A 109027-nucleotide genomic window follows, 5' to 3' on the forward strand; every position below is an offset into this window, starting at 1 on the left:
CGGCCTTCTCATGGTGCAATTGGCCCGCCTCGCAGGCGCAGGCCAGATCCTCCTGATCACGAGGCAGCTATCGCGCCGGGAGGCGGCTTTGCGCTTGGGTGCTACACAAGCCGTCGATCCAACGGCGACCGATGCCGTTGCTGCTGTGCAGGATGTGACCGGCGGCGGCGTTGACGTCGTTATAGAATGCGCCGGCGTGCAAGAAACACTTCAGACCGGGTTGCGGATGGCGCGGCGGGGCGGAGTCTTCGTCCTCTTCGGTGTAACGCCGGCAGGGCTAGAAGTGCCTGTTTTGCCGTTCGATCTACTCGTCAATGAGGTCGAGATCAGGCCGGCCTATCTCAATCCTTTCACCCACGCTCGCGCTGCTGCCATTGTGGCGAGCGGGATTTTAGAGCTGGATTCGCTTGTTACGAAGACGATCGGCCTTGAAGATGTCGCGGGCGTGGTTGGCAGCGCGCCGCTGGCCGGCGAAATCAAGGTCATCGTCCGTCCCTGAGCGCTGCTCGCATTCATGTGCGAACGGTGCCGGTGGAGTCGCGCTCGATCAACGTGACGGGCATTTTGATAAGGGTGTCCATTCGCCGCTCGCCATCGGCCTGGTCTTCATCGATCAGGGACGCCAATCGCCGGACGGCCTGCTCGCCGACGCCGCGGATCGGCTGCGCGATGGTCGTCAGTCGCGGAAAGACATAGGCCGCCTCCGGCAGATCGTCGAACCCGATCACCGAATAGTCGCGCGGCACGGAAAAGCCGTGATCCTGAACGGCATGAATTGTAGCAATCGCCGATATATCGGTCGTGCCAATGATACCAGTCATCTGAGGCTGGGAGGCGACCAATTGCTTTGCGAGCGGATAGGTGGCGGCAAAACTATGTTCCTCCGCCATGAAGATGGCAGGGGGTGCGATGCCGCGCTCGGCCATCTCCTCTTTGATGCCGCGAAGCCGAAGCTGGACCGGTTGACTGTGGGCAGGGGCGCCGACAATGCCGATTTTTCGATGACCGAGTTCGATCAGGTGGCGGGCCATCATCCGCCCGCCTTCCTCATGGTCGGCCATAACGGCATCACCAGCTATTCCGGGAAGCTCGCGATCGATCGCGACGATCGGGATATGGGCTTCGCGCAGGGCCTCGAAATGCTCCGTGCTGCCGAAGGCGCTCGCAACGATGACGCCATCGACGCGCTGCGACAGCAGCATGGAAATATAGCGCGCTTCGTGATCCATGTTTTCGGCGGTGCTGCAGATCAAGGTCTGATAGCCGCGCTGGAACAATTCCTGCTCGATTGCGTGGGCAAGGATGCCGAAGAAGGGCACGTCGATCGACGGCAGCATCAGCCCGATCATCCGGCTCGGCGCGCCGCGCAGCATCTGCGCGCCTTTGCTCGGCGTGTAGTTGAGCGTGCGGATGGCAGATTCAACGCGCTCCCGCAGTTCCGGAGAGGCATAGCCGCTATTGTTCAGCACCCGCGAGACCGACGAGACCGATGTTCCTGCGAGTTTGGCGATATGTCTGATGCTGGTCGTCACTTGCTGGCGTTTCTCTGGAGGGCGAATGGTCGGGGTTGGACCGTCGGGAGTGCGGATCAACTTATCGCCGGACTAAATCACCGCCGGAATGCTGCATCAAGCGTCATGCATTGAAATAACAGCCGCGTGTCTATAAGGCGCGTCAATTTTCGGACGGGTTCGGCAGCACAGGCCGGCATCTGCTTCGCGTATGAGCAGATTTTCAGACCGTCGTCACCCGCATCGGCATTTATAAGATTTTTATATCTTCCGCTTTTGCGCCGTCTCGAACCTTAATGCGGTTCGGCCGCATATTACGTCTGGAAGATGCACCTCAAGTGATCTTCCAGGTCGGCAGGAAAAGAGGCGCTCTGAGTAAGGGCGCTCTCCATCATTTCTGCATTCAACAATAACAATCAAGGACTCGCGATCGATGATGGACATTCTTCTTGTCGGGATCGGCGTTTTATTCTTCCTCCTTTGCGTCGCTTATACCAAGGCCTGCGACAGCCTCTAGTCGGAGAGACGGCAATGCTTCTCGATTACATTCTCGGTGGCGGCGTGACGATCTTTCTCACCGTCTACCTGGTCTATGCTCTCATTCGCCCCGAGCGCTTCTGACAGCGCTGGATAGGGAAAGTTACCTCCATGACCTTCAACGGATGGCTTCAGATCCTCATTTACATCGGGATCCTTCTCCTGCTCGTCAAACCGCTCGGCGGTTACATGACGCGAGTCTTTACCGGCGAGCGCACCTTCCTCTCCTTCGTCCTCCGTCCTGTGGAACGGGGGCTTTATCGTTTGGCCGGCACGGATGAGCGCGAAGAGCAGCACTGGACGACCTACTCGGTTTCCATGCTGCTGTTCAGCCTCGCCGGCTTTCTCGTTCTTTACGCGCTCCAGCGCCTGCAAGGCAGCCTGCCGTATAATCCGGCCGGCATGACCGCAGTCGGCCCGGAACTGTCCTTCAACACGGCAACCAGCTTCGTCACCAATACCAATTGGCAGAACTACGGCGGCGAAAGCACGATGTCCTACCTCGTGCAGATGGTCGGCCTGACTGTGCAGAACTTCGTTTCCGCGGCAACCGGCATCGCCATCGCCATTGCGCTGATCCGCGCTTTCGCGCGCGCCTCCGGCAAGGCGATCGGCAACTTCTGGGTCGATATGGTCCGCGCGACGCTCTATGTCCTCTTGCCGATCTGCATCGTGCTGACGATTGCTTTCGTCTATCTCGGCGTGCCGCAGACGCTTGGCCCGTATGTCAATGCCACGACGCTCGAGGGCGCGCAGCAGACGATCGCCGTCGGTCCCGTCGCCTCGCAGCTTGCCATCAAGATGCTCGGCACGAATGGCGGCGGCTTCTTCAACGCCAACTCGGCGCATCCCTTCGAAAATCCGGACGCGATTTCCAACCTCCTGCAGATGCTGGCGATCTTCGCCATCGGCGCGGCGCTGACCAACGTCTTCGGCCGCATGGTCGGCAGCCAGCGGCAGGGCTGGGCGATCCTGGCTGCGATGGGCACGCTGTTCATTGCCGGCGTGATCGTCACCTATTGGGCTGAAGCGGCAGGCAATCCGCTTGTTCACGCGCTCGGTATCCAGGGCGGCAATATGGAAGGCAAGGAGGTCCGCTTCGGCATTGCCGCCTCCTCGCTCTTCGCCGTCATCACCACCGCCGCATCCTGCGGCGCGGTCAACGGCATGCTCGACAGCTTCACGGCGATCGGCGGGCTGATCCCCCTCATCAACCTGCAGCTCGGCGAAGTCATCGTCGGCGGCGTCGGCGCCGGTTTCTACGGCATCCTGATGTTCGTCGTCATCGCCATCTTTGTTGCCGGCCTGATGGTCGGCCGCACGCCGGAATATCTCGGCAAGAAGATCGAGGCCAAGGAAGTAAAGATGGCGATGCTCGCCGTGCTTTGCCTGCCTGCCGGCATGCTGATCTTCACGGCGATCTCCGTGGTATTGCCCTCCGCCGTTGCCTCGATCGCCAATGCCGGTCCGCATGGCTTTTCTGAAATCCTCTATGCCTACAGCTCGGCCGCGGCAAACAACGGCTCGGCCTTCGGCGGCCTGACCGGCAATACCTCCTGGTACAATATCACGCTCGGTATCGTCATGCTGATCGGCCGCTTCCTGGTCATCGTTCCGGCCCTTGCGATTGCCGGTTCCCTGATCAGTAAGAAGACGGTTCCTGCCTCGGCCGGCACCTTCCCGACGGATGGCCCGCTCTTCGTTGGCCTCCTGGTCGGCACGATCCTGATCGTCGGCGGCCTGACCTTCTTCCCGGCGCTGGCGCTCGGACCGATCGTCGAACATCTGGCGATGATCGCGGGCCAGACCTTCTAAGGCCAGACTCTCTAAGGAATGACGGCCATGAGCCAACTGCTTCTAGGCAAGCTTAGAAAAGTCATCGATCCACGCCCCTTCGACAGGGGGCGTGGCCCGGCCGGAATGACGTGCGCGTCTGACGCCATTTTGCTGGCGATGGTTGCCCTGTTCCTCGGCCTTGTCGTCTTCGGATTTTTAATCGGCTGATCGGCAGCGTTCCGATCTGACGTTTTCCTCTTCACGCTGGAGCCTCTTATGAGCCAGTTAAAATCAGCGAGTATTCTGGATTCTCGCATCCTCGTTCCGGCGATCGGCGCTTCGTTCAAGAAGTTGAACCCGCGCACTCTCGCCAAGAACCCCGTCATGTTCGTGGTCGCCGTCGTTTCGATGCTGACGACCGTCCTCTTCCTGCGCGACCTCGTCACCGGCGGCGGCAATCTCGCTTTTTCGTTGCAGATCAATATCTGGCTTTGGTTCACGGTATTGTTCGCCAACTTCGCCGAAGCCGTCGCCGAAGGCCGCGGCAAGGCGCAGGCGGATTCGCTGCGCAAGTCGCGCACGGAAACCCAGGCGAAGCTCTTAGTCGGCACCAGCCGCATCGACTACAAGATGGTGCCCGGCACCAGCTTGAAGGTCGGCGACGTCGTTCTGGTCGAGGCCGGCGATATCATCCCGTCTGACGGCGAAGTCATCGAAGGGGTCGCCTCCGTCAACGAAGCCGCGATCACCGGCGAATCCGCGCCAGTCATCCGTGAATCGGGCGGCGACCGCTCGGCTGTAACGGGCGGTACCCAGGTTCTGTCGGATGAGATCCGCGTGCGCATCACCGCCGCAGCCGGTTCGACCTTCATCGATCGTATGATCGCGCTAGTCGAAGGCGCCGAGCGGCAGAAGACGCCGAACGAAATCGCGCTCAACATCCTGCTGGCCGGCATGACGCTGATCTTCGTGCTCGCAACCGTCACCATCCCGAGCTTTGCCGCCTATGCCGGTGGCTCGATCCAGACCGTCGTGCTCGTCGCGCTCTTCGTGACGCTGATCCCGACCACGATCGGCGCTCTGCTCTCGGCAATCGGCATTGCCGGCATGGACCGTCTGGTACGCTTCAACGTGCTCGCCATGTCCGGCCGCGCCGTCGAAGCCGCTGGCGACGTCGATACACTGCTGCTCGACAAGACTGGCACGATCACGCTTGGCAATCGCCAGGCAACCGCCTTCCGCCCGGTTCGGGGCGTCAGCGAGCAGGACCTCGCCGATGCGGCCCAGCTTGCCTCGCTTGCCGATGAAACACCGGAAGGACGCTCGATCGTGGTGCTTGCCAAGGAAAAATATGCGATCCGCGGGCGCGACATGACGAGCCTGAAGGCGACCTTCGTTCCCTTTACCGCCCAGACCCGTATGAGCGGCGTCGATCTCGATGGCTCCTCGATCCGCAAGGGCGCGGTCGATGCCGTCGTCGCCTATGTCGAAGGTGTTGCCAACGGCGCGACGGAAGGCACGGCCGTCATGTCGCGCACGACGAGCGAAACGCTACGTGAGCTGCAGGTGATCGCCGACGAGATCGCCAAGGCCGGCGGCACGCCGCTTGCCGTGGCGCGAGACGGTCGTCTTCTCGGCGTCATCCATCTTAAGGATATCGTCAAGGGCGGCATCCGTGAGCGCTTTGCGGAACTGCGCCGCATGGGTATCCGCACCGTGATGATCACGGGCGACAATCCGCTGACAGCTGCTGCTATCGCCGCCGAAGCCGGCGTCGACGACTTCCTCGCCCAGGCAACGCCCGAAATGAAGCTGGCGCTGATGCGTCAAGAGCAGGCACAGGGCAAGCTGGTCGCCATGTGCGGCGACGGCACGAACGATGCGCCCGCGCTCGCCCAGGCCGATGTCGGCGTTGCCATGAATACCGGTACGGTCGCTGCCCGCGAAGCCGGCAACATGGTCGATCTCGACAGCGACCCGACGAAGCTGATCGAGATCGTCGAGATCGGCAAGCAGCTGCTGATGACACGCGGCGCGCTGACGACCTTCTCCATCGCCAACGACATTGCGAAGTATTTCGCCATCATCCCGGCGATGTTCATCGCCTTCTATCCGCAGCTGAAGATGCTGAACGTCATGGGACTGGCAACGCCGCAAAGCGCCATTCTCTCGGCCATCATCTTCAACGCGCTCATCATCGTCGCACTGATCCCGCTGTCACTGAAGGGTGTCCGCTATCGTCCGATCGGCGCCGGTGCGCTGCTTAGCCGCAACCTGCTGATCTACGGCCTCGGCGGCATCATCGTCCCCTTCATCGGCATCAAGGCCATCGACATGGCGATCACCGCCATCGGCCTCACCTAAGGAGTTTCTCTCATGTTGAAACAAATCAGACCCGCCATCGTCATGATCGTCGCCACGACCGTTCTGACCGGCCTTGCCTATCCGCTTGCCATGACGGGTGTCGCCCAGGCGCTCTTTCCGCACCAGGCCAATGGCAGCCTGGTGGAGAAGGACGGCAAGGTGATCGGCTCCAGCCTTATCGGTCAGAATTTTACGGCGGATAAGTATTTTCACGGTCGTCCGTCGGCCACGACCGGCGCCGATCCGAATGACCCGACCAAATCGGTTTCCGCACCCTATAATGCCGCCAATTCCGGCGGCTCCAATCTCGGTCCGACCAATTCGAGCCTGATCACGCGTATAAAGGGTGATGCAGCGACATTGCAGGCGCAGAATCCGAATACGCCGGTTCCGATCGATCTGCTTACCACATCGGGCAGCGGACTTGACCCGGACATCTCGCCTGAAGATGCCTATTTCCAGGTCCCGCGCGTCGCCAAGGTCCGCAACATGGATGAGGCCAAGGTCAAGTCGCTCGTCGAGGCAGCCATCGAGCCCCGCGAGCTCGGCGTTCTCGGCGAGCCTGTGGTCAATGTGCTGGCATTGAACCAGGCGCTCGATGCTTCTATGACTCAATAAGTTGAAGGGGTTGAGACGGTTAGCGCCGTCTCAACCTATCAGGAAAGACGATCCGCGAATGGCAGAGGACAGCCGCGATATGTTGGGGAGGCCTTCTCCCGATGCGCTTCTCGAAAAGGCGCGGGCGGAAACACGCGGACGGCTGAAGATATTCCTGGGAGCGGCACCCGGCGTCGGCAAAACCTATGAGATGCTGATGTCGGGCAGGGCAAAGATTGCCGACGGCGTCGATGTCGTGGTCGGTGTCGTCGAGACCCATGGCCGCCGCGAGACACAGGCCCTGCTTGAAGGATTCGAGATCGTTCCGCGCGTCAATGTCGACTATAAGGGCAGGGCGCTTGAGGAAATGGATCTCGATGCCATCCTGAAGCGCCGCCCCGAACTGGTGCTTGTCGACGAACTTGCGCATACCAATGCTTATGGCAGCCGGCATCCCAAACGCTATTTCGATGTGAAGGAGCTTCTCGACCGTGGGATCGACGTCTATACGACGCTGAATATCCAGCACGTCGAAAGCCTGAATGACGTCGTCTCGCAGATTACTCGCATCCGCGTGCGCGAGACGGTACCGGATTCGATCATCGACATGGCAGATGATGTCGAGATCATCGATCTGACGCCGGATGATCTCATCAAGCGGCTGCATGACGGCAAGGTCTATGTCTCGAAGACGGCTGAGCGGGCGCTGACCAATTATTTCACGCCCGGCAACTTGACCGCACTGCGCGAACTGGCGCTGCGGCGCACCGCCCAGCGCGTCGATGATCAGCTTCTGACCCATATGCAGGCGCACGCGATCCAGGGCCCTTGGGCTGCCGGCGAGCGCGTGCTCGTTTCGATCGATCATCACCCGCGTTCGGCTGCACTTGTCCGCTATGCCGCCCGCATGGCCGCGCGCTTGCGGGCCCCCTGGGCAGCCGTCTATGTCGAGACCAACCGCTCGATCAGTTTGAGTGAGGCGCAGCGTGACACGATTGCCGCAACGCTGCGGCTCGCCGAGCAGCTTGGCGGTGAAGCTATCACACTTCCGGGCCGCGAGGTGGCGGAGGAATTGCTTCGCCATTCGGCGAGCAACAATGTCACCCACATCGTCATCGGCTCGCCAAAAATCGGCTCCTGGCGCGATTGGTCGCGGCGTTCGGTGTCCTACGATCTCATCCGCAGGGCCGGGGACATCAGCGTCCATGTCATTTCCGGCAGCGAAGCGGATGGCGAGGCTGCAAAGCGGGGTGTCAAAGTGGCGCCTTCGCCGCCGCCCTTCCAGTTTCGTGGTTATGTCCTGGCAACGCTCTATGTTGCCATCGCGCTCGGCTTCTGCGTCATCCTCGATCAGGTGCTGGATGTCCGCAATTTGGCGCTGGTCTTCCTGATGGCGGTGCTGGTAAGCGCCGTGACGCAAGGTCTGCGTCCGGCACTTTACTCCTGTTTTCTCGGCGCTCTTGCCTTCAACTTCTTTTTTCTGCCTCCGCGCTACACGCTGACGATCAGTGATCCCGAAAGCGTGCTTGCCTTCTTCTTCTTCCTCGGTGTCGCGGTCATTGCGAGTAACCTGACGGCGACTGTGCAGCGACAGGCGGCGGCGGCGCGGCAACGGGCGCGAACCACCGAAGACCTCTATCTCTTTTCCAAGAAGCTCGCCGGTACCGGCACGCTCGACGATGTTCTCTGGGCAACCGCTTTTCAGTTGGCATCGATGCTGAAGCTGCGGGTCGTGCTGCTTCTGCCGGAGCATGGCACGATCGCTGTCAGGGCGGGCTATCCGCCTGACGACACGCTCGACGACGCCGATATTGCGGCGGCACGGTGGGCTTGGGAGCATAATCATGCCGCCGGCCGCGGCGCCGATACCCTGCCTGGCGCGAAGCGCCTTTACGTTCCGCTCCGCACCGGCCGAACCGCCGTCGGCGTCATCGGCCTCGATAGCGACCGGCGCGACGGCCCGCTCTTGACGCCGGAGCAACAGCGGTTGCTCGACGCGCTCGCCGATCAGGCCGCCCTTGCCATCGAGCGCGTACAACTGGTGGCCGATGTCGACCGGGCCAAACTCGCCGTCGAGGCGGATCGGCTGCGCTCCGCACTGCTGACATCCATTTCCCATGACCTAAAGACGCCGCTCGCCGCCATCCTTGGGGCAGCAGGTACCTTGCGCGACTATCTGGAAACATTGCCGCACGAAGATCGCGTCGATCTCCTGTCGACCGTCATCGACGAATCAGAACGGCTCAACCGTTTCATCGCCAATCTCCTCGATATGACCAAGATCGAGTCCGGCGCGATGGAGCCGAATTACGCCCTGCATTATGCCGGCGATATCGTCGGCAGCGCGCTGCGGCGGGCGGAAAAAATCCTGGCGCATCACCGTGTCGACGTGCAGATGCCCGTCGATCTGCCGATGGTGAAGGTTGACCCGGTCCTGTTCGAGCAAGTGCTCTTCAACCTGCTCGACAATGCCGCCAAATATGCGCCGGAAGGATCGGCCATTCGGCTGGAGGCCTGGGCCGATATCGACAATATCGTCTTCCGGGTGATGGACGAGGGACCAGGTATTCCGCCCGCTGATCTCGAGCGCGTCTTCGATACCTTCTATCGCGTGCGCAAGGGTGATCAGGTGCGCGCCGGAACCGGGCTTGGCCTTTCCATCTGCCGCGGTTTCATCGAGGCGATGGGCGGCACGATTGCCGCCGGTAACAGAACGGATCGGCAGGGAGCGGTCTTCACCATTCGCCTGCCGAAACCAACAGATGTCCTGAAGCTGGATGAATTGAAATGAACACCACCGCCGTCAAGATTCTCGTCGTCGATGACGAGCCGCCGATCCGCAAATTGCTGCGCGTGGGCCTCGGTGCCCAGGGCTATGTCGTCAATGAAGCGCAGAGCGCCGCGTCAGCCCAGGCGTCGATCGATGAAGACCAGCCCGATCTGATCGTGCTCGATCTCGGCCTGCCGGATAAATCAGGCCAGGATCTGTTGCTCGGTTGGCGCGAGGATGGGGTGCAGATCCCGGTGGTCATCCTGTCAAGCCGCACCGATGAAGCTGGTATCGTCAAGGCGCTCGAGAGCGGCGCCGATGATTATGTGACCAAGCCTTTCGGCGTCAACGAGCTTGCTGCCCGCATCCGGGTAGCGCTGCGCCATCGCCTGCAGCAGCAGGGCGAGAAGGCGATTTTCCAGACCGGCGGCCTTTCCCTCGATCTTGTCAAGCGCATCGTCAAGGTCGATGGCAAGGAGATCAAGCTGTCGCCAAAGGAATACGACATCCTGCGCGTGCTCGCCCAGCATGCCGGCAAGGTTCTGACGCACCAGTTCCTGCTGAAGCAGATCTGGGGACCGGCCGCCGATGTGCAATATTTGCGCGTCTATGTGCGCCAGCTCCGGCAGAAGATCGAAGAAATCCCGGATCAGCCACGCTATATCACCACCGAAACAGGTGTCGGTTATCGGCTGCGTGAACCGGATTGAGACCGCCAGGATTTAGAACCTGGGATCGAGATGACATCAGCTCGATCTTGTGGCGATGAACATCATTTCTGAACGAACAATCACCCGATCCTGAGCGCAACCATGGACCTCTCCACCATCATTCTTCCCGAGCATGTTTTTGTCGGCATCTCGGTCCCGACCAAATGGCGGGCGTTGCAGATGCTGTCGTCGAAGGCAGCCCATTGCTTTGGCCTGGACGAGGCAGTGGTCATGCGGGCGCTGGAGACGCGCGAAAAATTGGGCACGACGGGTATCGGCAATGGCGTTGCGGTGCCGCACGCCGCCATCGCTGGCATGACGAGGCCTTGGGGACTGATGGTGCATTTTGCACATCCTGTCGATTTCGAAGCCATCGACGACGTACCGACGGAATGGGCCTTCGTGCTGTTGTTCGGAGAGGGCGGCCGGGGCGACTATCTGAATGTGCTTGCCGAGATCGCGAGGCGTTTGCGGACGGAAGGCGTTCTGGCGGCGATGCGGCAGACCAAGAGCGCCGACGAACTCTATTCTGTCTTTATGTCCGACACGATTTGCTGACGGCGACTCGTTGCACGTCTGATGTCATTCGGGAATGTGATTTCACTTTTCTCGATTCTATGGGATGCTGTTCTCCACGATTGCCGAAAACGGGAACTGTCTTCGTTACTTTATACGACCAACTTGGTAGGGTTTAAGGACAAACGAAGGGGGTGTATTCATGCAGACGATAAAGCTTTCACGGCTTCTCGCCACCGCAATTCTGATCGGCAGTTTCTCGATCGCGGCCGTCGCGCCGACTTGGGCGGCGGACAAGACGCTTCTCAATGTTTCCTACGATCCGACCCGTGAACTCTATAAGGACTTCAATACGGCCTTTGCTGCCAAGTGGAAGAAGGACACGGGTGAAACCATCAATATCAAGGCTTCGCATGGCGGCTCCGGCGCGCAGGCCCGCTCGGTTATCGACGGTCTCGATGCCGATGTGGTGACGCTCGCCCTTGAAGGCGATATCGATGCGATCGCCAAGGCGACGCACAAGATCCCGGCCGACTGGAAGACCAAGTTCCCGAACAATTCGGTTCCCTACACCTCAACCATCGTTTTTCTGGTGCGCAAGGGTAACCCCAAGGGCATCAAGGACTGGCCGGATCTGGTCAAGGACGGGGTCGAAGTCATCACGCCGAATCCGAAGACGTCTGGCGGTGCCCGCTGGAACATCCTGGCGGCATGGGCGTGGGCCAAGCAGGCCAATGGCGGCGATGATGCCAAGGCGCAGGACTACGTCGCGCAGCTCCTGAAGCATGTGCCGGTCCTCGACACCGGTGCGCGCGGGGCGACGACGACCTTCGTGCAGCGTGGTCTTGGTGACGTCCTGCTCGCCTGGGAAAACGAGGCCTATCTCTCGCTCGACGAACTCGGTCCCGACAAATTCGAGATCGTGACGCCGTCCGTTTCGATCCGCGCCGATCCGCCGGTTGCCGTTGTCGACGGCAATGTCGACACCAAGGGCACGCGCAAGGTCGCGGAAGCCTATCTGAACTACCTGTACTCGGATGAAGGTCAGAAGATTGCTGCGAAGCACTATTACCGGCCGATCAAGCCGGAAGCGGCCGATCCCAAGGATGTCGCTCGTTTCCCGTCCCTGAAGCTCGCAACTATTGACGACTTCGGCGGATGGTCTCAAGCTCAGCCGAAATTCTTCGCTGACGGGGGCGTCTTCGATCAGATCTACAAGCCGGGGCAATAAGACTGAATGCATTCTATAACCCGCAAACGGTGGCGGTTACGGCAGCCGAGCGTCATTCCGGGATTCGGATTGGCGCTCGGCGTTACCTTGGCTTGGCTCCTCTTCATAGTTCTCATCCCGCTATCAGGGCTCCTCTGGAAAAGCAGCGCGCTCGGCTGGCAGAATTTTTGGGCCCTCGCGCTTGACGTGCGCACGCTCTATGCTCTGCGCATGAGCTTCGGCGGCGCCTTTATCGCCGCGCTCGTCAATGCCGTGCTCGGGCTTATCCTGGCTTGGGTCCTGGTGCGCTATCGCTTTCCCGGCAAGCGCGTTCTCGATGCGATGGTCGACCTGCCGTTCGCCTTGCCGACGGCGGTTGCCGGCATTGCACTGACGACGCTCTACGCACCGAACGGCTGGATCGGACAGTTCCTGACGCCGCTCGGCATCAAGATCGCATTCACGCCCGTCGGCATCGTCATCGCGTTGATCTTCGTCGGCTTACCGTTCGTGGTGCGTACGGCGCAGCCCGTCATGGAGGAGATCGACCGCGAAGTCGAGGAGGCGGCGGCGACCCTTGGTGCCTCGCGTTTCCAGACGATAACCCGCGTGCTGCTCCCAGGCCTCGCACCCGCAGCTCTGACGGGCTTTGCGCTGGCATTCGCGCGCGCGGCCGGCGAATACGGGTCGGTCATCTTCATCGCCGGCAACAAGCCCTATGTTTCGGAAATCGCACCGCTGCTCATCGTCATTCGTCTGGAGGAATATAATTATTCCGCAGCGACGGCGATCGCGACCTTGATGCTGTTCATTTCCTTCACCATGCTTTTGATCATCAATCTCATCCAGTCCTGGAGCAGAAGGAGATACGGCTATGGCGCATGATCTTTCTGCATCAGCCGAAACCGGTCATTCCGTCATCACCGAAAGCCGGCTTGCGCGCATCGTCTTCATATTGATCTCGCTCGCGTTCCTGACGTTGATGGTGCTTCTGCCTCTCGCCGCCGTTTTCGTCGAGGCATTCCGCAAGGGGATCGAGACCTTCTTCGAAGCCTTGGTTGACGAGGAAACCTTTGCGGCGATCCGGCTGACATTGATCGTTGCCGGCATCAGCGTGCCGCTGAACCTCGTCTGCGGCGTTGCGGCCGCCTGGGCGATCGCCAAGTTCGAATTCAAGGGCAAGGCCTTACTGACGACGCTGATCGATCTGCCCTTCTCGGTGTCGCCGGTCATATCGGGCCTCGTCTTCGTGCTGTTGTTCAATTCGAACAGCACACTCGGCCCTTGGCTGCAAAGCCACGGCATTCAGATCCTGTTTGCGGTTCCTGGGCTGGTGCTGGCGACGATGTTCGTCACCTTTCCCTTCGTCGCGCGCGAACTGATCCCGCTGATGCAGGAGCAGGGCAGCGCGGACGAGGAGGCAGCACTTTCGCTCGGGGCGAATGGCTGGCAGACCTTCTGGCATGTCACGCTGCCGAACATCAAATGGGGCCTGCTTTACGGCGTGCTGCTCTGCAACGCCCGCGCCATGGGTGAGTTCGGCGCCGTTTCGGTCGTCTCCGGCCATATTCGCGGCGAAACAAACACCATGCCGCTGCAGGTCGAGATTCTCTATAACGAATATAATTTCTCTGGGGCCTTTGCCGTTGCTACGCTTCTGGCTCTGCTTGCCCTTGTCACACTGATACTGAAGACGTTGCTGGAAATGCGCTATAGCGAAGAGATCGCAGCCAGCCGGCGTCACTGAAGGAATTCTTAATGGAAGTTCGCGTTCAAAACCTGCGTAAGGAATTCGGTCGCTTTCCCGCATTGCATGACGTGTCGCTGGATATCCGCTCGAGCGAATTGATTGCGCTTCTCGGTCCATCCGGCTCCGGCAAAACGACGCTGCTGCGCCTGATTGCCGGGTTGGAAACTCCAACGGAGGGGCAGATCTTCTTCGGCGAAGAGGATGCGTCGCGAAAGACCGTGCAGCAGCGCAATATCGGCTTCGTGTTCCAGCATTATGCGCTATTCCGGCATATGACGGTGCTCGACAACATCTCCTTCGGTCTGAAAGTCCGCTCGGCATCGCGTCGTCCGCCACGCGATGAAATACGCCGGCGTGCCATCGAGCTGTTGGAACTCGTGCAACTGAACGGCCTGGAGAAGCGCTATCCGGCCCAGCTTTCCGGCGGCCAGCGCCAGCGTGTTGCACTGGCGCGCGCCATGGCGGTGGAGCCGAATGTCCTGCTTCTTGACGAGCCCTTTGGTGCTCTCGATGCGCAAGTCCGCAAGGACTTGCGCAAATGGCTGCGCGAGATCCATGACCGCACCGGCCACACCACCGTCTTCGTGACCCATGACCAAGAAGAAGCGCTGGAGCTCGCCGACCGGGTGGTCGTGCTCAACAAGGGCGCGATCGAACAGGTCGGAACGCCAGACGAGATCTACGACGCGCCGAACTCTCCCTTCGTCTATGGCTTTATCGGCCAATCCAATCGTCTGAAGGTGCGCATCACCAGCGGTGAGATCTGGTTCGATGATAAGCCGCTGGGGCTCAGCACGCCGCATGAGCCTGATGGCGAAGCCTATCTGTATTTCCGACCCCACGATATCGAGATCCGCGATGGCGATGGCAGCGCGATCGCGGGTCTGCTCGTTGCCAGCAGGCGTGTAGCAGGCACTCGCCATCTTGAGATCAACATCGGTGCCCAGCACGATCCTATCGAGATCGAACTGCCGCCGAACAAGGCGGATGCATTGGACCGCAACCGCATTGCTTTCAGGCCGACACGCTGGAAGCTCTTTCGCAACGGCGTCTGACGATCAGTCCTCGGGGTGAGCGGCAGAAACAAAGCCGCCGCCCTGATAGACGATTGCAGGATCGTTTGGATCCTCAGCGGGTGTCCTCGACAGAATTTCGGTGCGCCAGGGAGCCGCACTATCGCGCGGCTTCCAGCCGAGAAAGGCGGCGTTGCTATTGTCCCACCACTGTTCGTCATTGTCCGAGACGCCATAGACGATCGTATGGCCGAGGCGCGGGGCGCTGAATGCGCAATCGCACAGCGAGACGAAATCCCCGATGCTGAACCAGGTGGCGAGCATGCGTGTATTGCGCGGCTCGGGGAAGCAGGAGCCGATGCGTACCGAAAGCGTTTCCTGGCCGAACTTGTCGAAATAGAGGCTGGCGACGGCCTCGCCGAAGACTTTCGAGACCCCATAGAGCGAATCCGGCCGGGTCGGCACCTTATTGTCGATCCGCTCATCCCGCCTGTAGAAGCCGATCGTGTGATTGGAGCTTGCGAAGACGATACGCGGCTTGCCGGCGGCGCGCGCGGCCTCATAGAGATTGTAGAGGCCGAGGATATTGCCCTGCAGGATCAGATCGAAGGGCTTTTCCACCGATATCCCGCCAAGATGGATGATACCATCAACACCCTGCACCATCGCGTCGACGCCGCTACGGTCGGCGAGATCGCAGGCGACGAAACGCTCATTCGGGCGCAGGTCGCTTATCGGCGCGAGGTCGGACAATACGACATTCTCGGCGATCTGCGACAGAAGCGGCCGGATTGCCTGGCCAACACCGCCGGCGGCGCCGGTCAGCAACAGAGTTTTCAGCATGATTGTCTCCCGGATCGGTCATTTCGGCGGGCAGCCTATAAGATGGTCCTGCGCCCGTCATCACATATATCGGTGGGATCAACATGAAGCATGGCGATAACGTCTAGGCAGTCTGCGAATGCACCCGGGCGTTGATGTCGAGCGCTTCCAGACTGACCACGGCCTTGATGGGCAGGTGATCGGAAGCCACGCGTGCCAGCGGCGAGTCATGTACTTCGACCGCGGAGATCATGCCGCGGCGGTTTGCCATGATGCGATCGAGCGCTAGAAGCGGCAGTGCCGAGGGGAAACTCGGCACGGCAGGCGGTAGCGGCCCGAACGCGTTCTGGATGGTATTGAGGGACGAGCGGTCGCCAAGGCGCCATTCGTTGAGATCGCCCAGCAGGATGGTCGGCGTCTCGCTGCCGTCATTCATGAGATCGACGATCAGACGCGTCTGCTGCGCGCGCGAGCGATGCAGCAGGCCGAGATGCGCCGCGATAATCCTGAGGCTCCCGCCACGAGCCAATTCCAGTTCGGCGATCAAGGCACCACGCGGTTCGAGCCCCGGCAGATTGATCTGATGGACGTCGCGAACCGTACCCTGCTTGAAGAGAACCACATTGCCATGCCAGCCATGCGCCTTGGTGACGCCGGCGATCGGCACGGGAATGAGGCCTGTCTCCCGTTCGAGCCGTCGCAGATCGAGGATACCCGTGCGTTCTCCAAAACGCGTATCGGCTTCCTGCAGACCGATGACATCGGCATCGATTTCATGAATGACGCGGCTGGTCCTTTCCGGATCGAAGCGGCGGTCGGCGCCGACGCATTTGTGGACATTGTAGGAGGCGATCAACGTGCCTTCGGGGCGATCGGGCTTGCTGCCGGCCGATTTTGGGCGCGATTTCTTTCGGTTCTTCAGGCTTTCGAGAATGCTCGCACGGAGACTTTCTTTCTTCTTTCGCATCTATCCGTCGACCGTTCCTTGATCAGATCACGTCGGGCACGTGGGAGAGAGTATAGGAAGCGATTGTTGGCCTTGTCATGTAAAAAGGCTGCGACGAGCACAGATTGTCTGGCGGTGAGATCGTCAGAGATAGGGCGAACCGAGCCAGAGAACCTTCTCGACAAGCCTTATGATGAAAGGACGTGCCCGAAGTCTTTCGAGATCGACTGGATGCGCCGATTCGAGGATTGCGCCGATATGCATATCGATCGTGTCGGCAAAGTCACGATCGAGTATCTCGAGATCCACCTCGAAATTAAGCCGCAGGGAGCGCGGATCGAGATTGGAAGAGCCGACATAGGCCCAGATGCCGTCGATGGACAAAAGCTTGGAATGATTGAAGGCGCCTTCGGCGCGCCAGATGCGGCAATAATTCTTCAGCATCTGGTCGAATTGCGCCGTCATGGCGCGGTCGACGAGCACCAGATTGTTGGCCGTCGGCACGACGATATCGACCTCGACTCCACGCCGCGCTGCGGTCACCAGCGCGCTGATCAATTCGCGATCCGGCAGGAAATAGGGCGACATGATGCGGATGGATTTGTGTGCCACCGACAGCGCGCCGATCAGCATCTTGTGATTGGTCTCGACGCTGCGATCCGGACCAGAGGCGACGACGCGCATAAAAACGGGCGCTCCAGGCTGGTTGGAGGGTGCGGCGATCCGCCATTCCCCGCCATTCAGGACCTCGCCCGTGGTAAAGCGCCAATCCTCGGCCGCCGTATTGAAGAGATCGGCGACTGCAGGACCCGTTACGCAGAAATGCATGTCGCGAGCGCTGTGCTCGTTTGCGAATTCGCGCGTGAAGCCCTGGCGGATATTCATGCCGCCGGTAAAGGCAATTCGCCCGTCGATGCTGAGGATCTTTCGGTGGGTACGCAGGTTGGCATAGGGCAACCGCAGACCGATGATGACGTTGCCGTTGAAGACGTCGACCTGCACGCCGCCTTCGCGCAGATAGCCCATGATGCTCGGCACGGAATAGCGGGCGCCGACGGCATCGATGAGTACGCGGACGCTGACACCGCGCTTGGTCGCGGCAATCAGGGAATCGGCGATACGAAGGCCGATCGGGTCGCGATCGAAGATATAGGTCTCCATCAGGATACTGCGCTCGGCGCCGTCGATGGCAGCTTTCATCGCGGCATAGGCGACATCGCCGTTCGTCAGCATCTCGATCGTGTTGCCGGTGCTCATCATATAGCGAACGACGCGGTCACCGAGCGTCTTCATCGAACCGAACCGATCGCCGAACCGCCGCCGCACCTCGCCGTCATCGGCGTCGAAGCTGGAGAGCTCGCCATTCGCATCCTTGCGAAAGAGCGCGTCGCGCTGCGAGCTGAGGGAGGCCCGGCGGATGCGATTGATGCCGGCGACAGCATAGAGGACGGCACCAATGATGGGCGACAGGATGATGACGCCGACCCAGCCGATCGCAGCTCGGACATCCTCTTTGGTCATGGCCGCATGGATTGCAGCGGCTGCCCCCATCACGATGGACAGGACGGCGAGAATTTGGCCCCAATGGGCAGCCACGAGGTCGATCATGATGCAAGTATATCCTTGCCCGCAAAAGCTGCAATGAGTGGGCCGGCGATCGCCAGGATGTCATCAATAGCGGTGCGAAATCTCATCTTATTAGATAATTTTAATTGAACCCTGTTCTGACCAGCATCATACTTAGGGTGCTTCGGCTGCTTCGCTACCGTCCCCCACGGTAACTACTGTTTCTTGTTTGAAGCGCCACTGCGGTTCGAGCGTCGAGATCGAAGAACGCTAGCCATAGCGTCTTGGCTGCTCGGGGGAGGCGTCAAAGCCCGCGTTTCAAGAACGGGCATCGTTCATCAAACCTTGTTCAATGATGCGAACGGAGAACAGCAGATGTTGGAATCTCGGGACGAATGGATCAAGAAGCGCGCATACGCCATATGGGAAGAGGAAGGCTATCCTTCCGGTCGCGACGCCGAGCATTGGGCGCAGGCGAGCAGCGAGCGCATCGCGCTTGAGAAAACGACTGCAGAGGGCAGCACGATCGATATCAAGCCCAAGGCAAAGCGCAAGACGGCAGTCGCCGCGGCAGCTGTTGCCGAGGAAAAATTGGCCACGCCAGCGAAGAAGATATCGAAGAAGGCTGCAGCCGCGAAGATATAGGACGCGTCAGCTTCAGGAGTGTGGCGGAGATGAGGGCGGCTCGATGGCAACATCGGGCCGTCTCTCTTTTCGAGACGGTAACGGAATATTCGCAATAATTTCGGTGATTTGGCTCTCATCCGCGAAATAGTTGTCACACATCGATGCTACAGATTGCGAAGGGAGCTCAGCAATGTGTCGCAGCTATATCGATGATCTGAAACGGATGGTTGTGGCGATCGTCGCAGCGCGCGAGCTTTTGCGTCTTGTCATTAGCTGGGAGGCGGTGCAATGACATCACTCCTCGTGCTTGCTGCGCTCTATCTTCTGGCGGCTTTGGTCCTCATTCTGATCATCGATCGCTCGGTTGGCGTGTTTTTCCCTGCTTCCGCCAAGCAACATGCCGCTGTACGGCGTGATCGGCGATTGCGGGCGCTCCCGAGCAATCTGCTATCCGGCAATCGCAGCTCGTCCGGCCAAATCTCGGAACCTTTTCCCTGACGACGGGTTGGTCTTTCTTCCCAGCAAGGAGAAAGATCATGCCCCGAGGAGACAAATCTGCCTATACCGAGAAGCAGAAGCGCAAGGCCGAACATATCGAAGAAGGTTATGAGGACCGCGGCGTTTCGCAGAAAGAGGCGGAGCGGCGTGCCTGGGCGACCGTAAACAAGGAAAGCGGCGGCGGCAAGAAGTCCGGCTCCGGTCGCGGCCATTCCGAAAATCACGAATCGTCCGAAAAGGGCGGCAGGATCGGCGGACGCGCCGCTGCAAGCCGACCCGCTGCGGAGCGCTCCGCCTCTGCAAAGAAGGCGGCTGCGACGCGTAAACGCCACGAGCACAACGCGCATTCCTAGGTCATTGGTGAAGACTGGATGCGATCGTCGAAATCCATTCGGCCGTCGCTACGAAGTTCATATGGTTTCCTGTGTATATGCCTCCGCCTGTAATCGTCGATTGCCTCTTATCTTTCGGGATGTCGACGCTAAATTGCAGTCCTGCGGCGATCATTGCAGCTGATTGCTCTCAATTCCGGAGAGGGAAAACCGAATGGCCTATGAACTCTATTACTGGGATGGCATTCAGGGGCGCGGCGAATTCGTCCGGCTGACGCTGGAGGAAGTCGGCGCAGGCTATGTCGATGTTTGCCGTGCTCCTGCAAGCAAAGGGCACGGAATGCCCGCCATGTTTGCCATCATGGAAGGTAAATCCGAATTCGGCCTCCCATTTGCGCCGCCATTTCTGAAGGACGGTGATCTGATTATTCCGCATGTGGCAAATATCCTGATGTATCTCGGGCCGAAGCTCGGTCTGGCGCCGAGGGACGAAGGAAAGCGCCACGTGTTGAACGGCCTGCAGTTGACGATCACCGATCTCGTCGCCGAGGTACACGACACGCACCATCCGATCGCGACGTCGAAATATTACGAGGATCAGAAGCAAGAGGCCAAAGCGCGCGCTGCGGAATTCATCGAGAACCGCATTCCCAAGTTTCTCGGCTATTTCGAGAAAGTGCTGCAGCAGAACCCCGAAGGATCGAGCCATATCTTCGGCGGCGAATTGACCTATGTCGATCTTTCGCTGTTTCAAGTCTATGAAGGGCTGCGCTATGCCTTTCCGCGCGCGACAAAGCATTTTAACCGCGATTATCCGCATCTGACTGCGCTGCACGCAGCTGTCATGAAACGGCCCAACATTGCTCGCTATCTTCAGTCCGATCGCCGCATTCCCTTCAATGAGAACGGCATTTTCCGGCACTATCCGGAACTGGACAAAGACGTGGGCTGAGCGATGCTGCTTTATCAATTCATTCCTGCATGCTGGATCATCTGGCTGTTGATCTGGCTCTTTGCTTCGTTCGGCGTCAAGAAGAGTGTGCGGCAGGAAGATCCGTTGTCGCGGCTCGGCAATACCGCGCCGATCTGGATCGGCGCCTTCCTGCTTTCAATCGATCCATCCTGGTTCGGCCCCTTGAGATATCGCATCATTCCGCAAGACCTGGCGTCTTATACAATCGGTGCTGCTCTGACCTTCATCGGTCTGCTCTTCGCCGTCTGGGCTCGCTATCACATCGGCAGAAACTGGAGTGGCGTGATTACGCTCAAGGAGGATCACGCGCTCATACGCTCCGGTCCCTATGCGCTTGTCCGGCATCCGATCTATTCCGGCCTGATGCTCGCCATCATCGGTTCGGCAATTGCGCGCGGTGACATCGCGGCCGTCCTTGCGATCATTGCGGTGCTCTATGCCGTATTGCGCCGTGTACGGATTGAAGAAAGCTGGATGAGCGAGACCTTCGGCTCGGCCTATGCCGACTATAAGGCCAGCACGCCGGCGCTGGTCCCGTTTCTAGTGTAGCCTCAGACTTTGAGCGGCGATGCCGCCTTGAAGAAATCTGCCCAAGGATCGATGCTCGATTGGCCGAGGCGCGATGCTGCATTCTTGACGGTAAAGGAGGCCGGCCCGATCTTGTCGTCCAATTCGTCCCAATTGACCGGCATCGAAACGGCCGCGCCCTTTCTTGCGCGTGTCGAATAGGGTGCGACCGCAGTATTGCCGCGCCCGTTACGCAGATAATCAATGAAGATATGGCCCGCCCGCTTCGTCTTGCTGGCGACCGACAAATATGTCTCCGGGCTATCGGCGCTCATGGCATGGGCGATCGCTTCTGCAGCATCCTTGATATCAGGCCAGGTCGCCTGCGGCTTGACGGATGCGACCACATGCAATCCCTTGCCGCCGGACGTTTTGACAAAAGAGGTCAGGCCCAGGGCCGCGAACCGCTCCCTGATCTCTTTCGCTGCAGTCACGACCTTGCTCCATGCGATATCCTCGCCGGGATCGAGGTCCATGATGATCATGTCGGGCTTTTCCCAATGCTCGATCCTGGTGCCCCAGGGATGTATCTCCAGGGCGGCTGATTGGACGAGCGCAGCAAGCCCGTCAAAACTCTCGATCTTCAAAAGTTTTGCAGCGTCTTTGTCTTCGGGATCGGCGATTTCGGTGATGTTATGATTGATGCCTTTCCAGGCGTGTTTCTGGAAGAAGCGTGGCCCGTCGATACCATCGGGGCAGCGCAACAGCGCGAGGGGACGATTGATGACGAATGGCGACATGCGCTCCCACGCCAGGGCATAATATTCGAGAAGATCGCGTTTGGTAATATTATCGTCGGGCCAATAGACCCGCTCCGGATGGGTCAATTCCACCGACGTCTTGATGCCGTCCTGAGTGGGCGTCTTTGCCATCTGCATGCGCTCCATCTTCCTCGACGCGAAGGCCCCCTGCCGGGCAAGACTAACATTGCCCGACGCACAAAGCGACCGCTGACCGCATCTCACGGCATGAGCTGGCCGCCATTGACCTCGATGATCTGGCCGGTGATGTAGCCGGACAGGGTGGGAGAGGCGAGGAAGAGATAAGCGCCGACGCAGTCTTCCGGTGTGCCGACGAAGCCCATGGGGATCGTCTTGCGCTGCAGCTCCATCTGCTCGTCGTTGGTATAGCGCTCATGGAACGGCGTCGCGATGACGCCGGGTGCGACGGCATTGACGCGGATCTTGTCGCTGACGAATTCCTTGGCGTGCCCATGGGTAATGGTCGAGACGAAACCCTTGGAGGCGGCATAAAGAATTGCGCCATTGCCGCCGCCGTTGCGCGCGGCAATTGAGGTCGTGTTGATGATGAAGCCGCCTTGTTTTTTCAGGTGAGGATGAGCGGCGCGGGTGGCCGCAAGGACGGAGCGTGCATTGAGGTTCATCACCCGCTCATAATGCCCATCCGTCATTTCGGCGGTTGGAAGCCGCCCGAGCATGCCGCCAGCATTGTTGACCAGGCCATCGAGGCCGCCCAAGGCGTCTACCGCATCCTCGACGACGCGCTCGGTCCCGCCGTCTTGCGAGACATCGCCCTGAATGAGATGAACGGTCCCGCCGCCAGCCTTGATTTCATCGGCCAGCTTTTCCGCCGGCTCGCGGCTCGCATTGAAGTGCAGGCCGATCTTCATGCCCTGTGCGGCAAAGGCGCGTGCCACGGCAGCGCCGATGCCGGTCGAAGCGCCCGTTATCAATACTCTTTTGCCGGCAAGATCGGGAATGCGAATGGACGCAAGCAATTGCGCGAGTTCTGCCATGACGACTCCTCCTGAACGTCAACCAATCATACGACGAAATATGCCTTTGTCTTATCAGGCTCGGGGGCGAAAAGGCAATCATGCCAAGTTCGACAAAAGGACGCGATGGCCTCCTGCAGCGCTCGATAGGGAATCCCATAAACGGATGAAACGATCTGGCGTGACGGCTTGGCCGAGGTTAATGAAGGTTCCAGAGGAGTCGGGCGATCGAGCTTTTTTATGATGAAGCGACGGCGACGCGGCTTTCGACAACACAGAGAGAGACCGAACATATCATGAGCAAGAACAAGCTGATCCGTTTCGATGTCGCCGATAACCAGGCTGGGGGCCAGCGTCGCCCCTTCGCGAAGGCCGTCCGGGCAGGCGATTTCGTCTATGTCTCGGGCCAGGTTCCGACGATCAACGGTGAAATCATCACCGGCAATATCGTCACGCAGACCGAGCAGGTCATCGCCAATATCAAGGATGTTCTTGCCCTTGCCGACTGTACGCTCGAGCATGTGGTGAAGGTCAATGTATGGCTGGATGATGCTCGCGATTTCTCGAGCTTCAACGCCGTCTTCGAAAAGCATTTCATCGATCATCCGCCCGCACGCTCGACTGTGCAATCGCCGATGATGGTCGACGTGAAGGTCGAAATGGACGTCATCGCCTACAAGCCGCTGGACTGAGCGAGCGCCATTTTTTCTTCGATTGCGATGCGTCCGTTGTCGCATCGCAGTCAATCTCGCGTCCGTTCTGCTGCATCCGTGGTGACGCGATTGGGAAGATCAGTCTTTCGAACAGCAGAATCTTAAATCCAGATGTCGGCAGTGTGCTGTTTCGGCAGCGCTGACGTGCTTTTCTTTTTTTCGGCTTTTTTTCGCCAGGCCCGCAGATCCTTCGTGGCCGCAGCGCAGAGTTCGCTGCCACCAGGCCGCAGTCTCGATATCTCCGCGCAATTATCGGTAGCGGCGAGCTGTATTCCGATCGTCAAAGACATCACGCGAACCTTCAAATCAATGCCTGTTGATTTCCAATCAGCGATTGACGAGTCTCAAAACTCACGATTAAATCAATTTGATTGACTACTCAAAAACAGCAAGAGGGGCTGAAAATGGAAATGAGGAAAAAGTCATTGCGCAATTTATTTCAACGGACATCCTTGGCAGCGGCAGTGTTTGGCGCTTCGCTGGCGTTCGGTGCGGGCATGGCATCCGCGCAATCCGTGCTGACGATGCACATCGAGGAGCAGACCAGCTGGGTCAGTAACTTCAATCCTTTTGATCTGGCCGGTCGTCGCCAGAGCACGATGGATTTCATCTACGAGCCGCTGGTCATCTTCAATGCCAATGACGGCGGCAAGCCGGTCTGGCGTCTGGCGACCAGCTACAAGTTTTCCGACGATCTGATGTCGATCACGTACGAACTGCGTCCCGGCGTGAAATGGTCTGACGGACAGCCGCTGACCTCGGCCGACGTGAAATACACGATCGACCTGATGCTGAAGAACCCGGCCGTCGATACGGTCGGTGTCGGTCAGACAGTCGCGTCGGTCGAGGCGCCGTCGCCGACAGAGGTGACGATCAAGCTCAAGGCCGTGAATTCCGAATTCCCGGAATCGCTCGCGGATCTCGCCGTCGTGCCCGAGCATATCTGGAAAGACGTTGCCGATCCGGTCGCCTTCAAGAACGAGAAGCCGGTCGGATCCGGCCCGATGACCGAAGTTCGCCGCTTTACGCCACAGGTCTACGAGCAATGCCGCAATCCGAACTATTGGGATGCCGCATCGCTGCACGTCGATTGCCTGCGCCTGCCGCAGATTTCGGGCAACGACCAGATGCTGGCGCTGCTGCCGGAAGGCACCGTCGATTGGATCGGCTCGTTCCTGCCGCAGATCGACAAGACCTTCGTCGCGCTCGATCCGCAGCATAATGGCTACTGGCAGCCGCCAGCCGAAACCGTTGCCTTCGAAATGAACTTCAAATCTTCGAATGCCGGTAATTTCGAGGCATTCAAGGATCTCAACTTCCGTCATGCGTTCAGCTTGGCGATGGACCGCAAATCGATGGTCGATATTGCCGGCTTCGGCTATCCGGTCGTCAACCTGCATGCCAGCGGCCTGCCGCCGCGCTTCGAAAGCTGGCGCAATAAGGCCGCTGAGGGCGATAAGGATGCCTTCATGGGCTTCGATACCCAAAAGGCAAACAAGATCCTCGACGATGCCGGCTACAAGAAGGGCGCCGATGGCTTCCGTACCACGCCGAGCGGCAAGCCAATCACCTTCGCGGTCATCGTACCGAACGGCTGGACCGACTGGATCGATGCCGTGCAGATCGCCGTCGAAGGGCTGCGCGCCGCGGGCATCAACGCTTCGGTCGCCACGCCCGAATACGAGCAGTGGCGCAAGCAGCTTCTCGACGGCAGCTTCGATGTCGTCATGAACTCGCGCGCCGACAGCGCCACCCCGTTCCAGGGCTATTATCAGAGCCTGTCGACGGCCTATGCCGGCAAGCTCACCGTCGCCGCGCCACGCTACTCCAACCCGAAGCTCGATGCGCTCTTTGCTCAGTATCTGAAGTCGTCTTCCGATGATGATCACAAGAAGATCTTCAGCGACATCCAGGTTCTGATTGCCGATGACTTCCCGGTCGTTCCCGTCTTCAACGGTCCGACCTGGTATCAGTATTCCAGCAAGCGTTTCACCGGTTGGGTCACGGACAAGGATCCGGTGATGAATCCGGAAAACCACGATAACAACCGCATGCGTCTCATGCATCTTCTGCGTCTTAAGCCGGTCCAATAAGGCCATAGCGAAGGAAGCAGATATGCGTGTTTCGAGCCGGCGCCTCGGCGTCTATGCGGTGGCTTTGGCTTTCGCGATCGTCGTGAACTTCATTCTTCCCCGGCTTATGCCGGGGAGCCCCGTCGATGCCATGGTCGCCCAGCTCGGGCCGCGGGCGACACCCGCGGCCGTCGAGGCGATCAAGGCCCGTTTCGGCGAGATCGATCAGCCGATCATGATGCAGTTTCTCGACTACCTTAAAGGCCTCGCCACCTTCGATCTTGGCGTTTCGGTCAAATACTATCCGCAGACGGTGGTTCAGGTGCTGAGCCGGGCTACGCTGTGGACCATCTTCCTCGTGGTAACCGCGATCATCTTTTCACTATGCGTTGGTGTCATCCTCGGCGCGGTCGCGGCCTGGAGGCGCGGCGGGCGGTTCGATACGATCGTATCGCCTTTCGCAGTCATCCTGTTCTCGATACCGCCCGTCATTGTGGCGCTCACGACCTTGTTTATCTTCGCCGTGTCGCTGCGCTGGTTCCCGGTGGGATATGCCTATGATCCCAATCTCGATCCGGGCTTCAATTTCACCTTCTTCGGCAGCGTGTTCATGCACGCGATCCTGCCGGTGCTGACGCTGTCGCCATTCCTGATCGGCGAATTCCAGACCACCATGCGTTCTTCGATGATCGTCGTGCTCGGCGAGGATTACGTGACGATGGGCCGCGCCAAGGGCCTCAGCAATCTCGCGGTCATGTTCGGTTACGGTGCGCGTAACGCACTCTTGCCAGTGCTCACCAATCTTGCGCTGATACTCGGCGCCGTCTTCGGCGGCTCGATCGTCACCGAGATCGTCTTCAATTATCCGGGTCTTGGGCTGACGCTGTTCACCGCCAGTGTGGCGCGCGACTATCCCGTCATCCAGGGGCAGTTGCTGCTGATGACGCTCGCAACGCTTGGCGCCAATTTCCTTGTCGACATCATCTACGGTCTCGTCGACCCGCGATTGAGAGAGGCAGGCCGATGAGCTTCTCCTTCCGATCCATTTTCAGCCAGAAGAAGGCGCTTGTCGGTTTTGTCATCGTTGCCGTGCTGTGCCTGATGGCGATCTTCGCTCCGGTCATCGCTCCCGGCGAGCCCGGCGCTCGCGTGGGGCGGTCACATCAGCCACCATCCGTCGAACATGTCTTCGGCACGACGAAGATGGGCCGCGACGTTTACAAGCAATTCGTCTGGGGCGCGAGAAGCTCGCTGTCCGTCGGCTTCGCCACGGGCATCGCCATTACCGTGCTGGGCACGGCGATCGGCCTGATCGCCGGCTATATTGGCGGCAAGACCGATGCGGCGCTCGACCTTGCCACCAACGCCGTGCTTGTTATCCCAAATATGCCGCTCCTCATCCTGCTCGCTTCCTTCGCGGGCACGGTCGGGCCGATAGCGATCATGACCATCATTGCCTTGACGTCATGGCCATGGGGCGCGCGCATGACGCGCTCTCAGACGATGGCGCTGCGCAACCGCGATTTCGTCACCGCCGCCAAGATGATCGGCGAGCCGGCCTGGCGCATCATCTTCGTCGAGATCTTGCCAAACCTGACACCGCTCATCGGCATTAACCTGGTCGGCAGCATCATCTATGCGATCGTCGCCCAGACCACGCTCGAATATCTCGGCTTCGGCGATCCGCTGAAGGTCACCTGGGGTACCATGCTCTATAATGCCCAGAATGCTTCGGCCATCATGGTCGGCGCCTGGTGGGATATCGGCGTGCCGGCCATCGGCATCGCGCTGACGGGGCTCGGTCTGGCGCTGATCAACTTCACTTTCGATGAAATCGCCAATCCGCAATTGCGTTCCGGCCCGGCCTTGACCCGCTGGTTCCGCCTGACGCGTGCCCGCAATCGCATGATGAGGACCGAGCAATGAGCGACAATCTGCTTGAGATCGAACACCTCAACATCGATTACCTGCTCGACAAGGGCGATTTCCGGGCGGTGAAGGATGTCTCCTTCAATATCGGCCGCGGCGAGATCTTCGGTCTTGCTGGTGAATCCGGCTGCGGCAAGAGCACGATTGCCTATGCGATCACGCGGCTCTCCAAAGCTCCGGCCTGGATCAGCGGCGGTAGCATCCGCCTTGACGGCCAGGATCTGCTGAAGATGCCGGAAGGCGATCTGCAGAGAATCCGTTGGAAACGCATCGGCATGGTGTTCCAGAGCGCCATGAACTCGCTCAATCCGCTGATGCGGGTAGAGGCGCAGTTCCATGACGTGCTGCATCGCCATACTGGCTGCTCACGTCAGGGATCGCGTGCGCGGGCCGAAGAAATGTTCAAGCTGGTCGGCATCCCCCCGCATCGCGTCAGCGATTATCCGCACCAGTTTTCCGGTGGCATGCGCCAGCGCATCGTTATCGCCATCTGCCTGGCGCTGCGTCCTGAACTCATTATCATGGACGAACCGACGACGGCGCTCGATGTCGTGGTGCAGCGAGAGATCCTAGAACAGGTTCTCGACCTGCAGCAGACCTATGGTTTCTCGGTGCTGTTCATCACCCACGACCTGCATCTGATGGCGCAGCTATGCCACCGTATCGGCGTCATGCTGCGGGGCGAATTGGTCGAGGTCGGCGACGTCGCTCAGGTCAGCCAGTCGCCCGTTCACGAGTACACGCGCAAGCTCTGGAATGCCATCCCGCAGCTTCCGGCCAGCGCCCATCCTCCCGGAGTTTTCGCATGAACCCGCAGATACAGGCTGTGACTGCAGAACCCGTCATCCGGCTTGATGATATCCAGCGCCACTTTGGCCCTGTGCACGCGTTGAAAAGCGTTTCCTTTTCACTATTCGCGGGAAAGGCACTGGCATTGGTCGGCGAATCCGGCTGCGGCAAGACCACCTGCGCCCGCATCATTGCCCGCCTCGACAAGCCGACTGCCGGCCGGCTCCTCTTTCGCGGACAGGATCGCACGGCGCGAGGGGCGAGCAAGGACGAGCGGATGTACCGCAAGGATGTGCAGATGGTGTTTCAGGATCCGTTCTCCTCGCTCAACCCTGCCTTCACGATCAATCATCACATCGCAAGGCCACTGCAGTTGCACGGTGGAGACAAGCCGAAGGCCGAGCGGGAAGAGGATATTGCGAAGCTGCTGGAAAGCGTCGGGCTCGATCCCACGGTGACACGCCAGAAGTTTCCGCACGAACTCTCCGGCGGCCAGCGTCAGCGTGTCAATATCGCTCGTGCCCTGGCGGTCGCGCCGAGCGTGCTGGTGGCGGATGAGCCAACCTCGATGCTTGATGTCTCGATCCGCAAGGACATTCTCGATCTGCTGGCGCGGGTAAAACGGGAAAACGATCTCGCCATGCTCTACATCACCCATGATATCGCAACGGCCGCTCATGTTGCAGAGGAGATCGTGGTGATGTTTGCCGGCCAGATGGTCGAGTGGGGCGAGACCGATGCCGTCCTCGCCAGTCCGAAGCACCCCTATACGCAGCTTCTGCTTTCGGCGGTGCCGGATGGCGGCCGCAGGTTCGTGACCGGCGGCAGCGCCCGCTTCCTGGAGCAGGCGGAAAAGATCCGCGCGCTCAGCCGGCCGATCTCGACTGAGGTCGAGCAGATCGGCCCCAATCATTTCATGCGCGCGCTCGTCACATCGAATTAGGAGGATTCCCCTTGGATTATCTGGTCAATCTATCGACCTTGCCGGTCGACACGCAGTCGCCCGAGCGCATGGCGAATGCGGGCGTTACCATAAGGCGCGCACTGCCGCCGGAGCTGCGGCTTATCACCGGTTGGGTGGCCGAACATTTCAGCCAGGGTTGGGCAAGTGAGACGACAGTCGCAATGACCCGCCAGCCGCCGACATGCTTTATCGCCACGCGAAATCGGGAGCTTGTCGGCTTTGCCTGCCACGAGGCGACGGCACGCGGTTTCTTCGGCCCGACCGGCGTCGACGAAAGCGTTCGCGGTCTCGGCATCGGTCGGGCGCTGCTGTTTGCCTGCCTCAACGACCAGAAGGCCATGGGCTACGCCTATACGGTCATCGGCGATGTCGGCCCATCGGAATTCTACGAGAAGACGGTCGGCGCCATACAGATCCCCAATTCCGCACCCGGCATCTACGCCGGCATGCTCAAGCTTTGAACGATATCTTCAGGAAGAAAGAATGCTCATGTCCACACCGCGATCCCCGGCTCTGCGGCTTGAAACCACCTGGAACCCGCCAACCGACGAAAAGGAATTTTCCTATGTCCTGCGGTTGAAGAACCTGTCATCGGAGCCGCTTTCGGGCTTCACCCTCTGCGTCAGCGGCCCCGGTCGTGTCGATCCGGCCGGCGTTGTCGAAGGCGCGACGGTTACCAAGCGGCTGTCCAATTTTACCGAATTCGAGCCGCCTGTGGGCTTCGTGCTGGCCGGTGGCGGGACGTGGACCATCACCGTTCGCGCGCTGAGCTGGCAGTTCCGACATTGGAACGATGGCGCCAATAGCGCTTATCTCGCATTCCCCGATGGCACCACGGTATCACTTGGCACCGAACCGACGCGCACGTCGTCAAGCAATGCGCCGTTGAAGCGCGGCGCGGAAATCTATCCGGTGCCGGCCAATCCGCCGGTGCCGCTGGCGATCATTCCCTGGCCGAACCACGTAGCCGTTTCCTCCCGCCGCCCGCTTCCCGCAGGCTTTGTTTTGAAAGCTGCGGGGCCGGAGGCACAGGCTGCCGCTGAAAGCTTCACGGCCCTCGTCGAACACCTATTTTCGGCCGAGGGACTGATCCGGTCCGAGGCGGAAGGTGCCGTGCGGGTGGAGTTGCGCCATGCCGAGGATCTGGGCGCCGAGGCCTATAGGATCGTCTTTTCGCCCGAAACTATAACGGTCGAAGCGAGCGCGCAGACCGGCTTCGTCTATGGTCTCGTCACCATCGGCCAGATCTGGCGCGGCGCGCGCCTGCATCCGCAGGCATTCCATTTCCCTGCGGCCGGTGAGATCGTCGACGTGCCAGCGATGAGCTGGCGCGGCCTGCACCTCGATGTCGCACGGCAATTCTACGGTTCGGCTGAAATCAAGAAGCTGATGGCGGTGCTCGCCTGGAACAAGCTCAACCGCTTCCATTGGCATCTGTCGGATGATGAAGCATGGCGCGTCGAGATCGACGCCTATCCGGCTCTGACCGAGATTGGCGCGTGGCGCGGTCATGGCCTGCCGATGCTGCCGCTTCTTGGCTCCAGCCCGGCTCGCACCGGTGGTTATTACACCAAAGCCGTTGTGCGCGACATCGTCTCCTACGCTAAGGGCCTTGGCATCGAAGTTCTGCCGGAGATCGATATACCCGGCCATTGCTATGCCATGCTCCAGGCAATTCCCGAGCTGCGCGACCCGAATGAAGCCGGCAGCTACTATTCGGTCCAGGGTTTTCCCGATAACTGCCTCAACCCGGCGCGTGAGAAGACCTATGAAGTGATCGAGACGATCCTTTCGGAGCTGATCGAGCTTTTCCCGTTCAAGACGATCCATATCGGTGCCGACGAGGTTCCCCTCGGCGCCTGGTCCGGCTCGCCGGAGGCTTTGGCACGCTTGCGCGAGATCGCCGGTGATGATGTTGCGCAAGCGCATGCCAAGCGCCTGAACGTCATCACCAACACGCACGGGGCCGACGATATTCATGGCTCGGGCGCGGCCTTCCTGCAGGCGGAATTCCTGGAGCGCATCCAGGCATTTCTCGCTTCAAAGGGTTGCGTGACAGGCGGTTGGGAAGAGGCTGCCCATGGCGACAGGATCGACAAGGACAAGAGCTATCTCTGTAGCTGGCGTAGCGTCGAGGTCGCGGCCGAGCTTGCCGGTCGCGGATACGAAATTGTCGTTTGCCCGGGCCAGGTCTATTATCTCGACATGGCGATGCGCCCCGATTGGGACGAGCCGGGCGCAAGCTGGGCAGGTCATTCGGATCCGGAAAAACTCTACACCTTCGATCCTATCGGTGGCTGGACGGAGGCTCAGAAGGAAAAGCTTCGCGGCATTCAGGCCTGCATCTGGTCGGAGTCGATGACCGATCGGGCCATTTTCGATCGGCTGGTCTTTCCGCGTCTTTCGGCACTTGCCGAAACAGGCTGGACGAAGCCCTCGGCCAAATCCTGGGAACGTTTCAAGGCATTGGCCGGCACCATGCCGCTGCTCTACGGTCTGCATCAATTCTGACAGCCTGATGCGGGGCTCTCAGGCGCGATCCGCGTTGACCGCGCCTGAGTTAAATCAGTAATACAAGGCCGGCTCTATTCCCGGCCGTTCAAGAATGAATAACGACACGATGCGTCAACGGCTTCTGCAGGACATCGAACTGCGGATTTGTTTCGGAAAAGATGGGCAGCGCGGCTGCGCCTAAAATGGCGGTATCCTTGCCGCTGGCGCCGATCATCAACCGTGGAATGCTGCGCTCTTCCGTTGGGTTGACCGGGGTGTGCAGAGGCTCGACGCTTTCGGCCAGCCCTGTCATCAAGGATGTCGGCGCACTGCCGCCAAGCACGATTGTCTGCGGATCGAAGGCCAGCTCGAGAAAGTCGATTGTCTGGCGCAGCGGCTGTACCGCCTGTTCCAGCCATGCCTTCAAGCCATGACCATTTGCCGCGATCAGCGCATCCAGGTCGTCGGGATCCAGCTCCTGCGCATTCTCTATGCCCAGACATTCGTAAGCGACGGATGGCGAGACATAGCGATCGAGGCAGCCGCGTTTGCCGCAGCTGCAGAGCTTGCCATGCGGCTCGACGATGATATGGCCGATTTCGCCGGCATTGGCGCGGCTGCCCTTGTAGAGATGGCCGTCGAGGAACATGCCGGCGCCGATGCCGCCGTCGCCGGCGAGAAAGAGATAGACGAAGCTGCCAAGGCCGCGGGCAACGCCATAGAGCCGCTCGCCGATCGCCGCTGCCGTGGCGTCGTTTTCGACGAGTACAGGGAGGTCGATCAGGCGTTCGAGTGCGCTGGCAACGGGGAAATCCTGCCAGCCCGGCAGGTTGAGCGGGCTGAGCGAGGTTACGCCGGCATCGGCGTAGCGTCCTGGCAAGGCGATACCGACGCCAAGCAGCCGGTCGCGGTCAAAAGAAAAGGCCTCCTGCAGATCCCTGACGATCTCTGCAAGGACCGGCATCGCCTCGGTCGGTCCCGGCCTGTCGACATGGCACTCCACGCGGGCGCAGACCGTGCCGGACAGATCGGTGAGCACGCCAGCCGCACGCTGGCGCCCGAGTTCCAAACCGATGGAGTAGGCGCCAGCCGGATTGATCATGTAGGGCGTAATCGGTTGACCGCGGGCGATCTTCTGCGCCTCCATCGCTATCAGGAGATGCGAACGCGCGAGTTCCTCCACGATATTCGAAACGGTCTGTGTGGTCAGCGCAGTCATGCGGGCAATGGCGGCCCGCGACATCGGGCCATTGGTGCGAATGGCTTCGATCACGACGCGCCGGTTGTGAGATTTGGCCTGTTCGAGATTCGTGCCTGAAATAGTTTTCATGAGAGGATAGTGGAGCACTCAGTTCGTGTTGCTGCTTGTCGCGCTTCGCCAGTGCGTGAGGTGGGGGTGGCCGCATGACATTGCTTGGCCCATGACATTGCTTGGCCCATGTGGGCACTTTCTATTCTTTTGTCGATCGATTCAAGACTGGGTCGGCTGGGTCCGTGCCGTTTAAGGGATAATATCGAAGGCTTTTTCTTTTGCGTGGATGATTGGCGCATATCTTTACTGCGGCTGGCATTGCGTTAGTGTCTGGTTACCTCGGCCTTTTGCCGCGGTAAGCCCCGGAGGAATTCGATGATCAGACTGCTCGGAATAGCCATTATCTCGACCTGCATCGCAGGCGGTGCGATGGCAGCGGATGCGACATGCAAGGCCCAGGCTGCCGACAAGAAGCTGGCAGGCGCCGCATTGACGAGTTTCACCAAGAAATGCGAGAAGGATGCCGCAAGTGCCTGCGATACTCAGGCCGCATCGAAAAAGCTTGCCGGTGCCGCCAAGACGAGCTTCGTCAAGAAGTGCACCTCCGACGCAGTCGGCAGCTGAGCTGATCGTCCGAACTCAGGATTTCTCAAAACACTCCGGCCGTCGCCGGCGGCCGGATCACAAAAGTTCCTCGTTATCGATGACGATCTGGTGCACGGTGACGTTGCGATATTGCGAGATATTCCTCGCCTGGCAGCCAACCGCGCTCAGGCCATATTACTCTTTGCGATAGGTACCCTGCAGGGTCACGCCGTTCGCAAAATCGCAGACACCGGCCTGCGACACGCGCCAGGTTTTTGCGTTGAGGCGATCGAGGCCGATCTTGCACGCGTCTCTGGAGAGTTCGGCATGTTCCTTCGCCAGCGGTACGACGCCGTCGAGACCGTCGGCATTGACATCGCCGGCATCTGCTCCGCCCGGGCCGACGAAGGTCGAGGAGAGCGAAACTGCGACGAGACCATCGACCGGTCCGAAGATCGCAAGGTGGCCCTCATCGCCGTCGGCGCTGTTCGACTGGAAATCCGTTGAAGCGCTTTGTCCACCCTTAGTCCTCAAGAGAGACGCAATCTGGTCGTCATAGGCCTGCCGGGCGCATGCTGCATCGCTGCAGGATTGCACTTTGGTGATCCAGCGCAGCTGCCGTTCCCGAACCTTGTCCGCATCATCGCGTTTCAATGCGGCGGCATAGAGATCTCTCACCATCGCATCGCGAGCAAGCAGCGATTTGTCCTGACAGATCATACGGTCGCTTGGCGAGCCTGGCTTTGAGCAATTGATCCCCGCGGCTTCGACAGGTATGGCAGAAAGGCCGATGATGATCATGGCCGAAACGGATTTTGCTATCTGCATGAGGCACCTCCATCACCCGATACGTCAGCTAATTATGGCTGCTCGCGGCTTCGTAAAGATCATGCCGGCGTGCAGTTGAACTGGGCCGAATATCGCGTCGGCATTTGAAGATCGTCGGTATTCTCCTAATTTGCATTGAGCAGATGGACATCAATGGGGAGGTCACGTGGAAGGTGAAACGCAATTGTCTGGCAGGGTCACATTCCTGATCGTCGGTTCCTTGTTTCTTGCCATCACCATAGCAATGGGAGCCCTGGCACTTCATCTTTATCGGACCTATGCAAATGCGACCGCCATGGCGGCCTGCACGGTTTTCTCCTGGGGCTTCGGCAGCATGCTGATATCGATGGCGCTCGTGCTGCTGACCTCGAGAAAGAAGGTTCGGGGCAGGCTCGCCACTAGGCGCGGCAAGGTGACAGTCAGGCTCGGTAACCGATCACCAGGCTCCAATGGTCACGTGACCGGCGATGGCGTCGAAGCCGAAGGCGAGGCAGGGGTGCCCATCACAAGCGTTGTCCCATCGCTCTTCCTGGCCGCCTCCTCGATCGGCCTGGCGTTCTTCGGCCTATTCCTTTTCGGCCGACACCGGCTCGACCTGATTGGATCGGGAATGTTCATCGCATTCGTGATCTATATTGCAAATTGGAGCAGGCTGGCATGGCCGCGCAAATAGCTCCTTTGTGCTGGCAGGAGCGGGGCGGCGAACGGACCCGTACGCCTCCGCCGACTATTCCGACCTCTTGCATCGGTCCACAGACCGCCCAATGTCAGGCGGCATGCTTTTGACCACTTTCGGTCGAGGGATTTGCTTGCAACGGATCGAGGTCTACTCGATATGCGAACAATTTGCGGCTAGCTCTGACGGTCATCGGAATAAGCAGGGGCAGAAGCAGATCTCTCAGAAACAGGCTGAGCCGACTGTTTTTTCGTTTTCTGGAAGCATTTTGCCGGGTGAGTTTAACCACGCGCGCAATACGCGGGCGTCGCAAGACTTCGTAGCGAGCAAAGGCGGCGCCGTAATCGAGCGTATCTGCCAGGCAGGCGGACAGAACAACGGCATCCTCCATGGCCATCGAGGCACCCTGGCCGGCATGCGGGCCGATGGCATGCGCGGCGTCGCCGAGCAGTACGACGCGCCCGCTCGACCAGACCGGAAGCTGCGGCATGTCGAAAATTGGATAGCTGCGCTCGATCCTGTCAACAGTGCGAAGGATCGAGCGATTGGGTTCGGGATCGTCGGCATGCATCTGGCGGACGTGAGCGGCCAGTGCCGTCGGTTCAAATGCGCGTACCGCGTCCGGCGTGTCGGCGGGGAAGGAATCGAACCAGTAGACGGGATGGGAGGCCGTCTTGAGGTAGCCGAAGAAGGCTTTCTCGCCGAAGGTCATGCGCATCACACCATCGGTATCCGGTATGTCGGCATCGACGATGCCGCCTGTGCCGATCAGACCCGTAAATTGCGGTAGGGGATAATCCGGAAATATTTGCGTGCGGACGAAGGACCGCAGTCCGTCGGCGGCAACGAGCAGGTCGACGGCAAGACCGGCACCTTCGGAGAAGTTGAGCGTTACGGCATGCGCGTGATTGTCGACCTTGGTCACGCGCCGGCCAAATTGTATGGTGATGCCTTCGGCTTGGCATTTTTCGATCAGAATGCCCGTAAGAACGCCGCGCCTTATGGTAACGGCTGGTGTGCCGAACGTCGCCAAATGGTCGCTCTGGTCGACGAGCGCTAGCCTTTTGCCGCGGGCATTGCAGAGCTCGATGGCGCGGGTTTCCAATCCCTCGCGCAACACTTCTTCGTAGCAGTCCACCGCGCGCAGCCCGTTCATGCCGTTGGAAGCGAGCGTCAGAAACTCTCCTTCGGACAGGGCGGCCTCTCTGGAACGGGCTTCGAACAGCACCGGACGAAAGCCGAGCCTTGCCAGCCGCAGCGCGAGCACAAGCCCGCCAATGCCGCCGCCGCATATGCCGATCGTCGCCTCGTGGTGTGTCGCTCGATTCATGGTTGCGGCAGGATCGTCAATGGGGCACATTGGTTCTTCCTTCTAATAGTTTGATAAATGAATTATTCGATGATCGAACAAAAGTCAAATGAAGAACAGCATCGCCTCATGGAAGCGATCAGCCTTGCCTGCATGCGCTGGCAGGAGGTGACCGAGAGCTTCGACGAAACCTTCGGCAAGCTGCATGGGCTCAACAGCGCCGAGCGGCGATGCCTCAGCGTGATCATGCGCGCGCCGCAGCCGGCAAACGCTGTCGCCAAGGCTATCGGCCTCGCGCCACCATCGGTTACCGCCTTGATCGATCGCCTTTCGGCCCGGGACCTTCTTCACCGCGTTCCCGATCCGAACGACCGGCGTCGTGTGCTGGTGGCGCCGTCCGAGAAGGCGATCAGGCTGGGACGCGAAGCCTATGGCCCAATCGAGCAGGCCGGCGCGCAGATGCTTAAACAGTTTTCCGAGGCGGAAAAGCAGGTGATCTTGCGGTTCATCACACAAGCCATCGAGATGCAGGAGCGAGAGCTCGAGCGGCTGCTGCAGCAGGACAAGAGCTGAATTCAATCGCCGGCGGACGATGCCCCGATTTTAGGAACGCGGTACGTCTTGCCATGATCTACGGCATTTCTTTACTATCCGATGTTATAATCGGGCTTGGGGATAAATTTGAAGGCCCGCTGGGAGAAGATGCTGGACGCGGAAATCGTCGCATTCCTGGAAGCCTGTCCGATGGCGGCACTTGTGCTCGACGCCGTCGGCACGATCGTCTTTGCCAATGCGGGAGCCCTGGAGCTCTTTATCCTTTCAGATGCGCCTCACAAGCTATCCATCTCGGATTTGATACCGGACTGGCCGCTGCCGGGCGCTGCGTCGCAGCCATTGCTCGTGACAGGCGCCGGCCATCGACGGGATTGCCGGGTCAACGTGATGACTTGGCCCTCGGCGTCAGGAAGGCTGACGGCGGTTCTTATCGAACCAGGGAACGAAGACCGCCATGCCGCGGTGGCGGCGAGAGAGGCCAATCTGCGCCTTCGATATGTGATCGAGATGCTGCCGGAAGCGGTCTGCGTCTTCGATGCGAGTGATCGCTACGTTCTGTGGAACGAGAAATATGCGGAGCTCTATCCGGATATCGCCGATCACCTCAAACCGGGCATCGCTTTCGAAGATATCCTGAAGATCAGCCTTGCCAGCGGCCGCATGCCGGAGGTCGTCGAAGACAAGGATATGTGGCTGAAGCAGCGCATGCGAAAGTTTCGCCAGCCGGTTTCACAGGAGGAGCAGCAGCTCCAGGATGGGCGATGGCTTCGGCATGATGATCGGCGCACGCCCGACGGCGGGGCCATCGGAATGCGGATAGACATTAGTGAGTTGAAACAGCGCGAAGAGCGGTTGCGGCAGCTTTTCGATGCCAATCCGATGCCGATGCTCCTATGCGATGGCAGCAATCTGCAGATCCTTCAGGTCAACCGGGCAGCTATCGACTTCTATGGTTTTTCAAAAGCGACGCTGCTCTCGCGGAGGGCGTGCGACATGCATGCCGAGAGCGATGCGGATCGCTTTGCAGATGGGCTTCTCGAACTCGAAGGCGATTGCGAGGCCAGAACCGTCTGGCGACAAAGAGTTGCCGACGGGACAGAACGCCACGTGCTTGTTTACGTTCGATTGCTCCACGAGGGCCTGGAACGCCGCCTTCTACTGACCATTGCCGATGTCAGCGATCGCATTCTCGCGGAGGCCGAAGCCAATCGCCTGGCACGGCACGACATGCTCACCGGACTGCCGAACCGGATGTGCTTCTACAAGGCCCTCGATGACGCCTTGAAGGTAAATAATGGAAGGAGCGTCGCCGTTTTCTGTCTTGATCTCGATGGGTTCAAGCCGGTCAACGACACTTTCGGGCATGCTGCCGGCGACGAGGTTCTCAAGATGGTGGCCGAGCGACTGCGTGGTGCGGCCAGAGGCCACATGGTTGCGCGCTTGGGCGGCGATGAGTTTGCTATCCTGATGACCGGGGAAGTGGACGATATCGCCGATGTAGCTAAGGGTTGCATTGCTGCTTTCAAATCCTCCTTTCGCATCGAGGGTGCCACCGTCGATATCGGTATCAGCATAGGCGTTTCGGCAGCGCCGGAGAATGGCGAGAACGGAGAGGTTCTGATTCAGGAGGCGGACCGCGCCCTCTACCGAGCCAAAGCCAACGGCCGAAACACATGGCGGACGGCGAGCAGCGACCACCGCCAACAGACTGTTTCAGCACGCGTGAGATAAGAGGCGATACAGAAACGCACAGGCTATGTGGCTCTTGAACTTGGCTTGATCTCTCCTCATTTCAGTATCCACTGTTTCAATCTGTCGAACCGACAGCCTCCTGCTTTCCAACAGTTGCTGCCGTTCCTCTATGCGACGCGTCCGCGTCGGAGGAGTTTTCATGGGCTTTATTGATCGTGACATCCAGCCGTCATCCGATGCCGGGCTGCTGGATGCCTATTCTCAATCGGTATCGAGTGCCGTCGATCTCGTCGGGCCTGCCGTCAGCCGGATCGAGCGGTTGGGCGGCCGGGCCGGGCACGGTTCGGGCTTTGCCATTTCGCCTGATGGCCTCGTCGTCACCAACAATCATGTCGTCGACGATGCCAAGGCCGTCCGCATCAAGACCCCGGAAGGGGCGACCGTCGAGGGCAGGGTGCTCGGGCGCGATCCGGATACCGACCTCGCTCTCATTCGCGCCAATGACTGGCCGGGCAATTGGGCGCGACTTGGCGATTCCAAATCGCTGAAGCGCGGTCACATCGCGATCGCCATCGGCAATCCCCTCGGCTTCGAATGGACCGTCACCGCCGGCATCATCTCGGCGCTTGGCCGCTCCATGCGCGCGGCCAGCGGGCGGCTGATGGAAGACATCATCCAGACGGACGCCGCCCTCAATCCCGGCAATTCCGGCGGTCCGCTGGTTTCGTCGGCGGGTGAGGTGATCGGCGTCAATACCGCCGTCATCCAGGGTGCGCAGAGCATCGCGTTTTCGGTCGCCTCCAACACGGCGAAGCACGTGGTGTCCGAAATCCTGCGTTTCGGCCATGTCCGGCGCGCCTATATCGGCATCGCCGCTGATACGGTCGAACTGCATCGGCGCATTGCGCTTGAGGCCGGCATCACACATTCGACCGCCGTGCGCCTGCGCCGTGTCGAGAAGGATAGTCCGGCGGAAAAGGGCGGCCTACAGGAGGGCGACTACCTGCTTGCCATCGATGGGCACGCCGTCTCCGGCATAGATGATGTCGTCCGGCTGCTCGATGGCGACAAGATCGGCATAGAGATCGAGGTCTTGATCTTCAGCGTCGGCGGTCTGATCGAACGAAGGCAGATCAAGCCTTCGGCACGCCCAGCCATCTAGGTAGTATTCCGTATCAGATTATCGGCAGCGACGAGATACGACGCTGCCGATTGTTTATTTATCCTCTGCCGACAAGCGGCATCTTCGTTGCCATGACGGTCATGGAAAGAACGTTGGCGTCGAGCGGCAGCGTGGCCATGTAGACGACGGCGCGGGCAACATGCTCTGCCGAAATCGTCGGCTCTGCCGCGGTCTCGCCATTTGCCTGCAGCACGCCGGCGCTCATTCTAGCCGTCATGTCGGTGGCGGCGTTGCCGATATCGATCTGGCCGCAGGCGATATCGAAGGGTCGGCCGTCGAGTGCCGTCGATTTTGTGAGGCCGGTGATGGCGTGCTTCGTGGCCGTATAGGGTGCGGAATGGGGCCGCGGTGTCGTTGCCGAGATCGAGCCGTTGTTGATGATGCGCCCACCTTGCGGTACCTGGGCTTTCATCAGGCGGAAGGCCTGCTGCGTGCACAGGAACGCGCCGGTCAGGTTTGCGCCGACAATCGCATTCCACTGCTCGAAATTCAGTTCCTCCATCGGCACGGCCGGCAGGCCCATGCCGGCATTGTTGACCAGAAGATCGAGGCGGCCATAGTGACCGGAGATCGCATCGAAAAGGCTGCGAACCGATACGGGGTCACTGACATCGGCCGCCACTGCAAGAAACTCCGCCCCCGTTTCTTCGGAGAGCTCGTGGGCGGCTTTTTCTAGAACGTCAGCCCTGCGTCCTGAGATGACGACCTTGAAGCCCGCCGAGCCGAGCGCCTTGGCGATGGCTCGGCCGATGCCGGTGCCGCCGCCGGTCACTAGCGCGATTCCGTTTTGTGCGTTCGATGACACCTCCGTCATGCGACCCTCCCGTCCAGTTCGTCTTCGATATGCGCCCGCAGGATCTCGTCGAAGCTCTGTTCGGCCTTGAAACCGAGATCGGTCGCACGCTTGGCGTCGAATTGGGTCGCCCATCCGGCGACGATGCGTTCGATCACCGGGTCAGGCTCGCGGCGGATGAGCGCAACCGCCTTGTCGCCGCCGACACGGCGGAGCGCATCGATTTCATCGGAAACGAGCGCCGAAAGCCCAGGCATGGTGAGATTGCGCCGCGGCCCGACCTTCGCCGTATCGAGCGTTGCGGCATGCACGAAGAAGCCGACGGCAGAGCGGGGACTTGCAAACCAGTGCCGCACGGTATCGCTGACGGGCAGGACAGCCTCCTTGCCGACCAGCGGCTCGCGCAGGATGTTGGAGAAGAAGCCGGAGGCCGCCTTGTTGGGAGCGCCGGGGCGCACGCAGATGGTCGGCAGTCGGATGCCGATGCCATCGAAAATGCCGCGGCGTGAATAATCGGCAAGCAGGAGCTCCGTGATCGCCTTCTGCGTGCCGTAGCTCGTCAGCGGCGCGGTCAGGAATTCGTCGCCGATGACATCGGGGAACGGGGTACCGAACACGGCGATGGAGGAGGCAAAGATGACGCGCGGGGTATAGGCCGATTTCAGGCCTTGCTGGCGAATGGCTTCGAAGAGCGCTCGCGAGCCATCGAGATTGACGGCGTATCCTTTGTCGAAATCGGCTTCGGCTTCGCCAGAGACGATGGCGGCGAGATGGAAGATCATATCCGGACGGTCTTCGATGAGCTTCTCCGCACCACCAGGGCTCGCAAGATCGATCGTCAGGGCTTTAGATATGGATTGAAGCGCTTCCGGCACCGGCGGCTGGAAGGCATCGACCAGCGTCAGGCGATCTATAGCCTTACCGAGAACCGTCGGCTCGGCGGCGATGCGGTTGACGAGCTTGCGGCCGACCATGCCGGCAGCGCCCAGGATCAAAACATGCATATCGGATTTTCCTCCCAATAGAGCAATTCCAGGAAAAGTGCGTATCGGTTTTCCGACCGGAATTGCGAGAAAACAAACAGACGGAGCGGCTCAAGGATTCAATGAAAAGCTGAGCTGCTCCAAGCTGATATCAGTGTTCGTGAGACTTCCCGAGTGAATCTCCTTGAAGGCCGCTATGCATGCTGGATGCCGGGCGCTCCGTCATTTGTATGCTTGCAGCCAGGCGAGCCCGGCCTCTGTTGTGGTTGTCGGCCGATATTCCGCGCCGATCGGCCTGTCATAGCCAAGCTTCTCCAGGAACTGCAGAATATGACGGTAGTCGATCTCCCCGTGGTCCGGTTCCCGCCGATCCGGAACGGCGGCGATCTGGATGTGGCCGATTGCCGCCATATGATCCTGCAGCCTGCGGGTCAGGTCGCCCTGCATGATCTGGAGGTGATAGCAGTCGAACATCAGCTTGAGGTTGGCGGCGCCGACCGTGGCTATGATGTCGAGCGCCTGATCGGCAGTCTGGAGGAAGTAGCCTGGCGCATCGCGATAGTTGAGCGGCTCGATCAGGATCGTCGTCCCCATCTTGCCAGCGCGTTCGCAGGCATAATGCAGATTGGCGATGAAAGTGCCCCGTGCCACGTCGCCGGCGGCCTTGCCCGCCATCACATGCACGTTTCGCGCGCCGATGGCGGCTGCATAATCGATCGCCTGATCGATGAGGCGACGGGCTTCATTCCCGCGGCCCGGAATGGCGGCAAGCCCATTGTCACCGGCCGCTACATTGCCGCGAGCGGTGTTGAGGCCAAGCATGGCAAGGCCTGTTTCCTCCAATGCCTGACGCACAGCTTCAGCGGGCGTGTCATATGGATAATGGCATTCCACCGCATCGAAGCCGGCGGCTTTGGCAGTGCGGATGGCGTCGGGAAGGGAAAGCTCCTGCCACAGGAAACCCAGATTGGCGGAAAAGCGCGTCATGTTTAGTCCCACTCCACGTCATAGGTGCGAACGAGGTCAGCAATCTGAGCGTCCGTCAGCAGCGAAGGATTAGCGCCACGGGTCAAGATGGCAAGCTTTGCCGTCTCTTCCAGTTCTTCAATCGCATAGACCGCCGCCTCCAGATCTTTGGCTGAAACGACGGGACCATGTGCCGCCAGCATCACGGCGCTGCGCTTGCCGGACAGTCCGCGAATGGCATCGCCCATCGCCGGGTCGCCCGGCATGAAATAGGGCAGGAGTTTTACTTTGCCGAGCTTCATGATCGAATAGGCCGTCAGCGGCGGCAGCATGTTGTCGGCATCGACGCCGGGCAGGATCGAGAGTGCCACCGAATGGCTCGAATGGAGATGAACGACGGCGCCCGTCTTCTTCGGTCGTGTCTCATAGAAGGCGGCATGCAGCGGCATTTCCTTGGTCGGCTTGTCGCCGCCGATCAGACGCCCTTTGTCGTCGAATAGCGAGAGGCGGGCAGGGTCGAGGCGGCCGAAAGAGCTTCCGGTCGGCGTCACCAAAAGCCTGCCATCGCTGAGGCGTGCGGAAATATTGCCGGAGGAGCCTGCAGTCAGGTCGCGGTCGTAGAGCGACTTGGCCATCATACATATCTGTTCGCGCAGCGCGGCCTCTTCGCTCATGCCGTCTCCAATCTGTCGAAAGCGTCCGTAAAGAAGGTTTCTTCACCGAAATTGCCAGATTTTAGAGCTAGAGCGACTGTTTCACCACCAAGGGTCGTGAAAGTCCAAGGCACGCCGGGTGCGATTTCCGGCCCGATAGTCAAATGGGCCGCGCCGAGTGCCTGCGTGATTGCGCCGGACGTCTCGCCGCCTGCAACGACGAAACGGCGCGTGCCGCAATCGAAGGCCGTGCGGGCGATCTCGGAAAGAGCGTCCTCGACCACTTTGCCTGCCTTGTCCTGCCCTAAACGTTCTTGCGCCTGCCGCACTTCATTAGGCTCGGCGGTGGCGTAAATGAGTTTCGGCGCTTCGGGGGATTGCTGGCGCAGCCATTCCAGCGCGGTGCCGGGGCCTTCCTCTGCAAGCGCGATCGGATCGAGCCGCAGGCTGGTGACCTTGCCGGCGTAATTGGCAACCTGCTTCCGCGTCATGGCGGAGCAACTGCCGGATAGGACGATCGAACCGCCGGTGATCTTTGGCAGTGCCTGTCGGTGTTCGGAGAGGTTGGCGAGACCCCGTTCAATGTAGAATTGCGGAAGCTGGCCGGCAATCGCGCTGCCGCCTGTCAGCAGCGGCATGTCGAAGGATGCTGCTGCGATCGTTCGCAGATCGTCGTCGGATACAGCATCGACGATCACATGCCGAATGCCGTCGTTGCAGAGTTGCGCCAACTTTGCTCTCAGCGATTCCGCACCCTTCGAGACGATATTGCGGTTGGCAAGGCCCATGGCGCCATTCACCTGCGGCGTGAGAAGCCGCACGAGGTTGGAATCGCGCATCGGCGTCAGCGGATGATCTTTCATCGGGCTTTCCGACAGAAGCTGCTCGCCGACGAAGAGGTGACCCATGAAGACGCTGCGTCCGTTTTCCGGAAAAGCGGGGCAATAGATTGTCTGAGTTGCGCCGGTCTCAGCGATCAGCATCTCAGCTACCGGACCGATATTGCCTTCGGCCGTGCTGTCGAATGTCGAACAATATTTCCAGAAGAAGCGGCTAGCACCGGCGTCCTTCAGCCATGCCAGCGCCTGACGTGCCTGTTTAATGGCGATATCGACGGGCGATGTCCGGCATTTGAGGGCGATGACTTCGAAGGCCGCCGTCTCGTTCGGGTCGCGTCTGTCTTGCGGAATGCCGATCCGAAGCGAAACGGGCAATCCGCTGCGCGCCAGCAGCGCGGCAAGATCGGTCGCTCCGGTAAAATCATCGGCAATGCAGCCAAGCAGGAGTGTCATGGCCTAGTCCTTTACGCCCGGCAGGCTGGCGCCGCTCCTGGCGGCGAGGATTTTTGCGACGGCTGCGTCGTCTTCAAGACCCAGACCCGCTTCCGAGGCTTCTACGAAGAGGTTGAGCGCGGCAGCGGCGAGCGGAGTGACGGCACCGGCTTTGTCGGCCTCCGATGTCACGATGCCGAGATCCTTGACGAAGATGTTGACTGCCGAGCGCGGTGTATAGTCGCCCGATACGATGTGTTCCCCGCGGTTTTCGAACATCCAGGAGGAGCCGGCGGACACACAGATCACGTCATAGAGCGTCTTCAGATCGATGCCCGCCTTGGCGGCAAGCGTCATCGCCTCGGCCGTTGCAGCAATGTGCACGCCGGCCAGCAACTGATTGATCATCTTGACCTGCGAACCGGCACCGGGTCGATTCCCAAGGCGGAATACCTTGGCGGAGATGGCGTCGAAAACCGCGGATGCCTTATCGAAGGCCGCGGGCATCCCAGATGCCATGACGGTGATTTCGCCCGCGAGCGCTCGGACATGGCCGCCGGAAACGGGGGCATCGACGACGAGCATGCCTGCTTCCTCCAGTTTTTCGGCAATGGCGATCGTCGCGCTCGGGGCCATGGTGGTGCAGAGCAGGAACACGGTCGAGGGCCGTGCGGTCTTCAGCGCGCCATCCTGCCCGAAAAGCACGTCTTCGGCCTGCTTGCTGTTGACGACATAGACGAGGATCACGTCGGCATCTTCGGCCGCTGACGCCGGCATTGTGCAGGCTGTGCCACCGTTCTCGGCAAAACGGGCGAGGACCTCGCTGCGAACATCGCAGCCGCGCACGCTAAAACCCGCTTTCAGAAGGGACAGGGCGGCGCCCCAGCCCATGGACCCCAGGCCGATGACGGCGACCTTCTTCGTGTTTTGCACAGTGCTACCTCTGCGTTTTGGCTATGTTACCGGTACCGGTATCGATAACAAGCATCATTTTCCGCGTATTTGTCAATAGCTGGATGTTTGCCTTTTCCAGGAAACATCCTATGAAGAAGAGCGGCGATGTGCCAGCCGCCATGGTTCATCGAGGGTTGTTTGGGGATGCGCAAACCCACTCTGGAAGAAGTCGCGATCGAAGCAGGCGTCAGCAAGATGACGGCGTCGCGCGCCCTGCGTGGTGTTGCCGACGTCTCCAGCGAGACGCGTGACAGGGTGATCGAAGCGGCGACCCGGATGAATTACGTCGGCAATAAGCTGGCACTCTCGCTATCCTCGCAGCGTACCAATTTGGTTGCCGTCGTCGTTCCCAGCATGTCGAACATCGTCTTTCCAGAAGTGCTTGCCGGTATTTCCGCCGGCCTTGACGGTTCCGGCATGCAAGCCGTGTTTGGAATATCCGATTATGATGTCGCCAAGGAGCGCGAGATCATCCGCGACATGCTCTCCTGGCAGCCCTGCGCCATCATCGTCACCGGGCTCGATCAACCCGAGGAGACGGTGGAGCTGCTTCGGCACGCCAATATTCCGGTCATCCAGCTTATGGATCTCGACGGCACACCGATCGATTTCAATGTCGGACTGTCTCATGGCGCGGCGGGAGAGGAGATGGCCGAAGCGCTGATTGCGGCCGGGCGAAGACGGTTCGGCTATGTCGGTAGTGCTTTGGCGCGGGATCTGCGCGCGGCCAAGCGCAAGGCCGGCTTCGAACGCGTCCTGCATGCCCATGGCCTGGCGTTTGCCGAGCAGCGGATCGATGATGCCTTTTCCTCGATCGCGCTTGGAAAACGGCTGACGACGGCCATGCTCGCGGCGGTGCCGGATCTCGATTGCATCTATTACTCCAATGACGACATGGCGAGTGGCGGGCTGTTTTCCTGCATGGAGCTGGGCGTTGCGGTTCCCGAGAAGATCCTGATTGCCGGCTTCAATGGGCTGGATCTGGTCGGTTCGCTGCCTGCGCGGATCGCTACCTCCCGCTCGCCCCGGCGCGCTATCGGCGAGGTTGCGGCTCAATTGGTGCGCCACGCAGTCGTGACCAACGGGAATGCGATGGGAAAAACCATAGTGTTCAAGCCGACAATCGTGGGAATTGACGGCTATCGAGCGGCTGCCGGCTCTTCTATCTCGTCATAATTTCTCTCGTCCGACGGCGCGATGAAAGTCCAAACCTTGCCGGCGCACGCTGGAGGCCAATATCCTCTTCGTTGGTTGCTTGAACTGGGAAACAGCTGCGCGCTGTGACCGTCTCTTTCGTTCGGCACAATGTGCTCTTCTCAAGCAAAGGATCTTCGAGAATGCGATTCCCCCAGGCTGTGATTTTCGCTTTTGCCGCCAGTGCCATATCCGCGATTTCCTCGGGAACATCGGCTGCCGGTTTTAAAGATATCGTCGTTTCGACCAAGGAGGATTCGGATGCTGCTCAAGGCAGCTTTGCTCCCGATACGCCGAAGATTTTTGTGTCAGCCCATCTGACGAAGGAGGTACCGTCGGGGAGTGATGTCAACATTGCATGGATTGCCGTCGACACCGGCGGCGCGGCGCCGCCGAATTACAAGATCGATAGTGTCGATCTGCATATCGGCTCCCTGACCAATCACGTGAAATCCGCGATGACGAAACCAAACAATGGTTGGCCCGTCGGGAGCTACGAGATCGAATTTTCCGTCAACGGCAAGGTGATGGAAACGATCGGCTTCACCATCAAATAGACCGCGTGCGCGGACTGAGGTCGGCGACAGGTCCGCTTGAACCATGTGTGCCGTGATGCCTGCATGTGGGTTCCTGCCTGATCACCCTAAGCTTTGCAACAAGATTTCCCGGAAAGTCCACAGTTCGGAAATGTTCGGAAACCGGCAGGCCAAGACAATCGGATAGACGCATAGGCAGTTACCTTATTGCGGAGTCCGACTGCCGATGTTCCTGACCAATCCGTGGCAACGGGAAGAGTTGAGCCATATCGTTGTCACCACCTTTCATGAAAAGGGTTATCGCGACTACGGCAAGAAATGCATCGAGACCTTCCTTGCCCGCTGGCCGAAGGAAGTTTCCTTGGTCGTTTATGCCGAGGATGTCGAAATCGAGGAGAAGGACCGCCGTCTTCTGGTGTTCGACCATTGTGAGACATTGCCCCGGCTGCGCAGCTTTCGCGATGCCCATGGCAGCAAGCCGCAGGCAAATGGATATATCTCGTCAGGCAATGGGTTGGTGCGGGATTTCCGGTGGGACGCGGTGCGCTTTTCCAACAAGGTCTTTGCGGTCGCCGATGCCGTCAGGCGCTATCATAACACGGTCGATCAGCTGATTTGGCTCGATGCCGATACCGTGACCCATAGGGCCATTCCGAAGATTTTTCTCGACGGAATCGCGCCGCGTGGAAATCAGCTTGCCGCCTATCTGAACAGGAGGATCTATCCCGAATGCGGATGGGTGGGGTACAATCTGCGTCATCCGGCGATATCGACCTTCATCGACCGTTTCGAAGGGGCTTATTCCTCCGGTTATTTCCTGACGCTGAAGGAAAGCCATGACAGTTTCGTCTTCTGGAAGGTGCTCCAGCAGATGGAACGGGACAAGGAAGCCAGATTCAGGCGGCTCGGCTCAAGCCTGACGAAAGCCCATGTCTTCATCAACAGCGCCCTGGGCAGCTATCTGGATCATTTGAAGGGTGACAGGAAGGCTGCCGGAAGGAGCCGCCGGCGTGATCTCAAATGGCATCGCCGCGAGCCATGGTGGCAATGATTGACGCTCATTTCTGATAGGGACAGCCCTGTACCGCTGGGGGATGGCGCGGACGATCAAGTTGTTTTTCAAGGTGCATGGCACTAATCTGGGTAGCATTGAGGGATTGGGAATTCATGCTCGACGATTCGATCCTCCCGACAGAGATCGCTGTTTCACTTGGCCTGCTATGCAATATCGGTATCCCGCTTCTAGCCTTTTGGGTGGCGGGAAAATTGCCTCGGTTCCGTCTCTGGATCCACGCCGTCGCTTTCGTCATCATTCTTGCTTCGCCGCTGACGGCTATGATCCTCGGCTTGCCTGATCTGCTTCCCGAAGAGGAAGAAAGCCCGGGCGCTCGTTTCGCGTTTCTGCCGCTGATCATCGAGGCGGCCATCATCGTGCTGCTCTATTGCTTGGCCGGCGCGATGTTGCTGTCCCAGTCGATCCATTCGGCAATCACGGACTGGCACGGTCGAGACCGGCTATCGCAGCCGCTGCCTCCCCGCCGTACCGCCGGGAGGAAACCATACATCTCCAAAGGCTCCAAAACGCGATAGCTCTTGTTCAATCGAACACACCGGCGTCTTCATGCGTTGTCCGCCTGTGCCGAGGAGAGCGAAGAGTTTCGCACCTCCCTTCGGCTGAGACATACCACGCAAAAACGCTGCGATCGTGCGGCAGCGCGGGGCCTAATCGGGCTCCGGCTGCGTTCAGGCAGAGTTCATGCGAATCGGCGTATCTCTATCCTTTTCCACGAGACAGGAAATGGGGGTAAGGGAAATGCTTGAAGGTTTGGTACGGATTTCGCGAATCGCCGTGGTCGGATTGGCCGCGTTGCAACTGATGACGTCTGTCGCTTCGGCGCAATATTATGGCGGCGATGACGGTTATGCGCCGCCGCCCTGGCAGCGTGACCAGGATCGAGACTGGAGAGGTCCGCCGCGCGGCTGGGATCGTGACCGCGACAGGGGCTGGGATCGTGATCGCGGCTGCGACAGACGCGATCTCATGCGCGCCGCGCGGGCGGAAGGTTTCCGCCGCATTGATTCGGTCGACAGCAACGGACGGCGCATCGTCGTTCGCGGTTGGAACGATGGCGGTCCAGACCGTATGGTCTTCGCCAATCGACGCGGCTGCCCGGTTCTCGACTGACGCTCGAAGTAAAGCATAAGCGGAAGCCGAGTGTGGATCGGCCTCCGCTTATATCACGGCAGCGCATGCTTTTGACTGGCTGAAAGCCATGCGTTTGCCGCGGCCTGCGAATTTTACGATAGCTTTGCCGCGCCTTTCAGGCGGCGGCGAATTTCTTCTTTGCGGCTGTGACGCTGTCGATTTGCTCGGATTTGGCCGATATTTTGGCGTCGGCGCACTGCTGTCTGACCAGAAGCTGCCAATATATGCCCCACGGATCTCTCACAAGGCCGCGATCATCCGGACGACTTTTCCCCAGCGCATAGCGCAAACGGTCCGCCTCATCCTGTGTCGCACATTCGACCGTGATGGAAGAACTGTGCTCCGAACGGTCGAATGGCCCTGCTTCGAAACCCATATAGGCACGATTTCCAAGCGTGAAGCCTGCAAACTTTACGCTGCCGGCCGGTCCATTCAGATTGTCGGTGAGAATACTTGAGACCCATCCGGCTGCCGAACCCGGGATAAGCGACGTATAAAGTTCAATCGCCGTTTCCATGTCATGTTGAAACCAGAGATGTTGCCTGATCTTCATCGTGACCTGCTTTCTACAAATCGTGCCTGGATGGGGCAGGGCATGAAGGAAGCATGCTGAATGCTTGCCTAATAAAATTCATGCCGCCGGTGAGCCGCCTTCTTGTTCTTTTGGGCGGTGTCACCGACGGCATGCTGAAGAGTTGCTTCTAACCGTTCGTGCTCACCCCTGCGGAGCGCGGACGGACGCGGAACACTATTTCTCAGCAACTCTACCAGCGAGAGCCATTACATAGTCATCGGCAATATCGGCCAAGGTCAAAGCGACCTCGGGCTCGTTCCAGCCGGCCGTGAGCGCCATTTGAACAAAGTCACGAAAGGCCACTTCAAGGACCTCTTCGCGCTCGACCGCGCGGTAAGAGTCATTGACGGGATGCTGAGGCTTGCTGATCTCTATTGTCTGGCGCGTAGATACCATTGCTGTTTTCCCTATGACTTGCCCCGTTGGACGCACAGTACATTCATCAAACACTAGGGCTTTGATCTCCAAACGACTATTGTTCTTCTTTTTTAATGGGTTACGCACCATATGTCGTTAGACGTGCATCCAGAAACTTGCAGCAGCGTCCATTTTCGCAATTGCTGAAGTGCGGTTTCGGGCAGACGCAGGGATTGGTGGGAAGATGTGCCCTTCACGTGCACGTGCCCTCCGGACGCGCGCCTGTCTTGAGGCATCGAAATCCGCTGTCTAGTGATAATAGCCGAGGGTTTTCAGCCATTCGTCGAAGGAGTGGCTGCTCCCGGACGATGCCGGTGAGATGACCTGCCCGAGATAGCGCGGGATGGTAAGGTTTCTAGCTTCACGGGGACTATAGCCGAACTCCTTGCCGAAGGCTCGGCTGAAGTGCGCTGCCGAGGAAAAGCCGACCGCAAAGGCGATGTCGACGATCTGTTCCCGATTGGCGGGATCACTGAGGGCGGCATGAGCCGACAGGAGGCGACGGCGCTGAATATAGTGATGCACGCCGCCATATTGTTCGAATATCTGATAGAGCCTGGTGCGGGATATGCCGAGCTCGCGGCATATATGCTCGACCGTCAGATCGCCCGAAGTGAGATTGCCTTCCACGAACCGCCGGACGCGTTCCGTCAGGGCGAGGGTGCTATGCTGCTCCGTGCCGGTCGATTGCGCCGCCGAGGTCGAAACGGAAGCCACAATCATATTGCGCATCGTCTGAACGACATGCGGTAGATCGGTGGCTGCAAAGCGCGCGAGATTGTGTTCGACGCTATCGAGGAATTCGATCAACATGCTGGTGAACACGCCGGAGAGTGCAATATTGTTCTCGATCTCGACCGGTGTGGGAACGTCGAACAGCAATGCCCTCGGCAGGAAGAGCGAGAGGCCTTTCGCCTCGGTCGAGCGCCCTCGAAAGGGGTGTCCCAGCGATCGCAGTTCCACCTTGCCCGGCTCGCCTTCCAGAACGTGGCCATCGACCTCCGTCCAGGTCCGGCCGCTGCTCGGCACCGAAATATGCCAGTGATCGATGTGATTGGTTTTCACCTTCGCCTGCGAGCGCATATAGCTGTGGGGCGGCGTTTCCTGTTGAACGATGAGCATGCCGCCCAGATTCCATGCGATATGATCGGCCGGAAAGCCGGCTTCCGGCGGGATGTTATCCGGCAGTCGCACGTCGGCTACGGGAGCGACATAGGCTTGCCAGGCGGCAAATTGCGCGGCCGGCTCGATATCGCGCGTCGAAAACTTCAGCGGCTGCAAGGCTGGCGGTGGCAGGGCTTCCTCCGTTGCCGCCTTCTCTGGTCGCGGGAAGCGTCGCCGTTCTGACTGTAACGACTTCCTGTCCTTGCGCCATGACGGTTCCTTCGCCTCGTCTGACGCAGATCCGGATCGTTCCTCGCGCCGAAAATCAGACAATCCGTTCTCCTCGAATACAGCCAGGACGGGACACGAGCGCCGCCATCGACTCTCCATCCATCATTCAAGCAGACGGCTGTCTCCGCTTCGAGCCGCCTTTTTCAGCGAGCTGGTATGCTGCTGTAATTCCTGCCGTATTCCCAGCTCTTTCACCATACTAAAGCTTTCATTTGCTGCGCATTTTAGAAAAAGCAAGTGTTGCGGGTCGCCAAACCCATATTCCCGCTGGAATTGCCACAAAATGCGGCACTGGCCGAGCCGTTTTGTCTCGTGCCGGCACATCTGCCAAGCCAAATGCGGCATAGGGATCGGCATCTTCCGTGCGAGCACATCCTGACGAAAACGAAAATCCGCTCCATCGAGACACCCCCGCGAAACCGTTCCGCTTTTGCCTCGCTGATTTGGCACCGCCGGGCCGCTGCCGTATTGTCCGAAGATTCTGACAGTCGCGTCTTGCAAACGACCAATTCCATTTTCACAGACACTATGCGTAGTTTGCAGTTGCCCATTCCGCCAAGCTTGCCTAGGCAGATATCAACTGCAATTTTTGGAATGAGACATGACCGAATCCTCGACAATCCCCGTCTTCGATGGCCATAACGACGTGCTGCTCCGGCTGCGCCGCGGTGGGTTGAATTCTGTCAACGCTTTCCTGAATGGTGAAGCCGCTGGACATATCGATCTGCCTCGCGCGCGCCGTGGCGGCCTCGCGGGCGGTCTCTGCGCCATATTTATCCCGTCACCGGATCAGCCAAAGGCTGAAAATGCCGATTTCGCAACACCTGCTCAGCCTGATGCCCTGAATGAAACCCTGGCGATGGCACGGCTTCTGCTTGCGATCGAAGCTCGGTCCGAGGGAGCTGTGAAGGTTTGCCGCTCGGCCGCTGATATCAAGCGGTCGATTGCCGAAGGCCAGTTCGCTGCGGTATTCCATATCGAAGGTGCGGAAGCGGTCGCGGCCGATCTCGATGCGCTTTACGTCCTTCATGAGGCTGGCCTGCGCACGCTTGGACCTGTCTGGAGCCGCCCCAACGTCTTTGCCTATGGTGTGCCTTTCCGGTTTCCTTCGACGCCGGATATTGGCCCCGGGCTCACCGACGCCGGCAAGGGTCTGATCCGCGCCTGCAACGAGCTCAGGATCATGATCGATCTCTCGCATATGAACGAGCAGGGATTCTGGGATATCGCCAAACTATCGAATGCGCCGTTGGTAGCCTCGCATTCCAACGCGCATGCCATCAGCCCACATAGCCGCAATCTGACCGACAAGCAGCTCGACGCGATCCGCGATACCGGCGGCCTGGTCGGCATCAATTTCGGCGTGCTCTTCCTGCGGGATGATGGTGTCAGGAACACCGACACGCCGCTCGAAGTCCTCGTTCGTCACGTCGCTTACATTGCCGAGCGCATCGGCATTGAGCATGTCGCGCTCGGCTCCGATTTCGACGGCACGACCATTCCCGCCGCGCTCGGCGATGCGAGCGGCCTGCCGAAGCTGATCGAAGCCCTGCGTGCGCATGGGTTCGACGATCAGGCGCTTGCCAAGATCGCCTATCAGAACTGGCTCCGCGTCCTCGAACAGACATGGGGCGGCTGAGGCGCGCTCTCGTTTCTGTCCGGGGCGGGCGAACGCTCGACTATCGCTCCGCGAGGTTGATCGACAGTGGATGCATGGGCCGCAACGTGACCTTCATGACCGGCTTGGGCGAAGGCTCGGTCGAGCCGGTTACGCGGAATTTCTGCAGGAGCACCGCGAGGATCGCGACGGCCTCCATCATCGCAAAGCCATTGCCGATGCAGACGCGCGGACCGGCACCGAAGGGCATGAAGGCGTAGCGATGGCGGTTTCTTGCCACTTCCGGCTCAAAGCGGCCGGGATCGAAAACCTGCGGGTCTTCCCAAAGGTCTGCATGATGATGCACAGCGTAGATCGGTACATAGATGATAGTGCCGGCTGGTATCATGTGCGTGCCGATGGCAAATTCGCTGGTTACCGCGCGCGAAACGATCGGCGCTGGCGGATAAAGCCGCATGGCTTCGGAAAAGACCTGCCTGGTGTAGGTGAGCTTGCCGAGATGTTCGGCCGCCAGCGGGCCGCCCTCGGTCACGGTGGCAATCTCTTCGAAGAGCTTGGCCTGGCAGTCGGGATGGCGTGCAAGAAGATGGAAGGTCCAGGCAAGACCGAGCGCCGTCGTCTCATGTCCGGCGGTGATGAAGGTCATCAGATTGTCGATGACTTCTTCGTCGGTCATCATGCGACCGGTTTCGGGGTCGGCTGCGTCAAGCAGCATGGAAACCAGATCGCTCCGTTCCCCGCCGCTGCGGCGCCGTTCGGCAATCACCGCGCCAAGGGTCGTTCGCAGGAAGGCAACGGCCGATCGCGCTTTCTCCTTGCCGGGATGTGGCATCCAGTCGGGCAGGCCAAGAAGGCCCATCGCGAATTTCCAGCCGGTCGGCTTGAGATAGTTGGTGATATTGTGCTCGACCTTGTCGACATCGATGCCATCGCCACCCGACATCATCGTATCGACGATGATATCGAAGGTGGTGCGCATCATTTCCTGACAAAGGTCGATGGGGCTGTTCTTGTGGGTGAGCCAGAGATCGCGCCGGCGCGCGGCAGCCGCAATCATGGCCGGCTGCAGTTCCAGCAGTTTTTCATGGCGAAAGGCGCCGGCCACCGATTGGCGCTGCCATTTCCAATGGGCGCCATCGGAGGTGAGAATGCCATTGCCGAGGGCCGGGCCCAGCACGCGGCGGACATCCTCGCCTTTGCCGAGCGCGTCGGAATTGCGCACCAGCGCCTGATAGATGAGCTCAGGATCGGCGAGATAGATCCGCAGTTTTCCACCCACCTTGGTGAAGACCATCGGCTCGGTGAAGATTTCCGGCGGTAGCGCGTCGAGTGGATTGCGGATCAGCGATAGGAGGACATGTGGCATCGAGCGCGGAGTGAGGGGAAACGTCGTCTGCGAGAGATCGGCAGCGTTCACGCGTGCATTCATCCTTCAGTCTCCTTGTTCAGCCCGGCGGATGCCTGTAGATCAGGATTAAGGTATTTGCCTTACAAAGAATAAGGTGAATACCTTAGAGCTTCAAGGGGGAAACGAGATGGCGGCCAGCAAAGGTGGGAAGAGGAAAGGTGAGAAGAAGGAAGTGGCTGTGCGGCCCGATACGCGCGAGCGGATTCTCGTCTCGACATTGTCGCTCTTCAATCAGAAGGGGCCGGAAGCCGTCACCACGGCGGAAATCGCCAAGGCCGTGCGCATTAATCAGGGCAATCTCTATTATCATTTCCGCACCAAGGAATCGCTCGTCCTAGCGTTGTTCTCCCGCTTCGAAGCCGATGCTTTGGTGCTCGTCAGGCAAGCCGATTGTGTAGAAGGGGCGGATTCGAAAGCCTATGCCGGCTTTTTGCGCGAATGGTTCTCGCTGATCTGGACACATCGCTTCCTCTTTCGCGATATTCCCGGCCTGTTGGCAATCGCGCCCGGCTTGAGAGGGCCGATCCTGATGGTCAGCGCCGGCATGCGTGTTTCCGTCGATGCCATTTTTCAGCGCATGGAAGAGGCCGGCCTGATCAGCGCCGCCGCGGAGGAGCGCAACGCATTGATGACCAATATGCGGATCGTTGCCACCTATTGGGCAGTCTATCTCGGCCTTCAGGAGGGCGTGGGTGAATTGACGCCTCAGCATATGCATTGGGGGCTCGGTCAGGTGGCGAGCCTGTTGCGGCCTTATCTCTCGCCGCAGGCACGGGCCGATCTCGAGGAGATGCTCGCGAAACCCTTCGCCTGAGGCTTTTACGCCGGGTAAGTCCTTGCCGCCATTCCCTTGGCAAAGGAACAAAGAATCTCCGAAGCCAGCCAAAATCGGATGATTTAATCTACTAAAAACATAGGGTTTATATCTAATAATTGCATGCGTCGCAGGGTCATCTATCCGTCAGACGACGCTTCCGATGGATCGTGAGGATCGCGACGATGAGATTATTTACACGGCTTGCCCTGTCGGCCGTTGCCCCGCTTCTTCTGGCACAGACCGCGCTGGCTGCCGGTGTGAACGGTGCGCCAGCGCCCTTCGACAAGGGCGGTGTAAAAGTTGCTCTGGTGAGCTATATCTCCGCCGGCGATTTCTTCCAGGCCTATCAGGCGGGTGCCGAAGCTCAGGCCAAGGCGCTCGATATCGATCTTCGCGTTTTCCCCGGGCGCCAGGATGCAGCCGCCCAGCGTGAACAGATCCTCCAAGCGATCAATCTCGGCGTTTCTGCCATCGTCATCGATCATGGCTGGCCGGAATCGCTTGGCGATGTCGTGCAGCAGGCGCTCGACAAGGGTATCAAGGTCGTCGCCTTCGACGTCAACCTCAACAATCCGAAGATCCCGCAGGTCGAGCAGAGCGATCACGAGCTTGCCGACCTCGCCCTGAAGCAGGTCGTCAAGGAGAATGGCAACAGCTTCAAGGCGGGCTATGTCTATGTCGCCGGCTTTGCGCCGCTCGACCGCCGTAACGAGGTCTGGGATGCTTTCAAGAAGCAGAATGCCGGCGTCGTCGAAAAGGCTCGCTTCGGTAACGTCAGCGATACGACCGCGACCTCGACTGCCGATCAGGCCAAGGCAGCGCTTGCGGCCAATCCCGATATATCAGTCATCTTCGCGCCCTATGACGAGTTTGCCCGCGGCGTGAAGCTTGCCGCGGCGGATCTCGGCATTGCCAACAAGCTGAAGATCTATTCGGCCGACGTATCGACGGCCGACATTCAGGAAATCACCGAACCGGGCAGCCCATGGGTAGCAACGGTCGCAACCAATCCGGCCGTCGTCGGCGCTGTTTCCATCCGTGCCGCCGCGTTGCAGGTGGCAGGGCAGGAGGTTCCGCATCAGATCACCGTCAAGCCGACGCTGCTGACGCAGGAAGGACTTCGCGCCGCCAACGTCCAGACGATCGAGGAACTGGCCAAGAAAGTTCCGGCCTTCAACGCCAGCGATGCAGTGACCGCCAGTTGGATACCGGACAAGCTTTTTTAAGCGGCCATTCTCGAGATGCCGGCGGGGTTTCCGATCCCGCCGGATTACGCTACTGAACCGGAGTTCACATCATGAGCCAGTCCAACGTCGTCTTTGCGAGCAATCGAAACGCCACGCGTGCGGATCTCTTCGCCAGAGCCGAAGAGATTGCAGCCGATCTTTCCAAGCGCGCCGCAGAGCTTGACCGCGAAGGTCGTCCACCACTCGGCGAGATCGTCAAGCTGAAAAATGCCGGCTTGCTGAACGCGCTACACGAAACGCAGATCGGTGGCGGCGGTCTCGATTGGGTGGATGGCTTGCGGTTGGTGCGCATTCTTGCGCGCGGGGAGAGCTCCATCGGCCAGCTTCTCGGCTATCACTACGTCAACAGCCAATACATCTATTGGGCCTTTGACGAGGCACGCGCACAGGAGCTCGGCGGCAAGACGGTCGCCAACAGCCTTTATTGGGGTGCGGCGGTCAATCCGCGCGATCCCGGCCTCGTGTTGACGCGCCGCGGCAACGGCTATGTCCTGAACGGCCGCAAGTCCTTTTCCACGGCCGCGCACGTCTCCGATTACGTCAACGCCAATGCTGCGCTCGATGACCGGATCGTCGGCTTCGCCGTCCCGACCAATCGAGCCGGTTACAAGGCCAATGACGACTGGGACAATTTCGGCCAGCGCCTTTCCGACAGCGGCAGCGTCGAGTTCCACGACTTCCCCGTCTACGAAGAGGACTTGGACAAGGCGGCATCGACCGGCGGCGAAGCGCCGGTGCTTGCGACCTTCAACACGCCGCTTATCCAGCTGGTCTTCGTGAACTTCTATCTGGGCACGGCGGAGGGCGCGCTGCGCGAGGCTGTCGATTATGTCCGTACCACGACGCGGCCCTGGATCACCTCCGGCGTCGAACGTGCATCGGACGACCCTTATATTCTAGAGCGTGTCGGTGAATTTACCGCAGCCCTCAAGGCATCCGCCGCTCTGGCCGACAGCGCTGCCGCGGCGGTTCAGGAGGCTCTTGCAAAGGGACATAAGGCAACGGCGCGCGAACGCGGTGAAGCAGCGGCCGAAGCCTATGCGGCAAAGGTGCACGCGACCCATGTTGCCCTCGATATTACCTCGCGCGTATTCGAGCTCACCGGCGCCCGCTCGACTGCGGAGAAATATCGCTTCGATCGTTTCTGGCGCAATGTGCGGACGCACACCCTGCACGATCCGGTCTTTTACAAGGCCAAGGAGGTCGGCGAGTTCGTGCTGAACGATCGGATTCCCGAGGTCAGCCTCTACAGCTAAACGCGGGGGCGAGGACGTGGTGGAGTCTAAAAGTGGATCGGCTCGTAATCCGAGCCGATGGCGGCTTCACCCGCACTCAAGGTCGGTCAACGTCATTGGTATCTGGTGTGGTGTGGGCCCCTGTTGGAACACGCCACAGCTTCAAGCGGGCTCGCCCGATTGTGGCCTTCACGCAACGCTGGACGATTGATGTTCTGATATCCGGCTCACAAATCCTGTGCTCAACTCACTATTCTGTGGAGGGCTGTCGCAGCTCGCCGTAATGCGCACACGTTCCTCATTAGGATCTCTTCACTCACGAATCGCTTTCGACGTCCAGAAGGGCAGGCGATCTCGATTGAGAATGAAATCGATCCAATGGAGTCCTTCATGGCTGACATGCGCGCACCACTTTCAGGGGTGATACCGAAGATTTCCGTCGTCGGTGTCGGCGGTGGCGGCGGCAACGCAATCAACAATATGATCGCGCAACAACTTCAGGGCGTTGAATTTATAGCGGCAAATACGGATGCGCAGGCGCTTGCGACGTCCAAAGCGACCAGGCGTATTCAACTTGGCGCACAGGTGACAGAAGGTCTCGGTGCGGGCTCCCTGCCGGAAATCGGACGAGCCGCCGCCGAGGAATCCATTGATGAGATCATGGACCATCTCCACGGCACGCACATGTGCTTCGTGACGGCCGGAATGGGTGGCGGCACTGGCACGGGCGCCGCACCGATCATCGCTCGAGCCGCGCGGCAGGCAGGCATCCTCACGGTTGGAGTCGTCACCAAACCCTTTACGTTCGAAGGCAACCGGCGCATGCGCACGGCCGACGAAGGCATCGAGCGCCTCCGTGAAAGTGCCGACACTGTCATCGTCATTCCCAATCAGAACCTGTTTCGCATTGCAGATGCCACGACCACCTTCGAAAATGCTTTTGTGACTGCGGACCGGGTTCTGTATGCGGGCGTCAGCTGCATCACGGATCTGATCATCAAGGAAGGTCTCATCAACCTCGACTTCGCCGACGTCAAATCCGTGATGCGGGGAATGGGACGTGCGATGATGGGAACGGGCGAGGCGTCAGGGCCGGGCCGCGCGTCAAAAGCGGCAGATGCCGCCGTCTCCAATCCGCTTCTCGACGACATGAGCATGAAGGGCGCGCGGGGCGTGCTGATCTCCATTTCCGGCGGGACAGACATGACGCTGTTTGAGGTCGATGAGGCCGCCAGTCGCATCCGCGACGAAGTCTTTGCCGATGCCGATATCGTCGTCGGTGCGATCTTTGACAAGAATCTCGACGGGGTGTTCAGAGTATCGGTCGTTGCAACCGGTCTGGAAAGTCTCGCGGCGTCCGCCGGTCAGCCCATAGAAATCAGTATGGATCGGCACTAGAGCAATTCCGGGAAAAGTGCGCAGCAGTTTTCCGTCCGGAATTGCGTGAAAGCAAAGAGATAGATGGTTCAGACATTCAGTGAAAAACTGAACCGCATTAGCTGGCTTCAGCGTGGCGCTCCTGATTTGTGCCTTTGATTGTATGAAAGCCCCGTTCCAGTGAACTGCGACGGGGCTTTCGTCTATCCGTCAAAGCGCGCCGTTCTTCGGCGGGATGACGTCGTTCAGGTGATAATTGCCGACGACATGATATTTCCAGCGAACGGGGTCGTGAAGCGTATGCGTGCGGGCGTTGCGCCAGTGGCGGTCGAGATTGAGGTCGAGCTTCACGGAGGCTGTTCCGGCAAGTTCGAACAGCGTGTTCGTGGCTTCGATGGCGATTTCCGTCGTCAGCACCTTGGCTGCAGCAACGGCCAGTGTCGCCTCGACCACCCGCTTTTCCGTCGTCTCGACCTGCGCGGCATCGACCTTGCGGCCGGCGCGTTCGATGGTCGCAGCCGCCGCTTCCAGCCGGATGGCGATCTGGCCGACCTTGGCGATCGTCAGCGGATCGTCGCTGGCGCGCTCGACGCCGCTATCCATCCAGGGACGCGATCTGGTCTTCACGAAATCAAGCGTCTCGGCGAAGGCAGCCCGGGCAATGCCGAGATCGACGCCGGCATGGATGATCTGGCCGACGGAGCCGATCGTCGTCGGCCGCTCGAAGCCCTTGTGATGAAGGACGACATGGTCGGCATTCACATAGACATTGTTGAGCGCCGTCGTGCCGCTGCCGGTCGTGCGTTGTCCAAAGCCATCCCAATCGTCGATGATCTCGACGCCTTCCGTGCCCTTCGGCACGAAAGCCATGACCAGCTTGTCGGCTTCGTCAAGCGCGAAAACGGTGATCCAATCGGCAAAGAGAACGCCCGTGGAATAGAACTTGCGGCCATTGATACGATAGCCGGGGCCATCGCGGGTGATGCGGGTATTATAGTGCCCGACCGTTTTCGTGCCCCGCTCGGACAAGGCATTGCCGAAACGATCGCCGGCCAATGCGCGGCCGAAGAAGTATCGCTTCTGATCCTCCGAGCCATCGACGCGCAACGCTTCGAGGATATAGAAATGGTTCTGCGGGATCTGCCCGATCGAGCCATCGGCCTCGGCAATGATCGCCGTGATCTCGGCCAGCGCTGCGTTCGAAACATCCAGGCCGCCATACTCTTCGGGGACGGTAATCGCCAGCAGTCCGGATTGTGCCAGCGCATCCATTTCGGCATAGGGGAGCAACCTCTCGCTGTCGCGCTCAGATGCGCTAGCGGCAAAGCGCTCCGCAAGCGCTTGCGCGACTGCCAGCGCCTGTTGTTCGGTCTCCAGTACCGTGGCCTCCGGGTGCGTGGCGTTGATATGGTGTAATTGCGCGTTCATGGGCAGGCTCCGATTTTATTCGCGCCACGATGCCGCATTCGAAGCCAGGCTTCGAGAAAAGGCATTTCATTTTTGGGGATACGGTCGCGTCTTCATTCCTTTCTCTATAGAATTAATGGTCATTTACAGTCTGGAGCGGTGTGCAGCTAGATGACCGTCGGCAACCTTGGTGGATCAATGACGGCCCTTTCGCCAATCCTCAAAGCGGGCATGCGCCAGCGCAAGCGAGGCGACGAGGGGCGTGAACCCGTGGAATGGTAGGGGTTGACCGGGTTGCAGCGGGATCGGCAGGGCTTCCGCGATTTCACCGAGCGCCATTCTCGCCAGTGTTCGGCCGAGTTGCGCCGTCATGGCGATGCCGCGGCCGTTGCAGCCGATCCCGCCGAAGAAGCCGTCGCCGAAACGGTAGAGACGCGGCAGGAAATCCGGCGTCATGATCGCCGTTCCGGTCCAGACGATCTCTATGCCGGGATGGCGCGACAGGCGGAGTTCGGATACGAGCCGGTCGACGACGGCGCGGCCGACACGCTCGAAGGCGCCGAAGGGATTGATCGCCATGCCGCCGCTGATCAGCCTGTTGTCGCGATCGAGCCGGTAGGTGAAGAGGTTGGAGCGCGTATCGCCGACAGGTCGCCGATTTGGGGCAATTCGCGCAACGGTTTGGGCATCGATCGGCTTCGTCGCCACTTGGTACACCTTTAACGGCACGCCCGTTCGGCCCATGCGCGCGGCTATGCCGCTTGTGAAGGCGTTGGTGGCGAGGATGACGACATCCGTTTCAATTTCATGGTCCGCGAGGCCGACGCGCCAGGTGCCGCCATGTCGCTCGACGCGCTCGACCACACTGTTTTCGCGGATATTGCCGCCGCGCCGCATGACCGCGCTTGCGAGCCCGTAGAGATAATTCAGCGGGTGGAGGGTGCCGCCGGAGTGATCGATCAATCCTCCGGAATAGATCTCCATACCGGTCTCGTTCCGGATGGCGCCGGCATCGAGAAATTCGACTGGACGACCAAGCTCCGTCCAGTCCTTCGCCCGCTGGCGCAGGATCACAGCCATGTCGTCGCCATAAGCGGGCTGCAGCCAACCGGTCTGCGCCGCATCGCATGAAATCTGCTCCTCCGCGATGGTCGCAAAGATCTCGTCGGCGCCCGCACCGACGAGCGACAACAGCGCATCCGCCTTGCCGCGCGGCAGCTTCTGACGGACGGTCGCCGGATCGGCCTTGGCGAAATTGGGCACGACGAAACCGGCATTCATGCCGCTGGCACCCGCGCCCAATCGTCCGGCTTCGAGGACGATGACAGAGCGGCGGGTGCGGGCAAGATGAAGTGCTGCGGTGAGGCCGGTGAAGCCGCCGCCGATCACGACGACGTTTGAGCGGGAAGGCAGGCCGTGGGAAAGTTCAGGGGCAGCGCCGGCTGTCAGCGTCCACAGGGTCGGATTGGTGGGGCGAGCGGCACTGCTGGGCATCAGCGGAGGGTCTCTCAATAACTACGCCAGATAGCTGTCACCATAGATCAGCCGCTGAAGGGATTGTGCCAGGATGATTGCAAGGAGGCGCGCCGAAGGGAGCGCCTCGCCTTTTTGCAATGTAGAGCGCCGCCTACTTGATCTTGTCCTTCAGGGCTGAAACGTCTTCCATCTTCAGCTCGCCGTCGGTGGCGACCTTGCCGTCGGCGATCTTCCAGAGACGGAAGGGGCCGGTGATGTCGCCATACTGATCGAAGGAGACCGGGCCGATGACGCCTTCGTAACGGATCGGCTTGCCTTCCTTGATCAGGCCGAGCGCCTTGGCGAATTCTTCCTTGCCGGCATAGATCGGCGTGCCTTTGGGATCGACGACCTTATAGATGTCATCCTTCAGCTTGGATGTGTCGTCGCCGGCGATCGCCAGCGCGAGACCGACGATCGCGCCGGCGTCATAGGCTCGGTCAGCGGCCGGGTTAGTCGGCTCGATGCCCGAAAAATCCTTGTAGTTCTTGTTGAAATAGTCGGTCGATGGCGTCGGCGTCGTGCCCGAGGAGGTGCCATAGGCGTCCTTCAGATAGTCGGCGCCGACGGAATCGATAAAGTCCGGGCTGTTCATGCCGTCATTGAGCAGAAACTTCTGCGGGCCGCCTTGCGAAATCCAGGTGCGGGCGATGGTCGCGCCATCGACCGGCGTGCTGACAAGATAGAGACCATCGGGATCGCCGCCCATCCCGGCGGTGACTTCCGAAGCATAGCTTGATTGCTTTTCGTTGTAGGGCGTCGTCGAGGCGATCGTGCCGCCGAGCGCCTTATAGGCCTTCGAGAATTCGGCGACCATATTGACGCCGAAATCGTTGTTGACGTGGATGATCGCAAGCTTCTTGAAGCCCTTGTCGATCGCATATTTTGCAGCGGCAATGCCCTGCAGCGAATCCGATGTGATGGTGCGGAAGAAGATGCCGTTGGTCTTGCCGTCGCGGCCGAGCGCCGTCAGCGTCGGCGAGGAAGCGGCCGGCGATACCTGCACGATCTTGGCGGGTGCGGTGACCGAGGTCAGGATCGGGATCGTCACCGAAGAAATGATGCCGCCGATGATGGCCGGTACCTTCTTGACCTGCACGAGCTGGGTCGCGGCATCAACCGCGACATTGCCCTGACTCTGGCTGTCGCGCGTATCCGTCACCAGATCGCAGCCATGGGCGCCGCCGGCGGCGTTGATGTCGCGGAAGGCCATCTCGACGGACTTCGCGCCCGCCTGGCCGTATTCGCCGGCCGGGCCGGTCAGTTCCATCACGAGGCCGACCGTGACCTTGCAGTCCGCGGCATTGGCGGCGCCGGCTGCGGTGAGAAGGGCCAGAGCCGTGGTGATTTGAAATATCGTCTTCTTCATCTTTGTTCCCCTTGTTCGGTCAACGATTTTCATTTCTGTTTTTTAGAACCTGTCAGGTCTCCGGCATCTGCAGCCAGGTTTCATGCAGATGCTGCCATTCGACGCCGTTGGGTGCCGATGAACTTGCGGTGAAAAGCGCGCTCGCCTGACGACGGCTATATTTGCCGGCGCGCGATTGGGCTTCGACATAGGTGAGGACGATCACGTTCTCGGTTTCGAAGCTCGCGCGGATATCCGAAATCTCGATGTTGAAATCGCCGTGAAAGCTTCCTCGGTTTGCCCGGATCAGTTCGATGGTTTCAGCGCGGCCGAAGATACGGCCGGTTGGCGGGATCATGCGAAAAGCATGCCCGAAGGTGCGCTCGCAGCGGCCGAAATCCGTCTTGTCGGCAGTTGCGGCATCATACCAGGCTTCAAAGAAGCGATGAAAATCCAGCACTTCGGCGCTGGCCTTTTGAAAGAGGGGCGATTGCTGGCTCATATCTTCCCCGCATTGAGGTTGTAATGCATGATTGAGCCGTGCCTGCCGGTGCGGTCACGCTCCAGCGTATAGACATCGCCTTCAAGGCCAGGGCTTTGGGCGATGATGCCGGCGATCTGTCGGCGGTCGTCGTCCGAAAGGGCGATATCCATGATCTTGGCATTGGCAAGCGCATGTGCCTGATTGCGGGCGCCGACGATGACGGCGGCGACCTGCGGCTGTTCCAGCACCCAGGTGCTGGCGATCGTGGCGATATCGACGCCATGGCGATCGCCGATAGCCCTCAGCGTATCAAGCAGTGATTGGAACAGCTCCCAGCCGCCGAAATCATCGATGATAAGCTTGTATTTGACGAGCGAGCGGTTCTCGAGCGGCATCTCGGGTTCCGGCTGTCCCAGCCATTTGTCGCTCAGGAAGCCACCAGCCACCGAACCGTAGCAGAGGAACTTCACGTCATTCTCCGCCGCCAGCTTGGCGAGGCTGTTCGATGGCCGCTGATCGAGAACCGAATATTGCAGCTGCTGACTGACAAGCGGAATGCCGGCTTTCAGAATCTCGGCAATATGCGGCGTATCGAAATTGGTCGTGCCGACATTACGCACCTTGCCCTCGCGGCGCATCTCGTCCAGCCAGCTCAAGGCTTCGAGATAGCCGGGCAAGGCGTAATCCCACCAGTGAAACTGGACCAGATCAAGCTGTTCGGTCTTCAGCTTTCGCAACGACTTGTCGACGATCCCTCGTATATAGTCGCGGCTGATGGTTGCCAGTTTCTCGAGATCTGGGACCAGCTTCGTGTGGACCTTCATCGCGCCTGCGGCTTCCGTGCCGCGCTCGTTGCGGAGCCGTTCGCGCGCCTCGCCAATCAGCTCCTCGACGCCCGTATAGATGTCGGCGCAGTCATAGGTGCGGATGCCGACGTCGAACGCGGCGATCAGGTCGGTCACGGCCTGGGCACGATCGATGGTGCCATGTCCTCCTGCAAGCTGCCAGCCGCCGCGGATGACGCGGGAAATCTTGTATCCGGGGCTGAGCTCAAAAGTCTTGGCGGTCATGCGGTTTATTCTCCTTCGGGCAACGGCACGGCCGTTGTTTCGGCATGGCTGAACCGCCGCTTGCCCGTCCTGACGATGCGCAGCCGGCTCGCGCAGTTCGGGTCGGGGCAGGCGATTTCCGCGTCCGAGGTCATCCAGTCATTCTTGTGGGCGGGGCGTTGCTTGGCCGCCAGCAGCGGCAGGACGGCTGAAATGGAGTAAATCGAAAAGCCTTGTCCCGCAGGCAGGGACAGCATTTCGCCCTTGAGTTCGAAATAGTCGCCCGGCTTGGCGCCGCAATAGATCGGCTTGCCCTCTGGAATGACGGCCTCGACCCTGAGGTCGAAGAGCTCGAAACTGTCGTCGCTTGCAGCCGTCATCTCAGATCTCCGCGCGCTCGAAGGTGACGTCGCAGGCTCCGTTACGGCGGATGACGCCGCAGGCCGCCGCGAAGTGCTCGCGCTCCTCGGGGCGCACTTGCGCGACGACGCTGCCGGCAAGCCAGCCGATCGGAAAGAGCAGGCGAGCGCCCTGCCCATAGAACAGGCCGATATCGAAGATCGCATCTGGATTGCCACCCCACATGCGCGGCGGCACGTAGCTCAGCACGATATCGCCGGGCTGCGGCGTGAGCGTTGCATTCTCGGCGGGCAGGGCGTTCGCATAGGAAGCACCCTTCAGATGCGCCGGCGGGATCGGGCATGAGATTTCCGGGCCGGTCCACATGGCGTGAATGCCACCGACCACGCGCGTTTCGCTGAGATAGTTCCAGAAAAAGGCGGCATTGTCTGGCGCCTTGGCTTCCAGCAGAGGTGCCAAGACACTGAGGCCGGAGCGGGGTTCGGAGATCTTGATGGCGCGTTGGCTCATACGGATTGGCCCTTTTTGGCTTCGGCTTCCAGTTTGCTGCGCAGGAAGGTGAACGGCCGGCTGATGTCTGCCACCAGCGCATCGCGAGCGCCCTTTGCATCCTGCGCGGCGATCGCCTTGACGATCGTGCGGTGATAATGGGCGGTATCGACCTCGCCGGCATCCGAGAAGGCATAAATCGCGACACGGATACAGGGGCCGGACTGCAGCCAAAGGCTTTCGATCATCGGGATCAGAACGGCGGAGCCGCAGGCGCGATAGATCTCGAAATGAAAGGCCTGATTGAGCGTCACCTCGCGGTCGACGTCCTTCTTGTGCTTCAGCGCGCGCATCTCGTCCCATTCGCCGAGCATGCTTTCGATGGTCGTAATCTGCCGCGTCGTCATGCGGGTCGCGGCAAGCGCGATTGCCTCGCCCTCGATCAGAATGCGAGCGCGCAGAAGATCGTCCATGCGCTCAAGCGTGATCGGCGGCACGCGGACGGATCGATTGGGAAGGGCTTCTAATGCCTTTTCGGTAATGAGCCGACCCAGTGCCTCGCGCACCGGCATGGTGCTGGTCATCAGCGCGTCGGCAAGACCGCGAATCGTCAGCACCTGGCTCGGCTCGAACAGCCCGCCGATCAGCGCGCGGCGCAGCTCCAGATAGACCCGGTCCTGAACGGTTTCTCGCCCCACTGGCGCAAGCTGTGCGGCAATCGGATCGCTCTTGTCGGCGGTGGCCTTTTGCATTCGAAATCCCTTTTTCGGCTTGCGAAGAGGATTAAAGCTGATTAGCGTGATCAATGCAAGTGTGATCACAAATCAAATAATCAGGGAGCGACAACGATCGCTTCCGGCCAGAGGGATCTCATGAGTACGACAACTGAACGGCATGGGGAGGAAGCCCCGCCTGTTCTGACGGCCCAAAACGTGGTGCGGCGTTTCGGCGGTCTCGTAGCCGTCAACGACGTTTCCTTCCACGTGCGCCAGGGCGAGATTCTCGGCTTGATCGGTCCGAACGGCGCCGGCAAGACGACGATGTTCGACCTTCTGGCCGGCAGTGTTGCACCAAGCAGCGGCGAAATCATTCTGAACGACACCGCAGTGGCTGGCGAGGCTGCGTATCGCAGGATTGGCCGTGGTCTTGGACGCACGTTCCAGATCCCACGACCTTTTCCCAATCTGACGCTTCTCGACAATGTCATGCTGGCCGCTCAGGACCAGACCGGAGAGCGGCTGCTATCGAATTTCCTGCGGCCGTGGAAAGTCGCCGCGCAGGAGAAGGCGGCCCATGCAAAGGCGATGGAGCTGCTCGACCTCGTTCACCTGACGCGTCTCGCACATGAGCCGGCCCGCGTGTTGTCGGGCGGTCAGCGCAAGCTTCTCGAACTTGCTCGCGTCATGATGGCCGATCCGGCCCTCATCCTGCTCGACGAGCCCGCCGCCGGCGTCAACGCCACGCTTCTCGAGACGATCATCGACCGTATTCGCGATATCAACCAGCGCGGTGTCACCTTTCTTCTGATCGAGCACAATATCGATATGGTCACCCGCCTGTGTCACCGCGTGCTTGTGATGGCGAGCGGCCAGCTTCTTTGCGAGGGCACGCCGGAAGAGGTCGCCAGCGATCCGCGCGTCATCGAGGCCTATCTGGGAGGCGCAGCATGAGCGAACCGGTCTTGAGTGTTCGCAATCTGGTTGCCGGTTACGAGCCGGGTGTTTCGATCGTGCGCGGTGCTTCGATTACGGTGGCCGAGAAGGAAATTGTCGTCGTGCTCGGCCCCAATGGTGCCGGAAAATCGAGTTTCATCAAGGCGATTGCCGGTCTGGTTCCGGTTGAAAGCGGCACGGTCGAGCTGGCCGGCAGGGATATTACGAGTACGCCTGCGCACATCATGGTGCGGCTCGGCCTCGCCTTCGTGCCGCAGACGGAAAACGTTTTCCCGCTGATGTCCGTCGAGGACAATCTAAAGGTCGCCGGCGGCATTCTGAAGCCGAAAGACGTGCCTGCTCGCATCGAAGAAATGTATGCGACATTTCCGGATCTTGCCCGCCATCGCCGCATCGCGGCCGGTAATCTTTCCGGAGGGCAGCGGCAGATGCTGGCTGTTGCGCGCGCTCTTATCGTTCACCCGAAGCTTCTCGTGCTCGATGAGCCCTCGGCAGGCCTCTCGCCAAAATTCGTTTCGATGGTCTTCGACATGCTGACCGAAATCCGCAAATCCGGCGTCACCATTCTGCTGGTCGAGCAGAATGCCAAGGCGGCGCTTGCGATTGGCGATCGCGCCTATGTCCTCGTCGAGGGCAAGGACAGGCATGAAGGCGTGGCTTCCGAGCTTTGGAACGATCCCGTCGTCGCCGAACTCTATCTCGGCCAGCGACCTGAGACTTCGGCAAAGGGGGGTGCGGCATGAACCTGCAATTCATCGTCGACGGATTGCTGACGGGCTCGATGATCGGCCTTGGCGCTATCGGCGTGACGCTCACCTATTCGATCCTGCGCTTTTCCAATTTCGCACATGGCGATTTCATGGCTTGGGGCACCTATGCGACGCTTGCTGTGGTCAGTGCGATCGGCGCTGTATTCGGCAAGGTCGCACCCATCGGCCCGCTCTCATTCGGCTGGCCACTGATCGTGGCGGTGATCGTGGCGATGGGCTTTACGGGCGTCCTTGCCCTTGCACTCGACAAGGTGCTGTTTGCGAGACTACGCGCCAAGGGCCAGTCGATCATCGTCGTCATGGCGAGCTTCGGCGCATCCATGGCGCTGCGCAGCCTGCTCGAATTCCTCTTCACGTCGCGTCCGACCTATTTCAGCCGCGCGATCCAGATCGCCATGCCGATAGGTTTCGGCATTCGCATCACGCCCGATCAGATCGCCCTTTTGATCGTCACGGCACTTTTGGTCTTCGGCGTTCATATGCTGATGACGAGGACGCAGACAGGGCGCTCCATGCAGGCGCTGAGCCAAAATCCGGCGCTTGCCCGTGTCGTCGGCATCGATGTCTCCAAAGTCGTGCGCGTCACATGGTTGATCGGCGGAGGGCTCGCCTGCGTTGCCGGCGTCATGATCGGCATTCTCGTACAGATCCGTCCGCTGATGGGTTTCGACATGCTGCTGCCGATGTTTGCCGCCGCTATTCTCGGCGGTATCGGCAGCGTGCCGGGCGCGGTTCTCGGTGGCCTGATCATCGGCCTTGCCGAAGCGGCTGCAGTTCAGCTTGTCGGCGCGGAGTGGCGTGCCGCCATCTCGTTCATCATCCTGATGGCGGTGCTGTTCATCCGGCCGATCGGCCTTTTCGGAGTGAGGGAGCGATGATGGACATTATTGGCTATGCCGCTTTCTTCCTGACGACCGCGTTGATCTTTTCCTTCATCACGCTCGGCTTGAACCTGCAATGGGGCTTGACCGGTCTCTTCAATGTCGGGCTCGCCGGCTTTGTAGCGATCGGCGCCTATACCTCGGCCCTGCTGACGACGCCCGATACGGCCGGGCGGTTCGGCGGGTTCGATCTGCCGATCCTCGTCGGCTGGCTCGGCGCAATGATTATCGCCGGTCTTGCCGCCGCCATCATCGGTGTGGCGACGCTCCGACTGAAATCCGATTATCTGGCGATCACAACCTTCGGCGTAGCCGTCGTCGTCCAGCTCGTGGCGCTGAATGCGCAGAAACTGACCGGTGGCCCCTTTGGTATCGGCTTCATTCCGCGCCCATTTTCGAACCTCGCCGAAACGCCGCTTCTTTTCAATTTGGCCAATCTCGGCATCGTGGTCGTCGCATTGCTGATCGTTTATTTTGCGCTGGAGCATCTTGTAAAAAGCCCCTGGGGACGTGTTCTCAAGGCGCTGCGTGAGGACGAGCGTGCCGCCATTTCTCTCGGCAAGAGCGCTCGCTTCTATCGCGTACAGGCCTTTGCCGTCGGTGGTGCGGTCATGGGATTGGCCGGTGCCATGCAGGCGCATTTCATCGGCTTCATCGCGCCGGACAACTACCTTCCGATCCTGACCTTTCAGGTCTGGGTCATGCTGATTGTCGGCGGTTCTGGCAGCAACAAGGGCGCTGTCATGGGCAGCGTTCTGGTCTGGGCGATCTGGGCCGGTTCCGGTGCGCTGACGAGTATCCTCTTTTCGCCCGAACAGCAGGCTCGTGCGGCATCGCTGCAGATCGTGGCGATCGGCGTCATGCTTTGCATCATCCTGCTGGTGCGACCGGGCGGCCTCTTTGGCGATATCCCGAAGCGTCGTTCAGCGATCGCGCCGCAATCGAAATCTGTCGCGGACGAGGGTAGCGCCGCGTCTTAGCAGCGGGCTTTGCCGATCGGATCGGTATTCGATGCTGTATGGGGTTTTGCGTTCTGCCGAGGCAGATAATGACGTACCGGCCGTGGACGACCGGTACGCAGTTCATCTCAGGAAGCCAGACGACGCGCAGGCTGAGCGGAAATAGGCTTGGCGGGAACCCGCAAAGGGCGTTTCGCGGCGACTGGCAACTTACGTGCCGTGCTGGTTTTCGGGGTTCCCAGCCAGCGAAGAATCGCATCGAAGCCGGGCTGGGCCGCACGCTTCAGTTCCGGGCTCATTTCCTCGTCCATTCCGCAGAGCGAGGCAATTTCCTGGAAGTCGACACGTCCTGCCCGAAGGGGAGGCCGCGACTGGAAAACGATCAGGCCGATCATGAAGCCTTTGATATTCTCGAAGCTACGCGGCTGAAGCAGCGGCTTGAGCCGCATATCGCAAAAATCCGAAATCTTGCGCTGGAAAACGTCAGAGGCAGAGCTTTTCTTTATGGGCATTATTCATTCCTTGCAGGCGACATCATCCAAAGGTCGGGGTGTGGCCCGCTAAAGCACGCAGGTTAACGAAGCGCAAACAACCGACCGATTGGCCGCTTTCAATTCTACGATACGCCGCCATTTGGCAAGTGAAAGATCGATCACGCTTCGCTCAGCACCGTTTCCGGCACGAGGCGGCGAAAAGAGATCAGAAGTCTTGCCGTCGAGCCATCAAGACCATGAAAAAACTGTAACTTGCCTCCCGTGTCATTGAGAGCGACATTTTCCCTGCGCCGGAACTATGAGGTGAAAGACATGTCAGTCTTGGAAATGCTGGTCAGACGCCGGATGCAGGAAGAATATGCCAAGGGTACATCGCCCGAGCGCATCACCCGGCTCCTGCAGGAATTCTTAAACGGGGCAGAGGCTTCCCAAGCCGATGCACTGCGTTCGGCAGAGTATGCTGATGAATTCAAGATTGCAGATAGTTAGACTGTGACCTTCAAGATGAGGCAAGGCGCTGTTTTACAGGAAGTTTTACAACGCTTTGCTCATTTTCTCGGGCTTTCCGATCTGGCCGCCCGCATCCGCGGGCTTCGTTCAGCAGGCGAATGGCTCCGCGTGTGGCGGAGTCCAGGCTTGCATAGCGCCGATGATCTCGTCCGTTCACTCCCTCTCCGCTATTCATTCCGCTCGGATGCGAATTGAGAGACCAGTGGTTTAAAATCCGATTTCCGCGGTTCCCCTGAGGCCCGGCAAAATGCAGGTCACGCTCATGGTGCCTGTGACGGCTGCCTTTCCCGACGAATGACGTCCGTTTCCGGTCCTGCCAGAGCGGTTCAGCCTGTCACGGAATATCTGAACCGCTCCAGCTCTTTGTTTTCAAGCAATTCCAGGCTGAGCCACGCAAGGCCGGAGCGCGATCAGAGCACGACGACCTTCGTTCCCACGCCGACCCGGCCATAGAGATCCATGACATCCGGATTTGCCATGCGGATGCAGCCGGACGACACCGCCTTACCGATCGAGTTCGGCTCATTGGTGCCGTGGATGCGGTAGAGGGTGGAACCGAGATAGAGTGCTCTCGCTCCGAGGGGATTATTGAGGCCACCTTCCATGTGGTCAGGCAATTCTGGACGGCGAGCGATCATTTCCTTGGGCGGCGTCCAATCGGGCCACTCCGCCTTGCGGCTGATCGTCTCGGTTCCCTTCCAGGCGAAGCCTTGCTTGCCGACGCCGATGCCGTATTTGAGGGCAGTTCCGTCGTTGAGCACGAGATAGAGGCGCTTTTCCTTGGTGGAGATAACGATTGTGCCGGGATCGTAGCCGGAGAAGCGCACAACGCTGCGCGGGATCGGCGACTGCGCCAGACTGGCCCGCTTGTCATCCTTGAGGCCCGGACTGAATTGGGGAGACACGGCATTCCGATCGATCGAAGCCTGGCGCTGTGGGCGAGGGGGTGGCGGGAAATTGCCGTCCTCATCGTCATAGTCGCTGTAAGGATCACCCCGATAGTAATAGCCATCGTCGAGGCGTGGATCGTCGCGATAGCGCGGTGGCGCCTCCCGCGAATAGCGCGGAGCAACATAGCCGCCATCCAGATCGTCGCCGTAATCCGGAAGATATCTCCATTCCTGCGCATGCGCGGCGGCGCCTGCCATCAGTAAAGCCAGAGCGGGCAAAAGAACAAATTTTTTAGTCTTCACGTGATAACCATATTTCCCGAAGAATGCATCGGATTGCACCCCGCGCGGGCGAGGCATGCGTGCTGCAGACAATTCCGGAAACGGCGGGCGTAATTGTGGCAGCGGCGATTGAAAATCGTGATTTTCCGACCTGTTTTGAGGTCCTGGCAGAGATGCGCAAACGGGTGGCCACACTAAGCGTTTCTGTCATCGGCCCGAAAGATCGGATGATTACTTGGCAGAAACTGCCAATTTCGACCAAGCGGGATCACTGGAAGGGTCCGTCGACCAGAACTGGATATCCGCGAAGTCAACTGATTGCACGACACCAGGAAGAGTGTCCCTATAGATCCCAAAGCGAGGTTGAACGTCGATGAATGGGCGGCCGTCTTCATGCCGCACACCGTGATCGAGAAAGCCGAGACGCCCCTTATAGGAGGGGTCGCAGGCGCGTCCGTTGAGATAGACCTGTATGGCGCTTGCACCCTCCTGCAAGCTCGGCTTCAGCATCACATTCACGTCATTCCAGTCACCCACATTAAGATGCCAGGGGCCACAGATTATCTTGGATTGACCGGTGTTGCAGTCAGCGCTCCCCCGCACCTTGGCAACGAAGTTTGCCCCTGTCTCCGATGGTATGGCCTCGATTTTGAACAATGGATTTGCCGCTTGGCAAGCTCCAAGAGGCTTGGTCTCTTCCGTTGGAATATTTTGTTTCACCTGATGAATTACGGTGCGGTTGCCCAGCCCCCGCCAAGGGGCTTCGAGCCGGAAGGCAAAATGGTACCACGTCGGCTCATCGAATTTGATAACCTCTTTCTTGATTTGAATCTCTACCCGTTCAGTCGGTACATCGCCGACACTCTGATCGGGAGCATCGCCGGGATGCACCGAGATACGCAATATCGGCCTGGAAGGGGATGAGAGATCGCAAACGATGCGCGATCTCCATGAGCCAGGGTCCAGCCTGCTGCTGATCCGCCAGAGCTTCGATGGATGTTCGCCGTCAACAGTGCATAGGTCGGCAAAGCTGCCCGACAGAGGGGCCGCTGCTTCCTGTGCGATGGCGTGTGATCCGTTCAAAGCACCCAGGCATGATAAAACGAAGGCAAGCTGTGGCGTTCTCGAGGTCATCATCGTCGGTCTTTTCCGAAAGACAGGACAGGGTCTGAGAAATAGCGGCTCCAGCCAGCTTTCTTGACCAAAGATATTGGTTGCAAAGCCTCAATTCATTTCTATCGGCCGAAAATTGTGGGTCAAGAGTGTTTCGATCGGCAATCTTACGCCGTTCGCTGCACGGATGGATGGGCGCCAAAATGCCATGCTCGAGAAAGCGCCTAAGGATTTGCGGGCGTCGCGGAGCTTGAGATCAGCCATTGCTGGCTTCTTTTTTACCGTTGGGTATGGCCCTATCAGCATTGCCCGTGCCTTGCGGGCTCATCGGCCCGGGGGGCTGTTTTTCCGTAGCCGCCGAAGATGAGGCTGGCGGCACCGATCAAGCCGGCATGGCGCCCGAGCTGTGCCGCAACGATCGGCACGTTGCGATAGGCGGGCATGGCGCGCTCGCGAATCGTCGCCGCCATTTGATCGTGCAGAAGATCGAAGCCATGCGAAATTCCTCCGCCCATGACGAGCATGTCGGGCGAGTAGAGGTGAAGCAGGTTCGTAAAGCCTATCCCCAGCCACCGCGCCTCGGTAGCCAGCAGCGCGAGTGCATCGGCGTCACCTATTCGTGCAGCTTCGACGACATGTCGTCCGGTCACATCGGCATCGGCGGCGAGCTTGCGCAGCACCGATCCGTCTGACGGCCTGGTGCGGGCCGTTGCCCGCCTGCCGAGCGCCGTGCCGGAGGCGACGGCCTCAAAGCAGCCGACTGCGCCGCAAAAGCAGCGTTCGCCCTCGCTCGTGATCGTCATGTGGCCGATCTCGGCAGCCAGGCCGCGTCTCCCGTGCAGGATCCGGCCATCGGCAATCACGCCGCCGCCGATGCCGGTCGATACCGTGACGAACACCATCGACCCCGCCCCGCGGCCGGCGCCATATCGCCACTCGCCAAGCGCTGCCGCATTCGCATCGTTTTCGAGCCTTACGGGCAGCTGAAAATGGTTTTGGAGAATCTCCGCAAGTGGGATCTCGTGCCATCCGACGAGCGTTGGGGCGGCAATGACGACACCGGCGTCCGGATCGAGCGGGCCGGGTGCACCGATCCCGATCCCGATCGGCGAAAGATCAGGCGTTTCGGCCAGCACCATTTCGGCCAGCTGTTCGATCTGCCGGATGACGGCCGCGGGGCCGCCGGCTGCGTCCGTCGACAGCGAGGAGAATGTCACAAGACTTCCCTCATCATCGATAAGCGCGGCGCGAAGCTCCGTTCCACCGAGATCGAATGCAAGAGCGACCTTTTTCACGAAACCCGGCTCTCCAGTCCATGCAACCAGGCGATCCGGTCGCCAAGGTTCCTGTCGCCGAATGCCAGCGATCCGAGCACGACCGTCTGCGCTCCGGCCTGGCGCAGAAGCGGCACTGTCTGTTCGCGAATGCCGCCATCGGCTGCGAGGATGATCTGATCTTCGCGACCGGCTTTCCTGAGCAGGGAACGGGCTTCGATCAGCCGGTCGCAGGCCTTTTCGGAAAGGCTTTGTCCCTTGACACCGATCGAGGTTCCGAGCAGCGTCACGAAGGCGACATGATCGATGAAAGGTTCGATCGCCGAAACGGGCGTTTCCAGCCGCAGCACTACGCCGGCTTCGGCCCCCAGTTCTTTGGCAAGCGCAATTGCGCGCAAGCCTGCATCGCCGTTTTCGGCGTGGACGCTGATCAAATCCGCGCCCGCTTCTATGAACTGGCGCGCCTGCTCCTCGACGATTTCAGCCTCGACCATGAGATGGACGTGGATCGGCTTGGCGGTCGACTTGGCGATGCGCGCGACAAAATCCGGAAAGAACAGGAAGCCCGGCGTAAAGCGCGCATCGGCGACATCGATGTGATGCAGGTCGACATAGGCCTCGATGCGTTTGAGATCGGTTTCCATATTGGCAAGGTCGGCCGACCAGAGCGAGAATTCGCCCAGAAGCCTGTTGCGGGGAAGCGCTGCAATGGCAGCCGGGCCGGAAAGGTGTCTAGACGTCATGATGGAACGAAGCTCCGGAGTGTTTGGGGTGCTAGAAAATGCGCGATGGCGTCTTGGACCTCGGCAAAATGCCTGTCTTTGTCGATGGCCTTGGCGGTAACTTCGACAAAGTTTGCGCCTGGAATGACGCTGGCGAACGTCTGCGCACAGGAGAGCGGATGGATCGCGTCGTGCCGGTTGCCGATAATGAGGGTGGGCACGGCAAGGGCGGCTGCCGCTGCCTGTGGCACATCCGGTCCATCTGCGGCGATGTCAGCCAGAACGGAGGCAAAGGCGAGAGCATCCGGTCGGTCGAAATAACCGAGCAGGGAGGAGAAGTTGTCCGGCGCCTCCGAGGCGATCCGTCGTCCGGTTTCTGAGACGATAAAGCGCCTTTTGGCCTCCCCGACCGGGTACGAGCGGATCAGGGCGGCAACGGTGCGGATCGGCGCGAGATTGTCCGGCGATGCCTCGAAAGTCCAGGCGGGGCGGACGAGGACTAGCCCGGCGATCCGGTGAGCGTGATGATGGGCAAGATGCAGCGCAATTGCCGCGCCCATCGAAATACCGCCGACAATGAAGCGATCGAACCCGCATTCAGTGGCAGCGGCCAGAACATCCTCGGCAAACATTTGGATCGAAAAGGGCCGTGCATTGCCAAGCGAGGATGCGCCATGTCCGCGGCATTCCAGCGTCAGCCGGTGCATGCCCGCAGCTGGGACATTCTGTGCCACCTGCGCCTCATCGCCACCCAGCCCGTGCTGGAAGACGACCGGAAGCCCTTGCCCATTCTCGTAGATGGCAAGTTCTGCATCGCCGCGCTTGAACGATTTCTGTCCCATCAGATCAGCGCCTTGAGAAAGCCGGCGACGCCGGGTGCTTCCGAAGCCGAAAGGCCATGGGTTACGAGCGGTCCGTCGAAATTCACCGAGCGCAGCCGCGCGATGAAATCAGCAAAATCCACCACGCCTTGCCCGACGGTCGCGAAACGGCCGTCGCCGTGACGATCCTTGGCGTGCGCCAGGACGATATGGCCGGCGGAGATTTCGACCGCCTCTGCGACGATCGCCCGCGCCTGTGCCGGTGTCGCCTGTTCGAAGAGATTGGCCGGATCAAGCACGATGCGCAGCCGCGCCGATCCCATCTCGTCAATGAGCCGCCGGGCGTCGCGTGCCGAGGTGACGATATTGGCCTGCTCCGGCTCGATGCCGAGATCAACGCTATGCCCTTCCGCCAGCTCCAGGGCCTTCGATATCTCCGCTGCCATGTCGGCCCAGGCGGAGGGATCGCCATTGTCGGGATGATGGGCCCATTGGTCGTTCGGGTCGCGCGTTCCGGTGCAAAGCGTCACCAACGGAATCGAGAGTGCGGCCGCCGTTTCGATGACGACCGCGAGCTGGGCGAGGCCCGCCCGGCGAATGGCAATATCGGGGTGAGCCATGTTGTAGGTGCCCGACAGAGCAGCGAGCGAGATACCCGTCGCCTCGACGGCTGCCCGGATCGCAGCGATCGTTTCTTCCGAAAGGGCATTGGGCATGGATGGGAGACCGCAGCAAGCGAGATTGAACTGCGCGCAAGCATAGCCGCTGTCGCGCACTGCCGAGAGAACGCCGAGCGGCTCCGTTCCGGGAAAGGTCTTGGCGAAGATTCCGATCTGCATCAGACCGCTCCCGTGACCGATGCGAGTTCGACACGTTCGCCCCGGTCCACCGACCGGGCGATCGCCACCATCGCGCGGATGGACGCCAGGCCGTCCTCGACATTGGCGCCGCGCATCGGCGCGCCGTTCAGCGCGGTATCGGCGAGCCCCTCCAGCTGCCGGCGGAAGAAATGGCCGTCGGCGCCGAGCGGCTTGCGGCTCGTCGCATCCTTCTCGTGGAAGATTTCCACTTCGCTCGAGCGGAAGTACCAGGGATTGAAGGTCTTTGCGAGAACAGAGCCATTCTCGCCGTAAAGCTGAAACCCCTCATGCCAATCCATGCGCACGGCAACCGTCAGATCCAGATGGCCGAGGGCGCCATTGGCAAACTCGGTCTCCACGAACCAGCAATAGGCGCCGGCACGTTCCAGAAGCCGGGCGCGAACGGCAACGATGTCGCCGCAGAAGAAGCGCGCGGTATCGACCAGATGCGAGCCATGGGCCAGCATGAAATATTGCCGGAGATCGGCCTTGGGATTGCCTGATGGCTTGCGCGCAAGCTTGCTGGTGACGGGCAAGGGCTGCACCGCATCCGTATTGGTATAACGGTGGGTGGAATCGCAATACCACGCCTTCATCGCAAAGATCTGGCCTATATCGTCGCGCACGAAATCGCGGGCCGCCTCAAGCGCCGGATCGAAGCGCTTCATATGGCCGACCTGCAGGATCTTGCCGGACCGGCGCACGGCCTCGGCAAGCTGCTGCCCTTCCTCGACCGACACGCCGATCGGTTTTTCGCAGAGCACATGCTTTCCGGCTTCCAGCGCCTTAATGGACATCGGCACATGATAGGCGTCGGAGGTCGCGACGATTACGGCCTCCAGCTCGGGATCGGCCAGCATGGCATCATAATCGTCGTACATCTTCTGCGGCTCATAGGTCGCGCCCATGCGAGCCAGAAGATCGGGCGCCGCGTCGCAGATAGCATAGAGATCGGCATTCCGAGCCTTGATGCAGGATTCCAGGTGCGCGAACTGCGCGATCGGACCGCAGCCGAGGACTCCGACGCGAAGACGGCGACTTTCCTTTTCGATCATGGTTCTCTTCCTTATGCGCCGTAGCCGCGCATGGTTTGGCGATTGGCTTTGACCGCGGCGGCGGGATCGGCGGCGGCCGTCTCGGATTCCTCCTCCAGCACCAGCCAGCCGTTGAAGTGTGGAGCGGCGGAGACAAGCTCGATCACGGCCGGGGTATCGAGAACCCCCTTGCCGAGCATCGCCCATCGGCCCTGCGCGTCAACATCCTTCAGATGCAGGTAACGAATACGGTCCTGATAGGTGCGCATCGTGTCAAGCATGTCGGCATGCCCCCGCAGGATATGACCGGTATCCGGCACCCAGCCGACTAGGCTCGGGTCGAGCAAAGCGAAGATGCGGTCGTAATCGGCACGGTCGAACAGCAAAGTATTGTGATGCGAGCTCGGATGCACGGCGACCTCGACGTCGGCGACCTTGCCCAGCTCTCCGGCGCGATTGTAGAACTCGCCGGCAATGGCGAATTTCTCGTCTCGCGGGCCCTCGGAAACGACGGTTGCCGAGCCGATGGAAACGAGTGCGCCCGGAAAATGCGCGGCATAATCGATCCAGCGCTTCGCGGTCGCAAGATCGTCCCTCATTGCGTCGGCCACCGTAAAGCCGCTCTTCGAGCCGAAGGCGAAGGAGACGAGCGTCAGGCCGCGATCCCTTAATGCATTCGCGAAGGCATGCGGGTCTGCCGCATAGCGGCCGATCATCGTATCGGTGATTTCGATGCCGGAATAACCGCCGGCGGAAATCGCCGAGAGCAGATCATCAGCTGTTCCCGTCCAGGCATTGCCGAGCATTTCCCATGTGAACGTCTGGCAGCCGACTTTTATGTCCTTGCGCATTCCCGCTATTCCTTGATTCCGCCTTGGGTCAGGCCTTCGATGATGTGTCGTTGGAAGAAGAGCACCAAAATGATGAGCGGTACGGTGACGACAGCCGATGCGGCGGCGATGTCTCCCCAGGGCACATAATATTGGTTGGTGAAATTGGCGATGCCGACCGGGATCGTCTGGCTGTCGCTGTCCGAGGTAAAGGCAAGCGCGAACAGAAACTCGTTCCAGGCGGTGATGAAGGCAAGCAGGCCGGTCGTGACCAGGCTCGGCAATGACATCGGCAGGATGATATGCCAGAGCAGGCCGACAGGGCCGACGCCGTCTATGCGGGCTGCTTCGTCGATTTCGCGCGGCAGCGTTTCGAAATAGCCGAACAGGACCCAGGTTACCAGCGGCAGTCCCAGCGCAAGATAGGTGATGATCAGCGCCGTATAGGTATCGAGCAGCCCGAGATCGGAGGCGATGAGATAGAGAGGCCCGACGAGCGCGATCTGCGGAAACATCGATACCGAAAGGATGACCGTCAGGATGCCGAAGCGCCCCTTCACGTCGAGCCGCGATAGCGAAAAGGCCGCGAGCGAACCGACGATCAGGCAGAGAGCGGTGGTCGCAAGGGAAACGATGAGCGAATTCAGCACGTAATGATGCAGGCCTTTTTCGACAAAGGCATTGTAGTAATGCTCCAGCGTGAACGGGTTCGGTATGAGCGAGGGCGTTCCCTCGGTCAGGGCCTTGTCGAGCTGGAGCGATGTCGAAAATTGCCAGATGAAGGGGCCGGCGGACCAGATGAGGATGAACAGGGCGCCGAGATAGATGAGGATGTTTTGGAAGACTGAGCGCTCTCCGTTCACGTCGTCCTCCTGATCTGGCGCACGAGGAAGATGCAGAAGCCGATGGCGATCAGCCCCTCGGTGAGGAACATGGCGGTCGTTACAGCCGAGCCGTAGCCGAACTGCAGCGTCGAAAAGAGCACCTTGTAGGACAGAGTTGAAAGGGTCTCGGTGGAATCTGCCGGACCGCCACCCGTCAGCACATAGACGAGGTCGAAGACGCGGAAGGCATCGAGCGCACGGAAGAGCCCGGCTATCAACAGTGTCGGCATCAGGAGCGGCAGGCGGACATGCCAGAAGATCGTCCAGGCTCTCGCCCCATCAATGCGTGCCGCCTCTATGAGCGATTTCGGAACGGTCTGCAGCCCGGTCAGCAACAGAAGCGCCATGAATGGCGTGGTCTTCCACACATCGGCAAGGATGATCGTCGTCAGCGCCGTATCGGGGGAACCGTACCAGTTGACGTTCTGGTCAATCAGTCCGGCATGCAGAAGGATGAAATTGATGATGCCGTGCTGGCCGTCGAAGAGCCAGCCGAACATTTTCGAGGTAACCACAGTCGGCATGGCCCAGGGCACGAGCATGGCGGCGCGGACCATGCCCCGGCCGGCGAAGGTCTCGCAAAGGATCAGCGCCATTGCCAGGCCGATGAACGTCTCGAGCAAGGTCGAGATCAGCGTGAACCAGATCGTATGCCACCAGGCATTCCAGAACGGCGGATCGGACAGCAGCTGCACATAATTGGCGATGCCGACGAAATCATTGTCCTGTGTGATCAGCGAGCGGTTGGTGAAGGACAGATAGACGCCGTTGACGATCGGATAGAAGGATACCGATGCGAGCGAAAGGAATGCCGGCAGCAGCAACAGCCAGGGCCAGAGGGCGCTGGACAGCGCCCTCGACTTACCTGGGGTTTGCTCGGAAACGGCAACCGTCATCGTCACGGCCATGTCAGCCAACGATCTTGTTGATCTGGGCGGCGGCGGCCTGCAGTTCCGCCTTGACGTTGCCGCTGACGAGTGCCTTCGAGATACTGGACTGCAGCGCCAGCGTTACCTTGGCATATTGCGGCGTGATCGGCCGCGGTGTGGCCCCGGTGAAGACGCTCTGCAGGCTCGCCATGAACGGCTGCTCGGCTTTCAGCTTCGCATCCTGGAAGATGGCGGGCCGCGAGGGTGCAAGGCCGAAATTGAGCGCAAGCCGGGTCTGGGTTTCGGGCGAAGACATCCAGGTCAGGAATTCGATTGCAGCTTCCCGCTTCTTGGAGTTGGCATTGACGCCCAGCTGGTAGCCGCCAAGGCAGGCCGAACTCTTGCCGCCGGCAAAATGCGGCAGCGGCGCGACGGCGACCTTGTCGACGACATGCGAGGCCTTCGGGTCCTGCGCGATCGGATAGACATAGGACCAGTTGCGCATGAACATCGCCTCACCCGAGGTGAACGGCTGGCGAGAGGGTTCCTCGTCCCAGGAGAGCACGTTCTGAGGGCTGATCTTCGTCTTGTTGATGGTATCATACAGGAACTGGATCGCGGCAACGGCGGCATCGTCGCCGATGAGGGAGGATTTCCCGTCGGCGGAAAGGATGGAACCGCCATTGGATGCAATGATTTCCACGGCGTCACAGACCAGAACCTCGGCCTGCTTGCCCTGCCAGAGATAACCGAACTTGGCGTCTCCGGCCTTCTGCGCCTCTGCCGCCATTGTCGCCATGTCGGCCCAGGTCTCCGGCACCTTACCGCCATGTTTTTCCACCAGATCCTTGCGATAGTAGAACATGCCGGAATCGACGAACCATGGCAGGGCTGTCAGCTTGCCGCCATAGGTGCAGGCCGCCACCGTGCCGGGGAAATAATCAGCGCGCTTGTCCTTCGGGAAATATTCGTCAAGCGGCAGCGCCCAGCCGGCAGACGCAAAACCGGCGATCCAGATGACGTCCTGGCTGAAGACGTCGGGCGTTCCGTTGCGGCGGGCGAGCTGCTGGACGAGGCCCTGGTAGACCTCCGTCGATGAGCTCGGCGGCGGCAGTTCTATGAACTTGACGGCGATGCGGCTTTGCGACTCGTTGAATGTCTTGACGAGATCACCGAGCCCTTCCTTGCCGAAGAAGCTGGCACTGGCAAAGCTGATTTCCGTCCGATCGGCCGCGCGGGCCGGGCGGATACCGAGGCCTGAGGCAACACCAAGTGTTGCCGTGCCGATGGCGGCGCCGGCGGCACCCAACAGCAACTGACGACGATCAAGCATTATCGATTGTCCGGCACTCGTGGAGTGAGCCGGCGTCTTCTTGATATCTGTCATGTTTCCCTCCCAGGAAGACTGGCGACCTCCAAACCTCCGCGCCAGTATTCGCATATGTTTTATAAAAATTTGTCGCGCGTCAAGAAATAAGATGCTTTAAATCAACCCGGGAGTCATCGTTCGGATGCGCCGAAGCGCGGCGAACAGATGCGGTAGATCAGGGAGGATTGGGTAATATGGCTGGTAATTCAAAAGCTAAGCTTGGCATTGGCGTCATCGGCTGCGGTAACATCTCGATGACGTATCTGCGCAATGCAGCGCTGTTTGCCGGTGTCGAATTGCGGGCTTGCGCCGATATATCCGCCGATGTCGCCGCACTGCGTGCCCGGGAGTATGGCATTCGCGCGCTCAGCGTCGACCAATTGCTGGCCGATCCCGAAGTCGATCTCGTGCTGAACCTCACTGTTCCCGCCGTCCATTTCGACGTCACGATGTTGGCCCTATCCGCTGGCAAGCATGTCTTCACGGAAAAGCCGCTTGCAACCTCGGCGGCCGATGGCCGCATTCTTGTGGCGGAGGCGAAGCGGCGCGGATTGCAACTGGGGTCGGCGCCCGACACCTTTCTCGGTGCGGCAGGTCGCCGGGCGCGGCGCCTGATGGATGAGGGCGCGATCGGCCGTCCCGTGAGCGGCACTGCCTTCATGATGGGACGCGGCATGGAGCACTGGCACCCCAATCCGCAATTCTATTATCAGCCTGGCGGCGGCCCGGTCTTCGATATGGGGCCTTATTATCTGACCATGATGGTGAATCTGCTCGGCCCGGTCGCTCGGGTCATGGCAATGGCGACGAAAGGTCAGGAAGAGCGCCTGATCACCGCCGATGGTCCATTCAAGAACACGCGCTTCAAGGTCGGAACGCCCACCAACATCCTGTCGCTTCTGGAGTTCCAATCCGGCGCGACCGTGAATTTCGGCGCCTCCTGGGACGTCTTTCGTCATTCCAATCATCCAATCGAGCTGCACGGCACCGAAGGCTCGCTCCGTTTGCCCGATCCGGACACGTTCGGCGGAACGGTGTCGCTGTCGGAGCGGGGCGCCGATTGGCGCGATTTCGAAAGCGAAGGCGAACTTTACGGCGCAAGGAACTGGCCATTCAATGCACCGGATCGGGCGAATTACCGCATGCTCGGTGTCGCCGACCTTGCGCGAGGGCTTGAAGAGGGCAGGTCGCCCCGCGCGTCGGGAGAGCTGGCCCTTCACGTCCTTGAGATCATGGAGGCCATTCTTCAGTCGGGGGAAAGTCGGCAGTCGGTCAGCATCGGCGCGCAATTCACTCCGTCACCGCGCCTTGACGAAGGCGAAGCACGCAGCCTTCTCGCCTGATCGCTGCAGAGAGGGGATAATCCAATGGAAAAGCTGGATGAAAGCGCGCGGCGCGTTCTCGCTATCACCAGCCGGTCGAGCGGCCGGCCATTCGAAGCCGGTACGCCTCAGCAGGCGCGCATCGATTATGATGCGACTTGCCCGACGCTCCAGGGCGCAAAAGAAGCTGTCGCGTCGATGGAGGATCGCCAGATCGCCGGTCCGAATGGGCCGATCGCCTTGCGCATCTATCGCGGCATCGGCGCTCCTTTGAAGGGTGGTTCGGGCCTCATCTATCTTCACGGCGGCGGCTGGGTGATCGGCAATCTCGAGTCGCACGACGAAATCTGCCGATGGTTCGCCAATACTGCCAAATGCACTGTCATCTGCCCCGACTATCGGCTGGCGCCGGAACACAAGTTCCCCGCCGGAGTGACCGATTGCGCTGCGACTTTGGCATTCGTCGTGAAATCGGCGACAGATCTCGGCATCGATCCCGCGCGGATCGCCGTTGCCGGCGATAGCGCCGGCGGCAATCTGGCCGCCGTTCTGGCATTGATGTCGCGCGGCGGCGCGGCTCCGCCGATTGCGGCCCAGCTGCTCATCTATCCCAACACCGATGCCGCCCAGATGGCCGATAGCTATAGCCGCTATGCCGAGGGCTTCGGCTTGACCGCCGCCACGATGAGATGGTTTCGCGATCATTACGTCCGCACCGCAGCCGATATTGCTAATTGGAGGGTCTCGCCGTTACGGATCGAAACGCTTGCCGGAGTGGCGCCGGTCTTCGTTGCAACGGCGGGTCACGACATTCTGGTCGACGAAGGCATGGCCTACGCCAGGCGGCTGCGGGAAGAAGGCGTGCATGTGGTGCATCGCCATTGGCCGGGGCAGATCCATGGCTTCGTGTCGATGGGGAGATATGTGGCAGAGGCCCGGCAGGCCGTGGAGGCAGCCGTTTCAGCCTGGCACAGCTTCGAGGCTACCTCGAAGTAGATGAATAGCAAGCGCGATTTCAGGCTGATTGCCGCATGACAAGCGTTCCATTCAGACTGAGCTTGTGCGGGATCGTCTGAACCGGCGCGATCGCGTCTCCGAGCAGTGTCAGCAGCGTATTGACGCTGCTTGCCGTCATCGCGGCGAAGTCCTGTGCCATCGTCGTCAGTGGCGGGCAGGTATACCGGCTCAAGGGATGGTCGTCATGGGCCGCGATGCGCAGATTGTCACCCTTTTTGCGTCCGATTTTCAGGCCGTGCGCGAAGGTGGCTGCCATCACGCCGAAGGCGAGGCGATCATTCGCGCAAAGGATTGTTTTGCGTGGAAGAGACTTTGCTCGAAGCAGGCTGTCCATCTGTTCATATCCGATGCGTTCGAACTCCCAGGTGTAGGCGGCATTGGTGCTGATCACCAACGGCTCGCAGCCTGCGGCTTCCATGGTGGCGATATAGCTTGCCAGCCTTTCCGGTGAGTTGTGATTGACATGCGGAATGTCGAGATAGGCTGGCGCTTCCCCGGATCGGCAGAGATATTCGACGATCGTTGCGACGCTCTGGTAGTTATCATTGCCGATGAACGGCGTGCTCCCTTCGATATAGGTGTCGAAGTAGACGATCGGCAGGTTTTGCGCGAGTTTTTCAAAGGTGCGCGGATCGGATTTCTTCCCCAATGGTGCGACAAGCGCACCGGCCACCTTCAAGGACAGCATCGTGTTAACCGCTTCGACTTCCAGCTCAGGCAATCCATGCGACGAGAACACGATCGGCCAATAGCCCTCGTTTCGCAGCCGCAATTCCAGGCGATTGACCATTTCTGCGTAGAAGGGATCGGTGAGGGCGGGAACCAGGATGCCGATATTGCGGGTTCTCTTGCGATTGAGGTTCCGCGCATAAAGATTAGGCTGATAATCCGACGAACGAAGTGCGGCCTCGATCAGCGCGCGGGTCGCCGGTTTTACACTGGTCGGATCGTCAAAATATTTGGAAAGGGTGGGGCGGGAGACACCGCAGGACTTCGCGAAGTCCTCCATCGTCTTATGCGTCAATTTTTCCATCGAAAGTCGACCATTTTTCCGGCTGCCGTATCTACCAATGGTTTTATGCGCATACATGGAAGAGAGCGCAACCACACGTAAATTCCAGACAAATTCTTTTGCGCTTCGCGTCGCTATAAAAAGTAACGCGCGAAAATTTATTATTTAACGTATCAAAATTCAAGCTGCGGTATGGGCGGCCTGATCAAGTAGAGCGCATCACACGAAATCCCTGCTGAGATCCTTCGTTAACGCTCATGCGTATGGCGGCAAGGGGCGCCGATGAGTGGCTAAGACGACTTTAGAACCACAGCCGCATACCCCGTATTCCGATATTGCGGAGTGTGAAGCGGGAATGGATAAAGGCGGAGGTGCACGAACAGCCCGGTGGCCGTCGGCATGCCTATCCTCGTGCGAATGCTAATTTCGGGCTGCGCTTCGTGCTTGCCGCGAACTGAGCCCAAGGCTTGCCGTTTTGCTATCGGCGTCGCCCCGATGGATGCCGCGTTTCTGCTGATGCAAATCTGTTATCGAATCCGCGCGACAAGCCGGCGCCAGCAGTCAAATCCCCGACCCGTCGAGTTGCTGGGCGTTGTCGCCTTCCCAGGGTGAGGGCATTGAGGTGCGATTGAGATTGGCCGAGGGCATCGGCATCCAGCATTTTAGTTCCGGCTCGGCATATTCTATGATGTGTCCGGGCGACGAATCGGAGGCGCGCCAGCCCTCTGTGCCGAACTGATCGCCATTCGACCAATATGCGAGGTCAACTTCTGCCGGCCCCTGTTCTGACGGGCGGATCGTGACAAGGATCCGACTGCCGTCTTTCGGAGCGCTTGCCATGTGTCGCCAGCGGTCTGGCTCATCCATCACTTTTCCTCCTGCCTTGCTTCGGGTTGCAAGTGTCGCCTCGCCATCGAAAACGGTCAACTCAAACTTTGCGCGACCCTCTATCGTCTCAGATGTTTGCGGCGGTATATATTTCAAGGGAAGCGTGCACTGCGATACGGTTGGGGTTTTGCTGATATCCAGCGCTCCGGAACTTGCGAAATGCGCCAACACATTCCGGAGCACTTGGATAATCGGGTAGAGGCAGGCGATCGACCCACAGAACGAGATGATCGCTGTGGTACTGGTCGCAGCGGCTCCGAGGTCTTGGGACAGCGGAGCTTCAGGCTTGCATCTCTTTTTCCCACCAGCCGCGGGTGTTCACGTCCGTGGCGTCAGCGAAAGCTTCCAGCTCTGCGATGTCGTCGCCGGTGAGACTGATGCTGGTGGCTCTGACCAAACCATCGATGTGGCGAGGTTTGGTGACGCCGACGATCGGCGTTGTGCCCTTGGCGATGGCCCAAGCTATCGCGACATCGGGAGCGGCCGCATCCTGCTTCAGGCCGATCGAGGTAAGCTTGTCCGTTAGCGCCTTTAGCTGAGGCAGCATGCCATTGTAAGCCTCCGCCCGCTTGCTTCCTTGAGGCAGCGGGTTCTCCGGACTGTACTTGCCGGTCAAGGCGCCCTGTTCAAGCACCATATAGGCGAAGAACGGGATAGCTTGGCTGCGGCAATAGTCCAGGATGCCAGCTTGCTCGGAGCTGCGGTAGAGGAGACTATAGTGGTTCTGGATGGCTTCAATCCGGAACCCGGCTTCTCCAAGGATCCGGTTGGCGAGCTCGATTTCGCTCAGGTTATGGTTCGAGACGCCGACATGTTTGACCTTCCCGCTCTTCAGCAACGGTATCAGGCGCGGAGTCCACCGCGCAACATCGGCCGGATTGTGGATCCAGTAGAGGTCGATATAGTCGGTGCCGAGGCGCGCCAGGCTCTGCTCCAGCATGTCCGCCACCGGATCATCACGGGTCCTTGCCGCCTGCGGGGTGAATTTCGTGGAGAGCTGATAGTCGCTGCGGGCGTAGCATTTAAGTATCTCCCCGAGTAGGGTTTCTGAACGGCCCATGCCGTATACCATGGCGGTATCCCACAGGGTGAAGCCGGCCGCATTCGCCTTTTCCGCGACCTCTTCGAGGCCAGCCTGAGTGAGGCGGCTGCCGAAGTAGCCGTCGCCAGGCTCGCCGCTGTCGCCCCATGCCCAGGTCCCCAGTGCGAGCGCGGGGATCTTGAAATGATCGATTGTCATGTTTGCTCCATCCTTGTTCTGCAGCCGGGTTTGCTGTGACCCAGGCGCCGCTGGCACTATGATGCGTAGCGACGCCGAACCGTTAGCCTGATGCGCCAGGATTACTGCCCAATCCTCCAGAAGCCGCGTGGTTTCGCCTTGTCGCCCTCCTGCTCGCATGCGATGGTCAAGTTCATGGAAACACTGACCGAAATCTCTGCATTGATTGCCCGGCACGTCTCGAAGGATGGTTTCCACGCCACTCCCATTGAAAGGGTGACGCTTGCTCGATCCTCCACGGTGACGATGCCGATGCCGAACGTATATCGGCCACAACTGTGCCTCGTCGCACAGGGGCAAAAGGAGGTCACTCTAGGCGACCGCGTGTTCAGATATGGGCCGGGCCGCTATGGGATCGTGACTTACGATCTGCCGGTGACGGGCCAGGTTGTCGAGGCGACACCTGATAAGCCCTATCTCTGCCTGTTCCTCGATTTCGATCCAGTCATGCTGGGGCAGCTGGCGTTGCACGTGTCGCCGCCACCAGCGGCGCCCGCTCGGCCCATAGGAAAGACGGTGTCCGACGCCGGCGCCAATCTGCTCGATGCGGTGCGGCGCCTGCTGCTTCTACTCGATGATCCCGCAGCGTTGCCCGTACTCGGTCCCTTGACCGAGCAGGAAATTCTCTATCGCCTGCTCGCCGGCCCGGATGGTGCCAGGATGCGCCAGATCACCTCCAGCCAGGGGCGGGTGGCACAGGTCGGCCGCGCCATCGCGTGGATCGGGCAGAACTTTCGAGAACGGTTCAGCATCGAGCGGCTTGCTGCTGAAGTTGGCATGAGCCCGTCAAGCCTGCACGAGCATTTTCGCGCCGTGACGGCGATGACGCCGCTGCAATTCCAGAAGCAGCTAAGGCTCCAGGACGCGCGCAGCCTGATGCTGGTCCAGGACATCGACGCCACGACCGCCGCCTTCCGCGTCGGCTACGAAAGCCCGTCGCAGTTCACTCGCGAATATCGGCGCCACTTTGGAGAACCGCCGGCGCGCGACATAGCCCGTTTGCGCGCTTCGCCGGGCTTGGCAGGAGTAGCTTGATTTCAGCTTTCCGGAGCATTGGCGGTGAGTCCGAATATCGCTTCCGTCGAAGACGAGGCCCGAATGCAAAAAGGCCTATCCGGGGTAAGTCTTGCAAGGAACTCACAGATCTACGAGCGCGAATTCGCCGCCCGCTGTTCCGTTTGCATCCTCACGATCTTAGCGATGACGACATCCCGCTTTAAAGGCCAAGGCGGCTCGTTTGCCTTCAGACGTCCTTGTGCGACCCAAGCCTGACTGTCGGCACGGCAAACAGCAATCCACCGCAGACGATGACGAGCGACCAGCCGAAGGCGTCGCCATTGCTTGCATAGAAGGTATCCCCGGTACCAAGCGGTACCGAATCGACAAGATTGCCTTGGCTTTTTGCGGAGGAAGTCTCTGCTATGATCCTGCCTCTGCTGTCGCTTAACGTCAACAAGCCCTGGCTGGCTGTGCGAGCGACCGCGAAGCCGTTTTCCACTCCCCGTACGATCGCCATCTTGCCATGCAGTTTTGCGTCTGCAATGAAATCCCAGGCCGGTACAAGCAATAGGCCAATGTGCCGGCCGCGGTAGGTTCGCAGGAACTGGGGAAAATCCATGTCCTTGCAAATCGCAATCCCGACGCGGTCGACGCTCACCAAATCCTTGCCGGGAACATATTCACCTTCCAATCCTGGAATAAGGTAATGTTTGTCATAGGTCAGAGCTGACAGATCGGGTCTCGTCAACTCTGCTGTGTTCGAGCGCTGTCCATTGCCAAGCGGGCGGTCTATTCCGGCGACGATTTTCGTGTTCAACTTCACGGAAAGCTGTGCGAACTCAGGCGTCGGTAGGAACATCTTTTCCGGCGTGACGATGTAGGCAGGCCTTTGGCTCGCAACCTGTTCGATATTCTGACGGAAATCAGCGACAATTACCTCGTTGCGATCCGGTTCGTCGGTTGCGACGCCGGCAAATTCGTCGTTACTTAGAAGCGCGACGCGAACAGCTTCACCGTCCGGCTGTGCCAATTGCCAAAATCCGAACAGAAGAGCAGCCAGAACCGGCAGAATCCATGCCGAAGCGGCTAGATAATCGGTCGGTCGCCGGATCAACGTTGCAATACCGGCGGGTATGATGGCTGCGAGAAAGCTGAGACCGCTTACGCCTGCCAGAGATGCGATCTGCAGCAAAGGAAGAATGTCCACCAGCGCATAGCCAAGAGCACCGAAGCTGCCGTTCGGCGAAACGTAAGAGTATAAGAGTTCAATGGCTCCTGTGGCGACCGCATAGGCGAAGACGGCAAGGGTTGGGCTTCGCGGATATAAGGTCCACATCAGGAGGACAGAAAGGGCAAAAAACAAGGCTTGCAACGCCACGATCCCATAAACCATGGGAATGATACCGCCATAGAAGTAGAGCGGACCGGCCTCTGCCATCAGCCCGACCAGATAGGCCAGCACGAATGTATTCAGCGCTCGCCGCTCCCCTAAAACGTGGAGGAAAAGCGGAACCGGGCCAATTAAAACCAGAAAGCCCAAATGGCCTGTATCGCGGCTCACCGCAAGAACGGCGCCGGATACAAGCGCCGCAATCACTCCTCCCATTTTCATCGGCTAGTCCTTGTTAATAATTCTGGCTAAGCCTCGAAGGCACATGTCGGTAAAATCTTCACGGGAAAGATTGAAACGGCCGGAACGATGCAATCCGATCAACCCTTGCAGCGTCGCCCAGGAAAATATTGCGATTTCAAGCGCATCGCCTTCGCGCACCAAGCCGCGCAGCTGACCGTCTGCAAGGCGGGCTGCAAACGCTCCGATCACAGGAGAACGACCCCCCTTGAAGTCCTGCGGATAAATACGGCCGGCACGTGTCTTGAGCACGAAAGCCGCATCGAAGAGTGCCGGTGAATCGAGAGCGAGGTCTATGAATGCGCGGGTGACAGCATCAATCCAGCCATGGAGATCCACATCTTGAATTTGCTCGACGCGTGCTTGCCATTGCGAGAGCGCGTGGTCGCCAAGCGCATGCAGCAAGTCCGCCTTATCCTGGAAGTGCCGGTAGACCGCCATGGGCGTTACTCCAGCCCGTTTCCCGACGGCACGCAAACTGAGCTTGTCCAGGCCGGCAGCCTGCAATTCATCGAGTGCGCAGTTTAGTATGACGATGCGAGTGTTCATGTATACGGTGTATACTTGCGTCAGCTCGTCGTCAAGAATTCGGTTCGGTGGCTCGGTTGATTGTCAATTAGCCTGATGGCAAAGGGCGATCGCTGGCGTTTAGAATCTTCGTTGATGGATCGCGCAATGTTCTAGGGTGCCAAATCATACCTGTGTCACCTGCCACGGCCCGAGGCTGCGACATAGCTTGCGACAGGCGGCGGACGATAGGCCGGCGAGCGCAACGCGGGTTCGGGTACACGTCACTGTCCATCACATGGAAATCCCAATAGCCTTTTGTTTCCACGAGATACGAAATCGAATAACATCTCTCCTTATCGAAGATGATCAAAGAGAGCATTAAGGATGACTATGCAGCCGATCGAGAAAGCGCTCATGAGGACGGTTGCCTTGGGCATTCTGATTATTGTTCCCGCTGTTTTCTTTGCTTCCTGCTCAACGGTCGGCGGAACCAGCGGTCAATCTAGGCCGGTAACCGCGAGCAAATCGACAGATCGCGACAAAGACAAAGCGGCTGAACGTCGGCGATGGGCAGAGAGAGTTGAACGAGATAATCAGCTAGCTCCAAGCGGGTCGGCATCGGGTTCCTATGGCTCTTCCCGTCCTCTCTTCACTTGGTGAGCGATAGATTTGCAAATTGCCCGATCTTAGGCTCGAGGGAACGGGTTCATATCCGGCTCGGCACAAGTGCCCAGTCTCTGTCTGGATTTGCGGTGGGAGACCCTTTGCATTGACCGAATACGGTAGATGTCGCTATTCCGCCTGCTCCGGAGGCGCTCGCAACTGCTGTCGAGAGACATGTGGTCTATTCGAGCAGCTCATCAGACGAGCGCATCCTTGGGGAAACCCGCAGCCAGACAGTCGATGAACCTGCGAACGGCCGGAGGAAGACCTCGGCGCGTGGTGAATACGAGATGAACGAGACCCTTCATGCCATGCCAAGCGGGAAGGACCCTTACGAGCTTTCCCTCTTCCAGCGCGTGCCTGCATGTGTGATCGGGGAGAAGAGCGACACCCAGACCTGCAAGTGCGGCTGCCCTCACGGCCGTGAAGTCTGCACAGCCCATCCTCGGCTCATGCCTGAGCGTATGGGTTCGGCCATCGTCCGTCTCGAGAAACCAGTTCACCTCGCCCTGATCATCCGTGGTCGAGAGGGTAGGTTCGCTCGCCAAAGCTTCTATGTCTGCGATGCGGCTGGCAATTTGCGGGCTTGCGACCAAGATGCGGATCGAGTTGCCTAGCGAGCGCATCGTTAGTGAGGCGTCACCATCTAGCGACGTTCGGACCCGCAACGCGACGTCGATCCGCTCCTCGATGAGATTGACCGGACGGTCAATCGCGATAAGTTGCAGCCGCACCCTTGGATGCTGCGCCAGGAATCGCGTCAGGAGGGTGGAGATCGGTTCGACCAGCCCGGTCGGGCAACTCATCCGGATCAGACCATGCGGCTCGGATTGCGCCTCTGCGACGAGCGCTTCTGCGCGCTCGGCTTCCGCCAGCATAGCCTTACAGCGTTCATAGAAGGATTGGCCGATATCCGTCACTCGAAAGCGGCGGCTGGATCGTTCGATCAGTCGCGCGCCGAGCCGTTCCTCTAGCCCCGCTACCCGCCGGCTAAGCTTCGACTTCGGTTCGCGCAAGGCGCGTCCTGCGGCCGCGAACCCACCGTGGGCAACGACCTCGGCAAAGTAGAAAAGATCGTTGAGGTCAGACCGCATTATCGTTCTCCATCTGGAACGATGAGTACCAAATTTGCTCACTATATGCAGCATCGTTCTGCTGGCATGTTCCTTTTCAACGGCAATGGCCGCAGCAAAGGAGCATGATAGTGAGCAAGAAGTTCGAAAACAAAGTCGTGATCGTTACGGGTGGCACGAGCGGTATTGGCCTTGCAACAGCAAAGGCCTTCTCGGTTGAAGGTGCCTCCGTGTTCATCACCGGCCGCCGCAAGGAAGCGCTCGATGCCGCCGTGCAGAAGATCGGTGGCAGTGTCACGGGCGTGCAGGCCGACATGAGCAAGCTCGTCGATATCGACCGTCTGTACGACGCAGTTCAACAGAAGCACTCGCACATCGATGTGGTTTTCGCGAACGCCGGCGGCGGCGAGATGGTACCTCTCGGCGCGATTACCGAAGAACACTATCAGAAGACCTTCGATACCAATGTGAAGGGCACCTTGTTCACCGTTCAAAAGGCGCTCCCGCTCCTGCGTGATGGCGGCTCGATCATTCTCACCTCGTCGACGACGAGCATTTCCGGCACGCCTGCCTTCAGCGTTTACTCGGCAACCAAGGCTGCCGTGCGCAACTTCGCTCGCAACTGGATCCTCGATCTCAAGGATCGCCATATTCGCGTCAATGCAATTAGCCCTGGCGTGACGGAGACAGCTGGCCTCAACGAACTCTTCGGCAATGGTGAGAGCGCGGAGAACACGAAGAATTACCTCGCGAGCCTCATTCCCGCCGGCCGCGTCGGGCAACCGGAAGAGATCGCCAAGGCCGTCCTGTTCCTGGCCTCCGACGATGCCAGCTTCATCAATGGCGTCGAACTCTTCGTCGATGGTGGCCACGTCCAGATCTAAGCCGCATGTCAGGGAGAATGACCATGGCAGACATCGCAACTCTGCTCGATCGGAATCTGCAGGACATCTTTGGGGAGGGCGATGACGCCCTCCGCCGGAAAGTGGCGGAGGAAATCCTTCATGAAGACGCCATATTCATCGAACCGCACGGAATCTACCGCGGCCGCGACGAGATCGTCCGCGTCGCCGGAGTTATCCGCGCCATGCATCCGACATTCGCATACACGACAATCGCTGCGGCGGACGTTCTCCACGACCAAGCCGGGCGCGTGCAATGGGTGGCCGGCGCACCCGGAGAACCACCTGCGTATGCAGGTACGGACTTCATCATTGCCAAGGACGGCAAGATCGCAGCGATCTATCTTTTCTTCGACGGAAATCCGGATCCGACCAGCCCGCCCATCAGGGCCTGAGGGTTCCAATGCACCCAACAACGATCGCCGGGCGGGTGCCGGGCGATCTTTTCACGGGATCGTTCCTTTGGAGATTTGTCACTTTCGCGAAAAATCTTGTTAGGGTCAGGATCCAAAGAAGCGGCCTTTCGACGACCGGAAGCCGAGCTTTTCGGAGATCTCGTGAGCGGCTTTCAGGAGGCTGTCGAGATAGGCGGTTCGGTTGCGCAAGCCATCCTCGCGCGGGGTAACCAAGCAGAGTGTCGCGATGCAAGCGCCGTCGGCCTGATGGATAGGCACGGCGAAGCAATGGGTGAAATTCTCCACCTCGCTGTTGAAGGTGAAATATCCGTCTTCGGCCGCCTGCCGCACTTGAGCGATGAAATCGGCGGGGTCCAACCGCCTCCCATTCGGGAGGACGAAATCTCCCGGCGGGATGAAATCAAGGATTTCCCGGTCCGAAAGATGGGCAACAAGCAGGCGCCCGGAGGCGGTCCACGGAATGGCGACGAGCTCGCCGACATTCGAGGAAATGCGAAACGGGCGGATGCCTTCCCGCATCATGGCGACCGTATATTTATTGCCTTCCAGCAGGCACATTTGCGCGGTTTCGCGCGTCTCTTCCGCCAGCACGCCCAGCATGCGGCCGCATTCGCGCATCAGGTCGAATTGTTCGGCATAGGCGGTGCCGAGAAAATAGAGGCGGCGGCCGAGAAAGACCCGGCCGTCACCGCCCTGATAGTCGAGCATGCCATGACCGAGCAGAAGATTGACAAGCTCGTAGATGGAGGAGCGTGGCGCGCCGATTTCCGTTGCGATCTCGTTCGGGCGCATCGGCTGGCGTTTTACCCGCAGAAACTCAAGGATCTCGAAGGCTCGATCCAGGCCTCGCATGCGTCGGGATACAATGTCGTTTGCAGTCTCGGCCATGCTTCTCTCCGAATATTCCCAAACCAGCCGCAACCGGCGCGCTGCGATGCATCAGCACATGGTGCCGGCTAAACAGCGCCGGTGCCGCCAGATCAGCAAGACGCTGCGATAGCATCCGAGCGTGCGATGACGCAACGCTTGCGCAACGCTCTTGTTTCCTCTCAATTGAAACTTGAGGTCTTGAGGAATTCGGCAAGCCGCTCCGTCTTCGGACGCGCGAACATGTCCTTCGGATCGCCTTCTTCGCAGATGACGCCCTGGTTCATAAAGATGACGCGCGAGGAGACCTCATAGGCAAAGCGCATCTCATGGGTGACAAGCAGCATCGTCATGCCGTCGGCGGCGAGCCCTTTGATGACTTGAAGAACCTCGCCAACCAGTTCGGGGTCGAGGGCCGACGTCACCTCGTCGAACAGCATCAGCCTTGGCGCCATGGCGATCGCTCGGGCAATCGCGACGCGCTGCTGCTGGCCGCCCGAAAGCTGGCCCGGATAATGGTTGGCGCGGGCAGCAAGGCCCACACGGTCAAGCCATTTTTCGGCGACGGCGCGTGCATCCGGCTTCGACATCTTCTTCACCTTGACGAGGCCGAGCATCACGTTCTCAGCGGCGGTCATATGTGGAAAGAGATTGAATTGCTGGAAAGCCATGCCGGTGAGTGCGCGCTGGCGGGCGATCTCCTTCTCGCTCTTGCGACGGCGGGTGCTGCCGTCGGCGTGATAGCCGATTTCCTCGCCATCGAGGCTGATCTTGCCTGCCTGGAACTCCTCCAGCATGTTGATGCAGCGCAGCATCGTCGTTTTGCCGGAACCCGACGAGCCGATGATGGAAATGACCTCGCCTTCCTGCACCGTGCAGTCGACGCCCTTGAGAACCTCGTGCTGGCCATAGGTCTTGCGCAGGCCCTGAATGTCTAAAATTGTCTTGCCCATCGGTCCGATCTCCTCAGGACGGCAGTGCGGTTTTGCGCTCGACATATTTGCCGAAACGCTCGATACCGAAGTTGACGATGAAATAGAGACCACCAGCCAGGAAATAGAACTGGAGGCTCATGAAATTGCGGGAGATGATCTCCTGTGTGCGCAGGAGCAGTTCGGCGACACCGATTACGGAAAGAAGTGTCGAGGCCTTGACCATCTCGGCTGCCGTATTCACCCAGGCCGGCAGGCACTGGCGCATCGCTTGCGGCCACAGGACCGACGTGAAGGTCTGGGTGAAGGTGAGGCCGATCGCCTTAGCCGCTTCCGTCTGACCTTTCGGGATGGCCTGCAGCGCGCCGCGCACGATCTCGCCGACATGCGACGAGCAGAAGATTGCCAGGGCAAGAACGCCTGCGGAAAACGGCCCCAAATCAAGGCCTACCGCGGAAGAGACGTAGTAGCTTGCCAGCACGAGGACCAGCACGGGCGTACCACGGATGATGTCGGTATAGGCCCGGATCAAAAGGCGCAGAATGGCTCCGCCGTAGACGAGCGCGAGGCCAACGAAGACACCGGCGATGGAACCGGCGAGAATGGCGAGAAGAGAAATCGATACCGTCACGCCGAGCCCGTTGATGATGACGTAGCGGGCGATCCAGAGTTGTTCGAGAAAACTGTGAGACATCCGGTGTTACCTCGGCAAAGCCAGCCTGCGCTCGACGAAACGCATCAGCGCGGCGATGAGGAAGCAGGTTGCGACATAGAGAGCTGATGTGACCATCCAGGTTTCGATGACGCGAAAGCTCTCGACGTTGATCTTGCGGGCAGCGAATGTCAGCTCCGGCACGGCAATGGCGGCTGCAAGCGAGGTATCCTTGAACAGCGAGATGATAGTCGAAGACAGCGACGGAAGCACATTGCGCAGCATCAACGGTGCGATAATCGATCCGCGGATCTGCATTGGTGTCAGGCCAATCGCAAGACCCGCTTCCGAGAGACCCCTCGGGATCGACAGCAATCCTGAGCGAAACACTTCGGCAAGATAGGCACCCGAGTAGATGGAGAGGACCAGGACGAAGCTTTTGATCTTGTCCAGGCGGAAGCCCATCTGCGGCAAGGCGAAGAAGGCAAACAGCACCAGCACCAGGATCGGCAGGTTTCGGATCACGGTCACATAGACCTGCGCCGGGATCATTGCCATCCGGCTTTTCGACGTCAGCGCAAAGGCGAGTATCAGGCCGATCAAGGCGCCAATCAGAATCGATATGATCGCCAGGCCGAGGCTGAGCGCCAGACCGCTCATAAGAAAATCAAAGTTGCGCCAGACGGCGGCAAAATTCAGCGTGTAACCCATCTCGGGCCGCCCCTTTCAGACTGGCGGAGCGGGAGAATATCCCGCTCCGCTCGGCCATTACTTGTATTCGACCGGAAAGCCGATCTGCGGAGGGGTCAGGTCCTTGCCGAACCACGTCTTGTAGGACTTGGCGTAGCTATCGAATTCGACGCCTGTCATGGCTTCGTGCAGGGCGGTATTGACGAAGTTCAGCCAATCCTGGTCGCCGCGCTTGACCGCACAGGCATAGGTCTGCGGGTTCCAGCCATAGCCGGCGTCCTTGTAGCGGCCCGGGTTCTGCGTCATGTACCAGGCGAGCGACGACTGGTCGGTCGCAACCGCATCGGCGCGGCCTGATTCCAGCGCCTGGTAGATCAGGTCGACGGATTCATACTGATCGACCTTCGCGTCAGGAAGGGCGGCATGGACCATGGATTCCGCGTAGACGTTCTGCAAAACGGAAACGGTGACGGAAGAGCCTGCCGCCTTCAATGCCGCGTAGTCGGCATACTGACCGTCCGCCTTCAGCATCAGGCCGACGCCTTCACGATAATAGGGAATGGTGAAGGCCACCTGCTGGGCGCGCTCGCCCGTGACGGTCATGAATTGGCAGGTGATGTCGACCTTGTTGGTGGTGATGTTTGGAATGCGGGCGTCGGACGACTGATTGACATACTCGATCTTGTCGGGATCGCCGAAGAGGGCCTTGGCGATGATGTGGCCCATGTCGACGTCGAAGCCCTGCAGCTTGTCGTCGGCGCTCTTGAAGTGCCATGGCGCGTTCGTGCTGCCGGTTCCAAGAACGAGGTGGCCGCGCGCAAGCACCTCATCGAGCTTGCTGCCGTCGGCGAGAACGGGCGTGGAAGAGAGGAGTGTGGCGGCGGCCAGCGACATCAGGCCGATGCGCAAGGAAATGATCATGGTTGTTCCCCTTGGTTAATGGCTTTCGAATAATCCAATATTCCGGACATTTGTCTGTTATCTCGGATAAGGCATATCAAGGGATATACGGGGCAACTTGTCAATAGTGACTGCCGTTGCCGATCGCCGGAGATAGGGAATGGTCAAGGGGTGTCTCCTGCCGGATTTACCGTTATCGCCGTCGACAATGCAGTGGCCGGCGCGCGGTATCTCTGCGGCAGTTCCGCCGCATCGAGCTGCTCCAAACCATTATCCGGGCAACAGACAAGATTCACTCGACGTTGCCGGTCACTCGCAATGCGAAGGATTTTCCGCGGGACATGCCGGATATCCAGGTGTCCTGCGAAATTTGAGCGCTGTGTTTGATCTGTTGTCAGGCCTTGTCGACGCACCTTCGCTATGGGTTGCCGATGCAAGCCCATCGGGAGCAAAGTTGCCGTTTGCGACTTTCCTTGAAAGTTGTCGATTCAACCCGATGGCAAGGATGCCGAGTTGAATCCTTGGCCGAGCGAGTGCAGCCATCTCTATGCCCGCACTCGCTTGCTGGTGTTTTTGCGGCCATCCCTCAATTTGCGAGATGCTCTCGTCCGAAGCGTTTAATCGGTCTCTGACGATGCCTCACTACGAGCGGAGTGAAACTGAGGCCGATCAAGGCTGCCAATTGCCTGGGTTCTCGCCGTCAGGCCATGAAGAATGATCTGCAATGCCCGTAAGAAGATCTTTCTCATCTCGTATCTCCTTCACGTCGTGGTATTCGCAGCGCGAATGAAATTTCGCCAGCCACCAAATTCGGTGATGTCTCTAGCGCCAGCTACGGCGTGGCTCTCGCAGAGGAATCCGGAAACATGGCTGCCATCCTCAAGCAGGATCTTGCCGATCCCTAGCGGCGCGGGGATATTCTGGACGAAGTGGGCAAATGCGGCAGGCAGTAACGCCCATACCTCGATTTCGATACCGTTGCCGGCAAAGCTCGGGTCGCGCACCAGTCCCGGCTTTGGCGGCACCGTCCCGGGAAGGGCGAAAAGCCGGTAACTGCCGTCCGTTCGGGCCGCCTTTATCCTGTATCCGCCTTTTCCGGTGAGCTCGTGGTTGAGCGGCATATCGGTCAGATGCGCGCCGACAACGACGATTGGAACGACGTCGGCGGCTTCGGGTGTCACACGGCTTTTGTCCGGCAATGCCGCTGTGCGGTCCTTGCCCATACCGCTATTTGCCGCTCGATGCATGGCATCGGCGAAAGGCGCCAAAGCATCGTCGGTAAAGGCAGGCCCGACCAGCATGACCCCGGCTGGCAGATGGCCGTCGGCATCGAAGCCTGCGGGTATGGCAATTGCCGCGCAATCAAGCAGATTGGCGAAATTGGTGTAACGGCCGAAATGGCTGTTCTTGCCGATCGGATCGGCCTGCATTTCCTCGACCGTATAGGTCGTGGGGGATGTCGGCAGCATCAGGAAATCGACCTTCTCCCACTCCACCTTCGTCTTTTGCCGCAATGCTTCCAGCCTGTACTTGCCCTCGAAGGCGGCGACTGCGTCGTAGCCTTTCGCCCCTTCGATGATGGTTCTGACCGTCGGATCGAAATCGCCGGCGTTAGTTGCGAGGAAATCCTTGACGGCCGCCAGACGCTCGGCAACCCAGGGGCCGCTGTAGAGCAGTTCGGCGGTCTGCCGGAAAGGGGTGTAGTCGAAAGGCACGATCTCCGCACCGAGCGATCTCGCCCTGTCGATTGCGGCATCGTAGAGGGCTTCGACATCTGTGTTGCCGTAGAATTCGCGCTCGGCTCCGGCGAGCACGCCGACGCGAGGGCGTGCTGATGGAAGGGTCGTCGGTGTTGCCTCCCGCGAGAACGGATCTCGTGCGTCATAACCTTCCATGATCCGGCGAACGGCGATGCCATCACCGACGGTTGCGGCGAACACTGTTATGACGTCGACACTGCGGCAAGCCGGCACCACCCCGACATTGGGAACAAGCCCGGGCGTCGGTTTGATGCCGACGAGATTGTTGAAGGCGGCCGGCACCCGGCCGGAGCCTGCCGTATCGGTGCCGAGCGAGAAACAGGCAAGACCAGCGGCTACGGCAACCGCGGAACCGGAACTGGAACCGCCGGAGACATAGGCGCGATCGAAAACGGAGCGGGGTGCACCATGGGGCGAGCGCGTGCCGTTGAGGCCCGTTGCGAATTGATCGAGGTTGGTCTTGCCGATGACGATGGCGCCGGCAGCCCTCAGACGCGCTATCACCGCCGAGTCCTCCTCAGGGTGATAGGCAAAGGCCGGGCAGGCGGCCGTCGTCGGCAGACCTGCGACATCGATATTGTCCTTGACCGCGAAGGGTATGCCCCAAAGCGGCAGGCTATTTGGCTCCGGTGCCGTCGCCAGCAATTCCGCAGCTGCAGCTCGCAGCGCCTCCGGAGATGTCGGCGTGATGAAGATTGCCGGGTCGTCCGATGCTTTGCATCTCACAATGATCTCTTCCACGAGGTCGAGCGGCGATAGACCTGCTCCATAAGCCTCCTTCAACGAGGTTAGGTCGAGGATGGTAGGCAGCATCAGATTTCCTCCAGAATGACAAGCACGTCGCCGGCCTTGACGTTGCGCCCAGGTGCTGCGCGCAGGTCGCGGACGCGTCCCGCAGCGTGGGCGGTGACGGTGATTTCCATTTTCATCGACTCGATGATGGCCAAAGTATCGCCGGCCGCAACCGGCTGGCCTTCCTCGACAAGTATCTTCCAAACATTGCCGGGCACCGCGCTTTCGATGCCGAAGCAACCTTCCGGTACATCTCCCGCAAGGGCAGGGCCGGCGCCTTCGTCGACCGAGAAGCTGTCAAGTCCTAACTCTTTCCAGCGTTGCCGTTCCGCCTCGAAGGCTGTCTGCTGCCTGGACTTGAAAGCACCGATCGCCGCAGCCTCGCGTGCGAGGTCCGCCTCATAGGCAGCGTAGGAGAATTCCGTCTCCTCGATCCTGATCGGGTAGCCACCGTGCGGGAAGGCCGCACGCGCCTCATTCAGTTCCTCATGCGTGACGGGGAAGAAGCGGATCTGGTCGAAGAAATTGAGAAGCCACGGCTTGTCCTTGGCAAAGACCGGCGTTTGCCGCCAGCTGTTCCAGACCTGGATCGTGCGGCCGAAGAGCTGGTAGCCGCCCGGTCCCTCCATGCCATAGATGCACATATAGGCACCGCCGATGCCGACGGCGTTTTCGGGTGTCCAAGTGCGCGCTGGATTGTATTTCGTCGTCACCAGCCGATGGCGCGGATCGACCGGTGTTGCGACCGGCGCACCCAGATAGACATCGCCAAGGCCAAGCACGAGATAGCTGGCATCAAAGACGATGTCGCGCACCGCCTGCTCGTCGGGCAGACCATTGATGCGGCGGATGAACTCGATGTTGGAGGGGCACCATGGCGCATTCGGGCGCACGAGCTCCTGATATTTGCGCATAGCAAGCTCGGCCTGCGGATCGTTCCAGGAGAGCGGCAGATGCACGATCCGGCTTGGGACTTTTACCTCTTGCGCTGGCGGCAGTTTTGCCTCGATCTCGGTCAAAAGGCCAAGGAGGCGTTTCCGCGTCAGCGTCGTACCGTCATAATGGATCTGCAGCGAACGGATGCCGGGCGTCAGGTCGATGATCCCAGGCAGGCGTGCATCGACGACTGCCTGCATCAGCAGATGCACGCGCAGGCGAAGCGCGATATCCAGCGTCATCGGCCCGTATTCGATGAGCAGGTTGTCGTCGCCCTGCCGGCGATAGACGACCGGCACCGGTCCGTCCCGGCTCTCACCGACAATCGCCGATCCGGTCTCTTCTGGCGCGCGGTGAACCGTCGGGCCGGCAAGGGCGTCTTCCCTACGCGCTACCGGATGAAAGCGGATTTTGTCGCCCGGCTTGAACTGCCCCATCTTCCATTGCTCATCGCGTGCAATGACCGCCGGGCAGACGAAGCCGCCGAGGCTCGGTCCATCGGGACCAAGAATGATCGGCATGTCACCTGTGAAGTCGATCGCGCCGATCGCATAGGCGTTGTCGTGAAGGTTGGAGGGGTGAAGACCAGCCTCGCCACCGTCGCTGCGCGCCCATTTGGGCGTAGGGCCGATCAGGCGCACGCCGGTGCGGGCACTGTTGAAATGCACTTCGTATTCGGTCGAAAACAGCGTTTCGATATCGTCGTCCAGAAAGAAGTCCGGCGCGCCGTGCGGTCCGTAGACGACACCGACCTCCCAAGCGCGGGTGAGGGCTGCCGGCATGTCCGCCGGCTTGGCCTCGGGCTGGGGTGTGCGTGCCAGCCGCAACACATGGCCGGTCTGGAGCGTGCCGGTGGCATGGCCCCCGAAGCGGCCGAGGCCGAAGGTTGCCCTGGAACCGAGCATAAGCGGCGCGGCAAAGCCGCCCGCAACGGCAAGATAGGCACGCTGGCCCGGGCCTTCTATGGCGCCAATGGCAAGCGTCTGCCCTGCCTTGGCGATAACGGCCTCGTCGTGGGGTAACGGAACGCCGTCCAGGGTCATCGGCATGCGAGCGCCCGCCAATGCGATCATCACGTCGGAGAAGATCTTGAGCACCGGGCCCGAGACGGTCAGCTCCAGGGCCGCGGTCTCGTCGGTATTACCGACCAGTCTGTTTGCGTGGCGGAACGAGCGCTCGTCCATCGGCCCGCTCGGCGGCACGCCGACATGCCAGAGCCCCAGCCGGCCGGGAAGCTCCTGAATGCTCGATTGCGCGCCGGGCGCCACCACCTCGATGACGTCGGGCACGAAGGGAAAATCCTTCAGCGCCGTCGTCGCCACATTGCCGCTGGCCAGCAGATCCGATCCGGCGATGGCCTTCAGATAGTCGAGATTGGTTTCGATGCCGGAGATGGAGCTTTGTGCAAGCGCAAGCTTGAGCTTCTCGATCGCGGCTGGCCGGTCTTCGGCTGCCACGATCACCTTGGCGAGCATGGGGTCGTAATAAGGGGTGACCTCCGTGCCCGTCTCGATCCAGCCGTCGACGCGCGTGTTTTCCGGAAAGATAACTTCGGTCAAAAGGCCGGCGCTCGGCCGGAAGCCCGCATGCGGCATCTCGGCGTAGATGCGCGCCTCGATCGCGGCACCCTTCGGAACAAGCTGCTCATTGCCTGTTATCACTTCTTCGCCGGCCGCCTGGCGGATCATCCATTCGACGAGATCGATGCCGTAGATGGCCTCGGTGACCGGATGTTCAACCTGAAGCCTGGTATTGACCTCGAGGAAGTAGAATTCCTCGCGCGTGGGATCATAGATGAATTCGACCGTGCCGGCGGACCGATAGTGGGCGGAGGCGCCGAGTGCGACCGCAGCTGCGTGCAGACGTTCTCGCACCGAAGGCGAAAGATCGGGCGCGGGCGTCTCCTCGATCACCTTCTGGTTCCGGCGCTGCAACGAACAATCGCGCTCGCCAAGCGCGATCACACGGCCTTTGCCGTCGCCGAAGATCTGTACCTCGACATGCCGAGCCTTGGAAACGAAGCGCTCCAGATAGACGCGGGCATCGCCAAAGCTTGCTTTTGCGGTGCGCTGCACACTGTCGAAGGCGGACTTCAGGCTCACGGCATCGTCGCAGAGCTGCATGCCGATGCCGCCACCGCCGGCTGTCGATTTCAGCATGACCGGATAGCCGATCTCTGCCGCGGCAGTGAGCGCCGCTTCGCTGGTTTCGACGAGGCCGCTGCCCGGCAGCAGCGGCACCCCGCTTGCGCGCGCCAGCTCCCGCGCCGTGTGCTTGAGCCCGAAAGCGGCGATATTGTCCGGCGTCGGCCCAATGAAGACGATGCCTTCCTTTGCCAGCCGTTCGGCAAAGCCGATATTCTCCGACAGAAATCCGTAGCCCGGATGTACGGCCTCGGCGCCGGTTGCCTTGCAGGCGGCAATGACTGCATCGACATTGAGATAGCTTTCCAAGGCCGGCGTCGGGCCGAGCCTGACGGCTTCGTCGGCCATCAGGGATGCCTTTGAGAAACGGTCTGCATCGGAATAGACGGCGACGGAGGTAATGCCCATGCGCCGCAGCGTCCCGATGATCCGGACGGCGATCTCGCCGCGATTGGCGATCAGTATTTTCTTGAACATCTCAGGCCTCACCGTCCCATACGAGGACACGGATCGGCGTCGGGTCGAAGCCGTTGCAGGGATTGTTGATCTGCGGGCAATTGGAGATGACGAGGAGCACGTCCATTTCGGCCTTGAGCTCGACATAATCACCAGGCGCGGAGATGCCGTCAACGATCGTCATTTCACCTGATGGTTCGATTGGCACGTTCATGAAGAAATTGATGTTGGGCACGACGTCGCGCTTGCTCATGCCGTGCTTGGAGACCTCAAGCACGAAATTGTCTCGGCAGGCGTGAAGATATTTCGTGCCATGGCCGAAGCGGACCGTGTTGCTCTCACAGGAACAGGCGCCCGCCGACGTGTCATGACGGCCGCAGCTGTCGGCGGTCATCGTCAGCATGACGCGCCCCTCGTTGGAGATGATCCGTGTGCCTATGGTGATATAGGCAGCGCCCTGTTCACGCATCGTGTCCTGGTTGGAATAGCGCTCGGAATAATCCCCGGCATTGTAGAACAGCGTATCGATCGCCTGCTGGCCGTAGCTGTCTTCGATGCGCAGCGTCTGACCCTTGCGCACGATGGTCGAGAAGGGAGCCTCGGCGGCGATGAAATGATCCTGCACCGCCTTGTCGAGCGTGCGGGAAGGCGCGGTCTGAATGAAATCGCTCATGATCGTCTCTCTCGGCTCAAAGATTGGCGAATGCGTTGTTTTCAAAGCCGCGCACGGCTTCGGCCGTGGCCGTGCGGCACAGATCGTCTTCGGCGATCGGCAGGGCGGCAATGCGGGTCACGGTCACCGGTTTCGGTGCGTAATGCGGGTTTGGATCGAGCGGGTGAGGGCAGTTGGAAAAGCCGACGATCATGTCCATTTCGGCGCGAAGATGGATATAATCGCCATCGTGCAGTAGTTCCGGTTTCCAGGCGAACTTGCCGTCCGCGTCGACTCGGACGGGCGCGAAAAGGGTGAAGGCGGCGGGGATATCGCGCCGATCCAAGCCTGCTTTCGTCGCAAGCAGGATGAAATTATCGCGGCTGTTGCGCAGGCCTTGGCCATATTTTGCCTCGTTGGAGGCGGCGGTGGAGCATCCCATCAGGCAATCATGGGCGCCGGAGGAATCTTCCGTCACCGAGAACATGACGCGGCCCATGTCGGAGAAGATCACCCGGCCCCTCGATAGCGCTGTAGTCCATTGCACCTTGACGGTGTCGACGAGGTTCAGCCGTTCGCTTGAATCCGCTTCGTTCCAGGCGATCAGCGACACCGCGGAAAAACCCTGCGTCTGTGCGATGCGCAGCGTCTCACCCGCCCTGATGCGCGTCGACCAGTACCAGCCGCCGGGCAGGGTTTCGTGGTGGAGGACAAGGGCGGGGTCGATCGGCGGGGCGGGAAGCGGGCTTGGTGCCGGCAATACCTTTGGCGCGAATTCCAGCCCCTTTCTTTGATGGTCTTCATACCGTGCGCGATTGGCGGCGATGTCTTCCGGTGAACGTCTCACATGCTGCATGGCTAAATGTCTCCCGATGGTGCCAGGTCGTCCCGGCGGTGCCCCAGGGAAGAGACCGGGCCGTCCCGGTCGGGGCCAAAGATCGAAGCTGCGCCGGCGATGCGCGGCGGCCAGATGGAAATGTCCTTGGCAATGGTGGCGCCGTAGCGCTCCTTCTCCTCCGGCCGGTCGCGGCGGCGCTCGAAGGCGACGACGCGGGTCGCAAGCGTGAAGGCCTCGCGCATGTCATGGGTCACCATGACCACGGTCATCTGCGTTTCGTGCCAGACGCGCTTCATCAGCGTATGGATTTCGGCGCGGATGCCCGGATCGAGCGCACCGAATGGCTCATCAAGCAGCAGCACTTTCGGTCGCATGATGAGCGCCTGGGCAAGCGCTAGGCGCTGCTGCATGCCGCCGGAAAGCTGGGCCGGGTATTTGTTCTCGGCGCCGGCAAGGCCGACTTCGGCGAGAAGTTGACGTGCCTCCTCGATGGCATTGCGACGCGCCGAGCCGAAGAGCCTTGCCTTGTAGCGCGAGCAGGCAAGTTCCTCGCCGAGCAGTACGTTGCCGAGCGCCGTCAGATGCGGAAAGACGGAATAGCGCTGGAAGACGACGCCGCGATCGGCGCCGGGTTCCGAGGGCAGAGCTGTGCCATCGAGCAGGATCGTACCGCGCGTCGGCTGCTCTTGCCCCAAAAGCATGCGCAGGAAGGTGGACTTGCCGCAGCCGGAGGGGCCGACGAGCGCGACGAAGGCACGCGAGGCAACCGTCAGCGAGACATCCTCAAGCACGATCTGATCGCCATATTCCTTCCAGACCCTTTCTATTCTGAGCTCGCTCATGCCTGCTTCTCCAGTTCGGACCAGGGGAAGACGGCGATGCGGATACGGTCGAGCAGGTAGTTCATGACCACAGCGAGCAGCGTGATCCAGACGACATAGGGAAAGATTACGTCCATCGAGAGATAGCGGCGGACGAGGAAGATGCGGTAGCCGAGCCCGGAATCGGATGAGATTGCCTCGGCGGCGATCAGGAACAGCCAGGCCGGCCCGAGCTGCAGCCTGAGGCACGTGATCAGCCGCGGCAGGATCTGCGGCAGCACGACGCGGAGGGCGATCTGCCAGGAAGAGCCACCAAGCGTCTCAGCCTTGACGATCTGTTCGCGCGGCAATTCCAGTGCCTTCAGGGCCAGGTCTCGGACCATCGTCGGCGCAACACCAATGACGATGAGGGCGATCTTCGACGTTTCCCCGAGGCCCATGACGATGAAGAGGATCGGCAGCAGGGCCAGCGGTGGCACCATGGAAATGACGGCGACGAAGGGAGACAGAAGCCCTCTCAAATAGGGCAGCATGCCAATCAGCATGCCCAGGCAAAGCGCGATCGCCGTGGAGATGCCAAGGCCGGAAAGCAGCCGGATGAGGCTTGCTCCTGTATCGGACCACAGGAGGTAATCTCCCGTGCGAGGATCGGCGATGAAGGCCATGCGGTTGATGGCGTCGGCAAAGCCGGCGAAATTCGGAAGCAGCTTGTCATTGGCGTTTTCGGCAAGCCTTGCGGCGGAACCGATCGCATAGGCAATGATCAGCAGCGCAAAGGGCAAGAGCGTCAAGGCAAGCTGTGCACCGGGACTTGGCTTGGTATTGATCCAACGCATGAATGGCTCCGCGGAAGGAATGGCTGGCGGCGCCTTAGCGCCGCCGTTCAAGAAGGCTCAGAGCGAGCCATCGGCGACCGACTTCATGTAGGCTTCGGTGAAGCGAAGCTTGACGTTGTTGCCGTCGCCGAGAACCTTACCGTCGGGCATTTCGATGCCGATGACATCGGCGGAAGGTGCCCCATTGCCGAGAAGCCCCTTCTGGAAGAGGAAGTTGCGCACCAGATCCATGGTCTTCGGCAGGTTCGGCGAGGTGGTGAAGGTGAGCGCATCGGCGGGCTTGTCGAAAAGGCGGGTCGCAGCGAGCTGTGCGTCGAAGCCCTTGAGATCGGTGCCCGATGCCTTGCCCATGGCTTCGCGGGCGGTCTTGCCCTCCGGCGTGTCGGCCTTCATCAGCGCGGCCGTTTCATACCAGATGCCGGCGAGTGCCTTGCCGAAATTCGGGTTGTCCTTGAGCACGTTGCTGTTGGCGACCATCAGGTCGATGATTTCGCCCGGCACCTGCGAACTGTCGAAAACCTTCTTGGCCGTCGGGTCTTCGAGAATGGTGGAAACCAGCGGGTTCCAGGTGACAACAGCCGAAACGTCAGGCGTCTTATAGGCCGCGACCATATCGGCATCCGAGGTGTTGACCACCTTCACGTCACGTTCGCTGAGCTTGATGCTGTCGAGGGCGCGGGCAAGCAGATAGTGCGAGACGGAGTATTCCACGAGGTTGACGTTCTGGCCCTTGATGTCGGTAAGGCTCGTCTTGTCCTTGAGGATGACGGCGTCGTTGCCGTTCGAGAAGTCGCCGACGATGACCGCCGTGGTGTCGACACCGCCCGCCGCCGGAATCGACAGGCCGTCCATATTGGTCAGCGTTACGGCATCGAATGCGCCGGCCGTATACTGGTTCATTGACTCGACATAGTCGTTGAACTGAGTGACCTCGATATTGATACCGTATTTATCGGCCCATTTCTTGACGATGCCGTGGTCGCTCGCATAGCCCCAGGGCATCCAGCCGACATAGATCGACCAAGCGACCTTGAAGCTGGTCTTCGGCGCGGCGCTGGCGACCGAACCAAGCCCGAGGGCCAGCGACACGGACAGGGCTGTGACGGAAAGGATTTTCGAAAAAGTCTGCATTGAAATTCCCCTTTTGCTTTTGTCAAAAAGGGATCGGCAAAGACCATCGCGCCGCCAATCCCTTGGCTTACGAGGTCTCCCGGGCTTTTATCCCGCCGTGCATCCGGTGGGATTTCTCCCCCAGCCGGTGGTGGCTCTCGGACCAGCCACGCTCGCAATGGAGCGCCGGAACCCTAGCCACCAACTCGAATAACACGAAGCAAGTGGTGTGCCAGATCGCAAGCCATTGATTTTGTTATAGGAGGATGCTGGGCGGTTGATGAAAAATTGAGCGATCTGAAAATTTGCGCGGAGAATATGCAATTTTGATGAGCGCGTTGGTTCGCTGTTGGACAATGGCGACAAGGAACGATCGGAAGCAGCAGGCTGAGCTTGCTCGTGGATAAGCCTAGTTCTCCTCCCACCTTGTGATAGCGAACTCGACGAGGAGGGCGAAAACGCTCCTCGTGCTGGTCGATTAACTTTAGCTGTCAACGATAAACGAGTTCGATGGAGCCGTGATCTAAATAGCTCTCTCC

The 109027-nt window shown here is 59.9% G+C and carries 109 protein-coding genes and 1 riboswitch (1 of these 110 cut by a window edge); of the genes, 51 read left to right on the top strand and 58 right to left on the bottom strand.

Going from position 1 to position 109027, the window contains the following annotated elements; all coding sequences use genetic code 11:
- On the top strand, positions 1 to 499 hold the final stretch of the coding sequence (locus tag AC13RM_RS21210) for a zinc-dependent alcohol dehydrogenase family protein (protein WP_440480318.1). 512 nt of this gene lie to the left of the window's left edge; the window shows 499 of its 1011 coding nt (coding positions 513–1011); the start codon falls outside the window, past its left edge; it ends in the stop codon at positions 497 to 499.
- 13 nt (positions 500 to 512) lie between these two features.
- Here the strand turns inward: AC13RM_RS21210 and AC13RM_RS21215 are convergent, their stop codons facing one another.
- Positions 513 to 1532 (bottom strand): LacI family DNA-binding transcriptional regulator, encoded by a 1020-nt coding sequence (locus AC13RM_RS21215; RefSeq protein ID WP_374819852.1) that lies wholly within the window; start codon positions 1530 to 1532, stop codon positions 513 to 515.
- Positions 1533 to 2042: 510 nt separating this feature from the next.
- On the opposite strand from AC13RM_RS21215, the gene kdpF reads away from it, so the two are divergent.
- The 12 genes from kdpF to AC13RM_RS21275 all read left to right on the top strand — a co-directional run bounded on the left by kdpF (position 2043) and on the right by AC13RM_RS21275 (position 14796).
- Entirely contained in the window at positions 2043 to 2132 is a 90-nt protein-coding gene (gene kdpF / locus AC13RM_RS21220; RefSeq protein WP_041678183.1) for a K(+)-transporting ATPase subunit F, read from the top strand.
- 27 nt (positions 2133 to 2159) lie between these two features.
- A complete protein-coding gene (kdpA, locus tag AC13RM_RS21225; protein ID WP_374819849.1) occupies positions 2160 to 3863 on the top strand; it encodes a potassium-transporting ATPase subunit KdpA in 1704 nt (567 codons plus the stop codon).
- A 27-nt stretch (positions 3864 to 3890) separates the two neighbouring features.
- Positions 3891 to 4052: a hypothetical protein gene (locus AC13RM_RS21230; RefSeq protein WP_440480317.1), complete on the top strand. Its 162-nt coding sequence runs from the start codon at positions 3891 to 3893 to the stop codon at positions 4050 to 4052.
- A 48-nt stretch (positions 4053 to 4100) separates the two neighbouring features.
- Positions 4101 to 6188 (top strand): potassium-transporting ATPase subunit KdpB, encoded by a 2088-nt coding sequence (gene kdpB, locus AC13RM_RS21235; RefSeq protein ID WP_374819845.1) that lies wholly within the window; start codon positions 4101 to 4103, stop codon positions 6186 to 6188.
- A gap of 12 nt (positions 6189 to 6200) precedes the next feature.
- The gene (locus AC13RM_RS21240) at positions 6201 to 6806 is read left to right on the top strand and encodes a K(+)-transporting ATPase subunit C (RefSeq protein WP_095437455.1); all 606 of its coding nucleotides are present in this window, start codon (positions 6201 to 6203) and stop codon (positions 6804 to 6806) included.
- A gap of 58 nt (positions 6807 to 6864) precedes the next feature.
- Positions 6865 to 9576, top strand: coding sequence for a DUF4118 domain-containing protein (locus tag AC13RM_RS21245; protein WP_374819842.1), 2712 nt, complete (start codon positions 6865 to 6867; stop codon positions 9574 to 9576).
- A complete protein-coding gene (locus AC13RM_RS21250; RefSeq protein ID WP_285173797.1) occupies positions 9573 to 10265 on the top strand; it encodes a response regulator in 693 nt (230 codons plus the stop codon). Before AC13RM_RS21245 ends, AC13RM_RS21250 begins: the two co-directional genes overlap by 4 nt.
- A gap of 102 nt (positions 10266 to 10367) precedes the next feature.
- Positions 10368 to 10823: a PTS sugar transporter subunit IIA gene (locus AC13RM_RS21255; protein WP_374819839.1), complete on the top strand. Its 456-nt coding sequence runs from the start codon at positions 10368 to 10370 to the stop codon at positions 10821 to 10823.
- Between the two features lie 160 nt (positions 10824 to 10983).
- Positions 10984 to 12012: a sulfate ABC transporter substrate-binding protein gene (locus AC13RM_RS21260; RefSeq protein WP_095437459.1), complete on the top strand. Its 1029-nt coding sequence runs from the start codon at positions 10984 to 10986 to the stop codon at positions 12010 to 12012.
- Between the two features lie 6 nt (positions 12013 to 12018).
- Positions 12019 to 12876 (top strand): sulfate ABC transporter permease subunit CysT, encoded by an 858-nt coding sequence (cysT, locus tag AC13RM_RS21265; RefSeq protein ID WP_374819837.1) that lies wholly within the window; start codon positions 12019 to 12021, stop codon positions 12874 to 12876.
- Positions 12866 to 13738, top strand: a complete 873-nt coding sequence (cysW, locus tag AC13RM_RS21270) for a sulfate ABC transporter permease subunit CysW (protein WP_374819835.1) — start codon at positions 12866 to 12868, stop codon at positions 13736 to 13738. Before cysT ends, cysW begins: the two co-directional genes overlap by 11 nt.
- An 11-nt stretch (positions 13739 to 13749) precedes the next feature.
- The gene (locus AC13RM_RS21275; protein WP_113228728.1) at positions 13750 to 14796 is read left to right on the top strand and encodes a sulfate/molybdate ABC transporter ATP-binding protein; all 1047 of its coding nucleotides are present in this window, start codon (positions 13750 to 13752) and stop codon (positions 14794 to 14796) included.
- 3 nt (positions 14797 to 14799) lie between these two features.
- On the opposite strand, the gene AC13RM_RS21280 is transcribed toward AC13RM_RS21275, so the two are convergent.
- The 3 genes from AC13RM_RS21280 to AC13RM_RS21290 form a co-directional block, all read right to left on the bottom strand.
- Positions 14800 to 15597, bottom strand: coding sequence for an NAD-dependent epimerase/dehydratase family protein (locus tag AC13RM_RS21280; RefSeq protein ID WP_113228729.1), 798 nt, complete (start codon positions 15595 to 15597; stop codon positions 14800 to 14802).
- Positions 15598 to 15700: 103 nt separating this feature from the next.
- Complete coding sequence (locus tag AC13RM_RS21285) at positions 15701 to 16543, bottom strand: endonuclease/exonuclease/phosphatase family protein (protein ID WP_374819832.1); 843 nt, start codon at positions 16541 to 16543, stop codon at positions 15701 to 15703.
- Between the two features lie 123 nt (positions 16544 to 16666).
- Entirely contained in the window at positions 16667 to 18130 is a 1464-nt protein-coding gene (locus tag AC13RM_RS21290) for a phospholipase D-like domain-containing protein (RefSeq protein WP_374819830.1), read from the bottom strand.
- 333 nt (positions 18131 to 18463) lie between these two features.
- Here AC13RM_RS21290 and AC13RM_RS21295 point away from each other — a divergent pair, with 333 nt between their 5' ends.
- The 5 genes from AC13RM_RS21295 (at position 18464) to AC13RM_RS21315 (ending at position 21067) form a co-directional block, all read left to right on the top strand.
- Positions 18464 to 18733 carry a DUF2934 domain-containing protein gene (locus AC13RM_RS21295; RefSeq protein WP_488555511.1) on the top strand — a complete coding sequence of 90 codons (270 nt, stop codon included), beginning with the start codon at positions 18464 to 18466 and terminating at the stop codon, positions 18731 to 18733.
- Between the two features lie 270 nt (positions 18734 to 19003).
- On the top strand, positions 19004 to 19213 hold the full coding sequence (locus AC13RM_RS21300) for a hypothetical protein (RefSeq protein WP_374819826.1): 210 nt from the start codon (positions 19004 to 19006) through the stop codon (positions 19211 to 19213).
- A 38-nt stretch (positions 19214 to 19251) separates the two neighbouring features.
- A complete protein-coding gene (locus AC13RM_RS21305; RefSeq protein ID WP_374819824.1) occupies positions 19252 to 19566 on the top strand; it encodes a plasmid stabilization protein in 315 nt (104 codons plus the stop codon).
- Positions 19567 to 19759: 193 nt separating this feature from the next.
- On the top strand, positions 19760 to 20497 hold the full coding sequence (locus AC13RM_RS21310; protein WP_374819822.1) for a glutathione S-transferase: 738 nt from the start codon (positions 19760 to 19762) through the stop codon (positions 20495 to 20497).
- A 3-nt stretch (positions 20498 to 20500) separates the two neighbouring features.
- Positions 20501 to 21067, top strand: a complete 567-nt coding sequence (locus AC13RM_RS21315) for a methyltransferase family protein (RefSeq protein WP_374819820.1) — start codon at positions 20501 to 20503, stop codon at positions 21065 to 21067.
- 2 nt (positions 21068 to 21069) lie between these two features.
- On the opposite strand, the gene ligD is transcribed toward AC13RM_RS21315, so the two are convergent.
- Both ligD and AC13RM_RS21325 read right to left on the bottom strand, forming a co-directional pair.
- Positions 21070 to 21963: a non-homologous end-joining DNA ligase gene (gene ligD / locus AC13RM_RS21320; protein ID WP_374819818.1), complete on the bottom strand. Its 894-nt coding sequence runs from the start codon at positions 21961 to 21963 to the stop codon at positions 21070 to 21072.
- Positions 21964 to 22046: 83 nt separating this feature from the next.
- Positions 22047 to 22841, bottom strand: a complete 795-nt coding sequence (locus tag AC13RM_RS21325; RefSeq protein ID WP_374819816.1) for an SDR family NAD(P)-dependent oxidoreductase — start codon at positions 22839 to 22841, stop codon at positions 22047 to 22049.
- 275 nt (positions 22842 to 23116) lie between these two features.
- Between AC13RM_RS21325 and AC13RM_RS21330 the strand changes: the two genes are divergently transcribed.
- The 8 genes from AC13RM_RS21330 to AC13RM_RS21365 all read left to right on the top strand — a co-directional run bounded on the left by AC13RM_RS21330 (position 23117) and on the right by AC13RM_RS21365 (position 31798).
- Positions 23117 to 23512, top strand: a complete 396-nt coding sequence (locus AC13RM_RS21330; protein WP_374819814.1) for a RidA family protein — start codon at positions 23117 to 23119, stop codon at positions 23510 to 23512.
- A 425-nt stretch (positions 23513 to 23937) separates the two neighbouring features.
- Positions 23938 to 25626: an ABC transporter substrate-binding protein gene (locus AC13RM_RS21335; protein ID WP_488555512.1), complete on the top strand. Its 1689-nt coding sequence runs from the start codon at positions 23938 to 23940 to the stop codon at positions 25624 to 25626.
- A 22-nt stretch (positions 25627 to 25648) separates the two neighbouring features.
- A complete protein-coding gene (locus tag AC13RM_RS21340; RefSeq protein ID WP_488555513.1) occupies positions 25649 to 26632 on the top strand; it encodes an ABC transporter permease in 984 nt (327 codons plus the stop codon).
- Entirely contained in the window at positions 26629 to 27531 is a 903-nt protein-coding gene (locus tag AC13RM_RS21345) for an ABC transporter permease (RefSeq protein WP_488555514.1), read from the top strand. Before AC13RM_RS21340 ends, AC13RM_RS21345 begins: the two co-directional genes overlap by 4 nt.
- Complete coding sequence (locus AC13RM_RS21350) at positions 27528 to 28343, top strand: ABC transporter ATP-binding protein (RefSeq protein ID WP_488555515.1); 816 nt, start codon at positions 27528 to 27530, stop codon at positions 28341 to 28343. Before AC13RM_RS21345 ends, AC13RM_RS21350 begins: the two co-directional genes overlap by 4 nt.
- The gene (locus AC13RM_RS21355) at positions 28340 to 29266 is read left to right on the top strand and encodes an ABC transporter ATP-binding protein (RefSeq protein WP_488555516.1); all 927 of its coding nucleotides are present in this window, start codon (positions 28340 to 28342) and stop codon (positions 29264 to 29266) included. Before AC13RM_RS21350 ends, AC13RM_RS21355 begins: the two co-directional genes overlap by 4 nt.
- An 11-nt stretch (positions 29267 to 29277) precedes the next feature.
- A complete protein-coding gene (locus tag AC13RM_RS21360) occupies positions 29278 to 29748 on the top strand; it encodes a GNAT family N-acetyltransferase (RefSeq protein WP_488555517.1) in 471 nt (156 codons plus the stop codon).
- Between the two features lie 22 nt (positions 29749 to 29770).
- Positions 29771 to 31798: a beta-N-acetylhexosaminidase gene (locus AC13RM_RS21365; RefSeq protein WP_488555518.1), complete on the top strand. Its 2028-nt coding sequence runs from the start codon at positions 29771 to 29773 to the stop codon at positions 31796 to 31798.
- Positions 31799 to 31886: 88 nt separating this feature from the next.
- Here the strand turns inward: AC13RM_RS21365 and AC13RM_RS21370 are convergent, their stop codons facing one another.
- Entirely contained in the window at positions 31887 to 33110 is a 1224-nt protein-coding gene (locus AC13RM_RS21370; protein ID WP_488555519.1) for an ROK family transcriptional regulator, read from the bottom strand.
- A gap of 297 nt (positions 33111 to 33407) precedes the next feature.
- Between AC13RM_RS21370 and AC13RM_RS21375 the strand changes: the two genes are divergently transcribed.
- Positions 33408 to 33656 (top strand): hypothetical protein, encoded by a 249-nt coding sequence (locus AC13RM_RS21375; protein WP_095437480.1) that lies wholly within the window; start codon positions 33408 to 33410, stop codon positions 33654 to 33656.
- Positions 33657 to 33812: 156 nt separating this feature from the next.
- Here the strand turns inward: AC13RM_RS21375 and AC13RM_RS21380 are convergent, their stop codons facing one another.
- Positions 33813 to 34445 (bottom strand): lysozyme inhibitor LprI family protein, encoded by a 633-nt coding sequence (locus AC13RM_RS21380; RefSeq protein ID WP_440480294.1) that lies wholly within the window; start codon positions 34443 to 34445, stop codon positions 33813 to 33815.
- A 166-nt stretch (positions 34446 to 34611) separates the two neighbouring features.
- On the opposite strand from AC13RM_RS21380, the gene AC13RM_RS21385 reads away from it, so the two are divergent.
- Positions 34612 to 35118 carry a hypothetical protein gene (locus tag AC13RM_RS21385; RefSeq protein ID WP_488555520.1) on the top strand — a complete coding sequence of 169 codons (507 nt, stop codon included), beginning with the start codon at positions 34612 to 34614 and terminating at the stop codon, positions 35116 to 35118.
- A 94-nt stretch (positions 35119 to 35212) separates the two neighbouring features.
- On the opposite strand, the gene AC13RM_RS21390 is transcribed toward AC13RM_RS21385, so the two are convergent.
- Positions 35213 to 36481 (bottom strand): FAD-dependent monooxygenase, encoded by a 1269-nt coding sequence (locus AC13RM_RS21390; RefSeq protein WP_488555521.1) that lies wholly within the window; start codon positions 36479 to 36481, stop codon positions 35213 to 35215.
- Between the two features lie 39 nt (positions 36482 to 36520).
- Here AC13RM_RS21390 and AC13RM_RS21395 point away from each other — a divergent pair, with 39 nt between their 5' ends.
- The 3 genes from AC13RM_RS21395 to AC13RM_RS21405 all read left to right on the top strand — a co-directional run bounded on the left by AC13RM_RS21395 (position 36521) and on the right by AC13RM_RS21405 (position 39839).
- On the top strand, positions 36521 to 37003 hold the full coding sequence (locus AC13RM_RS21395) for a MarR family winged helix-turn-helix transcriptional regulator (protein WP_488555522.1): 483 nt from the start codon (positions 36521 to 36523) through the stop codon (positions 37001 to 37003).
- Between the two features lie 129 nt (positions 37004 to 37132).
- Positions 37133 to 38716, top strand: coding sequence for a diguanylate cyclase domain-containing protein (locus AC13RM_RS21400; RefSeq protein ID WP_488555523.1), 1584 nt, complete (start codon positions 37133 to 37135; stop codon positions 38714 to 38716).
- 160 nt (positions 38717 to 38876) lie between these two features.
- Positions 38877 to 39839 (top strand): S1C family serine protease, encoded by a 963-nt coding sequence (locus tag AC13RM_RS21405; RefSeq protein ID WP_488555524.1) that lies wholly within the window; start codon positions 38877 to 38879, stop codon positions 39837 to 39839.
- A gap of 58 nt (positions 39840 to 39897) precedes the next feature.
- Here the strand turns inward: AC13RM_RS21405 and AC13RM_RS21410 are convergent, their stop codons facing one another.
- From AC13RM_RS21410 to ltnD, 6 genes are all read right to left on the bottom strand, one after another.
- A complete protein-coding gene (locus AC13RM_RS21410; protein WP_488555525.1) occupies positions 39898 to 40674 on the bottom strand; it encodes an SDR family oxidoreductase in 777 nt (258 codons plus the stop codon).
- Entirely contained in the window at positions 40671 to 41657 is a 987-nt protein-coding gene (gene denD / locus AC13RM_RS21415; protein ID WP_488555526.1) for a D-erythronate dehydrogenase, read from the bottom strand. Before denD ends, AC13RM_RS21410 begins: the two co-directional genes overlap by 4 nt.
- Positions 41658 to 41858: 201 nt before the next feature.
- Positions 41859 to 42623, bottom strand: coding sequence for a hydroxypyruvate isomerase family protein (locus AC13RM_RS21420; protein WP_488555527.1), 765 nt, complete (start codon positions 42621 to 42623; stop codon positions 41859 to 41861).
- A 2-nt stretch (positions 42624 to 42625) separates the two neighbouring features.
- A complete protein-coding gene (gene otnC, locus AC13RM_RS21425) occupies positions 42626 to 43276 on the bottom strand; it encodes a 3-oxo-tetronate 4-phosphate decarboxylase (RefSeq protein WP_488555528.1) in 651 nt (216 codons plus the stop codon).
- A complete protein-coding gene (gene otnK, locus AC13RM_RS21430; protein WP_488555529.1) occupies positions 43273 to 44547 on the bottom strand; it encodes a 3-oxo-tetronate kinase in 1275 nt (424 codons plus the stop codon). Before otnK ends, otnC begins: the two co-directional genes overlap by 4 nt.
- A 3-nt stretch (positions 44548 to 44550) precedes the next feature.
- Entirely contained in the window at positions 44551 to 45459 is a 909-nt protein-coding gene (gene ltnD / locus AC13RM_RS21435; protein WP_488555530.1) for an L-threonate dehydrogenase, read from the bottom strand.
- 165 nt (positions 45460 to 45624) lie between these two features.
- Between ltnD and AC13RM_RS21440 the strand changes: the two genes are divergently transcribed.
- The 5 genes from AC13RM_RS21440 (at position 45625) to AC13RM_RS21460 (ending at position 49395) form a co-directional block, all read left to right on the top strand.
- A complete protein-coding gene (locus AC13RM_RS21440) occupies positions 45625 to 46656 on the top strand; it encodes a LacI family DNA-binding transcriptional regulator (protein WP_488555531.1) in 1032 nt (343 codons plus the stop codon).
- Positions 46657 to 46817: 161 nt separating this feature from the next.
- Positions 46818 to 47231 (top strand): hypothetical protein, encoded by a 414-nt coding sequence (locus AC13RM_RS21445; protein ID WP_374819781.1) that lies wholly within the window; start codon positions 46818 to 46820, stop codon positions 47229 to 47231.
- A gap of 205 nt (positions 47232 to 47436) precedes the next feature.
- Positions 47437 to 48261, top strand: a complete 825-nt coding sequence (locus tag AC13RM_RS21450; RefSeq protein ID WP_374819779.1) for a hypothetical protein — start codon at positions 47437 to 47439, stop codon at positions 48259 to 48261.
- A 116-nt stretch (positions 48262 to 48377) separates the two neighbouring features.
- Positions 48378 to 48800: a hypothetical protein gene (locus tag AC13RM_RS21455; protein WP_285173832.1), complete on the top strand. Its 423-nt coding sequence runs from the start codon at positions 48378 to 48380 to the stop codon at positions 48798 to 48800.
- 223 nt (positions 48801 to 49023) lie between these two features.
- Complete coding sequence (locus AC13RM_RS21460; protein WP_167078014.1) at positions 49024 to 49395, top strand: hypothetical protein; 372 nt, start codon at positions 49024 to 49026, stop codon at positions 49393 to 49395.
- A gap of 136 nt (positions 49396 to 49531) precedes the next feature.
- On the opposite strand, the gene AC13RM_RS21465 is transcribed toward AC13RM_RS21460, so the two are convergent.
- The 4 genes from AC13RM_RS21465 to AC13RM_RS21480 form a co-directional block, all read right to left on the bottom strand.
- Positions 49532 to 49969, bottom strand: coding sequence for a VOC family protein (locus AC13RM_RS21465; protein ID WP_285173833.1), 438 nt, complete (start codon positions 49967 to 49969; stop codon positions 49532 to 49534).
- Positions 49970 to 50164: 195 nt separating this feature from the next.
- On the bottom strand, positions 50165 to 50386 hold the full coding sequence (locus tag AC13RM_RS21470; RefSeq protein ID WP_075853184.1) for a hypothetical protein: 222 nt from the start codon (positions 50384 to 50386) through the stop codon (positions 50165 to 50167).
- Positions 50387 to 50656: 270 nt separating this feature from the next.
- Positions 50657 to 51844 carry a helix-turn-helix domain-containing protein gene (locus AC13RM_RS21475; RefSeq protein ID WP_374819776.1) on the bottom strand — a complete coding sequence of 396 codons (1188 nt, stop codon included), beginning with the start codon at positions 51842 to 51844 and terminating at the stop codon, positions 50657 to 50659.
- Positions 51845 to 51904: 60 nt separating this feature from the next.
- Positions 51905 to 52303 carry a hypothetical protein gene (locus AC13RM_RS21480; protein ID WP_374819774.1) on the bottom strand — a complete coding sequence of 133 codons (399 nt, stop codon included), beginning with the start codon at positions 52301 to 52303 and terminating at the stop codon, positions 51905 to 51907.
- Between the two features lie 100 nt (positions 52304 to 52403).
- Here AC13RM_RS21480 and AC13RM_RS21485 point away from each other — a divergent pair, with 100 nt between their 5' ends.
- Complete coding sequence (locus AC13RM_RS21485; protein ID WP_374819772.1) at positions 52404 to 53441, top strand: dipeptidase; 1038 nt, start codon at positions 52404 to 52406, stop codon at positions 53439 to 53441.
- Positions 53442 to 53481: 40 nt separating this feature from the next.
- Here the strand turns inward: AC13RM_RS21485 and AC13RM_RS21490 are convergent, their stop codons facing one another.
- Positions 53482 to 54849, bottom strand: a complete 1368-nt coding sequence (locus AC13RM_RS21490) for a cytochrome P450 (protein WP_374819770.1) — start codon at positions 54847 to 54849, stop codon at positions 53482 to 53484.
- A 106-nt stretch (positions 54850 to 54955) separates the two neighbouring features.
- Between AC13RM_RS21490 and AC13RM_RS21495 the strand changes: the two genes are divergently transcribed.
- The 4 genes from AC13RM_RS21495 to ftsZ all read left to right on the top strand — a co-directional run bounded on the left by AC13RM_RS21495 (position 54956) and on the right by ftsZ (position 59525).
- Positions 54956 to 55642 carry a TetR/AcrR family transcriptional regulator gene (locus AC13RM_RS21495; protein WP_374819768.1) on the top strand — a complete coding sequence of 229 codons (687 nt, stop codon included), beginning with the start codon at positions 54956 to 54958 and terminating at the stop codon, positions 55640 to 55642.
- Between the two features lie 185 nt (positions 55643 to 55827).
- On the top strand, positions 55828 to 56871 hold the full coding sequence (locus AC13RM_RS21500; RefSeq protein WP_488555532.1) for a substrate-binding domain-containing protein: 1044 nt from the start codon (positions 55828 to 55830) through the stop codon (positions 56869 to 56871).
- 71 nt (positions 56872 to 56942) lie between these two features.
- On the top strand, positions 56943 to 58148 hold the full coding sequence (locus AC13RM_RS21505; RefSeq protein ID WP_374819764.1) for an acyl-CoA dehydrogenase family protein: 1206 nt from the start codon (positions 56943 to 56945) through the stop codon (positions 58146 to 58148).
- 369 nt (positions 58149 to 58517) lie between these two features.
- Positions 58518 to 59525 carry a cell division protein FtsZ gene (gene ftsZ / locus AC13RM_RS21510; RefSeq protein WP_440480281.1) on the top strand — a complete coding sequence of 336 codons (1008 nt, stop codon included), beginning with the start codon at positions 58518 to 58520 and terminating at the stop codon, positions 59523 to 59525.
- 189 nt (positions 59526 to 59714) lie between these two features.
- Here the strand turns inward: ftsZ and AC13RM_RS21515 are convergent, their stop codons facing one another.
- From AC13RM_RS21515 to AC13RM_RS21550, 8 genes are all read right to left on the bottom strand, one after another.
- Complete coding sequence (locus tag AC13RM_RS21515; RefSeq protein WP_113228766.1) at positions 59715 to 60932, bottom strand: SfnB family sulfur acquisition oxidoreductase; 1218 nt, start codon at positions 60930 to 60932, stop codon at positions 59715 to 59717.
- Positions 60933 to 61106: 174 nt separating this feature from the next.
- Positions 61107 to 62405: an NAD(P)/FAD-dependent oxidoreductase gene (locus AC13RM_RS21520; RefSeq protein ID WP_488555533.1), complete on the bottom strand. Its 1299-nt coding sequence runs from the start codon at positions 62403 to 62405 to the stop codon at positions 61107 to 61109.
- 133 nt (positions 62406 to 62538) lie between these two features.
- Entirely contained in the window at positions 62539 to 63795 is a 1257-nt protein-coding gene (locus AC13RM_RS21525) for an ABC transporter substrate-binding protein (protein WP_285177346.1), read from the bottom strand.
- Between the two features lie 52 nt (positions 63796 to 63847).
- Positions 63848 to 64276, bottom strand: a complete 429-nt coding sequence (locus AC13RM_RS21530) for a hypothetical protein (protein WP_285177348.1) — start codon at positions 64274 to 64276, stop codon at positions 63848 to 63850.
- On the bottom strand, positions 64273 to 65328 hold the full coding sequence (locus tag AC13RM_RS21535; RefSeq protein WP_285177351.1) for an aldo/keto reductase: 1056 nt from the start codon (positions 65326 to 65328) through the stop codon (positions 64273 to 64275). Before AC13RM_RS21535 ends, AC13RM_RS21530 begins: the two co-directional genes overlap by 4 nt.
- Positions 65329 to 65333: 5 nt before the next feature.
- A complete protein-coding gene (locus AC13RM_RS21540) occupies positions 65334 to 65687 on the bottom strand; it encodes a TIGR04076 family protein (RefSeq protein ID WP_285177354.1) in 354 nt (117 codons plus the stop codon).
- 1 nt (position 65688) lies between these two features.
- On the bottom strand, positions 65689 to 66177 hold the full coding sequence (locus AC13RM_RS21545) for a DUF3830 family protein (RefSeq protein ID WP_285177357.1): 489 nt from the start codon (positions 66175 to 66177) through the stop codon (positions 65689 to 65691).
- Entirely contained in the window at positions 66174 to 66908 is a 735-nt protein-coding gene (locus AC13RM_RS21550; protein WP_285177360.1) for a GntR family transcriptional regulator, read from the bottom strand. The genes AC13RM_RS21545 and AC13RM_RS21550 overlap by 4 nt, the downstream gene beginning before the upstream one ends.
- A gap of 120 nt (positions 66909 to 67028) precedes the next feature.
- Between AC13RM_RS21550 and AC13RM_RS21555 the strand changes: the two genes are divergently transcribed.
- From AC13RM_RS21555 to AC13RM_RS21570, 4 genes are read left to right on the top strand one after another with little or no spacing between them, the layout of a single operon-like run.
- Positions 67029 to 67826, top strand: a complete 798-nt coding sequence (locus AC13RM_RS21555) for an ABC transporter ATP-binding protein (RefSeq protein ID WP_285177362.1) — start codon at positions 67029 to 67031, stop codon at positions 67824 to 67826.
- On the top strand, positions 67823 to 68572 hold the full coding sequence (locus tag AC13RM_RS21560; protein ID WP_113228775.1) for an ABC transporter ATP-binding protein: 750 nt from the start codon (positions 67823 to 67825) through the stop codon (positions 68570 to 68572). Before AC13RM_RS21555 ends, AC13RM_RS21560 begins: the two co-directional genes overlap by 4 nt.
- The gene (locus AC13RM_RS21565) at positions 68569 to 69477 is read left to right on the top strand and encodes a branched-chain amino acid ABC transporter permease (RefSeq protein WP_285177364.1); all 909 of its coding nucleotides are present in this window, start codon (positions 68569 to 68571) and stop codon (positions 69475 to 69477) included. The genes AC13RM_RS21560 and AC13RM_RS21565 overlap by 4 nt, the downstream gene beginning before the upstream one ends.
- A complete protein-coding gene (locus tag AC13RM_RS21570; RefSeq protein ID WP_285177366.1) occupies positions 69474 to 70460 on the top strand; it encodes a branched-chain amino acid ABC transporter permease in 987 nt (328 codons plus the stop codon). Before AC13RM_RS21565 ends, AC13RM_RS21570 begins: the two co-directional genes overlap by 4 nt.
- A gap of 107 nt (positions 70461 to 70567) precedes the next feature.
- On the opposite strand, the gene AC13RM_RS21575 is transcribed toward AC13RM_RS21570, so the two are convergent.
- Positions 70568 to 70888 (bottom strand): hypothetical protein, encoded by a 321-nt coding sequence (locus tag AC13RM_RS21575; protein WP_285177368.1) that lies wholly within the window; start codon positions 70886 to 70888, stop codon positions 70568 to 70570.
- Between the two features lie 357 nt (positions 70889 to 71245).
- Here AC13RM_RS21575 and AC13RM_RS21580 point away from each other — a divergent pair, with 357 nt between their 5' ends.
- The gene (locus tag AC13RM_RS21580) at positions 71246 to 71422 is read left to right on the top strand and encodes a hypothetical protein (protein ID WP_167078012.1); all 177 of its coding nucleotides are present in this window, start codon (positions 71246 to 71248) and stop codon (positions 71420 to 71422) included.
- 431 nt (positions 71423 to 71853) lie between these two features.
- On the opposite strand, the gene AC13RM_RS21585 is transcribed toward AC13RM_RS21580, so the two are convergent.
- The 11 genes from AC13RM_RS21585 to AC13RM_RS21635 form a co-directional block, all read right to left on the bottom strand.
- Positions 71854 to 72591: a L,D-transpeptidase gene (locus AC13RM_RS21585; protein ID WP_350223791.1), complete on the bottom strand. Its 738-nt coding sequence runs from the start codon at positions 72589 to 72591 to the stop codon at positions 71854 to 71856.
- A gap of 255 nt (positions 72592 to 72846) precedes the next feature.
- Complete coding sequence (locus AC13RM_RS21590) at positions 72847 to 73752, bottom strand: heparin lyase I family protein (protein ID WP_488555534.1); 906 nt, start codon at positions 73750 to 73752, stop codon at positions 72847 to 72849.
- Between the two features lie 275 nt (positions 73753 to 74027).
- Entirely contained in the window at positions 74028 to 75023 is a 996-nt protein-coding gene (locus tag AC13RM_RS21595; RefSeq protein WP_488555535.1) for an ROK family protein, read from the bottom strand.
- Positions 75020 to 75745, bottom strand: coding sequence for a ribulose-phosphate 3-epimerase (locus AC13RM_RS21600; protein WP_440480270.1), 726 nt, complete (start codon positions 75743 to 75745; stop codon positions 75020 to 75022). Before AC13RM_RS21600 ends, AC13RM_RS21595 begins: the two co-directional genes overlap by 4 nt.
- The gene (locus tag AC13RM_RS21605) at positions 75742 to 76566 is read right to left on the bottom strand and encodes an alpha/beta fold hydrolase (RefSeq protein WP_440480269.1); all 825 of its coding nucleotides are present in this window, start codon (positions 76564 to 76566) and stop codon (positions 75742 to 75744) included. Before AC13RM_RS21605 ends, AC13RM_RS21600 begins: the two co-directional genes overlap by 4 nt.
- Positions 76566 to 77384, bottom strand: coding sequence for a sugar phosphate isomerase/epimerase family protein (locus AC13RM_RS21610; protein ID WP_488555536.1), 819 nt, complete (start codon positions 77382 to 77384; stop codon positions 76566 to 76568). The genes AC13RM_RS21605 and AC13RM_RS21610 overlap by 1 nt, the downstream gene beginning before the upstream one ends.
- Complete coding sequence (locus AC13RM_RS21615) at positions 77384 to 78460, bottom strand: Gfo/Idh/MocA family protein (protein ID WP_440480267.1); 1077 nt, start codon at positions 78458 to 78460, stop codon at positions 77384 to 77386. The genes AC13RM_RS21610 and AC13RM_RS21615 overlap by 1 nt, the downstream gene beginning before the upstream one ends.
- Before the next feature lie 11 nt (positions 78461 to 78471).
- On the bottom strand, positions 78472 to 79290 hold the full coding sequence (locus AC13RM_RS21620) for a sugar phosphate isomerase/epimerase family protein (RefSeq protein WP_440480266.1): 819 nt from the start codon (positions 79288 to 79290) through the stop codon (positions 78472 to 78474).
- Between the two features lie 5 nt (positions 79291 to 79295).
- Complete coding sequence (locus tag AC13RM_RS21625) at positions 79296 to 80132, bottom strand: carbohydrate ABC transporter permease (protein ID WP_440480265.1); 837 nt, start codon at positions 80130 to 80132, stop codon at positions 79296 to 79298.
- Complete coding sequence (locus AC13RM_RS21630; RefSeq protein WP_440480264.1) at positions 80129 to 81061, bottom strand: carbohydrate ABC transporter permease; 933 nt, start codon at positions 81059 to 81061, stop codon at positions 80129 to 80131. Before AC13RM_RS21630 ends, AC13RM_RS21625 begins: the two co-directional genes overlap by 4 nt.
- A gap of 1 nt (position 81062) precedes the next feature.
- Positions 81063 to 82409, bottom strand: coding sequence for an ABC transporter substrate-binding protein (locus tag AC13RM_RS21635; RefSeq protein ID WP_488555537.1), 1347 nt, complete (start codon positions 82407 to 82409; stop codon positions 81063 to 81065).
- 176 nt (positions 82410 to 82585) lie between these two features.
- On the opposite strand from AC13RM_RS21635, the gene AC13RM_RS21640 reads away from it, so the two are divergent.
- Positions 82586 to 83734 (top strand): Gfo/Idh/MocA family protein, encoded by a 1149-nt coding sequence (locus AC13RM_RS21640; protein ID WP_440480262.1) that lies wholly within the window; start codon positions 82586 to 82588, stop codon positions 83732 to 83734.
- A 24-nt stretch (positions 83735 to 83758) separates the two neighbouring features.
- A complete protein-coding gene (locus tag AC13RM_RS21645) occupies positions 83759 to 84709 on the top strand; it encodes an alpha/beta hydrolase (RefSeq protein WP_440480261.1) in 951 nt (316 codons plus the stop codon).
- A gap of 19 nt (positions 84710 to 84728) precedes the next feature.
- On the opposite strand, the gene AC13RM_RS21650 is transcribed toward AC13RM_RS21645, so the two are convergent.
- The 3 genes from AC13RM_RS21650 to AC13RM_RS21660 all read right to left on the bottom strand — a co-directional run bounded on the left by AC13RM_RS21650 (position 84729) and on the right by AC13RM_RS21660 (position 87870).
- The gene (locus tag AC13RM_RS21650; RefSeq protein WP_440480260.1) at positions 84729 to 85763 is read right to left on the bottom strand and encodes a LacI family DNA-binding transcriptional regulator; all 1035 of its coding nucleotides are present in this window, start codon (positions 85761 to 85763) and stop codon (positions 84729 to 84731) included.
- Positions 85764 to 86303: 540 nt separating this feature from the next.
- Positions 86304 to 86609: a hypothetical protein gene (locus tag AC13RM_RS21655; RefSeq protein ID WP_069610414.1), complete on the bottom strand. Its 306-nt coding sequence runs from the start codon at positions 86607 to 86609 to the stop codon at positions 86304 to 86306.
- A 301-nt stretch (positions 86610 to 86910) separates the two neighbouring features.
- Positions 86911 to 87870: an aldo/keto reductase gene (locus AC13RM_RS21660; protein WP_167078010.1), complete on the bottom strand. Its 960-nt coding sequence runs from the start codon at positions 87868 to 87870 to the stop codon at positions 86911 to 86913.
- 174 nt (positions 87871 to 88044) lie between these two features.
- On the opposite strand from AC13RM_RS21660, the gene AC13RM_RS21665 reads away from it, so the two are divergent.
- Complete coding sequence (locus tag AC13RM_RS21665) at positions 88045 to 88944, top strand: AraC family transcriptional regulator (protein ID WP_167078008.1); 900 nt, start codon at positions 88045 to 88047, stop codon at positions 88942 to 88944.
- 208 nt (positions 88945 to 89152) lie between these two features.
- Here AC13RM_RS21665 and AC13RM_RS21670 read toward each other — a convergent pair whose 3' ends face one another.
- From AC13RM_RS21670 to AC13RM_RS21680, 3 genes are all read right to left on the bottom strand, one after another.
- A complete protein-coding gene (locus AC13RM_RS21670) occupies positions 89153 to 90520 on the bottom strand; it encodes a hypothetical protein (protein ID WP_440480258.1) in 1368 nt (455 codons plus the stop codon).
- A 3-nt stretch (positions 90521 to 90523) separates the two neighbouring features.
- Positions 90524 to 91087 carry a TetR/AcrR family transcriptional regulator gene (locus tag AC13RM_RS21675; protein ID WP_167078004.1) on the bottom strand — a complete coding sequence of 188 codons (564 nt, stop codon included), beginning with the start codon at positions 91085 to 91087 and terminating at the stop codon, positions 90524 to 90526.
- A gap of 821 nt (positions 91088 to 91908) precedes the next feature.
- Positions 91909 to 92805 carry a LysR substrate-binding domain-containing protein gene (locus AC13RM_RS21680; RefSeq protein WP_167078002.1) on the bottom strand — a complete coding sequence of 299 codons (897 nt, stop codon included), beginning with the start codon at positions 92803 to 92805 and terminating at the stop codon, positions 91909 to 91911.
- Between the two features lie 104 nt (positions 92806 to 92909).
- Between AC13RM_RS21680 and AC13RM_RS21685 the strand changes: the two genes are divergently transcribed.
- Complete coding sequence (locus AC13RM_RS21685) at positions 92910 to 93668, top strand: glucose 1-dehydrogenase (protein ID WP_208409225.1); 759 nt, start codon at positions 92910 to 92912, stop codon at positions 93666 to 93668.
- Positions 93669 to 93691: 23 nt separating this feature from the next.
- Positions 93692 to 94081, top strand: a complete 390-nt coding sequence (locus AC13RM_RS21690) for a nuclear transport factor 2 family protein (protein ID WP_167077998.1) — start codon at positions 93692 to 93694, stop codon at positions 94079 to 94081.
- Positions 94082 to 94186: 105 nt separating this feature from the next.
- Here AC13RM_RS21690 and AC13RM_RS21695 read toward each other — a convergent pair whose 3' ends face one another.
- The 12 genes from AC13RM_RS21695 to AC13RM_RS21750 all read right to left on the bottom strand — a co-directional run bounded on the left by AC13RM_RS21695 (position 94187) and on the right by AC13RM_RS21750 (position 108509).
- On the bottom strand, positions 94187 to 94990 hold the full coding sequence (locus tag AC13RM_RS21695) for an IclR family transcriptional regulator (RefSeq protein WP_167077996.1): 804 nt from the start codon (positions 94988 to 94990) through the stop codon (positions 94187 to 94189).
- Positions 94991 to 95151: 161 nt separating this feature from the next.
- Entirely contained in the window at positions 95152 to 95922 is a 771-nt protein-coding gene (locus AC13RM_RS21700; protein ID WP_167077994.1) for an amino acid ABC transporter ATP-binding protein, read from the bottom strand.
- A 13-nt stretch (positions 95923 to 95935) separates the two neighbouring features.
- A complete protein-coding gene (locus AC13RM_RS21705) occupies positions 95936 to 96595 on the bottom strand; it encodes an amino acid ABC transporter permease (RefSeq protein WP_167077992.1) in 660 nt (219 codons plus the stop codon).
- A gap of 6 nt (positions 96596 to 96601) precedes the next feature.
- Entirely contained in the window at positions 96602 to 97264 is a 663-nt protein-coding gene (locus AC13RM_RS21710; protein ID WP_167077990.1) for an amino acid ABC transporter permease, read from the bottom strand.
- Between the two features lie 57 nt (positions 97265 to 97321).
- On the bottom strand, positions 97322 to 98164 hold the full coding sequence (locus tag AC13RM_RS21715; RefSeq protein WP_374819702.1) for a transporter substrate-binding protein: 843 nt from the start codon (positions 98162 to 98164) through the stop codon (positions 97322 to 97324).
- A gap of 740 nt (positions 98165 to 98904) precedes the next feature.
- Positions 98905 to 100716 carry an allophanate hydrolase gene (gene atzF / locus AC13RM_RS21720; protein ID WP_374819700.1) on the bottom strand — a complete coding sequence of 604 codons (1812 nt, stop codon included), beginning with the start codon at positions 100714 to 100716 and terminating at the stop codon, positions 98905 to 98907.
- Positions 100716 to 104252, bottom strand: coding sequence for an urea carboxylase (uca, locus tag AC13RM_RS21725; RefSeq protein ID WP_488555538.1), 3537 nt, complete (start codon positions 104250 to 104252; stop codon positions 100716 to 100718). Before uca ends, atzF begins: the two co-directional genes overlap by 1 nt.
- 1 nt (position 104253) lies before the next feature.
- Positions 104254 to 104904 carry an urea amidolyase associated protein UAAP2 gene (locus AC13RM_RS21730; RefSeq protein WP_374819696.1) on the bottom strand — a complete coding sequence of 217 codons (651 nt, stop codon included), beginning with the start codon at positions 104902 to 104904 and terminating at the stop codon, positions 104254 to 104256.
- A 16-nt stretch (positions 104905 to 104920) separates the two neighbouring features.
- The gene (locus tag AC13RM_RS21735) at positions 104921 to 105739 is read right to left on the bottom strand and encodes an urea amidolyase associated protein UAAP1 (RefSeq protein ID WP_374819694.1); all 819 of its coding nucleotides are present in this window, start codon (positions 105737 to 105739) and stop codon (positions 104921 to 104923) included.
- A gap of 2 nt (positions 105740 to 105741) precedes the next feature.
- Positions 105742 to 106563: an ABC transporter ATP-binding protein gene (locus AC13RM_RS21740; protein WP_374819692.1), complete on the bottom strand. Its 822-nt coding sequence runs from the start codon at positions 106561 to 106563 to the stop codon at positions 105742 to 105744.
- Positions 106560 to 107378 (bottom strand): ABC transporter permease, encoded by an 819-nt coding sequence (locus AC13RM_RS21745; protein ID WP_440478415.1) that lies wholly within the window; start codon positions 107376 to 107378, stop codon positions 106560 to 106562. The genes AC13RM_RS21740 and AC13RM_RS21745 overlap by 4 nt, the downstream gene beginning before the upstream one ends.
- Positions 107379 to 107435: 57 nt before the next feature.
- Positions 107436 to 108509: a putative urea ABC transporter substrate-binding protein gene (locus tag AC13RM_RS21750; protein WP_488555539.1), complete on the bottom strand. Its 1074-nt coding sequence runs from the start codon at positions 108507 to 108509 to the stop codon at positions 107436 to 107438.
- Positions 108510 to 108583: 74 nt separating this feature from the next.
- Positions 108584 to 108697, bottom strand: a riboswitch (guanidine-I (ykkC/yxkD leader).
- Positions 108698 to 109027 lie beyond the last annotated feature (330 nt).

The organism is Martinezella sp. CNPSo 3732, from assembly GCF_057784515.1.

Excerpts from the sequence above, each read along its gene's own strand:
- kdpF (WP_041678183.1), top strand. The coding sequence starts at position 2,043 with ATGCTTCTCGATTACATTCTCGGTGGCGGCGTGACGATCTTTCTCACC.
- kdpA (WP_374819849.1), top strand. The coding sequence starts at position 2,160 with ATGACCTTCAACGGATGGCTTCAGATCCTCATTTACATCGGGATCCTT.
- AC13RM_RS21230 (WP_440480317.1), top strand. The coding sequence starts at position 3,891 with ATGAGCCAACTGCTTCTAGGCAAGCTTAGAAAAGTCATCGATCCACGC.
- kdpB (WP_374819845.1), top strand. The coding sequence starts at position 4,101 with ATGAGCCAGTTAAAATCAGCGAGTATTCTGGATTCTCGCATCCTCGTT.
- AC13RM_RS21240 (WP_095437455.1), top strand. The coding sequence starts at position 6,201 with ATGTTGAAACAAATCAGACCCGCCATCGTCATGATCGTCGCCACGACC.
- AC13RM_RS21245 (WP_374819842.1), top strand. The coding sequence starts at position 6,865 with ATGGCAGAGGACAGCCGCGATATGTTGGGGAGGCCTTCTCCCGATGCG.
- AC13RM_RS21250 (WP_285173797.1), top strand. The coding sequence starts at position 9,573 with ATGAACACCACCGCCGTCAAGATTCTCGTCGTCGATGACGAGCCGCCG.
- AC13RM_RS21255 (WP_374819839.1), top strand. The coding sequence starts at position 10,368 with ATGGACCTCTCCACCATCATTCTTCCCGAGCATGTTTTTGTCGGCATC.
- AC13RM_RS21260 (WP_095437459.1), top strand. The coding sequence starts at position 10,984 with ATGCAGACGATAAAGCTTTCACGGCTTCTCGCCACCGCAATTCTGATC.
- cysT (WP_374819837.1), top strand. The coding sequence starts at position 12,019 with ATGCATTCTATAACCCGCAAACGGTGGCGGTTACGGCAGCCGAGCGTC.
- cysW (WP_374819835.1), top strand. The coding sequence starts at position 12,866 with ATGGCGCATGATCTTTCTGCATCAGCCGAAACCGGTCATTCCGTCATC.
- AC13RM_RS21275 (WP_113228728.1), top strand. The coding sequence starts at position 13,750 with ATGGAAGTTCGCGTTCAAAACCTGCGTAAGGAATTCGGTCGCTTTCCC.
- AC13RM_RS21280 (WP_113228729.1), bottom strand. The coding sequence starts at position 15,597 with ATGCTGAAAACTCTGTTGCTGACCGGCGCCGCCGGCGGTGTTGGCCAG.
- AC13RM_RS21285 (WP_374819832.1), bottom strand. The coding sequence starts at position 16,543 with ATGCGAAAGAAGAAAGAAAGTCTCCGTGCGAGCATTCTCGAAAGCCTG.
- AC13RM_RS21290 (WP_374819830.1), bottom strand. The coding sequence starts at position 18,130 with ATGATCGACCTCGTGGCTGCCCATTGGGGCCAAATTCTCGCCGTCCTG.
- AC13RM_RS21295 (WP_488555511.1), top strand. The coding sequence starts at position 18,464 with ATGTTGGAATCTCGGGACGAATGGATCAAGAAGCGCGCATACGCCATA.
- AC13RM_RS21300 (WP_374819826.1), top strand. The coding sequence starts at position 19,004 with ATGACATCACTCCTCGTGCTTGCTGCGCTCTATCTTCTGGCGGCTTTG.
- AC13RM_RS21305 (WP_374819824.1), top strand. The coding sequence starts at position 19,252 with ATGCCCCGAGGAGACAAATCTGCCTATACCGAGAAGCAGAAGCGCAAG.
- AC13RM_RS21310 (WP_374819822.1), top strand. The coding sequence starts at position 19,760 with ATGGCCTATGAACTCTATTACTGGGATGGCATTCAGGGGCGCGGCGAA.
- AC13RM_RS21315 (WP_374819820.1), top strand. The coding sequence starts at position 20,501 with ATGCTGCTTTATCAATTCATTCCTGCATGCTGGATCATCTGGCTGTTG.
- ligD (WP_374819818.1), bottom strand. The coding sequence starts at position 21,963 with ATGCAGATGGCAAAGACGCCCACTCAGGACGGCATCAAGACGTCGGTG.
- AC13RM_RS21325 (WP_374819816.1), bottom strand. The coding sequence starts at position 22,841 with ATGGCAGAACTCGCGCAATTGCTTGCGTCCATTCGCATTCCCGATCTT.
- AC13RM_RS21330 (WP_374819814.1), top strand. The coding sequence starts at position 23,117 with ATGAGCAAGAACAAGCTGATCCGTTTCGATGTCGCCGATAACCAGGCT.
- AC13RM_RS21335 (WP_488555512.1), top strand. The coding sequence starts at position 23,938 with ATGGAAATGAGGAAAAAGTCATTGCGCAATTTATTTCAACGGACATCC.
- AC13RM_RS21340 (WP_488555513.1), top strand. The coding sequence starts at position 25,649 with ATGCGTGTTTCGAGCCGGCGCCTCGGCGTCTATGCGGTGGCTTTGGCT.
- AC13RM_RS21345 (WP_488555514.1), top strand. The coding sequence starts at position 26,629 with ATGAGCTTCTCCTTCCGATCCATTTTCAGCCAGAAGAAGGCGCTTGTC.
- AC13RM_RS21350 (WP_488555515.1), top strand. The coding sequence starts at position 27,528 with ATGAGCGACAATCTGCTTGAGATCGAACACCTCAACATCGATTACCTG.
- AC13RM_RS21355 (WP_488555516.1), top strand. The coding sequence starts at position 28,340 with ATGAACCCGCAGATACAGGCTGTGACTGCAGAACCCGTCATCCGGCTT.
- AC13RM_RS21365 (WP_488555518.1), top strand. The coding sequence starts at position 29,771 with ATGCTCATGTCCACACCGCGATCCCCGGCTCTGCGGCTTGAAACCACC.
- AC13RM_RS21370 (WP_488555519.1), bottom strand. The coding sequence starts at position 33,110 with ATGAAAACTATTTCAGGCACGAATCTCGAACAGGCCAAATCTCACAAC.
- AC13RM_RS21375 (WP_095437480.1), top strand. The coding sequence starts at position 33,408 with ATGATCAGACTGCTCGGAATAGCCATTATCTCGACCTGCATCGCAGGC.
- AC13RM_RS21380 (WP_440480294.1), bottom strand. The coding sequence starts at position 34,445 with ATGCAGATAGCAAAATCCGTTTCGGCCATGATCATCATCGGCCTTTCT.
- AC13RM_RS21390 (WP_488555521.1), bottom strand. The coding sequence starts at position 36,481 with ATGTGCCCCATTGACGATCCTGCCGCAACCATGAATCGAGCGACACAC.
- AC13RM_RS21395 (WP_488555522.1), top strand. The coding sequence starts at position 36,521 with ATGATCGAACAAAAGTCAAATGAAGAACAGCATCGCCTCATGGAAGCG.
- AC13RM_RS21400 (WP_488555523.1), top strand. The coding sequence starts at position 37,133 with ATGCTGGACGCGGAAATCGTCGCATTCCTGGAAGCCTGTCCGATGGCG.
- AC13RM_RS21405 (WP_488555524.1), top strand. The coding sequence starts at position 38,877 with ATGGGCTTTATTGATCGTGACATCCAGCCGTCATCCGATGCCGGGCTG.
- AC13RM_RS21410 (WP_488555525.1), bottom strand. The coding sequence starts at position 40,674 with ATGACGGAGGTGTCATCGAACGCACAAAACGGAATCGCGCTAGTGACC.
- denD (WP_488555526.1), bottom strand. The coding sequence starts at position 41,657 with ATGCATGTTTTGATCCTGGGCGCTGCCGGCATGGTCGGCCGCAAGCTC.
- AC13RM_RS21420 (WP_488555527.1), bottom strand. The coding sequence starts at position 42,623 with ATGACGCGCTTTTCCGCCAATCTGGGTTTCCTGTGGCAGGAGCTTTCC.
- otnC (WP_488555528.1), bottom strand. The coding sequence starts at position 43,276 with ATGAGCGAAGAGGCCGCGCTGCGCGAACAGATATGTATGATGGCCAAG.
- otnK (WP_488555529.1), bottom strand. The coding sequence starts at position 44,547 with ATGACACTCCTGCTTGGCTGCATTGCCGATGATTTTACCGGAGCGACC.
- AC13RM_RS21440 (WP_488555531.1), top strand. The coding sequence starts at position 45,625 with ATGCGCAAACCCACTCTGGAAGAAGTCGCGATCGAAGCAGGCGTCAGC.
- AC13RM_RS21445 (WP_374819781.1), top strand. The coding sequence starts at position 46,818 with ATGCGATTCCCCCAGGCTGTGATTTTCGCTTTTGCCGCCAGTGCCATA.
- AC13RM_RS21450 (WP_374819779.1), top strand. The coding sequence starts at position 47,437 with ATGTTCCTGACCAATCCGTGGCAACGGGAAGAGTTGAGCCATATCGTT.
- AC13RM_RS21455 (WP_285173832.1), top strand. The coding sequence starts at position 48,378 with ATGCTCGACGATTCGATCCTCCCGACAGAGATCGCTGTTTCACTTGGC.
- AC13RM_RS21460 (WP_167078014.1), top strand. The coding sequence starts at position 49,024 with ATGCTTGAAGGTTTGGTACGGATTTCGCGAATCGCCGTGGTCGGATTG.
- AC13RM_RS21465 (WP_285173833.1), bottom strand. The coding sequence starts at position 49,969 with ATGAAGATCAGGCAACATCTCTGGTTTCAACATGACATGGAAACGGCG.
- AC13RM_RS21470 (WP_075853184.1), bottom strand. The coding sequence starts at position 50,386 with ATGGTATCTACGCGCCAGACAATAGAGATCAGCAAGCCTCAGCATCCC.
- AC13RM_RS21485 (WP_374819772.1), top strand. The coding sequence starts at position 52,404 with ATGACCGAATCCTCGACAATCCCCGTCTTCGATGGCCATAACGACGTG.
- AC13RM_RS21490 (WP_374819770.1), bottom strand. The coding sequence starts at position 54,849 with ATGAATGCACGCGTGAACGCTGCCGATCTCTCGCAGACGACGTTTCCC.
- AC13RM_RS21495 (WP_374819768.1), top strand. The coding sequence starts at position 54,956 with ATGGCGGCCAGCAAAGGTGGGAAGAGGAAAGGTGAGAAGAAGGAAGTG.
- AC13RM_RS21500 (WP_488555532.1), top strand. The coding sequence starts at position 55,828 with ATGAGATTATTTACACGGCTTGCCCTGTCGGCCGTTGCCCCGCTTCTT.
- AC13RM_RS21505 (WP_374819764.1), top strand. The coding sequence starts at position 56,943 with ATGAGCCAGTCCAACGTCGTCTTTGCGAGCAATCGAAACGCCACGCGT.
- ftsZ (WP_440480281.1), top strand. The coding sequence starts at position 58,518 with ATGGCTGACATGCGCGCACCACTTTCAGGGGTGATACCGAAGATTTCC.
- AC13RM_RS21515 (WP_113228766.1), bottom strand. The coding sequence starts at position 60,932 with ATGAACGCGCAATTACACCATATCAACGCCACGCACCCGGAGGCCACG.
- AC13RM_RS21520 (WP_488555533.1), bottom strand. The coding sequence starts at position 62,405 with ATGCCCAGCAGTGCCGCTCGCCCCACCAATCCGACCCTGTGGACGCTG.
- AC13RM_RS21525 (WP_285177346.1), bottom strand. The coding sequence starts at position 63,795 with ATGAAGAAGACGATATTTCAAATCACCACGGCTCTGGCCCTTCTCACC.
- AC13RM_RS21530 (WP_285177348.1), bottom strand. The coding sequence starts at position 64,276 with ATGAGCCAGCAATCGCCCCTCTTTCAAAAGGCCAGCGCCGAAGTGCTG.
- AC13RM_RS21535 (WP_285177351.1), bottom strand. The coding sequence starts at position 65,328 with ATGACCGCCAAGACTTTTGAGCTCAGCCCCGGATACAAGATTTCCCGC.
- AC13RM_RS21540 (WP_285177354.1), bottom strand. The coding sequence starts at position 65,687 with ATGACGGCTGCAAGCGACGACAGTTTCGAGCTCTTCGACCTCAGGGTC.
- AC13RM_RS21545 (WP_285177357.1), bottom strand. The coding sequence starts at position 66,177 with ATGAGCCAACGCGCCATCAAGATCTCCGAACCCCGCTCCGGCCTCAGT.
- AC13RM_RS21550 (WP_285177360.1), bottom strand. The coding sequence starts at position 66,908 with ATGCAAAAGGCCACCGCCGACAAGAGCGATCCGATTGCCGCACAGCTT.
- AC13RM_RS21555 (WP_285177362.1), top strand. The coding sequence starts at position 67,029 with ATGAGTACGACAACTGAACGGCATGGGGAGGAAGCCCCGCCTGTTCTG.
- AC13RM_RS21560 (WP_113228775.1), top strand. The coding sequence starts at position 67,823 with ATGAGCGAACCGGTCTTGAGTGTTCGCAATCTGGTTGCCGGTTACGAG.
- AC13RM_RS21565 (WP_285177364.1), top strand. The coding sequence starts at position 68,569 with ATGAACCTGCAATTCATCGTCGACGGATTGCTGACGGGCTCGATGATC.
- AC13RM_RS21570 (WP_285177366.1), top strand. The coding sequence starts at position 69,474 with ATGATGGACATTATTGGCTATGCCGCTTTCTTCCTGACGACCGCGTTG.
- AC13RM_RS21575 (WP_285177368.1), bottom strand. The coding sequence starts at position 70,888 with ATGCGGCTCAAGCCGCTGCTTCAGCCGCGTAGCTTCGAGAATATCAAA.
- AC13RM_RS21580 (WP_167078012.1), top strand. The coding sequence starts at position 71,246 with ATGTCAGTCTTGGAAATGCTGGTCAGACGCCGGATGCAGGAAGAATAT.
- AC13RM_RS21585 (WP_350223791.1), bottom strand. The coding sequence starts at position 72,591 with ATGGCAGGCGCCGCCGCGCATGCGCAGGAATGGAGATATCTTCCGGAT.
- AC13RM_RS21590 (WP_488555534.1), bottom strand. The coding sequence starts at position 73,752 with ATGATGACCTCGAGAACGCCACAGCTTGCCTTCGTTTTATCATGCCTG.
- AC13RM_RS21600 (WP_440480270.1), bottom strand. The coding sequence starts at position 75,745 with ATGACGTCTAGACACCTTTCCGGCCCGGCTGCCATTGCAGCGCTTCCC.
- AC13RM_RS21605 (WP_440480269.1), bottom strand. The coding sequence starts at position 76,566 with ATGGGACAGAAATCGTTCAAGCGCGGCGATGCAGAACTTGCCATCTAC.
- AC13RM_RS21610 (WP_488555536.1), bottom strand. The coding sequence starts at position 77,384 with ATGCAGATCGGAATCTTCGCCAAGACCTTTCCCGGAACGGAGCCGCTC.
- AC13RM_RS21615 (WP_440480267.1), bottom strand. The coding sequence starts at position 78,460 with ATGATCGAAAAGGAAAGTCGCCGTCTTCGCGTCGGAGTCCTCGGCTGC.
- AC13RM_RS21620 (WP_440480266.1), bottom strand. The coding sequence starts at position 79,290 with ATGCGCAAGGACATAAAAGTCGGCTGCCAGACGTTCACATGGGAAATG.
- AC13RM_RS21630 (WP_440480264.1), bottom strand. The coding sequence starts at position 81,061 with ATGGCCGTGACGATGACGGTTGCCGTTTCCGAGCAAACCCCAGGTAAG.
- AC13RM_RS21635 (WP_488555537.1), bottom strand. The coding sequence starts at position 82,409 with ATGACAGATATCAAGAAGACGCCGGCTCACTCCACGAGTGCCGGACAA.
- AC13RM_RS21640 (WP_440480262.1), top strand. The coding sequence starts at position 82,586 with ATGGCTGGTAATTCAAAAGCTAAGCTTGGCATTGGCGTCATCGGCTGC.
- AC13RM_RS21645 (WP_440480261.1), top strand. The coding sequence starts at position 83,759 with ATGGAAAAGCTGGATGAAAGCGCGCGGCGCGTTCTCGCTATCACCAGC.
- AC13RM_RS21650 (WP_440480260.1), bottom strand. The coding sequence starts at position 85,763 with ATGGAAAAATTGACGCATAAGACGATGGAGGACTTCGCGAAGTCCTGC.
- AC13RM_RS21655 (WP_069610414.1), bottom strand. The coding sequence starts at position 86,609 with ATGGATGAGCCAGACCGCTGGCGACACATGGCAAGCGCTCCGAAAGAC.
- AC13RM_RS21660 (WP_167078010.1), bottom strand. The coding sequence starts at position 87,870 with ATGACAATCGATCATTTCAAGATCCCCGCGCTCGCACTGGGGACCTGG.
- AC13RM_RS21665 (WP_167078008.1), top strand. The coding sequence starts at position 88,045 with ATGGAAACACTGACCGAAATCTCTGCATTGATTGCCCGGCACGTCTCG.
- AC13RM_RS21670 (WP_440480258.1), bottom strand. The coding sequence starts at position 90,520 with ATGAAAATGGGAGGAGTGATTGCGGCGCTTGTATCCGGCGCCGTTCTT.
- AC13RM_RS21675 (WP_167078004.1), bottom strand. The coding sequence starts at position 91,087 with ATGAACACTCGCATCGTCATACTAAACTGCGCACTCGATGAATTGCAG.
- AC13RM_RS21680 (WP_167078002.1), bottom strand. The coding sequence starts at position 92,805 with ATGCGGTCTGACCTCAACGATCTTTTCTACTTTGCCGAGGTCGTTGCC.
- AC13RM_RS21685 (WP_208409225.1), top strand. The coding sequence starts at position 92,910 with ATGATAGTGAGCAAGAAGTTCGAAAACAAAGTCGTGATCGTTACGGGT.
- AC13RM_RS21690 (WP_167077998.1), top strand. The coding sequence starts at position 93,692 with ATGGCAGACATCGCAACTCTGCTCGATCGGAATCTGCAGGACATCTTT.
- AC13RM_RS21695 (WP_167077996.1), bottom strand. The coding sequence starts at position 94,990 with ATGGCCGAGACTGCAAACGACATTGTATCCCGACGCATGCGAGGCCTG.
- AC13RM_RS21700 (WP_167077994.1), bottom strand. The coding sequence starts at position 95,922 with ATGGGCAAGACAATTTTAGACATTCAGGGCCTGCGCAAGACCTATGGC.
- AC13RM_RS21705 (WP_167077992.1), bottom strand. The coding sequence starts at position 96,595 with ATGTCTCACAGTTTTCTCGAACAACTCTGGATCGCCCGCTACGTCATC.
- AC13RM_RS21710 (WP_167077990.1), bottom strand. The coding sequence starts at position 97,264 with ATGGGTTACACGCTGAATTTTGCCGCCGTCTGGCGCAACTTTGATTTT.
- AC13RM_RS21715 (WP_374819702.1), bottom strand. The coding sequence starts at position 98,164 with ATGATCATTTCCTTGCGCATCGGCCTGATGTCGCTGGCCGCCGCCACA.
- atzF (WP_374819700.1), bottom strand. The coding sequence starts at position 100,716 with ATGCTGCCTACCATCCTCGACCTAACCTCGTTGAAGGAGGCTTATGGA.
- uca (WP_488555538.1), bottom strand. The coding sequence starts at position 104,252 with ATGTTCAAGAAAATACTGATCGCCAATCGCGGCGAGATCGCCGTCCGG.
- AC13RM_RS21730 (WP_374819696.1), bottom strand. The coding sequence starts at position 104,904 with ATGAGCGATTTCATTCAGACCGCGCCTTCCCGCACGCTCGACAAGGCG.
- AC13RM_RS21735 (WP_374819694.1), bottom strand. The coding sequence starts at position 105,739 with ATGCAGCATGTGAGACGTTCACCGGAAGACATCGCCGCCAATCGCGCA.
- AC13RM_RS21740 (WP_374819692.1), bottom strand. The coding sequence starts at position 106,563 with ATGAGCGAGCTCAGAATAGAAAGGGTCTGGAAGGAATATGGCGATCAG.
- AC13RM_RS21745 (WP_440478415.1), bottom strand. The coding sequence starts at position 107,378 with ATGCGTTGGATCAATACCAAGCCAAGTCCCGGTGCACAGCTTGCCTTG.
- AC13RM_RS21750 (WP_488555539.1), bottom strand. The coding sequence starts at position 108,509 with ATGCAGACTTTTTCGAAAATCCTTTCCGTCACAGCCCTGTCCGTGTCG.